The 115,343-nt window shown below is 69.9% G+C and carries 96 protein-coding genes (1 of these 96 running past the window's edge); 50 read left to right on the top strand and 46 right to left on the bottom strand.

What is annotated here, in order from left to right; all coding sequences use genetic code 11:
* From ACLQ23_RS24360 to ACLQ23_RS24310, 11 genes are all read right to left on the bottom strand, one after another.
* Nucleotides 1-44 carry the 5' portion of a MaoC family dehydratase gene (locus ACLQ23_RS24360; RefSeq protein WP_355588850.1) on the bottom strand. 421 nt of this gene lie to the left of the window's left edge, so 44 of the gene's 465 nt are visible here — the first part of the coding sequence; its start codon is at nucleotides 42-44; its stop codon lies beyond the left edge, outside the window.
* A gap of 17 nt (nucleotides 45-61) precedes the next feature.
* Nucleotides 62-1,210, bottom strand: coding sequence for an acyl-CoA dehydrogenase family protein (locus ACLQ23_RS24355; RefSeq protein WP_355588848.1), 1,149 nt, complete (start codon nucleotides 1,208-1,210; stop codon nucleotides 62-64).
* 59 nt (nucleotides 1,211-1,269) lie between these two features.
* Complete coding sequence (locus ACLQ23_RS24350; RefSeq protein WP_355588846.1) at nucleotides 1,270-4,056, bottom strand: AAA family ATPase; 2,787 nt, start codon at nucleotides 4,054-4,056, stop codon at nucleotides 1,270-1,272.
* A 51-nt stretch (nucleotides 4,057-4,107) separates the two neighbouring features.
* The gene (locus ACLQ23_RS24345) at nucleotides 4,108-4,719 is read right to left on the bottom strand and encodes a TetR/AcrR family transcriptional regulator (RefSeq protein ID WP_355588844.1); all 612 of its coding nucleotides are present in this window, start codon (nucleotides 4,717-4,719) and stop codon (nucleotides 4,108-4,110) included.
* A 94-nt stretch (nucleotides 4,720-4,813) separates the two neighbouring features.
* Nucleotides 4,814-5,581 (bottom strand): SDR family oxidoreductase, encoded by a 768-nt coding sequence (locus ACLQ23_RS24340; RefSeq protein ID WP_355588842.1) that lies wholly within the window; start codon nucleotides 5,579-5,581, stop codon nucleotides 4,814-4,816.
* 165 nt (nucleotides 5,582-5,746) lie between these two features.
* Nucleotides 5,747-7,036: an ABC transporter substrate-binding protein gene (locus tag ACLQ23_RS24335; RefSeq protein ID WP_355588840.1), complete on the bottom strand. Its 1,290-nt coding sequence runs from the start codon at nucleotides 7,034-7,036 to the stop codon at nucleotides 5,747-5,749.
* Between the two features lie 85 nt (nucleotides 7,037-7,121).
* On the bottom strand, nucleotides 7,122-8,234 hold the full coding sequence (locus tag ACLQ23_RS24330) for a branched-chain amino acid ABC transporter permease (RefSeq protein WP_355631725.1): 1,113 nt from the start codon (nucleotides 8,232-8,234) through the stop codon (nucleotides 7,122-7,124).
* On the bottom strand, nucleotides 8,231-9,109 hold the full coding sequence (locus ACLQ23_RS24325; protein ID WP_425881161.1) for a branched-chain amino acid ABC transporter permease: 879 nt from the start codon (nucleotides 9,107-9,109) through the stop codon (nucleotides 8,231-8,233). The genes ACLQ23_RS24330 and ACLQ23_RS24325 overlap by 4 nt, the downstream gene beginning before the upstream one ends.
* 29 nt (nucleotides 9,110-9,138) lie before the next feature.
* Entirely contained in the window at nucleotides 9,139-9,861 is a 723-nt protein-coding gene (locus ACLQ23_RS24320) for an ABC transporter ATP-binding protein (RefSeq protein WP_355588834.1), read from the bottom strand.
* On the bottom strand, nucleotides 9,858-10,658 hold the full coding sequence (locus tag ACLQ23_RS24315; protein WP_355588832.1) for an ABC transporter ATP-binding protein: 801 nt from the start codon (nucleotides 10,656-10,658) through the stop codon (nucleotides 9,858-9,860). The genes ACLQ23_RS24320 and ACLQ23_RS24315 overlap by 4 nt, the downstream gene beginning before the upstream one ends.
* A 156-nt stretch (nucleotides 10,659-10,814) precedes the next feature.
* Entirely contained in the window at nucleotides 10,815-11,714 is a 900-nt protein-coding gene (locus ACLQ23_RS24310) for an alpha/beta hydrolase family protein (RefSeq protein WP_355588831.1), read from the bottom strand.
* Nucleotides 11,715-11,890: 176 nt separating this feature from the next.
* Between ACLQ23_RS24310 and ACLQ23_RS24305 the strand changes: the two genes are divergently transcribed.
* Nucleotides 11,891-14,152, top strand: coding sequence for a catalase (locus tag ACLQ23_RS24305; protein ID WP_425881160.1), 2,262 nt, complete (start codon nucleotides 11,891-11,893; stop codon nucleotides 14,150-14,152).
* A gap of 64 nt (nucleotides 14,153-14,216) precedes the next feature.
* On the opposite strand, the gene ACLQ23_RS24300 is transcribed toward ACLQ23_RS24305, so the two are convergent.
* The gene (locus ACLQ23_RS24300; protein WP_355588827.1) at nucleotides 14,217-15,092 is read right to left on the bottom strand and encodes an LLM class F420-dependent oxidoreductase; all 876 of its coding nucleotides are present in this window, start codon (nucleotides 15,090-15,092) and stop codon (nucleotides 14,217-14,219) included.
* A gap of 148 nt (nucleotides 15,093-15,240) precedes the next feature.
* Between ACLQ23_RS24300 and ACLQ23_RS24295 the strand changes: the two genes are divergently transcribed.
* From ACLQ23_RS24295 to ACLQ23_RS24285, 3 genes are read left to right on the top strand one after another with little or no spacing between them, the layout of a single operon-like run.
* A complete protein-coding gene (locus tag ACLQ23_RS24295; RefSeq protein ID WP_355631731.1) occupies nucleotides 15,241-16,416 on the top strand; it encodes an acyltransferase in 1,176 nt (391 codons plus the stop codon).
* The gene (alr, locus tag ACLQ23_RS24290) at nucleotides 16,413-17,570 is read left to right on the top strand and encodes an alanine racemase (protein ID WP_355631734.1); all 1,158 of its coding nucleotides are present in this window, start codon (nucleotides 16,413-16,415) and stop codon (nucleotides 17,568-17,570) included. The genes ACLQ23_RS24295 and alr overlap by 4 nt, the downstream gene beginning before the upstream one ends.
* The gene (locus ACLQ23_RS24285) at nucleotides 17,567-18,577 is read left to right on the top strand and encodes a D-alanine--D-alanine ligase family protein (RefSeq protein ID WP_355631737.1); all 1,011 of its coding nucleotides are present in this window, start codon (nucleotides 17,567-17,569) and stop codon (nucleotides 18,575-18,577) included. Before alr ends, ACLQ23_RS24285 begins: the two co-directional genes overlap by 4 nt.
* 59 nt (nucleotides 18,578-18,636) lie before the next feature.
* Here the strand turns inward: ACLQ23_RS24285 and ACLQ23_RS24280 are convergent, their stop codons facing one another.
* From ACLQ23_RS24280 to ACLQ23_RS24265, 4 genes are read right to left on the bottom strand one after another with little or no spacing between them, the layout of a single operon-like run.
* Entirely contained in the window at nucleotides 18,637-19,143 is a 507-nt protein-coding gene (locus tag ACLQ23_RS24280; protein ID WP_355631739.1) for a hypothetical protein, read from the bottom strand.
* Nucleotides 19,140-20,606, bottom strand: a complete 1,467-nt coding sequence (locus ACLQ23_RS24275; protein WP_355631742.1) for a HAMP domain-containing sensor histidine kinase — start codon at nucleotides 20,604-20,606, stop codon at nucleotides 19,140-19,142. The genes ACLQ23_RS24280 and ACLQ23_RS24275 overlap by 4 nt, the downstream gene beginning before the upstream one ends.
* Nucleotides 20,603-21,298, bottom strand: a complete 696-nt coding sequence (locus tag ACLQ23_RS24270; protein ID WP_355588816.1) for a response regulator transcription factor — start codon at nucleotides 21,296-21,298, stop codon at nucleotides 20,603-20,605. The genes ACLQ23_RS24275 and ACLQ23_RS24270 overlap by 4 nt, the downstream gene beginning before the upstream one ends.
* Before the next feature lie 16 nt (nucleotides 21,299-21,314).
* Nucleotides 21,315-22,310: a phosphatase PAP2 family protein gene (locus tag ACLQ23_RS24265; RefSeq protein ID WP_355588814.1), complete on the bottom strand. Its 996-nt coding sequence runs from the start codon at nucleotides 22,308-22,310 to the stop codon at nucleotides 21,315-21,317.
* 302 nt (nucleotides 22,311-22,612) lie between these two features.
* On the opposite strand from ACLQ23_RS24265, the gene ACLQ23_RS24260 reads away from it, so the two are divergent.
* Nucleotides 22,613-23,119 carry a winged helix-turn-helix domain-containing protein gene (locus ACLQ23_RS24260; protein WP_355588812.1) on the top strand — a complete coding sequence of 169 codons (507 nt, stop codon included), beginning with the start codon at nucleotides 22,613-22,615 and terminating at the stop codon, nucleotides 23,117-23,119.
* A gap of 216 nt (nucleotides 23,120-23,335) precedes the next feature.
* Here the strand turns inward: ACLQ23_RS24260 and ACLQ23_RS24255 are convergent, their stop codons facing one another.
* Nucleotides 23,336-27,745 (bottom strand): S8 family serine peptidase, encoded by a 4,410-nt coding sequence (locus ACLQ23_RS24255; protein WP_425735263.1) that lies wholly within the window; start codon nucleotides 27,743-27,745, stop codon nucleotides 23,336-23,338.
* Between the two features lie 288 nt (nucleotides 27,746-28,033).
* Between ACLQ23_RS24255 and ACLQ23_RS24250 the strand changes: the two genes are divergently transcribed.
* Nucleotides 28,034-28,615 (top strand): winged helix-turn-helix domain-containing protein, encoded by a 582-nt coding sequence (locus ACLQ23_RS24250; protein WP_425735264.1) that lies wholly within the window; start codon nucleotides 28,034-28,036, stop codon nucleotides 28,613-28,615.
* Between the two features lie 91 nt (nucleotides 28,616-28,706).
* Here ACLQ23_RS24250 and ACLQ23_RS24245 read toward each other — a convergent pair whose 3' ends face one another.
* On the bottom strand, nucleotides 28,707-29,597 hold the full coding sequence (locus tag ACLQ23_RS24245; RefSeq protein ID WP_425881159.1) for an AurF N-oxygenase family protein: 891 nt from the start codon (nucleotides 29,595-29,597) through the stop codon (nucleotides 28,707-28,709).
* A 48-nt stretch (nucleotides 29,598-29,645) separates the two neighbouring features.
* Here ACLQ23_RS24245 and ACLQ23_RS24240 point away from each other — a divergent pair, with 48 nt between their 5' ends.
* The 8 genes from ACLQ23_RS24240 to ACLQ23_RS24205 all read left to right on the top strand — a co-directional run bounded on the left by ACLQ23_RS24240 (nucleotide 29,646) and on the right by ACLQ23_RS24205 (nucleotide 38,186).
* Complete coding sequence (locus ACLQ23_RS24240; RefSeq protein ID WP_425881158.1) at nucleotides 29,646-30,374, top strand: TetR family transcriptional regulator; 729 nt, start codon at nucleotides 29,646-29,648, stop codon at nucleotides 30,372-30,374.
* Nucleotides 30,371-30,670: a DUF4873 domain-containing protein gene (locus ACLQ23_RS24235; RefSeq protein ID WP_355588802.1), complete on the top strand. Its 300-nt coding sequence runs from the start codon at nucleotides 30,371-30,373 to the stop codon at nucleotides 30,668-30,670. Before ACLQ23_RS24240 ends, ACLQ23_RS24235 begins: the two co-directional genes overlap by 4 nt.
* Nucleotides 30,670-32,163 carry a flavin-containing monooxygenase gene (locus tag ACLQ23_RS24230; RefSeq protein WP_425881157.1) on the top strand — a complete coding sequence of 498 codons (1,494 nt, stop codon included), beginning with the start codon at nucleotides 30,670-30,672 and terminating at the stop codon, nucleotides 32,161-32,163. The genes ACLQ23_RS24235 and ACLQ23_RS24230 overlap by 1 nt, the downstream gene beginning before the upstream one ends.
* Nucleotides 32,153-33,025 (top strand): SDR family oxidoreductase, encoded by an 873-nt coding sequence (locus tag ACLQ23_RS24225; RefSeq protein ID WP_355588798.1) that lies wholly within the window; start codon nucleotides 32,153-32,155, stop codon nucleotides 33,023-33,025. Before ACLQ23_RS24230 ends, ACLQ23_RS24225 begins: the two co-directional genes overlap by 11 nt.
* On the top strand, nucleotides 33,022-33,876 hold the full coding sequence (locus ACLQ23_RS24220; RefSeq protein WP_425881156.1) for an alpha/beta fold hydrolase: 855 nt from the start codon (nucleotides 33,022-33,024) through the stop codon (nucleotides 33,874-33,876). Before ACLQ23_RS24225 ends, ACLQ23_RS24220 begins: the two co-directional genes overlap by 4 nt.
* 40 nt (nucleotides 33,877-33,916) lie before the next feature.
* Entirely contained in the window at nucleotides 33,917-34,537 is a 621-nt protein-coding gene (locus ACLQ23_RS24215) for a TetR family transcriptional regulator (RefSeq protein ID WP_425881155.1), read from the top strand.
* 85 nt (nucleotides 34,538-34,622) lie between these two features.
* Nucleotides 34,623-36,200, top strand: a complete 1,578-nt coding sequence (locus ACLQ23_RS24210; protein ID WP_425881154.1) for an MDR family MFS transporter — start codon at nucleotides 34,623-34,625, stop codon at nucleotides 36,198-36,200.
* A gap of 429 nt (nucleotides 36,201-36,629) precedes the next feature.
* Nucleotides 36,630-38,186 carry an OFA family MFS transporter gene (locus tag ACLQ23_RS24205; RefSeq protein ID WP_355633234.1) on the top strand — a complete coding sequence of 519 codons (1,557 nt, stop codon included), beginning with the start codon at nucleotides 36,630-36,632 and terminating at the stop codon, nucleotides 38,184-38,186.
* Nucleotides 38,187-38,241: 55 nt separating this feature from the next.
* Here ACLQ23_RS24205 and nrfD read toward each other — a convergent pair whose 3' ends face one another.
* From nrfD to ACLQ23_RS24185, 4 genes are all read right to left on the bottom strand, one after another.
* Nucleotides 38,242-39,300 carry an NrfD/PsrC family molybdoenzyme membrane anchor subunit gene (gene nrfD / locus ACLQ23_RS24200; protein ID WP_355633187.1) on the bottom strand — a complete coding sequence of 353 codons (1,059 nt, stop codon included), beginning with the start codon at nucleotides 39,298-39,300 and terminating at the stop codon, nucleotides 38,242-38,244.
* Nucleotides 39,297-40,340, bottom strand: a complete 1,044-nt coding sequence (locus tag ACLQ23_RS24195; protein ID WP_425881153.1) for a 4Fe-4S dicluster domain-containing protein — start codon at nucleotides 40,338-40,340, stop codon at nucleotides 39,297-39,299. Before ACLQ23_RS24195 ends, nrfD begins: the two co-directional genes overlap by 4 nt.
* Before the next feature lie 3 nt (nucleotides 40,341-40,343).
* Nucleotides 40,344-43,619 carry a formate dehydrogenase gene (fdh, locus tag ACLQ23_RS24190; RefSeq protein WP_425881152.1) on the bottom strand — a complete coding sequence of 1,092 codons (3,276 nt, stop codon included), beginning with the start codon at nucleotides 43,617-43,619 and terminating at the stop codon, nucleotides 40,344-40,346.
* 123 nt (nucleotides 43,620-43,742) lie between these two features.
* Nucleotides 43,743-44,075: a hypothetical protein gene (locus ACLQ23_RS24185; protein WP_425881151.1), complete on the bottom strand. Its 333-nt coding sequence runs from the start codon at nucleotides 44,073-44,075 to the stop codon at nucleotides 43,743-43,745.
* 202 nt (nucleotides 44,076-44,277) lie between these two features.
* On the opposite strand from ACLQ23_RS24185, the gene ACLQ23_RS24180 reads away from it, so the two are divergent.
* Complete coding sequence (locus ACLQ23_RS24180) at nucleotides 44,278-44,874, top strand: phosphoribosyltransferase family protein (RefSeq protein WP_425881150.1); 597 nt, start codon at nucleotides 44,278-44,280, stop codon at nucleotides 44,872-44,874.
* A 277-nt stretch (nucleotides 44,875-45,151) separates the two neighbouring features.
* The gene (locus ACLQ23_RS24175) at nucleotides 45,152-45,691 is read left to right on the top strand and encodes a cupin domain-containing protein (RefSeq protein WP_425881149.1); all 540 of its coding nucleotides are present in this window, start codon (nucleotides 45,152-45,154) and stop codon (nucleotides 45,689-45,691) included.
* Nucleotides 45,692-45,764: 73 nt separating this feature from the next.
* Here the strand turns inward: ACLQ23_RS24175 and ACLQ23_RS24170 are convergent, their stop codons facing one another.
* Nucleotides 45,765-46,841, bottom strand: a complete 1,077-nt coding sequence (locus ACLQ23_RS24170) for an XdhC family protein (RefSeq protein ID WP_425881148.1) — start codon at nucleotides 46,839-46,841, stop codon at nucleotides 45,765-45,767.
* A gap of 119 nt (nucleotides 46,842-46,960) precedes the next feature.
* On the opposite strand from ACLQ23_RS24170, the gene ACLQ23_RS24165 reads away from it, so the two are divergent.
* Genes ACLQ23_RS24165 through ACLQ23_RS24130 form a run of 8 tightly spaced genes read left to right on the top strand, consistent with a single transcriptional unit; the run spans nucleotide 46,961 to nucleotide 55,360 of the window.
* On the top strand, nucleotides 46,961-47,833 hold the full coding sequence (locus ACLQ23_RS24165; protein WP_425881147.1) for an FAD binding domain-containing protein: 873 nt from the start codon (nucleotides 46,961-46,963) through the stop codon (nucleotides 47,831-47,833).
* Nucleotides 47,834-47,835: 2 nt separating this feature from the next.
* Nucleotides 47,836-48,384 (top strand): (2Fe-2S)-binding protein, encoded by a 549-nt coding sequence (locus ACLQ23_RS24160; protein WP_425881146.1) that lies wholly within the window; start codon nucleotides 47,836-47,838, stop codon nucleotides 48,382-48,384.
* The gene (locus ACLQ23_RS24155; RefSeq protein WP_425881145.1) at nucleotides 48,381-50,771 is read left to right on the top strand and encodes an aerobic carbon-monoxide dehydrogenase large subunit; all 2,391 of its coding nucleotides are present in this window, start codon (nucleotides 48,381-48,383) and stop codon (nucleotides 50,769-50,771) included. The genes ACLQ23_RS24160 and ACLQ23_RS24155 overlap by 4 nt, the downstream gene beginning before the upstream one ends.
* Before the next feature lie 11 nt (nucleotides 50,772-50,782).
* Nucleotides 50,783-51,649: an XdhC family protein gene (locus ACLQ23_RS24150; protein WP_425881144.1), complete on the top strand. Its 867-nt coding sequence runs from the start codon at nucleotides 50,783-50,785 to the stop codon at nucleotides 51,647-51,649.
* Between the two features lie 3 nt (nucleotides 51,650-51,652).
* Complete coding sequence (locus ACLQ23_RS24145) at nucleotides 51,653-52,228, top strand: nucleotidyltransferase family protein (protein WP_425881143.1); 576 nt, start codon at nucleotides 51,653-51,655, stop codon at nucleotides 52,226-52,228.
* Complete coding sequence (locus ACLQ23_RS24140) at nucleotides 52,225-53,094, top strand: AAA family ATPase (protein ID WP_425881142.1); 870 nt, start codon at nucleotides 52,225-52,227, stop codon at nucleotides 53,092-53,094. Before ACLQ23_RS24145 ends, ACLQ23_RS24140 begins: the two co-directional genes overlap by 4 nt.
* Nucleotides 53,091-54,125 carry an SRPBCC domain-containing protein gene (locus ACLQ23_RS24135; protein ID WP_425881141.1) on the top strand — a complete coding sequence of 345 codons (1,035 nt, stop codon included), beginning with the start codon at nucleotides 53,091-53,093 and terminating at the stop codon, nucleotides 54,123-54,125. The genes ACLQ23_RS24140 and ACLQ23_RS24135 overlap by 4 nt, the downstream gene beginning before the upstream one ends.
* Entirely contained in the window at nucleotides 54,122-55,360 is a 1,239-nt protein-coding gene (locus tag ACLQ23_RS24130) for a vWA domain-containing protein (RefSeq protein WP_425881140.1), read from the top strand. The genes ACLQ23_RS24135 and ACLQ23_RS24130 overlap by 4 nt, the downstream gene beginning before the upstream one ends.
* Here ACLQ23_RS24130 and ACLQ23_RS24125 read toward each other — a convergent pair.
* Together ACLQ23_RS24125 and ACLQ23_RS24120 are read right to left on the bottom strand one after the other, a co-directional pair.
* Nucleotides 55,285-56,241 carry a LysR family transcriptional regulator gene (locus tag ACLQ23_RS24125; RefSeq protein WP_425881139.1) on the bottom strand — a complete coding sequence of 319 codons (957 nt, stop codon included), beginning with the start codon at nucleotides 56,239-56,241 and terminating at the stop codon, nucleotides 55,285-55,287. The genes ACLQ23_RS24130 and ACLQ23_RS24125 overlap by 76 nt on opposite strands.
* A gap of 158 nt (nucleotides 56,242-56,399) precedes the next feature.
* Complete coding sequence (locus tag ACLQ23_RS24120) at nucleotides 56,400-56,864, bottom strand: MarR family transcriptional regulator (RefSeq protein ID WP_425881138.1); 465 nt, start codon at nucleotides 56,862-56,864, stop codon at nucleotides 56,400-56,402.
* A gap of 116 nt (nucleotides 56,865-56,980) precedes the next feature.
* Between ACLQ23_RS24120 and ACLQ23_RS24115 the strand changes: the two genes are divergently transcribed.
* Together ACLQ23_RS24115 and ACLQ23_RS24110 are read left to right on the top strand one after the other, a co-directional pair.
* Complete coding sequence (locus tag ACLQ23_RS24115) at nucleotides 56,981-57,478, top strand: YcxB family protein (protein ID WP_355630025.1); 498 nt, start codon at nucleotides 56,981-56,983, stop codon at nucleotides 57,476-57,478.
* 866 nt (nucleotides 57,479-58,344) lie between these two features.
* The gene (locus tag ACLQ23_RS24110) at nucleotides 58,345-59,868 is read left to right on the top strand and encodes a TROVE domain-containing protein (RefSeq protein WP_425881137.1); all 1,524 of its coding nucleotides are present in this window, start codon (nucleotides 58,345-58,347) and stop codon (nucleotides 59,866-59,868) included.
* A 61-nt stretch (nucleotides 59,869-59,929) separates the two neighbouring features.
* On the opposite strand, the gene ACLQ23_RS24105 is transcribed toward ACLQ23_RS24110, so the two are convergent.
* A complete protein-coding gene (locus tag ACLQ23_RS24105) occupies nucleotides 59,930-60,682 on the bottom strand; it encodes a glyoxalase (protein WP_355588757.1) in 753 nt (250 codons plus the stop codon).
* Between the two features lie 165 nt (nucleotides 60,683-60,847).
* On the opposite strand from ACLQ23_RS24105, the gene ACLQ23_RS24100 reads away from it, so the two are divergent.
* The 5 genes from ACLQ23_RS24100 (at nucleotide 60,848) to ACLQ23_RS24080 (ending at nucleotide 65,743) form a co-directional block, all read left to right on the top strand.
* A complete protein-coding gene (locus ACLQ23_RS24100) occupies nucleotides 60,848-61,777 on the top strand; it encodes a hypothetical protein (RefSeq protein WP_355588755.1) in 930 nt (309 codons plus the stop codon).
* Nucleotides 61,774-62,220: an ABA4-like family protein gene (locus tag ACLQ23_RS24095; RefSeq protein ID WP_355588753.1), complete on the top strand. Its 447-nt coding sequence runs from the start codon at nucleotides 61,774-61,776 to the stop codon at nucleotides 62,218-62,220. Before ACLQ23_RS24100 ends, ACLQ23_RS24095 begins: the two co-directional genes overlap by 4 nt.
* A 4-nt stretch (nucleotides 62,221-62,224) precedes the next feature.
* Nucleotides 62,225-63,523 carry a sensor histidine kinase gene (locus ACLQ23_RS24090; RefSeq protein ID WP_425735275.1) on the top strand — a complete coding sequence of 433 codons (1,299 nt, stop codon included), beginning with the start codon at nucleotides 62,225-62,227 and terminating at the stop codon, nucleotides 63,521-63,523.
* Nucleotides 63,520-64,146 (top strand): response regulator transcription factor, encoded by a 627-nt coding sequence (locus ACLQ23_RS24085; protein ID WP_355588749.1) that lies wholly within the window; start codon nucleotides 63,520-63,522, stop codon nucleotides 64,144-64,146. Before ACLQ23_RS24090 ends, ACLQ23_RS24085 begins: the two co-directional genes overlap by 4 nt.
* 214 nt (nucleotides 64,147-64,360) lie before the next feature.
* Complete coding sequence (locus ACLQ23_RS24080) at nucleotides 64,361-65,743, top strand: carboxylesterase family protein (RefSeq protein WP_355588747.1); 1,383 nt, start codon at nucleotides 64,361-64,363, stop codon at nucleotides 65,741-65,743.
* 31 nt (nucleotides 65,744-65,774) lie between these two features.
* Here ACLQ23_RS24080 and ACLQ23_RS24075 read toward each other — a convergent pair whose 3' ends face one another.
* From ACLQ23_RS24075 to ACLQ23_RS24055, 5 genes are all read right to left on the bottom strand, one after another.
* The gene (locus ACLQ23_RS24075) at nucleotides 65,775-67,565 is read right to left on the bottom strand and encodes a gamma-glutamyltransferase family protein (RefSeq protein WP_425881136.1); all 1,791 of its coding nucleotides are present in this window, start codon (nucleotides 67,563-67,565) and stop codon (nucleotides 65,775-65,777) included.
* A 9-nt stretch (nucleotides 67,566-67,574) separates the two neighbouring features.
* Complete coding sequence (locus ACLQ23_RS24070) at nucleotides 67,575-68,798, bottom strand: MFS transporter (protein WP_355630013.1); 1,224 nt, start codon at nucleotides 68,796-68,798, stop codon at nucleotides 67,575-67,577.
* 183 nt (nucleotides 68,799-68,981) lie between these two features.
* Nucleotides 68,982-70,757, bottom strand: a complete 1,776-nt coding sequence (locus tag ACLQ23_RS24065) for an alpha/beta hydrolase (protein ID WP_425881135.1) — start codon at nucleotides 70,755-70,757, stop codon at nucleotides 68,982-68,984.
* A gap of 112 nt (nucleotides 70,758-70,869) precedes the next feature.
* Nucleotides 70,870-71,169 (bottom strand): LuxR C-terminal-related transcriptional regulator, encoded by a 300-nt coding sequence (locus tag ACLQ23_RS24060; RefSeq protein WP_355588739.1) that lies wholly within the window; start codon nucleotides 71,167-71,169, stop codon nucleotides 70,870-70,872.
* A 190-nt stretch (nucleotides 71,170-71,359) separates the two neighbouring features.
* Nucleotides 71,360-73,348, bottom strand: coding sequence for a Na+/H+ antiporter NhaA (locus ACLQ23_RS24055; protein WP_425881134.1), 1,989 nt, complete (start codon nucleotides 73,346-73,348; stop codon nucleotides 71,360-71,362).
* 165 nt (nucleotides 73,349-73,513) lie between these two features.
* Between ACLQ23_RS24055 and ACLQ23_RS24050 the strand changes: the two genes are divergently transcribed.
* The 7 genes from ACLQ23_RS24050 (at nucleotide 73,514) to ACLQ23_RS24020 (ending at nucleotide 77,268) form a co-directional block, all read left to right on the top strand.
* Nucleotides 73,514-73,906, top strand: a complete 393-nt coding sequence (locus tag ACLQ23_RS24050) for a YbaB/EbfC family DNA-binding protein (protein WP_425881133.1) — start codon at nucleotides 73,514-73,516, stop codon at nucleotides 73,904-73,906.
* Nucleotides 73,893-74,213 carry a type VII secretion target gene (locus ACLQ23_RS24045; protein ID WP_425881132.1) on the top strand — a complete coding sequence of 107 codons (321 nt, stop codon included), beginning with the start codon at nucleotides 73,893-73,895 and terminating at the stop codon, nucleotides 74,211-74,213. The genes ACLQ23_RS24050 and ACLQ23_RS24045 overlap by 14 nt, the downstream gene beginning before the upstream one ends.
* On the top strand, nucleotides 74,210-75,631 hold the full coding sequence (locus ACLQ23_RS24040; protein ID WP_425881131.1) for a WXG100 family type VII secretion target: 1,422 nt from the start codon (nucleotides 74,210-74,212) through the stop codon (nucleotides 75,629-75,631). The genes ACLQ23_RS24045 and ACLQ23_RS24040 overlap by 4 nt, the downstream gene beginning before the upstream one ends.
* 37 nt (nucleotides 75,632-75,668) lie before the next feature.
* The gene (locus tag ACLQ23_RS24035) at nucleotides 75,669-75,911 is read left to right on the top strand and encodes a hypothetical protein (protein ID WP_425881130.1); all 243 of its coding nucleotides are present in this window, start codon (nucleotides 75,669-75,671) and stop codon (nucleotides 75,909-75,911) included.
* Nucleotides 75,912-75,981: 70 nt separating this feature from the next.
* A complete protein-coding gene (locus ACLQ23_RS24030) occupies nucleotides 75,982-76,176 on the top strand; it encodes a DUF4926 domain-containing protein (RefSeq protein WP_355588727.1) in 195 nt (64 codons plus the stop codon).
* A gap of 105 nt (nucleotides 76,177-76,281) precedes the next feature.
* Entirely contained in the window at nucleotides 76,282-76,572 is a 291-nt protein-coding gene (locus tag ACLQ23_RS24025) for a hypothetical protein (protein ID WP_425881129.1), read from the top strand.
* Nucleotides 76,573-76,752: 180 nt separating this feature from the next.
* Entirely contained in the window at nucleotides 76,753-77,268 is a 516-nt protein-coding gene (locus tag ACLQ23_RS24020; RefSeq protein WP_355588723.1) for a Uma2 family endonuclease, read from the top strand.
* A gap of 42 nt (nucleotides 77,269-77,310) precedes the next feature.
* Here the strand turns inward: ACLQ23_RS24020 and ACLQ23_RS24015 are convergent, their stop codons facing one another.
* A complete protein-coding gene (locus tag ACLQ23_RS24015; protein ID WP_425881128.1) occupies nucleotides 77,311-83,265 on the bottom strand; it encodes a DUF4011 domain-containing protein in 5,955 nt (1,984 codons plus the stop codon).
* Nucleotides 83,266-83,424: 159 nt separating this feature from the next.
* Between ACLQ23_RS24015 and ACLQ23_RS24010 the strand changes: the two genes are divergently transcribed.
* Entirely contained in the window at nucleotides 83,425-83,769 is a 345-nt protein-coding gene (locus tag ACLQ23_RS24010) for a cupin domain-containing protein (RefSeq protein ID WP_167944117.1), read from the top strand.
* A 17-nt stretch (nucleotides 83,770-83,786) separates the two neighbouring features.
* Here the strand turns inward: ACLQ23_RS24010 and ACLQ23_RS24005 are convergent, their stop codons facing one another.
* The 9 genes from ACLQ23_RS24005 to ACLQ23_RS23965 all read right to left on the bottom strand — a co-directional run bounded on the left by ACLQ23_RS24005 (nucleotide 83,787) and on the right by ACLQ23_RS23965 (nucleotide 89,116).
* Nucleotides 83,787-84,248: a hypothetical protein gene (locus ACLQ23_RS24005; protein WP_425881127.1), complete on the bottom strand. Its 462-nt coding sequence runs from the start codon at nucleotides 84,246-84,248 to the stop codon at nucleotides 83,787-83,789.
* Between the two features lie 2 nt (nucleotides 84,249-84,250).
* Nucleotides 84,251-84,808 (bottom strand): hypothetical protein, encoded by a 558-nt coding sequence (locus tag ACLQ23_RS24000; RefSeq protein WP_377665286.1) that lies wholly within the window; start codon nucleotides 84,806-84,808, stop codon nucleotides 84,251-84,253.
* Nucleotides 84,801-85,289, bottom strand: a complete 489-nt coding sequence (locus tag ACLQ23_RS23995) for a hypothetical protein (protein ID WP_425881126.1) — start codon at nucleotides 85,287-85,289, stop codon at nucleotides 84,801-84,803. The genes ACLQ23_RS24000 and ACLQ23_RS23995 overlap by 8 nt, the downstream gene beginning before the upstream one ends.
* Before the next feature lie 4 nt (nucleotides 85,290-85,293).
* Entirely contained in the window at nucleotides 85,294-85,605 is a 312-nt protein-coding gene (locus ACLQ23_RS23990; RefSeq protein WP_425881125.1) for a WXG100 family type VII secretion target, read from the bottom strand.
* On the bottom strand, nucleotides 85,602-86,024 hold the full coding sequence (locus ACLQ23_RS23985) for a YbaB/EbfC family DNA-binding protein (RefSeq protein WP_355588712.1): 423 nt from the start codon (nucleotides 86,022-86,024) through the stop codon (nucleotides 85,602-85,604). Before ACLQ23_RS23985 ends, ACLQ23_RS23990 begins: the two co-directional genes overlap by 4 nt.
* A gap of 265 nt (nucleotides 86,025-86,289) precedes the next feature.
* Nucleotides 86,290-86,664 carry a hypothetical protein gene (locus ACLQ23_RS23980; RefSeq protein WP_425881124.1) on the bottom strand — a complete coding sequence of 125 codons (375 nt, stop codon included), beginning with the start codon at nucleotides 86,662-86,664 and terminating at the stop codon, nucleotides 86,290-86,292.
* A gap of 738 nt (nucleotides 86,665-87,402) precedes the next feature.
* Entirely contained in the window at nucleotides 87,403-88,362 is a 960-nt protein-coding gene (locus ACLQ23_RS23975; RefSeq protein WP_425881123.1) for a hypothetical protein, read from the bottom strand.
* Nucleotides 88,363-88,371: 9 nt separating this feature from the next.
* Nucleotides 88,372-88,638, bottom strand: coding sequence for a hypothetical protein (locus ACLQ23_RS23970; protein WP_425881122.1), 267 nt, complete (start codon nucleotides 88,636-88,638; stop codon nucleotides 88,372-88,374).
* Between the two features lie 226 nt (nucleotides 88,639-88,864).
* Complete coding sequence (locus tag ACLQ23_RS23965) at nucleotides 88,865-89,116, bottom strand: hypothetical protein (RefSeq protein ID WP_387133050.1); 252 nt, start codon at nucleotides 89,114-89,116, stop codon at nucleotides 88,865-88,867.
* Between the two features lie 67 nt (nucleotides 89,117-89,183).
* Here ACLQ23_RS23965 and ACLQ23_RS23960 point away from each other — a divergent pair, with 67 nt between their 5' ends.
* The 3 genes from ACLQ23_RS23960 (at nucleotide 89,184) to ACLQ23_RS23950 (ending at nucleotide 93,198) form a co-directional block, all read left to right on the top strand.
* A complete protein-coding gene (locus ACLQ23_RS23960) occupies nucleotides 89,184-89,387 on the top strand; it encodes a DUF397 domain-containing protein (RefSeq protein ID WP_425881121.1) in 204 nt (67 codons plus the stop codon).
* 181 nt (nucleotides 89,388-89,568) lie between these two features.
* Nucleotides 89,569-90,009 (top strand): hypothetical protein, encoded by a 441-nt coding sequence (locus ACLQ23_RS23955; protein WP_425881120.1) that lies wholly within the window; start codon nucleotides 89,569-89,571, stop codon nucleotides 90,007-90,009.
* Nucleotides 90,010-90,201: 192 nt separating this feature from the next.
* Entirely contained in the window at nucleotides 90,202-93,198 is a 2,997-nt protein-coding gene (locus tag ACLQ23_RS23950) for an N-6 DNA methylase (RefSeq protein ID WP_425881119.1), read from the top strand.
* Nucleotides 93,199-93,220: 22 nt separating this feature from the next.
* Here ACLQ23_RS23950 and ACLQ23_RS23945 read toward each other — a convergent pair whose 3' ends face one another.
* Genes ACLQ23_RS23945 through ACLQ23_RS23935 form a run of 3 tightly spaced genes read right to left on the bottom strand, consistent with a single transcriptional unit; the run spans nucleotide 93,221 to nucleotide 102,802 of the window.
* Nucleotides 93,221-94,156, bottom strand: coding sequence for a serine/threonine-protein kinase (locus ACLQ23_RS23945; RefSeq protein ID WP_425881118.1), 936 nt, complete (start codon nucleotides 94,154-94,156; stop codon nucleotides 93,221-93,223).
* A gap of 37 nt (nucleotides 94,157-94,193) precedes the next feature.
* Complete coding sequence (locus ACLQ23_RS23940; RefSeq protein ID WP_425881117.1) at nucleotides 94,194-96,377, bottom strand: UvrD-helicase domain-containing protein; 2,184 nt, start codon at nucleotides 96,375-96,377, stop codon at nucleotides 94,194-94,196.
* Nucleotides 96,374-102,802 carry a DEAD/DEAH box helicase gene (locus tag ACLQ23_RS23935; protein WP_425881116.1) on the bottom strand — a complete coding sequence of 2,143 codons (6,429 nt, stop codon included), beginning with the start codon at nucleotides 102,800-102,802 and terminating at the stop codon, nucleotides 96,374-96,376. The genes ACLQ23_RS23940 and ACLQ23_RS23935 overlap by 4 nt, the downstream gene beginning before the upstream one ends.
* 256 nt (nucleotides 102,803-103,058) lie before the next feature.
* Here ACLQ23_RS23935 and ACLQ23_RS23930 point away from each other — a divergent pair, with 256 nt between their 5' ends.
* The 6 genes from ACLQ23_RS23930 (at nucleotide 103,059) to ACLQ23_RS23905 (ending at nucleotide 112,194) form a co-directional block, all read left to right on the top strand.
* Complete coding sequence (locus ACLQ23_RS23930; protein ID WP_425881115.1) at nucleotides 103,059-105,584, top strand: GmrSD restriction endonuclease domain-containing protein; 2,526 nt, start codon at nucleotides 103,059-103,061, stop codon at nucleotides 105,582-105,584.
* A gap of 60 nt (nucleotides 105,585-105,644) precedes the next feature.
* Nucleotides 105,645-106,667: a hypothetical protein gene (locus ACLQ23_RS23925; protein ID WP_425881114.1), complete on the top strand. Its 1,023-nt coding sequence runs from the start codon at nucleotides 105,645-105,647 to the stop codon at nucleotides 106,665-106,667.
* A gap of 1,498 nt (nucleotides 106,668-108,165) precedes the next feature.
* On the top strand, nucleotides 108,166-108,789 hold the full coding sequence (locus ACLQ23_RS23920; RefSeq protein ID WP_425881113.1) for a DUF6308 family protein: 624 nt from the start codon (nucleotides 108,166-108,168) through the stop codon (nucleotides 108,787-108,789).
* Between the two features lie 16 nt (nucleotides 108,790-108,805).
* Nucleotides 108,806-109,699, top strand: a complete 894-nt coding sequence (locus ACLQ23_RS23915; protein WP_425881112.1) for an HNH endonuclease — start codon at nucleotides 108,806-108,808, stop codon at nucleotides 109,697-109,699.
* A gap of 302 nt (nucleotides 109,700-110,001) precedes the next feature.
* Nucleotides 110,002-110,811: a hypothetical protein gene (locus ACLQ23_RS23910; protein WP_425881111.1), complete on the top strand. Its 810-nt coding sequence runs from the start codon at nucleotides 110,002-110,004 to the stop codon at nucleotides 110,809-110,811.
* Between the two features lie 144 nt (nucleotides 110,812-110,955).
* On the top strand, nucleotides 110,956-112,194 hold the full coding sequence (locus ACLQ23_RS23905) for a hypothetical protein (protein ID WP_425881110.1): 1,239 nt from the start codon (nucleotides 110,956-110,958) through the stop codon (nucleotides 112,192-112,194).
* Nucleotides 112,195-112,258: 64 nt separating this feature from the next.
* On the opposite strand, the gene ACLQ23_RS23900 is transcribed toward ACLQ23_RS23905, so the two are convergent.
* Nucleotides 112,259-113,029 carry a hypothetical protein gene (locus tag ACLQ23_RS23900; protein WP_425881109.1) on the bottom strand — a complete coding sequence of 257 codons (771 nt, stop codon included), beginning with the start codon at nucleotides 113,027-113,029 and terminating at the stop codon, nucleotides 112,259-112,261.
* On the bottom strand, nucleotides 113,016-113,528 hold the full coding sequence (locus ACLQ23_RS23895; protein WP_425881108.1) for an RNA polymerase sigma factor: 513 nt from the start codon (nucleotides 113,526-113,528) through the stop codon (nucleotides 113,016-113,018). Before ACLQ23_RS23895 ends, ACLQ23_RS23900 begins: the two co-directional genes overlap by 14 nt.
* A gap of 434 nt (nucleotides 113,529-113,962) precedes the next feature.
* Between ACLQ23_RS23895 and ACLQ23_RS23890 the strand changes: the two genes are divergently transcribed.
* Nucleotides 113,963-114,844: a helix-turn-helix domain-containing protein gene (locus tag ACLQ23_RS23890; protein ID WP_425881107.1), complete on the top strand. Its 882-nt coding sequence runs from the start codon at nucleotides 113,963-113,965 to the stop codon at nucleotides 114,842-114,844.
* Nucleotides 114,837-115,031 carry a DUF397 domain-containing protein gene (locus ACLQ23_RS23885; RefSeq protein ID WP_425881106.1) on the top strand — a complete coding sequence of 65 codons (195 nt, stop codon included), beginning with the start codon at nucleotides 114,837-114,839 and terminating at the stop codon, nucleotides 115,029-115,031. Before ACLQ23_RS23890 ends, ACLQ23_RS23885 begins: the two co-directional genes overlap by 8 nt.
* Nucleotides 115,032-115,343 lie beyond the last annotated feature (312 nt).

Here is a 115,343-nt window from a genome sequence, read left to right as displayed (position 1 = left end):
CCGACCGCTGTGGCCAACTCGTCGAGGGAAGTGAAGACTCGCATCCGGGTGTCCTTAGCTGTCAGAAGGCGTTGACGCCGGTGAGCGCGCGTCCGATCAGGAGCTGCTGGATCTGGCTGGTGCCCTCGTAGAGGGTGGCGACGCGGGCATCGCGCAGGTACTTGCCGACCGGGTACTCGTCGATGTAGCCGTACCCCCCGAAGACCTGGACCGCGTTGTTTGCCGCGCGGACGGCGGCCTCGCTGGCGAAGAGCTTGGCCATCGACGCCTCGGTGGCGAACGCCTGGCCGCGGTCGATCAGGTCGGCCACCTGCCAGACCAGCAGCCGCGCGGCGGCCGTGTCCACGGCGATGGCCGCGAGCAACTGCTGGACGAGCTGGTGGGCGGCGATCGGCTTACCGAACTGGGTCCGCTGCCCGGCGTAGCCGACCGCCGCGTCGAGGCAGCCCTGGGCGATGCCGACGCAGCCGGCGGCAACCGACATCCGGCCTTTGGCAAGCGTGCCGAGGGCCAGGCGGAAGCCGCTGCCCTCGTCGCCGAGGCGGGCCGCGTCGGGGACGCGTACCTCGTCGAGGCCCAGTTCGCCGGTGGCCTGCCCGCGCAGGCCGAGCTTGCCGTGGATCTCCCGGCGGGTCAGGCCGGGGCTGTCGGTGGGCACCAGGAACGCGGTGATGCCCCGGTGCCCGGGGCCGCCGGTGCGGGCGAAGACCAGTGCGACGTCGGCGGTGGTGCCGTTGGTGATGAACATCTTGGTGCCGGTGAGCAGCCAGTCGTCGCCGTCGCGCACAGCGCGCGTGCGCAGCGCTGCGGCGTCCGAGCCGCTGTCCGGCTCGGTCAGCGCGAAGCAGCCGAGGGCGTCGCCGGAGCAGAGCCGGGGCAGCCATTCGGCCCGCTGCGCGGCTGAGCCGTGGGCGGCGATGGACTTGGCGACAAGCCCGAGCGAGACCGAGACGATGCCGCGCACCGCCGAGTCGCCCCTGCCGAGTTCCTCAAGGACCAGGCAGTACGCGAGGTGGTCGCCGCCGGAGCCGCCGTCGTGTTCGGCGATGGTCAGCCCCAGGAAGCCCAGCTCGCCGAGCTTGCCGACGATGGCGGGGTCGACCGACTCGCGCCGGTCCCATTCGGCGGCGTACGGCAGCAACTCCCGGTCGGCGAACTCGGCGGCGAGCTGGCGGACGGCTGCCTGCTCGGCGGTGAGGGTCAGCTCCATGGCGAATAAACTAGCGGTGATAGTTTACGACGTCCAGAGCGGACGGCGACCGACCTCGCTCACCTGTCGGAGGCCAGACCGACGTGCCGGTCGGTGGCGAACGCACGGACCAGCTCGGTACGCGATCTGATGCCGAGCCGATGGAACACGTTGCGCAGGTGGTGGTCGACAGTGCGGGTGGAGAGGAACATCCGGGCGGCGATCTCCCGGTTGGTGGCCCCCTCCGCGACCAGTTGGGCGATCCGCAGTTGCTGGCCGGTCAGCAGCCGCGCGGCAGGCAGGTCCGGTGGGCCGACCGACTCCCCGGCGGCCCGCAGCTCTGCGGTGGCCTGCTCGGCCCAACGGCTCGCCCCGAGCAGCGTGAACGTCTCCCGGGCCCGGTGCAGATGTTCCCGGGCGTCGCGCGGGCGACGGCTGCGCCGCAACTCCTGGCCGAAGAGCAACTCGGTGCGCGCACGTTCGAACGTGCCAGCCTCGGTCGGATGCAGCCGCAGCGCGGTCCGGAACTCACGCTCCGCCTCACCGCTGCCCTTCGGCGCGAGCAGCGCGTGACACCGGGCCGACAGTGCCCGCCTCAACGGGCTGGCGGTGCTGCTTGCCCACCTGTCGAAAACCGCGAGCGCGGCCGTCGCCGCCGGCCGGTGCGCCAGGTGGGCGGCGGCCTCCACCAGGTACGGAGTTGCCATCACCTGGACGAGCACCTGACCTCGCCCGGTGCCGAGTCGGGCCAGCGACGCCAGCCTGGTCGCCGCCTCGGCATGTCTGCCGTCGGCCAGGTCGAGGACTGCCCGCGCCCACCCGGCAAGCGCGTGCGGCCGGCTGCCCGGTGTCGGAGCCTCTCCGATCTCCCGGATCCGCCGCAGGCTGGTCTCCCGGTCGGCCCGTACGGCGGCCAGCACGGCGAGCATGCCCAGGTGGACGTTGGCACAGTTGACCTGGCCTGCGGCACGGGCGACCCGCAGTCCGTCGCGGGACGTCTCCGCCGCAGCCTCGTGCCGACCCAACCAGTACTCGGCGACCGCCCGCAGCTCCAACGCCCGGGACAGCATTGACAGTTCGCCCCGCTCGCGGGCCAACCCGACGGCACGCTCGGCGAGCCGGTGCGCCGCGCCGTCCACCGCCACCACCAGCCCGGCCGCCGCCGCGCAGGCGAGGGCGGTCGGGGTCAGCTCCGCCCCGGTCAACCGGCCACCGAGTACGACGGCCCGGCGCAACGCGGGACCCGCCCGCTCATGGTCGCCGCGCAGCGTGGCCGCCACACCGGCGACGAGCGAACTCGTCAACTCGACGGCCGGTGGGTCGTGCGGACGGCGCAATTCCGCGGCCCGGCGGCCGACCTCCGCGTACCGGTACTGGTCGCCGGCGAAGCACACTGCCTCGCCGGCCCTCGCCAACGCCTGCACGGCGAGCGCGCGGTCGGTGGCCGCGACCGTCCCGGCGGCGGCCAGCAGCGTGGACGCCGCACCCGAGGCGGCGTCGCAGCGCAACTCCAGTTCGCCGCGCAGCACGGCCGCGTGCCCGGCGACGGCAGGGTCGGCGCAGGTCGCGCGAAGCCGGTCGAGCAGCAGGCGCGCCTCGGTGGGCTGGCCGGCGGTCCACGCGTACCGGGCGGCGGTCAGCAGCCGGCCGGCGGCGTCGCCCGGGCGGGCGCTGAGTTCGGCGGCCCGGCACAGCGCGGCCGAGGCCATTGCCCAGTCGGTAGGTACGCCTGTCGCCGCGCGCTCCAACTCGTCGGCGAGGGCCGCGTCGGTGCCCGCCGTCGCGGCGGCGAGGTGCATGGCGCGGCGCAGCCGCTGCGCGTCCGCGTCGAGCACCCCGGCGAGCAGCCGGTGCGCCTGCCGTCGCTGCGCGAGCGGCGCGCTGGCCGCGACCATCGCCCGGGCCAGCGGCTGCGGGAACGTGACGCCCTCGGGCTCGACGTGGACCAGGCCGGCGACCTCTGCCGGGGCTAGCGCCTCGACGGCCATGCCGGCGGCGTCGGCCGCGCGGGCCAGTGTCGCGGGCTCGTTCGACTCGTCGAGGGCGGCGAGCAGCAGCATGCGACGGGTGTCCGGCGGCAACCGGTCGATGCGGGCCCGGTAGGCGCGGCCGAGCGCGCCGTCCGTCGGTGGCGTGGCGGGTAGCGGCTCCTCCCCCCGCCACTGCCCTGGGCTCAGCGCGTCGGCGAGGTCCACGAGCGCCTGCGGGTTGCCGCCGCCAATCACGGCGAGGGTGGCCGCCACCGGCTCGGTAGGTCGCTCGTGCAGCCGGTCGGCCAGGACGGCGACGCTGTCCCGCTCGCTCAGCGGCCCGAGCCGGCACGTCGCGACCCCGTCGACAGCGGCGGTGACGTCGGCGGTGAGTAGGACGGCGACCGGCAGGTGCCGCAGCCGGCGGGCCACGAACGCCAGTACCTGCGCGGTCTGCGGGTCACCCCGGTCGAGGTCGTCCATCGTGGCCAGCAGCGGGCGCTCCCGCGCGGCGGCGGCGAGCAGCCCGAGCACGGCGACCGAGAGGGCCAGCCGACGCTCCGGCGGGCAGCCCTCCCCGTCCAGTGCCCGACGCAGCAGGTTCCGCTGCGGCTCCGGCAGGTCGGTGGCCCGGTCGCGCACCGGGTCGAGCAGGCGTTGCAGCCCGGCGTACGGCAGCGCCGCCTCCGCGGGCAGCCCGGCCCCGGCCAGGACGACGCAGTTCTCGGCGTACCGGTGGGCGTAGGACAGCAGCGCCGTACGCCCCGACCCCGGCTCGCCGTGCAGCAGCAGCGCCCCACCGCCGTCGGTCACGCCGTCGAGAAGGCTCCGGACGGCCCGGCACTGGTCATCCCGGCCGCGCAGCACAGTTATTTGCACTCGTGATGCAGTAACCATGCGTCACAGTGTCACTCATCGATAAGCGGAAGGAAAGAGGACAGGCCGGGATCAGTCGGCCGCCACCTCCGCCAACAGCGCGCCGACCGTCCGGGTCATGACCCCCCGGGCCTGGTCCACGCCCAGCCCGAGGCCGTACCGCAGCATCGACCACGCCTGCCACGTGCTCGCCGCGATCAGCGCGTTGAGCAACTGCTCGCGCCCTCGCCCGGCCCGCGCCAACTCGGTGGCGAAGAGCTGTTCGACCTCGTCGCGTACCCGGTCGATGTGCTTGAGGCGGTTGAGGTGCAGCTGGTCGGAGACCGGCTCGCGCATCTGCGCGGCCCGCGCCGACGGCGCGATGAGCTGGAGCAGCCGGGCGCGCTGCCGGCAGTACGCGTCGATGCGCTTGGCCAGAGGCAACGCGGGCGAGATCGGTCGGTACGCGGCGTCCTGCTGACGCAGCACCTCCGCGCCGCTGGCCTCGAACAGCGTCTCCATGTCCTTGAAGTTGGTCCAGAGCGTCCGCAGCGAGATGCCGGCCCGCTCGGCGATGCGTTCGCCGGTCGGCCGCAGGTCACCCTCGGCGATGAGCGCCAGGTGCGCCTCGACGATGGCCGCCCGGGTGCGCTCGGCACGGGCCGTGCGCCCGTCGACGCGTCCCGGGGCCTCGACCTTGTTCATCCGCCCCCGCCCCCTCACCGCCACGGCGTCCCCCGACGCACCGCCGAGTCTAGACAGGCGATGATCAGGCGACATCGGGCGACCACTGGCGGCGTCATCCGGACCGGCCTCCCAGCGTGACGCCGCCGTCGCAGACGATCGTCTGCCCGGTGATCCAGGCGGCGTCGGCGGAGGCCAGAAAGGCGACAGCGCCCGCCACGTCGTCGGCGACGCCGAGCCGGCCCAGCGGGTACCGCGCGGCGACCTCCTCCTCCCGGCCCTCGTAGAGGGCGGCGGCGAAGCGGGTCTTGACCACGCCGGGCGCGACGGCGTTGACCCGGACCGTCGGCCCCAACTCCACGGCGAGGCTCGCGGTGAGGTGGTTGAGCGCGGCCTTGCTCACGCCGTAGAAGGCGATGCCGGGCGCCGGCGCGAGGCCGGCGATCGACGACACGTTCACCACGCAGCCGCCGCGCTCGGTCATGCCGGCGGCACAGACCGCCTGCACCCAGCCCAGCGCGGCCACCAGGTTGACGTCGAGGATCTTGCGCGCCGCCGCGAGGTCCAGCTCGACGAGCGGGCCGTGCACCGGGTTGATGCCTGTGTTGTTGACAAGGAGGTCGACAGGCCCGAATGCCGCGCTGACCTGGCGTACCGCATCGGCCCGGTGCGCGGCGTCGTCGGCCCGGCCGGCGACGGCGACCGCGTACGCGGAGCCGCCGAGGGCTGCGACGGCCTCGTCCAGCGCCTCGGGGTGGCGGGCCGTGAGACCCACCCGCGCGCCCTCGGCCACCAGCCGCCGCGCGATGGCCAGGCCGATCCCCCGACTGGCGCCGGTGACGATGGCGACCCGACCGACGAGCCTGCGTGATTCTGCATCCACAGTGCAGATAGTAGGAGTGGTGATCGGTGTCGGTCAACGCCTTCCCGACAGCGCCGCCGAAGGACCGCCAGCACCGCCGAGAGCCCCGACGCGCCGCCGGACAGCCGTACGACCGGGCGCGGTCGGCGGTGACCACGCCCGGTCGACGGCCGGGTGTACGAGTCGTCAGGAGACGGTCGGCACCCCGTTCGCGGGTGGCGCGACCGGGGCGGCCGAGAACTCGGTGACCGGGCCGTCCTCCTCGTCGGTCTCGTACGTCGGCCCGAAGTAGCTCTGCGCTCCCCCGCTCACCTTGGTCAGGCGCTGCCCGCCGTACCCGGAGTGGTCCTTGTCGGAGAAGCGCAGCGGCGCGAGGCCCGGCCCCTGGAAGCCGCCCTTCTGCACCGCGCTGAGCACCTTCTCCCGGGTGAGGTCCTTGCCGGCGGCGAGCAGCACCTGCACGAAGAGGTAGCCGACGGACATGCCGTAGACGGTGTTGCCGTCGAACGGCGCGTCACCGTTGTGCTCCTTGTTGATCTTCGTGAAGAGCTGGATCCACGGGTTCGCTGTGTCGTTCTGCATCGGCAGGTAGTTGGCGCCGACCATGCCCTCCAGCAGCGGAGCCGCCTCGCCGAGCTGCTTGGCGAGGGTCGGGTGGTCGCCGCCGACGTTGGAGACCAGCCACTGCGGCTTGAGGCCCAGCCGCGCGGCGGTGCCGACGGACAGGGCGGTGAAGCCGGGCACCGTGGCGAGCACGACGACCTGGCAGCCTGCGGCCTTGAACGCGCCGATCTGCGGCGCGACGTTGGTGTTGCTTGTGACGTACGTCTGCTTGACCGCCACGCCCCCGGCGCCGAGAACCTTCTCCACGCCCACCAGGCTGTCGCGGCCGAAGTCGTCGTCCTGACCCAGGAAGCAGACCTTCTGGCCGGCGTGGTTCGCCTTCACGTAGTTGGCGAGGATCTTGCCCTCGACCGTGTAGTCCGGGTTGAACCCGAACGTGCCCGGATACTTGTCCGGCTGGTCCCAGCTGCGACTGCCGGAGGCCACGAACAGGTCGGGCACCCGGTTGGTCTTGAGGAAGTCGAGAACGCCGGTGTGGGTCGGGGTGCCGAGCCCGTTGAGAACGGCGAAGACCTTGTCCTGGAGGACGAGCTGCCGGACCACCTGCTGGGTGTTCGCCGGGTTGTAGCCGTCGTCCATGATCTTGTAGGTGATCTTCCGGCCGTGCACGCCGCCGTTGGCGTTGACGTAGTCGAAGTACGCCTTCGTCGCCGGGGCGATCTTGGAGTAGCCGGCCGAGGCCGGCCCGGTGAGCGGCATGTGCGTACCGACGACGATCTCGGTGTCGGTGACCCCCGGCACCGAAGCCCCGCCGGAGGAGCCGCCGCCGTCGTCGCCACTGCAACCGGCGGCGGCGATGAGCAGGGCTATTGTGCTGGCGATCGCGAGACCGCGTTGTGCCGTACGGTGCATGAGGAACACCGACCTTTCTCGGTCCGATTCTCGGGGAACGGTGTGGTGTGGTGGGGCGCCCGGCCGAGGCCGGGCCGAGAACAGCTCAGGAACGCCGCGCCGGCCATCGGGCCAGCAGGGCCCGGCCGAGACGGGACAGCACGCCCTGCACGCCGCCCGGCGCGACGATCATCACGACGATCAGCGTGACGCCGAAGATCGCCAGCGGGAGGTTGCCCTCCAGCCGCTGCGCCACAGCGGGCGAGAGGGTGAACAGCTCGGTCACCGAATGGGTGAGGTCGGGCAGGGCGACGAGCAGGACGGCCCCCCACAACGCCCCGGCGAGCCGACCGAGGCCGCCGATCACCACGGCCATCAGCAGGAACAGCGACAGCGTCAGCGAGAACGCGCCAGGCGAGACGCTCTGCGCGAGCACCGCGAGCAGGGCGCCGCCGAGCCCGGCCGTGGCGGCACTGACCACGAACGCGAGGACCTGGGTACGCGCCACGTGGATCCCGGCGAGGCGGGCCGCCACCTCGTCGTCGCGGACCGCCCGGAACGTACGCCCGTACCGGCTGCGGATCAGGTTGGCCAGCAGCACCAGGGCGAGCAGGGTGGCAGCGCCCGAGAGCCAGAGCTGCCACCGCTCATAGGGGAAGTACGCGCCGAGCGCCATCGGTGGCGGTTCCACAGGCACCGACAGCCCCTGCTCCCCGTTGAACACCCCGTCGAAGGTGACGGCAAGCGCCGGCACGACGACGGCCACGGCGAGAGTCACACCGGCCAGGTAAGGGCCCCGCAGCCGGGCGGCGGCCACACCGACAACTGCGCCGACAGCGACAGTGCTGACGATCGCCACTCCCAGCGAGACCGCCAACAGCCACCCGCCGGTCATCCCCCGGTCGAGGAACGCGGTCTGACACAGAGCCACCGTGTACGCGCCGACGGCCATCAGGGCCCCGTGCCCCAGCGACAGCTGACCGTTGAGCCCGGTGAGGACGGTCAGCCCGGCTGTGGCGCAGAGGTACGCCGCCACTGTGGCGAGCTGGAAGTTGCGGAACGGCTCGACGGCGTAGCTGACCGCCACCAGCGCCAGACCCACGGCGAGCGCCACCGCGAGATGCCGCAGCAGTGTTGAGCCGCGCCGACTGTCGACCGGGCGGTCACCGGCCCCGCCGGATCGCTGCTTCGGCGGCATTGCCGCCCGGGTGGCGCTCACACCCGCCTCGCCACGACCGGCGCGAACAGCCCACCGGGACGAACCAGCAGCACAGCCAGCAGCAGGACCAGCACCGCCAGGGGGGTGACGTCACTGCCGACGTAGCCGCTCACATAGGACAGCAGCAGACCCACCACCAATCCACCGACGACCGCGCCCGGTGGGCTGTCCAGCCCACCGACCACCGCCGCGGTGAACGCCGAGACGAACACCAGGTCCATGGCGTGCGGATGCAGGCCCAGCTCGGTGGGGAGGACAAGCATCGCGGCAAGCGCGCCCACGCCGGAGGCGAGCGCCCAGCCGAGCGTCAACATCCCGCCCACGTTGACGCCGAGCAGGCGGGACACCTCCGGCGCGAAGGCCGCCGCGCGCATCCGCAACCCCACAGGTGTACGCGCGAACATCCACGCCAGCGCACTCACCACCACACCGATCGTGGCGAAGACGAACAGGTCGTACGGCGACAGCACGGCGACCCCGCCCACTGTGAGGGCGGACCGGCTGAACGGCGCTTCGGCGGGGCGGAACTCGTTGCCGTACACCATGCCCAGCACGGCCTGGATCAACAGCACCAGCCCGAGCGCCACGATCACCGGGTTGAGCGGTGAGGCGTGGTCGACGTGGCGCATCACGACCCGGTCCACGAGCGCGCCGAGCACAAGCCCGGCGACGATCGCGACAACGAAGCCCAGCCAGTAGGAGCCGGTCGCCGCGGACACTGTGTACGCGACGTACGCGGCGGCGACGGCCATCGCTCCCTGGGCGAAGTTGACGACCCGCGCCGCCCGCCAGATGAGCACCAGGGCCAGCGCGAACGCGGCGTACACCGCGCCCCGGGACAGGCCGTCGATGGTGAGGAAGACGAAGCGGTCCAACAGTCCTCCCTTCGGAAACGAGGTGGTGGTCAGAAGCCGAGGTACGCGTGGCGCAGGTCGTCGTCGTCGCGCAGCGTGGCGGCCGGGGCGGCGATGACGACCCGGCCCAGCGACATCACCACGCCCTGGTCGGCCACGGCGAGCGCGCTGCGCACGTTCTGCTCGACGAGCAGCACCGTCAGGCCGGTGCTGTCGCGCAGTTGGCGCAGCAGGGCCATGGTCCGGGCGACCACCCGTGGGGCCAGGCCGAGCGAGGGTTCGTCGAGCAGCAGCAGGCGTGGCCTGCCGACGAGCGCCCGACCGAGCGCGAGCATCTGCCGCTCACCGCCGGACAGCTGGTGGCCGAGGTGCCGGCGACGCCTGGCGAGCGGCTCGAAGAGCTGGTAGACCTCGTCGAGCGCGCGGCCGGCGTCCGCCCGGTCCCGCCGCCACAGGCCGCCGAGCCGCAGGTTCTCGTCGACGGTGAGTTCGCTGATCACGCCCCGCCCCTCCGGCACGTGCGCCATGCCGCGCCGGACGAGCTGCTCCACCGGCGTACCCCGCAGGTCGTCTCCGGCGAGAACGACCTGGCCGGCGGACGGGCGGATCATGCCGGAGAGCGCGCGCAGCAGTGTGGTCTTGCCGGCGCCGTTGGCGCCCACCACCGCCGCTATGGTGCCGGCGGGCACTGTCAGGTCGATGGCCTGCAACACCGGCGCGGCACCGTAGCCGGCCACCAGCCCGCGCACCACGAGCAGATCGGGCGCGCTCACGAGGTGACACCGTCGACGGCGGCGTCCTCGATCGCGGCGCCCAGGTAGGCGTCGGTGACCGCCGGATCGTCGCGGATCTCGTCCGGCGTGCCGGCGGCGATCACCCGGCCGAAGTCGAGCACCACGATCTCGTCGCAGACCGCCATCACCAGGTCCATGTGGTGCTCGACGAGCAGCACCGCGCACGGGTCGGCGTCGCGGCGGGGCAACTGCCGGACCAGCTCCGCCAGTTCGGTGATGTCGTCGGCGCCGAGGCCACCGGCCGGCTCGTCGAGCAGCAGCAGCCGGGGCCGTGCGGCCAGCGCGCGGGCCAGGGCGACCCGCTGGCGTACGGCGAACGGCAGCGTGGTCGGCGCGGCGTCGGCGTGCCCCGCGATGCCGAGGTCGTCGAGAATGTCCAGTGCCTGCCGGCGCAGTCGCTGCTCGTCGCGGTCACTGCGGGGCAGCCCGAACAGGGCGGAGGCGAAACCCGCACGAGCGGTGTGCGAAGCACCGGTCATCACGTTCTCCAGCACTGTGAGCCCGGCGAAGAGCCCGGTCCCCTGCAGGGTCCGCGCGATGCCCAGTCGGGTCAGGCCGTGCGGCCGTGGTCGCAGCGGCCGACCGTCCAGGGTGAGCGAACCCGTCTCCGGCGTCACGAAACCGCAGATCACGTTGAACAGCGTGGTCTTGCCGGCGCCGTTGGGCCCGATCACGCCCACCACCCGGTTGGGTGGCACCCGCAGCGAGACGTCGTCGAGGGCGGTGAGGCCGCCGAAACGGACGCCGATGTGGTGCAGTTCGAGCCCGCGTTCCATCACCCATCCCTCGCGTCGTGGCGGGGTGTTATTTACACTCGCAGTGTACGTTTCTCGGGTACGGCGTCAATACCTTCAATGCCCCCGACCAGCACGCCGTCGGGCCGGCACGCGACCGGGGCGGCCACCAGCGGTGGCCGCCCCGGTTTGTCGCGCTCAGTAGCTGGGGCAGGTGTTGCGGTACTCCTGGATCTGCGAGCCGCTCGGGCCCGGGCAGAGGAACTGCTCGTAGCGGGTGTCGTCGTCGACGAACCGCTTCAGCCAGGCCACCATCTGCCGCGCGGTAGGCGTGTTCGTCGTCTGCGGGAAGAAGTGGCTCGCCCCGTTCAACTCCAGGTACGCCTTCTCGGCGGAGGCCGGGATGCTGTTGTAGAACGGCACCGAGTGCGTGGCGACCGGCGCGACCGAGTCGCTCTCGCCACCGATGATCAGCGTCGGCACCCGCAGCTCGGACCAGCTCTTGTCCAGGTTCCACGGTGCCAGCGGCACGGCGGCCTGCAACGACGGCCGGGACGAGGCCGCCTCCAGGCTGCCGCCGCCACCCATCGAGTGACCGGCCACGGCGAGCCTGCTGCTGTCGATCCGGCTCCGCACCGAACTGCGCTCGGTGAGGTAGTCGAGCGCGGCCAGCAGTTGCCGGCCCCGGCTGTCCGGCTGGTCGAGCCTGGTGTTGGTCTCGATGCCGATCACCACGAAGCCGTGCGAGGCGATCCGCGGGCCGAGCCAGCTGATGCTTGACCAGGAGGCCGTGTAGCCGGGCGAGATGGCGATGGCGCCGAAGGTGCCCTCGCTTGTGCTTGTGGGGTAGTAGATGACGCCGCCGCCGAAGCCGGTGACGCTCAGCGAGGAGACGCTCTGCGAGGCGGTGGCGAAGGGGCCGCGGCTGGCCTCCAGGATCGCGGTGGTCGGAGCGGGGCCCCGCTCGTACGGGCTCGCCGCCTGGGCGGCACCGGAGGGTCCGGCCAGGACGCCGCCGGCGACGAGGGTGGCGGCCAGCGCGAACCGGACGGCTCGGGCTGCCACGGAACGGGGACGGGTGGTGGTTGGTGACGGCACGTCGGGCACTCCCTAGAGTCGAGCGATATCGACGTCCGTCAGTGTTGTGCGCTCGGCGCGCCCCCCGCATCGGTGAAATCACCAGTCCTGCCCACCGCTGTTGTGTTTTGACCCCCTGACCAGGGGTAGCAGGGCAGACGCCCGCTCGAAACGCTCAACGGAGGGGTTCCGTTTCCGTGGATTCCAGCAAGCCCGCCGAGGCGGTCAAGAACGCCGTCAAGACCGCCACCGAAAAGATCACCGACGCACTGACGCCGGAGGTGCCCGGCGCGCCCGGCAGCGCGCCGCCGACCGTCGACGAACCAACGACGCCCCGCGACCCACTGCCGCCCAAACCGGAGCAGGGCGCGCCGCAGACCCGTACGCCCACGGGCGCGGAGACCGGGGCGCCGAAGACCGCAAAGGGCCAGCAGGGCGCGTACCTCACCACGGCGAACGGGGCGCGACTGCGCGACACCGACCACTCGCTCAAGGCCGGGCCGCGCGGGCCGATCCTGCTCCAGGACCACCACTTCCGCGAGAAGATCACGCACTTCGACCACGAGCGGATCCCGGAGCGTGTGGTGCACGCCCGGGGCGCCGGCGCGCACGGCCTGTTCACCGCCTACGGCACCGCCGAGGCCGTCACCCGGGCCGGCTTCCTCAAGAATGGCCGCGAAACCGAGGTGTTCGTCCGGTTCTCCACGGTCCTCGGCTCGCGCGGGTCGGCCGACACGGTCCGCGACACCCGCGGCTTCGCGACGAAGTTCTACACCGACGAGGGCACCTTCGACCTGGTCGGCAACAACATCCCGGTGTTCTTCATCCAGGACGCCATCAAGTTCCCCGACGTCATCCACGCCGGCAAGCCGCACCCGGACCGGGAGATCCCGCAGGCGCAGAGCGCCCACGACACCTTCTGGGACTTCGTCTCGCTGCACACCGAGGCGCAGCACCACGCCCTGTGGAACATGTCCGACCGGGGCATCCCGCGCTCGTACCGGACCATGGAGGGGTTCGGTGTGCACACCTTCCGCCTCATCAACGAGGCCGGGGAGACGGCGCTGGCGAAGTTCCACTGGAAGCCGAAGCTCGGCGTGCACTCCCTGGACTGGGAGGAGGCGCAGATGCTCAGCGGCATGGACCCGGACTTCCACCGCCGCGACCTCTACGACGCCATCGAGGCCGGCGCGTTCCCCGAGTGGGAGTTGGGCATCCAGGTCTTCCCCGACACCCCCGAGGAGACCTTCGCCGGGATCGACCTGCTGGACCCGACGAAGATCGTGCCGGAGGAACTCGCGCCGGTGCAGCCCGTCGGCCGGCTCGTCCTCAACCGGACGCCCACCAACTTCTTCGCCGAGACCGAGCAGGTGGCCTTCCACCTCGGTCACCTTCCGCCGGGCATCGACGTCACGAACGACCCGCTGTTGCAGGGCCGGCTGTTCTCGTACGTCGACACGCAGCTGACCCGGCTGGGCGGCCCGAACTTCACGCAGATCCCGATCAACCGGCCGCACGCCGCCGTCAACGACATGCTGCGCGACGGCTTCCATCAGCACGCCGTCCACGCCGGGGTGGCGCCGTACCGGCCGAACTCGCTCGACGGGGGCAACCCCTTCCCGGCCGGTGACGCCGAGCACGCCTTCCTGGACGTACCGGTGACTGTGGCGCAGGCGCCCAAGGTACGCGCGAACCCGGTCTCCTTCGACGACCACTACAGCCAGGCACGCCTGTTCTGGCTGAGCATGTCGCCGGTCGAGAAGGAGCACATCATCCGGGCGTACACCTTCGAGCTGGGCAAGTGCTACCACCAGGCGATCAAGGAGCGCCAGCTCCAGTGCCTGGCAAACATCGACCCGGTGCTGTGCGAGCAGGTCGCCACCGGCCTCGGCCTGCCCACGCCGCAGCCGACGGTGCCGCTGGCCGATGTCACGCCGAGCCCGGCACTGTCGCAGGTCGGCAAGGAGTGGCCGGCCGACGGCCGGATGGTCGGGATCGTCGTCGACCCCGACGGTGGCCTCGACGACCTGCACGAGGTACGCCACTCCGTGTTCGCGGCCGGCATGGTGCCGCTGCTGATCGCCCCGCACGGCGGCATGGTCGGCGACCTGCCAGTGCAGCGGACCTTCGCCACCGGCCGGTCTGTCGAGCTGGACGCGCTCCTGCTGTCCGGCGCGCCGGCTCCCGCGCCGGACGCGCTGCCCGCCCGCGACGCCAAGGCCGGCAAGCCCGGCCCGGCGACGGTCGACCCCCGCGTGCTCCTGCTCGTCGAGGAGTGCTGGCGGCACGCCAAGGCGATCGGCGCCTGGGGTGCCGGTGTCGGCGTCCTGGAGCAGGCCGGCGTGGCCGGCGCCCCGGGCGTCGTGTCGGCCGGCTCCGGCCCGGAGGCGCTGACCGCGGTACAGCGGCTCATGGCCGCGCACCGGGTGTGGGAGAGGTTCCCCGCAACTGTCGCCTGAGCTCGACTAAGGGCTGCCCTCCACGTCTGTGGAGGGCAGCCCCTTGTCTGTCTCCGGCTCTGGATCAGCCGAGGTCGGCCAGCCGGGGCACCACCTCGTCGCCGAGCCGCTGGGCGAACTCCACAGGGTGCCGGTCCGGCGTCACCTGCACCTCGGTGACACCGAGCGCGGCGTACTCGGCGGCCTCGGCGAGGAACGCGTCGACGTCGTCAAGCGGTGGCCGGTGGGCGACAACCGTCTTGGCGATGCTGTCGTAGTCGCGGCCCTCGGCGGCACAGTGCTCGCGCAGCACGTCCAGCTTGCGCGCCACCTCGCCGGCACCGGCGGCAGTGCCGAACAGGTTGCAGGCGTCGGCGTACCGGGCCACCAGGCGCAGGGTCTTCTTCTCTCCCCCGCCGCCGATCATGATGGGCGGGCGGGGGCGGCTCAACGGCTGCGGCGAGTTGATCGTCTCGGCGAGCTGGTAGTGCCGCCCCTCGAACGGCCCGTTGTCGTCGCTCCACATCTGCAGGCAGATGCGCAGCGTCTCCTCCAGCCGCTCGAACCGTTCGGCCACCGGCACCACTGGCACGCCGAGGCCGCGCTGCTCCCGCTCGTACCAGGACGCCCCGATGCCGAGGCGGGCGCGACCGCCGGAGAGCACGTCGAGGGTCGTCACGGTCTTGGCGAGCAGGCCCGGGTACCTGTACATCACGCCGGTGACCAGCACGCCCAGCGTCATCCGCTGGGTCTTCGCCGCCACGTAGCCGAGCGTCGTGTACGCCTCAAGCATCGGCTCCTCGGCCGGAGCCACCGCGTCCATCTGGAAGAAGTGGTCCATCACTGTGAACGAGGCGACGCCCGCCTGCTCGGCGGTGGTTGCCGCCTCCGCAAGCGTCGGCGCGATCGTGGCCGGGTCGGCCGGGTTCGAGAAACTCCAGTAGTGCAGACCAAGCTTCATCTCGGCACCTCCGGAGCGAGCCTAGTGTCCCGCGGCGTCACCGGCACGGCTGTCGACGGCGTCCGCGAGAAGGGTCCGGCGACAGCCATTACCTGTTCATGACATCTCGTGGATCATGCGCGGATATCCCGCTGGCAGCTTCTGACGGGTGACCCGAACGCTTGCCTCCACCGTCGCCCGGCCCGCCGGGCACCAGCCCGACGCGCCGCGTGACCGATTCCGTCACCGGCGGCCCCGGGCTCTGGCCGCAGCCGCACCGGCGGCGTCGGGACGGGTGCAGTGGGCCGACGCCGCCAAGGGCGTCTGCATCATCCTCGTCGTCGCCTGGCACGTGATCGTCAAGGACTACCTGCAGATCGACTGGCACCTCGACGTTCCCGTGCCGGGCCTGTGGGGCGCGCTCGGCGAACAGTTCCTGCCGCTGCGGATGCCCCTGTTCTTCACCATCTCCGGGGTCTTCGCGGCGCACGCCGTCACGCGGCCCTGGCGACGCGTCGTCCGCAGCCGCGTCGCCGGCCTCCTCTACCTGTACGCCCTCTGGCTGCTGATCCACACGGTGGTCCTCGCGGCGGCACCGGACTTCCCGACCGACCGTGCCACCTCCGCCCTCGGCCTGCTGGAACAGCTCACGATCACCCCGTCCAACCTGTGGTACCTGTACGCCCTGGCGCTCTACTTCACGCTCGCCAAGGTGACCAGGCGGGCGCCCCGGGCGCTGGTGCTCGTACCCGCCGCCGTGTTGTCGGCCGTCGCCGCGGCCGGCCTGCTGGACACTCCGGGCAACCGCGCCGGTCTCTACCAGAACCTGGTCTTCTTCCTCGCCGGCCTGCACCTGCGACCCCTGATCGAAGAGTGGGCGGCAACCGCCACCCGGCGCCGGCTGGTGCTGACCGCCGGGGCGTACGCCGTAGTGCTCGTCGCCATGGCGGCGGCCGGCGCCCAGCGATGGTTCGGCGTCTGGCCGGCGGTCTCCGTCGTGGCGGTGGCCTTCGGCGTCACCGCCGCCGCCCGGTTGTGCAGGTGGCGTGTCCTCGGCGACCGGCTGGCCACCCTGGGGCGCATCACCCTGCCCATCTACGTCATCCACATGCCCGTCCTGGCGCTGCTGCACCGGCTGCTGCACTCCCCCGTCTCCGGGTTGGGCCGAATCGGTCAGGTCCTGGCGGCGCTCGGCTATCCGATAGTGCTGACCGGGCTCGTCATCGGTCTGAGCCTGGCCATCCACAGCTGGCTGCTGGCGGTACGCGCCCGTTGGCTGTTCGCGCTCCCCGGACCCCGCCGGCCGGCGGCCCCGGTCGCCGCCCACCCGGAGGCAGCCGGATGAGCCCGCTGGCCGAGGCGGTGGTCGACCTCGGGGCGATCGCCGGCAACGTCCGGACGACGGCGGCGGTCACCGGCAACGACCTGATGGCCGTGGTGAAGGCGGACGCGTTCGGTCACGGCGCGGTGCCGGTCGCGCGGGCCGCGCTGGGCGCCGGCGCGGGATGGTTGGGCGTGACCTCGGCGGCCGAGGCGCTGGCCCTGCGCGACGCGGGCATCACCGCGCCCACGCTGAGCTGGCTGCACCGACCGGACGACGACTTCGCCGCGCTGATCAGAGCGGGCGTCGACGTCGGCGTGTCGACGACCACCCACCTGCACGCCATCGTCGACGCGGCCCACCAGGTCGGCGTGCCCGCGACGGTGCAGCTCAAGGCCGACACCGGCTTGTCCCGCAACGGGGCCAGCGGCGACGACTGGCCGGAACTGGTGGCGTGGGCCCGCAAGTACGAGGTGGAGGGCGGCGTCCAGGTTCGCGGCGTGTGGTCCCACCTGGCCGACGCGGACGTACCCGGCAGTCCCTGCGTGCCCCGGCAGGTCGCCACGTTCGAGGAGGCACTGCGGATCGCCCGGCACGCCGGCCTGCGCCCCGACCTCGTACACCTGGCCAACTCGGCGGCGGCCCTGTCAGCTGCGGAAACCCGCTTCGACCTCTGCCGGATCGGGCTCGCTCTGTACGGCGTGGACCCGTTCGGCGCGAGCGGGCCCGGCGCGTTCGGGCTGCGGCCCGCCCTGACGCTGCGGACGACAGTGGTGAACGTCAAGCGGGTGCCCGCCGGCACCGGCGTGTCCTACGGACCGGAGTACGTGACCGGACGGGCCACGACGTTGGCGTTGCTGCCGCTCGGTTACGCCGACGGCCTGCCCCGCGCCGCCGAGGGTCGCGCCCAGGTGTGGCTCGGCGACCGACGCCGCCCGGTCGTCGGGCGCATCGCCATGGACCAGTGCGTTGTCGACGTCGGCGACCTGCCCGTGGCCATCGGAGATCCGGTCGTGCTGTTCGGCCCCGCCGGCAACCCCGACGCGACGGCCGACGACGCCGCGCCGAGCGTCACCGAGTGGGCGCGGTGGGCCGGTACCAACCCACACGAGATCTTGACCGGCATCGGGGCCCGGGTGGGCCGCCACCACATCCACGAGGGAGCACACATCTCATGACCACACGTCTGGCAGTGCTGTACGGCGGGCGCAGCGGCGAGCACGCGGTGTCGCGCCGGTCGGGCGAGAGCATCCTGGCCGCGCTGGACCGCGACAGGTACCAGGTCACCGAGGTGCTCATCGGCACCGACGGCGCGTGGCACGTCGACGGGCGTCCGACGCCGCTGCCCCAGGCCCTGCGGGTGGTACGCGCCCAGGACGTGGTCTTCCCGGCCCTGCACGGCCCGTACGGCGAGGACGGCACTGTCGCGTCGCTGCTGGAATGGCTCGGCGTGCCGTACGTGGGCAACGGTGTCTTCGCCAGCGCGGCGGGCATCGACAAGGGCGTCACGAAGCGGCTCCTCGCGGCGGAGGGCCTTCGGGTCAGTCCCGGGGTGACGCTGCGGCCCGGGGAGGACCTGTCGCCAGCCGACCAGCGGCGCCTCGGTCTGCCGGTCTTCGTCAAGCCGGCCCGGGCCGGGTCCAGCCTGGGCGTGGTCAAGGTGACGGACTGGGCGGACCTGCCGGCCGCGCTCGGGCGGGCGCGCGCGGCCGACCCGAAGGTGCTCGTCGAGCAGGGTGCGCGGGGCCGGGAGATCGACGTGGCAGTCCTTCAGCATCCGGACGGCCAGGTGCAGGCCGGACCGCCCCTGGAGATCCGGGTGGCCGGCGACGGCTTCTTCGACTACGACGCGAAGTACGACGGCGGGGCGGTCTTCGAGATCCCCGCCCCGCTCGACGCCGCCACCACCGAGGTTCTGCGGGACCGTGCGATCCGCGCCTTCCACGCCCTCGACTGCCGGGGGCTGCTGCGGGTCGACTTCTTCCTGTCCGGTGAGGGCGCGGAGCCGATCGTGAACGAGGTGAACACCTTCCCCGGGTTCACGGCCGCGTCGCAGTTTCCGCAGATCTGGCGGCGCGCCGGCATCGGGTTTCCCGCTCTGCTCGACATCCTGGTCGACGGGGCGCTGGCCGACGCGGGCCGACGCTCGTTCGGTGGACTGCCGCAGACGGTCGGTTCGGCGTAGACACCGCGATCACATCAGGCGTAGCCAGCCACTGTCACCTCAGACGTAGCCAGCCACTGTCACGTCACGGGACAGGTCCTGGCCGGGCGGGTGCCGTCCGGCCCGGCCAGGGTGACCGGGGCGAAACTCCTGCCCTGGGCACTGCGCGCCAGGGCGTCGGCCACTGTGCAGGCGATCTGGTCGACGGCGAGGGGCGACAGCGGCTTCACGGCACTCGACACCGTCACAGTGACGCCGTTTCCGTCGGCTGTCGGGCCCACGTCGGCCGGCACGAGGTCGGCCGGCACCTCGCTGGTGATCCCCGCACTCCGTTCGGTATCGGTGGGGCCCTGTGCGAGCAGTGCGAGCGTCTCGGCCGGCGACAGCGACAGCGGCGGCGACGGCGTCTTCGTCGACCGGATCGCCAACACGACCTGTCCGTGCGACACCAGGTAGATCCCCGTGCCCTCGGCCGGGCCGCTCACCGCGGGGCGGCCGTTTATGACATCGGTGGGCCGGACCCCGCAACCCGTGGCGAGCAGCGCGAACAGGAGCCCTCCCGCGATCAGCGGCGCTCGGCGGCTCACCGTACGTCTCCGTCGGCTGCCGTCTCCGATGCCAGGCGCGGCAGGCGGAGCGTGAACACCGCGCCGCCGCTGGCGCCGTTACCGGCGACGAGGCTGCCCGTCTGGCCGTCGCGCCGGTGCAGGCGCGCGTTCTCCCACGCGATGGCGAGGCCGAGTCCGCTGCCCTCGGAGCGGGTCCGGGCGGTGTCGGCCTTGTAGAAGCGGTCGAAGACGTGCGGCAGGACCTGCGGATCCAACCCCGGGCCGTGGTCACTGACCTCGATGGTGATCCAGTCCGCGTCGGCGTCCAGGCGTACGGACACCGGTTCGGCACCGTGCCGGAGGCCGTTGCCGACCAGATTGGCGACGATGACGTCGAGCCGGCGGGGGTCGAGCCGGGCGACCACTCCCGGTGCCAGCTCCGTGCGCACCCGCTCGGCCCAGCCCCGCACCCGCAGGGTCGCGGTGACAGCCGCGGCGACGTCGACGTCGTCGAGGGCGAGCCGCGCCGTACCCGAGTCGAACCTGCTCACCTCGATCAGGTCGTTTACCAGTTGGGTGAGGCTGTGCGTCTCCTGACTGACGAGCCGGGCGGCCCGGCCGGCATCCCCCGGCAGCCGGTCGGCCTCCTCGTCGAGCACGTCGGTGACCGCCGTCATCGCGGCCAGCGGTGTGCGCAGTTCGTGTGACACGTCGGCGACGAAACGCCGGGCGTCGGCTTCCATCCGCCGCAGCTCACCTACCTGCCGCTCCAGTCTCCCGGCGGTGTCGTTGAAGGTCCGCGCCACATCGGCCAACTCGTCGACGCCCCGGACGGTCAGCCGGGTGGACAGGTCGCCCTCGCCGAGCCGGCGGGCCGCCTGACCCAGCTCACGTACCGGCCGCAGCACGCCCCGCGCGGCCAGCAGCGCCAACAGGACCGCGAGGATCAGGGAGAGCCCGCCGGTCAGCCACGCGAAGGTGGCGAGCCGGTCGATGCTCTGCTGCTCGGACACGAGACTGCGCGTCGAGTAGACCTCCAGGCCGGACGGCACGGAGGACCCGTCGGCGCGCTCGATCCTCAACTGGGTGCCGATGAGCAGCACGGGCACCCCGTCGCGGATGACACGTTGCCAGGCGATGCGGCCACCGGCGACCGCCTCACGCAGCTCCGGGGTGACGGGATCGGGCGCCTGGATGCCCGACGACCACACGCCCCGGTAGTGGATGAGCGTTGTCTCGTTCCGATCGGAGAGGCGCTGCGCCAGCACGTCGAGCTCCTGCGGGTCGGACGGCAGGCTGGTGATCGGGTAGACCTTCGTGATCCGGTCGGTGAGCGACGCCACCGCCGCGTCCTGCGCCTGCTGGAGGATCACGGTACGTGCCTGGACGTAGCTTCCACTGGCCACCACAGCAGTGGTGGTGACACCCAGCAGGGCGAACGCCAGGACCAGCCGGAGCCGCAGGCCCGAGGCCCTGGCGCCGGCCCCACGCCACCGCGTCACAGGGGCCCGAACCGGTAGCCGAACCCACGGACCGTCTGGATGAAGACCGGGGCCGACGGCTCATCCTCGATCTTGGCGCGCAGCCGCTGCACGCAGGCGTCGACAAGGCGCGAGTCGCCCAGGTAGCCGTGCTCCCACACCGCCTCCAGCAACTGCTGACGGCTGAGCACCTGCCCCGGCGTGTGGGAGAGTTCGAGCAGCAGCCGCAGCTCCGTCGGGGCCAGGCTGACCGGTGTGCCGTCCTTGCTGACCACAAGTGCGGCCCGGTCGATGGTCAGGGCACCGTGCTGGCGCAGGCCGGGCCGTTCGGTGTCGGCGCGCCGCGACTCGACCGTCGTACGGCGCAGCACCGCGCGGATGCGTGCCTCCAACACCCGGGGCTGCACCGGCTTGACCACGTAGTCGTCGGCGCCGGCCTCCAGGCCCGCCACCACGTCCATGTCGTCGTTGCGGGCGGTGAGCATGATGATCGGCAGGTCGCCGAGTTGGCGGATCCGGCGACAGACCTCGAACCCGTCCATTCCGGGCAGCATGAGATCGAGGACCACGACGTCGGCAGCGGCCGCACGCAGTCGTTCCAGCCCCTGCTCACCGGTCGCCACGGCGTCGACAGTGTGGCCCTGCCGGGTGAGCGCCAACTGCAACCCGTCACGGACCGTCTGGTGATCTTCGATCAGCAGGACCTGGGACATGCCACCAAGTATCCCATCACGGAAATATCCTGCCTTTCGCCTGCGGACGGCTCGCCTGCGGACGGCTCGTTCGCGGGCGGGGTGCCGCGAAGTCGACCGACCGCACCAGGAACACCGCCGCGCCCACCGCAAGCATCGTCAGCCCGGCGGCCGCGGCGATGGCCAGCAACGGACCCCGCCGCACCGAGGCGGCCAGGCCGGGCGCCACCACCAGCGACGCCCCGGCGAGGACGACAAGCCCAACCGCGCCCTCGGCCAGCAGGCGCCCGGCGGCCGCCAGCCCACCAGGCGGGCGGGGCACGGCACCGCCCGACCTGCCGGCAAGGACTGCCGCCGCCAGGCAGAACAGCGTCACGCTCAGCAGGACGCCGCCGAGCACGTCGCTGAACCGATGCCAGCCCGCGATCATCGTGGCCGCGCTGATCACCGAGACGCCCGCCGCGCCGGGCAGCGCCAGCCACCGCCGGGCCGGTCCGGGCAGCACCAACAGGTACGCCAGCAGCAGGGCCGCCGCGACCGCGACGTGGCCGCTGGGGAAACTGTTGTGCGTCGTCGAACTCGCTATCGCCAGATCCGGGCGGGGCAACGCCGACTTCACCGCGCCGGCCACCACTACCGCGCCGAGCACCATGACGACACCGACGACGCCGGCCAGCAGCCGCCGGCCGAACAGGCCCACCAGCAGCACCCCGCCGAGCAGGGCGGCCAGCAGAAGCGGGTCGCCGAAGGTCGCCAGCACGGCCTTCGCGGGCCCCACCAGATCGGTCTGCTGCTCGTAACCCCCACCGGACTCGGCGCGCGGCAGGAGCAGCCCGTCCCACCACTGACCGGGGTACGTCCAGACGAACAGCGCGCCGGTGAGGGCCAGCGTGAGCAGGAAGCACACTGCCGCGCCGAGCAGCCGCAGGACCAGCGGCGTGGACACGCGCTCGGGCGGCGCCGGTCGCGCGATGCCGACCGGCACGGTAGCGGCCGACGACCGGCCGACGGGGTACGACGATCCGATGGACATGCCGGTCATCGTCGGCCTGCCAGGTCCGGACGCCGTCCGCGCTGTGTCTTGGTTCTGTCACAACCGCCGGCGCTCGTCCCGGAACAAACCGGGCGATCCCACCGGGAGAGCCGCCCGGAGACTCGCCGCTGTCGTCCAACCGACCGACGAGGTACGACCCGAGCGGCATTCACATGCTTACATGCAACTATGTTTTACCCTGCCGAGACGCACCGCCACTAGGGTCAAGATGCTGATCGATGTGTCGGTCGGCGGCACGAAACCATCCGGAGTGAGTGTGGGGAACCGGAAGGGGTGGGGCAATGCATGGGATCCCAGTCGCCTCGCTTGTCATCGGCATCGCGTCGTCGGCAGCCGAGCGCCGGCAACTGGCTCGGCTGCTCGGCGGGAGCGACGCCTTTCTCATCGTTTCGAACGTCGACCAGGCGCGGGAGTTTCTCGGGGTGGTCGAGATGCCACCGGTCGCCGCACTGCCGGCACAGACCGTCCGCGCCGAGGTGGTGCCTGCTCCGCAGCCGCCGCCACCCGACCTGTCCGTCGATTCCGACCGTCGGGTCCTGCGCTGGCGTGACCAGGAGATCGACCTGACCCGGCTGGAGCACGACGTGCTGCTCTGCCTTGTCGACGCCCCCGGGCAGGTCTGGACCTACGAGCGGCTGCACCTCGAGGTCTGGGGCAACCGCCACCTGGGGCGCGGGTCGGACATGCACTCGGTCGTCCGGCGGGTCCGTCGCAAGCTCGCCCGGCTCAACGCCGCAGCCACCATCCACTCGGTCCGCGGGGTCGGCTTTCGGCTCGTCCCAGTCTGAGCACCACCCCGACACGAACGTCGTCCTCTGAGGCAGTGCCGAACGGTGGCAGGGCCCGGCCCGTGCGGCAGGTCGGGCAGTGCGGCAGGGTCGGTCGGTGCGGCAGGGTCGGTCGGTGTGGCAGCGCCGTGCGGTGCAGCACCGGCCGCCGGAACGGGTCCGGCCCGCCTGGTCGGTGACCAGGCGGGCCGGATCTCGTGCACTACCGATCAGGCGTCAGCACCGGATGGGAGACAACCCGAAGTCCTCCACCGTCGGAGTGGTGGTGTCGATCCTCGCCTGTCGGGTCTGGGGCTTCCAGCCGTCCTTGGCGACGATCATCGTGAGCGGGTTGTTGCGACGGTCCATCCAGTAGGCGTACTTGCCGGCCGCGTCGGTCGCGAACGTGAACGACATCGCCCACGAGTCGACCTGGACCACCGCGCCGGAGATCGGCGAGGTCGCGCCCTGGCAGCTCGTGCCGGTCACCGTACCCATCAGCTTGCCCCAGGTCTTCGGGGGCGTCGCGGTCATCGTCACCTCGACGGGCGCCACCGAGTACGGCGTGTTCTCCTTGATCGCCACCGCGCCGGAGTAGGTGCCCGGCTGGTCCACGTTCGCCGTCATCCCGACGGTGACAGTGACCTTCGCACCCGGTGCGAGGGTGACCGACGACTTGTCGATAGTCATCCAGTTGACGTCGGCCGCCGCCTCGGCGCAGCCCTCGAAGCCCGGCAGCACCTCGCTGTCGGCAGCCGCGTTGAAGCTGCCCGACGAGCCGCCGACCTTGTAGAAGCCACACGCCGCGCCACCCCGGTACCGGGCGGTGTTGGCGTTCGGCAGGTTCGACCACGAGCTGGTGGCCGGGTCGAAGGCGAAGCCCGCGTTGGTGATGGCCCCACCCTGCGAGCCGCCGACCACGAGGAGCTTGCCGCTTGCCACCGCGTACGAGCTGGCCCAGTTGTCGGCCGGCGCGTCGGCGATGGCGGTCCAGGTGTTGGCACCCGGGTCGAAGGCGTAGCTGGCCTTCTGCGCCACCGAACCGTCGTTGCCGCCGGTGCAGTAGACGACACCGTCGATCCCGCCGCAGGAGGCGAACGCCACCGACTTCGGGTAGTTGGCGAGCGTCTCCCAGGCGTTGCTGGCCGGGTCGTACCGGACGACGGTGTTCGACATCGGCAGGCAGTTCGCTGTGGTGCAGCCACCGATGGCGTACAGCTTGCCGTCGACGACGGCCTGCCCTGCCGCGGCCCGCGGCGCCGGGTTGGCGGCCCGTGCCGTCCAGGTGTTGGCCGCCGGGTCGTAGGACCAGGTGGCCGCGTCCGGGCCGTTGTCACCCCAACCACCCGAGGCGATGATCTTCCCGTCCACGACGCCCACCGTCAGGGCGTTGCGCGCGCCGGGGAGGTCGGCGATCGCCGTCCAGGTCTGCGCTGTCGGGTCGTAGGCGTAGTTCTTCGTGGTGGAGGCGCTGCCGTCGCCACCGCCGATCGAGTACACCTTGCCGTCGAGGGTCACCACCCGGTTGTCCATGATGTTGGCCGGGTAGTCGGCGATGTCGGTCCACGGCGCCGCCTGCGGGCCGACCGCGGCGGGCACCGCCGTCGACGCCTTGCCGGACGCCTTCGCGGCGAACGACGTCGCAACGGAGAGCCGCTGCTCCGGCGCGCCGGGAGCACCGAGCACCTGCTGCCGGGTCACCCGGGAGCCGTCCGCCCGCAGGAGCTCGAAGCCGTTGTCCCGCTCACTGAAGCCGACCTCGACGGGCGCGCCGCCGGTGTTCGTCACAGTGAACTTCTTGCTGGTCTTGCCCCCGGGCATCTGGAGCGTCGCGCTCAACTCGGTGGGCGTCACCGACAGTTGACCCGCCGCGAGGACGAAGTTCGCTGTCGTCGCCCAGTCCGGCTCCACGTCGACCTGCTTGCTCTGGCTGACGTAGTTACCGGCCGTCGCGGTGAACTTGTGCGTGCCGGTAAGCGACGAGTAGAGCCAGTAGAAGCCGTCGGCCAGCCCCGGGTCGTCCGGCGTCGCCACTGTGACGGCCTTCTCGCTGGGCCGGTCGCTGCTCGTGACGGTGGCACCGTTGAGATAGCTGTTGTCGTTCTTGTCGCGGACGTTGCCCACGACCAGGCCACCGTCGACAGGCACGCAGGTGACCTGGCTGCCGATCAGGACGTTGTCGACCTCCCACCACCACTCGTACGTGGCGTCGTAGTAGCGGAACCGCACCTGGACCTGCGCCTGGCCGGCGGCCTGCGGGATCGGAACCTCGGTGACCCGTGGCCCTCGTACGTCGGTCTCCTGCCGCAGCACGTTCGTCCAGGTGGTGCCGCCGTCGATGCTGAGGTCGACGTCGGCGGTGTCCTCGTCCAGCTGGTTGAAGTCCTGGTTGAACCGGATGACCGGGGCGGTGACGCCGGTCAGGTCGACCACCGGGCTGACCAGCGACGTGTCCTGGCGGTTGCCGGCGCCGTAGTCGTCACTGTCGATCATCGCGAAGTTGCCGGTGCCTCCGGTCAGGTTGCCCCGGCCGCCGTCGTCGGTGAACTTCCACACCTGGCCGGTGCCCGCGTTGTCCACAACGGTCCAGCCGGCCGGCGTGGTCGTGCCGTCGAAGGTCTCGTACTCGCCGTCCGCGCCGAACGCGTAGCCGGGTGCCGTCGTGCACCTTGTGGTGTCCACCGGCATCGCGACGTTGGCTGTCACGTTCCGGGTGCCGACCACTACCTCCTTGGTCACTGCCGGGTAGCCGGGGTACTGCGACTCGTACCTCAGGGTGTACGTCTGCCCGGCCGGCAGCTTGATGGTGTAGCGACCGGTGGACGGCGCGGTGTAGTCGTAGACACCCGACACACCGGTCACCGTCACCTTGGCGTAGAGCGGCCAGCCGTGGCCGGAGCCGTCGGTGACCGCGCCGGTGATGTTGACGCTCGCCACCGCCGTCAGCGCGACGTCGAGAGTCGTGGTGGCGCGGTTGGTGACAGTCGCCGACTTCGTGGTGGTGCCGTAACCGAAGGCGGAAACGGCGACCTGGTAGTCACCGGTCGGCAGCTGAGTCGAGTAGGTCCCGTCCGCCCCGGTGGTCACCTCGCGTGCGGCCGGGCCGGTGAGCGTGAGGGTCGCGCCGGCGATCGGGGCGCCGGTGGCCGCGTCGGTGACAGTGCCGGCGAGGGTGCCGACGTCGCCGGTCGGTGCGGCGTCGAGCAGTGCGAGGGCGTCCAGCCGGCCTTCGCCGTAGACGTTGTTGTCCGCCGCGGTGCCACCGCACTGGCTGTCGGCCTTGTCGATGGCCGCGCCGTTGAGCAGGGTACGGGTCGCGTTGACGTCACCGACGAGCGATGGCGCGGCCGAGTAGAGCAATGCGATGGCGCCCGCGAGGTGCGGGGCTGCCATCGAGGTGCCGCTGATGCTGCCATACGTGCTGCCCGGGATGCTCGACCGGATGTTCACGCCCGGCGCGGAGATGTTGGGCTTGATCTCACCGTTCTGCCCGGCGCCACGGGCCGAGAAGCCCGCGACGTTGTTGTTGACGTCGTACGCGCCTGTGGAGTAGTTGCTGGCGAGGCTGCCCGGCGAGCCGCTGGTCTGGCAGGCCGGCCCGCTGTTGCCGTTGGACCAGACACCGAAGATGCCCGACGCGGTCCAGGCCAGCGTCACGTCCTCCATGAAGGGCTCGTTCGACGGCAGCCGGGTGCCCCAGGAGTTGTTGATGATGTTCGGCCGCTTGCTGGCGTCCGGGTTCTGGCCGCCGAGGTCAGTCGGTTCGAGCATCCACTGACCGGATTCGATCAGGGCAGCATCGCTGGGGCAGCAGCCGTTCGCGGCGATCCACTTGACCCCGGGTGCGACACCGATCTGGTTCGCGCCGGCGGAACCGGCCATGGTGCCCATGGTGTGCGTGCCGTGTCCATCGTTGTCACAGGGGGCGGTCGAACATTCCCCGGCAGCGTCGAACCAGTTGTAGTTGTGGTCGAACGTGCCGTCGCCGTTGTTGCCGCGGTAGGAGTTCACAAGCGCGGGGTGGTCGAACTGCACGCCGGTGTCGATGTTGGCGATGGTGATGCCCTCGCCGGTGACGCCGTACTGGGACCAGACGTCGTCGGCGTTGATGTTGGCGATGCCCCACTCGAGCGCGTTGACGGTCTTCTCGTCGGCGCCCTTGACGGTCTCCGGGACCTTGTACTCGACCGGGGCGTAGAGCCCCTCGACCTCCGTGTGGGCGGCGAACTTCTGCGCCATGTCGAGCGAACCGCTGTTCACCTTGATGGCGTTTGTGGCCCAGAAGGTCTGGTACTTCGTGCCCGAGCTGTCGAGTTCGGCACGGATCTTGCCCTGGCTCGCTGCGGCGGTGGTACGCAGCGCCTCGGCGACGGCCGCGCCGCGCTTCGTCCAGTCCTTGATGGAGCTGGCCTTGCTGAGGTCCGCCCGGTCCTTGAACCGGATCCAGAAGTCCCCACCGCTCTTGGCCTGGAGTTGCTTGGCGAGGTCCGGCCGGATCTTGTCTCCCGGAGCGGTGCCCACTCCCATCCCGGGCGCGGCCTGCGCGCCCGTGCCGATACTGACCAGACCCGTCGCGGCGAGGATCATCGCCGCGCCGGCGCTCACCAGTGATCTGGCGGTGCGCCTCCATCGTGGACGTCTGAACATCGGTGCTGCCTCCCTCAGAACGACCCAGGGGTGTGATGGGCCATGGTGAGGGTGCGGAAGGCCCGCCTCGACGGAGTCGAGCAGACCAACCCTTCATGCCCCTCCATGCACCGCGCGGGTCACGCCGGTTGCCCGAGTGGACACTATGATCGAGAGGAAAGGACGATCAAGAACTTGCCGTGAGCAACTTGTCGCTAACGGTTGCCCTGCTGGCGGCGCGCTTGCCAATCACTGTCAGGGCCATGACCAAAGCTGGGCAGAGATGCCCATCGATCCCGGGCGGGTGTGGTGGCCGAGGACGACGAAGCTGCGACGGGCGGGGCCGAGCCGGCCGACGAACCCTTTCCACTGCTGATCGCGGTGACCCCGTCGCCGACCGAGCGCATCCGCCTCGCGGAACGCCTCGACGGCATCGCCCCACTGCTGCTCGTGGCCGACCTGGACGAGTTGCGCCGGCTGATCGCGCCGCCACCGGCGACCGCGCCGCCCGGCGGGCCGCCGACCGCGCCGTCACAGCCCGCGCCGTCACCGCCCGCGCCGCCGCACGGCACGGCGGCCGACGCCGCCCTGGTCATCGACTCGACCAGGTCCACCGCCCGGTACGGCGACCGCGAGGTCGACCTGACCCGCCTTGAGCACGACCTGCTGACCTGCCTGACCACCGAGCCGGTACGGGTGTGGAGCTACGCCGAACTGCACCGGACGGTCTGGCACGACGAGGGACGCGAGCGCAGGGCCGACGTGCAGTCGCTTGTGAAACGCCTGCGGCGCAAGCTGCTCGACCTCGGCACGGCTGCCACCATCGAGGCGGTACGCGGCGTCGGCCTGCTGCTCAGCGACCGGCAGGAGCCCCGGATCGGGCGCGCCTGACGTCTGCCTGATGTGGGCAGTTCGTCAGCGCGGCACCACGACCGACGTCAGCGTCAGGACGACAGGGCCGCGACGGCGGGCGTCGGAGCCGTCAGATCAGTCCGGCGCGTACCCACAGCAGCCGCCCCGGCCCGGCCACCAGGCCGGCGTCAGCGAGGTGGGCGTGCACCCGGGCTGCCGACCAGCGCAGGGTGGCCTGCCAGTGCGGATTGGCACGGGCCGCTGCCCGGCCCACCTGCGGCGCGATGCCCACCGCCGCGTAGGCGCTCGGGTGGACCAGGCGGTTGGCGATCGTGTAGGCGGCGCGACCGATCAGCAGCCGGGCGTACGCCATGCCGACCGGACCGGCGGCGGCGACCTGGCGGGCCAACTCGTCGCGGGCGAACCGGACGTGTCGCGCCTCCTCCACGACGTGGATGCGCGAGACCATCCGGATCAGTGGTTGGAGTGACTCGTCAGCCATGATCTCGCGCTGGAACGCGTCGAGGATCTCCTCGGCGATGAGGATCGCGGCGTACATCCGGGGGCCGCTGGCGGTGGTCTTGAGGAACCGGCCGAGCCAGTGGTCGACGGCGCTGGCCCGGTAGACGGGGCAGCCCATCGCCTCGATCAGCCGACCGAACATGATTGAGTGCCGGCACTCGTCGGCGACCTCGGTCAGCGCGTACTGGGCGTGCCGGCTGGTGGGGTCGTCGTCGTAGTACTGCCGGATCAGCATCTGCATGAGGATCGTCTCGAACCACAGCCCGGCGCTGGCAGCGCTTGCCACCTCGTGTTTGGTGAGTTCGACGCGCTGTTCCTCGGTCAGTCGCGACCACAGTGGAGTGCCGTAGAGACTGCTGCGGTGCGGCGGGAGCCAGTAGGCGCCCGGGGTGTGCGGTGCGTCCCAGTCGATCTCGACGACGGGGTCGTAGCTGGTGCGCAGCGACGACGTGAGCAGTCGCTCGGCGACCGCAGTGCCCTCGGGTTCCGTCGTCTCCATGGTGCCTCCATATTGACGTGACGACTGGTAACTGTTACGAGTGGTAGCATGCAATCGCCGCGCAAGGATGTCAATGGATCCGACCCGCCGACGGTGGCCTCCGACAGTGGCCCAAAGGCGAAGGCCAACGGCCGTCGGGACCGCTGGGCCGACCACCGTGAGCAGCGCAGGCAGGCACTGATAGGCGCGGCCGTGCAGGCCCTGCTGCGACACGGGCCGGACGTCGACATGGACCAGGTGGCCGCCACCGCCGGCGTCAGCAAGCCGGTCCTCTACCGCTACTTCGCCGACAAGTCGCAACTCTGGATCGCGGTGAGCGAGGTGGTGGCGGGCCGGGTCGTCGACGCCATCGCGCCCGCGATCGACGAGGTCCGCGAGGAACGCGACCTCGTCCGGGCGACGATCGACGCGTACCTCGGTGTGATCGAGTCGCAACCCACCCTCTACCGGTTCCTGATGCGTCAGTCCGGCCAACCCGGCATCCACCAGGTCGTCGCCGGCACCAGCCGACAGGTCGCGGCCGGGCTGGCCCGGGTGATCGGCGACCGCCTGCGCGCGCTCGGGCTCGACGCCGGTCCGGCCGAACCCTGGGCGTACGGCCTGGTGGGGTTCGTGCAGGCGGTCGGCGACTGGTGGACCACGCACGGCCAGCCGATCAGGCGGGCAGCGCTCACCGACTACCTGACCACCCTGCTGTGGAGCGGTATCGAGGGAGTCCGGGCCAGCGCCGACCTGCCACCCGAGCTCACCCGCGCCCACGAGCGGATCGAGCAGTGAGCTACCACGGGCCGGCGACCGTCGAGGGCGCCCCCGTCCGGGCGCACCTCAGCGGACGGTGGGAGCCGGTCGACGGCCGCTACCACTGGGGCGGACGGATCGAGCCCGATCCGACAGTGGCGAGGCTGGTGCGCTCCGGCCGGCGCGACGTCGAGCTGCGCATCGCCGACCGGGCCCGGCCCGCCCGACTGGCCGAGATCGACCCGTGGGGCGGCGTACGGGTCACCGGCGTGGGCGAACCGCCCTGGCCGCCTCCGGGCGAGCCGGGCGCCGAGTGCGAGACCGCGGAGGAGTGATGGAGACAGACATCGCAATCGTCGGTGCCGGCTTCGGCGGCCTGGGGGCTGCCATCGCCCTGCAACGGGCCGGCTTCACCGACTTTCTCGTCTTCGACCGAGGTGACGAGGTCGGCGGCACCTGGCGGGACAACACCTACCCCGGCTGCGCCTGCGACGTGCCCTCGCATCTCTACTCCTTCTCCTTCGCCCCCAACCCGCGCTGGTCGAACACGTTCTCCAGCCAGCCGGAGATCTGGGACTACCTGCGCGACTGCGTCGACCGCTTCGGAATACGACCGAAGGTACGGCTGCGTCACGAGGTCCTCGACGCGCGCTGGGACGACAAGCGCCGGCGCTGGCTGCTGCGGACCTCCGAGGGCGACCACACCGCCCGCGTCCTCGTCTGCGCGGCCGGCCCGCTGAGCGAACCCGCCGTCCCCGACCTGCCGGGCATCGACGACTTCGCGGGCACGGTCTTCCACTCCGCGCGCTGGCGGCACGACCACGACCTGACCGGCCGCCGCGTCGCGGTCATCGGCACCGGCGCGTCGGCGGTCCAGTTCGTGCCGCAGATCCAGCCGGCCGTCGAGAGGCTGACGCTGTTCCAGCGCTCCCCCGCCTGGATCATGCCGAGGCGATCGCGCCCCATCAGCCGGGTCGAGCAGGCCGCGTTCCACACAGTGCCCGGCGCGCAGCGGGCCGCCCGAGCCTGGCTCTATCTGGTACGCGAGGGCATGGGCATGGGTTTCCTGCACCCGAAGGTCAACCGCCTCGCCTCACGGCTGTCCATGCGGACGCTGCGGCGTCAGGTCACCGACCCGACCCTGCGCGACAAGCTCACCCCCCGGTACGCGATGGGCTGCAAGCGGGTGCTGATCTCCAACGACTACTGGCCGTCGCTCACCCGGCCGAACGTCGACGTGGTCACGGCCGGCATCACCCGGATCGTGCCCGACGGCCTGGTCACCGCCGACGGCGTGCACCACAGGGCGGACACGATCATCCTCGGCACCGGCTTCCACGTCACCGACTCCCCCGTCGTACGGCTCATCCACGGGCGGGACGGGCGCAACCTGGCCGATGCCTGGACCCCCAGCATGCACGCGTACCGGGGCACCACAGTCGCCGGCTTCCCCAACCTGTTCTTCCTGCTCGGCCCGAACACCGGGCTCGGGCACACCTCAGTGGTGCTGATGATCGAAGCCCAGCTGCGCCTGATGCTCGCGGCACTGCGCCACATGCGGGTCAGGGGCATCCAGGCCATCGAGCCGACCCCGCAGGCGCAACGACGCTGGACGCAACGGGTCGACCGGAAGATGACCGGAACCGTATGGCAGACCGGCTGTTCGAGCTGGTACCTCGACGCCACCGGCCGTAACACCACCATCTGGCCGGGCTTCGCCACCGGCTTCCGGCTGCGGCTGCGCCGGTTCCGCCCCACCGACCACCGGATCCTTCCGGCCGACACCACACCCAACGAACCGGAACGGGAGCACGCCGATGCGGTATGACCTGGCGGGCAGGACCCTGCTCATCACCGGCGCGGCACGCGGCATCGGGGCGCAGCTGGCCCGCGACGCCGTCGCCCGGGGCGCGCAGGTCGCCCTCGTGGGCCTGGAAGGCGAGCGGCTCCAGCAGCTCAGTGCCGACCTCGACGCCCACTGGTACGAGTGCGACGTCACCGACCAGGCGGCGCTCGACGAGGCGGTAGCCTCCACCGTGGACCGTTTCGGCGGCATCGACGTGGTCGTCGCCAACGCGGGCATCGCGAACCTGGGTACCGTGGCGGTCGGGCCTGTCGACGCGCTGGTGCGTACCGTCGAGGTGAACCTCTGCGGCGCGATCCGCACTGTAAGCGCGGCCCTGCCACACGTCACCGCCGCCCGTGGTCACGTCCTGATCATTTCGTCGGCCGCCGCCTTCGCAGCCATGCCGGGCATGGCCGCCTACTGCGCGTCGAAGGCGGGCGTGGAGCAGTTCGCAAACGTGCTGCGCCTGGAGACCCGGGCACGCGGCGTCACCGTCGGCACGGCACATCCGATCTGGATCGACACCGATCTGGTCCGCGACATCCGCGACGACCTGGCGTCGTTCCGCGCCACGCTGAGCCGGCTGCCGTGGCCGCTGTCCACCGTCGTCCCGGTCGAGCAGTGCGCCGACGCCCTGCTGCGCGGCATCGAGCGCCGAAAGCGCAAGGTGTACGTCCCACGGTCGCTCGCCCTGGTGCAGGCGCTGCGACCGGTGGTACTGAGCAGCTTCTCGGACGCCCTGATCTCCCGTGTCGGCGGCCCGCGCATGGTCGGCGAGATGGAGGACGAGGTTCGCCAGCTCGGACGCTCCTTCGGCAGGACGTCGGTGGGGGGCCGATCGTGAGCGTTCACGTCCGTCGTGGGGGCAGCGGTGAGCCGCTCGTGCTCATCCACGGCATCGGCCACCGCCACCAGGCGTGGGAGCCGGTGTTCGACAGGCTCGCCGCCCACCACGAGGTGATCGCGCTGGACCTGCCCGGCTTCGGTAACTCCCCGATGCCCGGCACCGGGATGCCCGCCGACATGGCCGCCACCGTCGCCGCGATGCTGCCCGTGCTGACCGAGTGGGGGCTCGATCGTCCGCACGTGGCCGGTTACAGCCTCGGTGGGGCGATCAGCCTGGAACTTGCCGCCAGCGGGGTGGTCGCCTCCGCCACTGCCTTCTCCCCCGCCGGTTTCTTCACGCCTGCCGAGTGCCGCCGGGCACTGGCCATCCTCCGGCTCCTGCGGGCCAACTCGTACCTGCCCACTCCGCTCATGCGGGTCGCGCTGCGCTCGGCGTACCTGCGGGCGATGTGCTTCGGGTCGCTGGTGGCCCGCCCGACACAGCTGGACGCCGACCGCGCGTTGGGCGACGCGCTCGCCCTGCGGCGCGGCCTCGGCTTCACCGCCGTGGCCCGGGCCGCCCGCGACTACCGCTTCGACGGTGTACGGCTCGCCGACGCGGCGGTGCCGGTGACGATCGGCTGGGGCGAACGCGACCGTATCTTCGGCGTCCACCAGGCCGAACGCGCCCGGGCCGGGCTGCCGGCGGCCCGGGTGGTGACGATGCCCGGCTGCGGGCACGTGCCGATGAGCGATGACCCGGACCTGGTTGCCGAGTTGATCCTGGAGACCACCGGCGCCGTGCCAGGGACCGGGCGACGCCGGTCGTCGGCCGGCGGAGCGGGTCACGAAAATCACTTCACAAAATAAAAACTTGCAGGCTCTGCAGGTTTGCTTCTAGCCTCGCCGGGTGACCGACACCGACCGCGTGGCCACCGGGCGACGGGACCGCAAGAAGGCGCAGACGCGGGCAGCGCTGACCGCCGCGGCGCTACGGCTGGTCGCCGAACGTGGCCTGGAGCACGTGACGGTGGAGGAGATCAGCGAGGCCGCCGACGTCTCCTCGCGGACGTTCTTCAACTACTTCGCCTGCAAGGACGAGGCGATCACCGACGATCCGGCGCTTGACGGCAGCCGGGTCGTGGCGCGGCTGGCCACCGTTCCCGCCCAGGTGCCGACGCTACGGGCCGTCCGCCTCGCCCTCGACGAGGCGATCGACCCGATACAGGCCGACCGGGAGCTGTGGCGGCTGCGGCTGGCTGTCATCACCGAGAACCCCACGCTGCTGCCCCGGCTGATCGCCGGCAACGTCGCCACCGAGCGGGCCATGGTCTCGGTCATCGCCGCCCGCCTCGGTGTCGGCCCCGAGCACCCGTACCCGCCGCTGGTCACCGCCGTGGCCGGTGCCGCCTTCCATTGCGCGACGATGCGCTGGGCCGCCGACGACGGGACACCGCCGCTCGCCGAGCTGGTGGACGAGGCGTTCGCCGGCATCGCCGCCGGCCTGCCCGATCCGCCAGCCCGAACCTGACCCGAGCCCTCCTGGCCAGCATTCAGCCTCGCCGCATCCCGCCCGAGGCCACACCACCCTGTGCACACCCGACAAGGGAGCGTCAATGACCAGCACCATCCCGCCCGCCGACACCGCCGCCGTCGGCACGCGCATGTCGCGTCGGGAGGTTCTCCAGGCCCTTTCCGGGCTGATGGTCGGCATGTTCGTGTCCATCCTCGCCTCCACGGTGGTGGCGAACGCGCTGCCGCGGATCATCGCCGACCTGAACGGCAGCCAGACCGTCTACACCTGGATCGTCACGAGCGAACTGCTCGCCATGACGGCGACAGTGCCCCTCTGGGGCAAGATGGCCGACCTGTACAGCAAGAAGCTGCTGATCCAGCTCTCGCTCGGATTGTTCGTGGTGGGCTCCCTCATCGCGGGCTTCACGCCGAACGTCGAGGTGCTGCTGGTCAGCCGAGTCGTGCAGGGCATCGGCGCCGGCGGTATGACGGCGCTGGCCATGATCGTCATGGCAGCCATGATCCCGCCGCGTGAGCTGGGCCGCTACGCCGGTATCTTCGGCGCGGTCTTCGGCGTCGGCACCATCGCCGGTCCGCTGATCGGTGGGGTTCTCGTCGACACGTCATGGCTGGGCTGGCGCTGGTGCTTCCTCATCGGCGTGCCGTTCAGCATCATCTCCATCGCCCTGCTCCAGCGGACCCTGCACCTTCCGGTCGTCCGCCGCAAGGCGAAGATCGACTGGCTGGGCGCTCTGCTCATCACCTCGGGCGTCTCCACGCTGCTGATCTGGTCGTCGCTCGCCGGCAACAAGTTCGACTGGGCCTCCGGCTGGACGGCGCTGATGGTCATCGGCGGCCTGGTCCTGCTGGGATTGGCGGTGTTCGTCGAGTCGCGGGCGGCGGAGCCGATCGTCCCGCTGACGATCTTCCGCAGCCGCACGGTCTCGCTGACCACCATCGCCAGCGTGCTTGTCGGTGTCGCGATGTTCGGCGGCACTGTCTTCCTGTCCCAGTACTTCCAGATCTCGCTGGGCAAGTCGCCCACCATCGCGGGCCTGATGAGCCTCCCGATGATCTTCGGTCTGCTCGTCTCGTCGACGGTGGCCGGCCAGCTCATCACGAAGTACGGCCGGTGGAAGGCCTTCCTGGTGGCCGGCGCCGCGGTGATGACCGCCGGGATGGCGCTTCTGGGCACCATCGACGCCCAGACCAGCGTCGCCGTCCTGTCGATCTACATGGCCGTGCTGGGCGTCGGCGTCGGCATGCTGATGCAGAACCTCGTGCTCGCCGCACAGAATGACGTCCCGGCCCACGAACTCGGCGCCGCGACCTCCGTGCTGACGTTCTTCCGCAGCATGGGCGGCGCCATCGGCGTCAGCGCGCTCGGCGCGGTCCTGGCCAGCCGGGTGACCACGCTGACGACCGAGCGGCTCGGCCCGGCGGCGACCGGAGGCGGCACCGCCGAGGTGCCCGACCTGTCCACCCTGCCCGAGCCGGTACGGCTCATCATCCAGGACGTGTACGGCATCGCGACCGCCGACCTCTTCCTGGTCGGCGCGCCGATCGCGCTGGTTGCGCTGATCGTCGTGCTGTTCATCAAGGAGAAGCCGCTGCACACCCTCAGCGGTGACGAACGACGCGCCCAGGAGGAGGCGGCCGCGAAGGCCGCGGTTCACTGAGCCGTACGACAACAGTCGGGGGCGGGCCGGACGGCCCGCCCCCGCTCTGCGCCCGCACGGGGCCAGCGCCGCCGTGCGGGCCGCCGTCCCCGTGCGGGGTCGGCGGGGTATCGTTTGCCGCCTTTGCTCTGCTTCAACCCACGCAACGGTTTCGGGCCGTGAGTGTTGCGTCGGTTGAAGCAGAGCAAAGGGAACGAGCTGACCCCCGGCCGACCCCGGCCGCTGGCGGGCCGACGCGGCGTCTCCACGGCTCGCGTTTTGCCGTTATGACAGGGCGCGAACCGACCGCCACGTAACGTGAGAATGCAGCCGGCCAACGGCTGACGCAGGCGTGCACGGGCCGCCACCGGGGCGGCGCTCGGCCACACTGCCGAGACGACAGCCCTGCACCGCCGGCCTACGCACCCGCAGGAGGCGCGGACGATGTCCATGCTGTCGGTCTTCAACCCACGGCACACCGTCGCTCCCCCGGGATACAGCCGCTGGCTCATCCCGACGGCGGCGCTGGCCGTGCACGTCTGCATCGGGCAGGTCTACGCGACGAGCGTCTACAAGAACTCCCTCATCGCGCACTTCGACACCAGTCAGACAGCGATCGGGGCGATCTTCAGCATCGCCATCGTCATGCTGGGGTCGTCCGCCGCAGTGGGCGGCCGCTGGGTGGAGCGCAACGGACCGCGCCGGGCCATGTTCGCCTCGGCCTGCTTCTGGGCCACCGGGTTCCTGGTGGGCGCGCTCGGCATCGCGACCCAGCAACTCTGGCTCCTCTACCTCGGGTACGGCGTCATCGGCGGTATCGGACTCGGCATCGGCTACATCTCGCCCGTCTCGACCCTGATCAAGTGGTTTCCGGACCGGCCGGGCCTCGCCACCGGGCTGGCCATCATGGGGTTCGGCGGTGGCGCCCTTGTCGCCGGTCCGCTCGCGCGGCAACTGCTCTCCCTCTACGACTCCGGCTACAACCCGAACAACCCAGGTGCCGTGGCGTCGGGAAGCGCCCTCGTGGCGCTCTTCGTCACGTTCGGCATCGGCTACTTCGTGATCATGATGTTCGGCCCGTTCAACGTCCGGGTTCCCGCGCCGGACTGGCGGCCCGCCGGGTTCGACCCCGCGAGCGTCGCCAGCCGGCCGCTGGTGACGAGGGCGAGCGTGTCCGCGACGAGCGCCGTGCGTACGCGGGCGTTCTGGCTGCTGTGGATCGTGCTGTTCTGCAATGTCACGGCGGGCATCGGCATCCTGGAACAGGCCAGCCCGATGATCCAGGACTTCTTCCGGGACAACGGGGCCACCGCCGTCTCGGTGTCGGCGGCGGCCGGCTTCGTGGGTGTGCTGTCGCTGTTCAACATGGCCGGGCGTTTCGTCTGGTCGACGACGTCCGACCTCATCGGCCGCAAGCCCATCTACATGGTCTACCTCGGCGTCGGCATGGTGCTGTACGCGCTGCTCGCCGTGGCCGGGCACTCCGCAACCGCCGTCTTCGTGCTGATCGCCGCCGCGATCATCTCCTTCTACGGCGGCGGGTTCGCCACGATGCCCGCGTACCTGCGCGACCTCTTCGGCACCTTCCAGGTCGGCGCCATCCACGGCCGGCTGCTGACCGCCTGGTCGGCCGCGGGCGTCGCCGGCCCGCTGATCGTCAACGGCATCCTCGACACGCAGGGCAAACCCGGCACCCTCACGGCGTCGGCGTACCGTCCGGCGCTGTTCACAATGGTCGGCATCCTCGCGATCGGATTCATCGCCAACCTGCTGGTCCGTCCGGTGCCCGAGCGGTTCCACGAGCCGGACCGGGGGTCGACGTCACCTGTGGCGAAGGCAAGCATCACCGAGCCGGTCGCCCTCGGCCCGCAGAGCAACCCGCCGGTGCCCGACCACGTGGGCGCGCAGACCGGACGGCTCTGGTTGTCGTGGCTGCTCGTGGCGGTGCTCCTCGGGTACGGCGTCGTCCAGACCGCAATCACCGCCGCGAAGCTGTTCACCGGCTGACGCGGTCATACGCGGACAACAGCGAAGGCACCCCGAGGGGGTGCCTTCGCACTGTTCAGAGCCGGGTCGTCGACTTCTCGCCGAGGCGTTCCCGCTGAGGCACGACCGTGTACTTCGGATCGCGCGCCGACACCTTGCCTGCCTCGAAGACACCGAACCGGGTGGCGACCGACGAGGCCACCAGGGCCGCACCGGAGACCGCCGCCAGGAATCGGCTGCGGCGGCTGACCAGTGCCGCTGCGGTACCGACTGCGAGCAGTACCCGACCGGCCTTGACCAGGCGGCCGCTGCGCCCGCGCGTGTAGGGCTCGCCGGTCAGCCCCATCCGCTCCATCTGGTGGCCGCCGGCGAACTCGACGGCTGCGGCGGCGAGTGCGAGTCGCCGCAGCGGGGCGGTCTGCGTGGCCGGCGCCGCGATCAGGCCGACCCCGGAGGCGGCAGCGAGCGCGCTGCCGGCGAAGACGAACGGCAACGACGGGTACGCCTCGTGCCAGGACGGCACCGCGGTGTCGGCGAGCAGCACCCCGGTGTACGTGGCCAGTGCCGGCGCGGTGACGGCGGCGGCCAAGCCGGCGGCGTTGCCGACGGGAGGCGCCACCCGGCGGGCGAGCCCGAGCACGCCGTGCTGCGGGAGCCGAGGAGCGAGTTCGGCGACCGCCGCCACGCCAGCCAGTGGCCCGAACGCGGCGAGGATCCAGGTGCCGACAGACATCGGCGAGGTCAGCTTGGCGACCCGGAGCATGTGGTGGAACCGATCCGGCCGGCCAAGGTCGTGAACCAGCAGGTACGTGCTGGCGGCGACGCCTCCAAGCGCCGTCCACCGGCCGACAGTGCGCAGCTCGGGACGCCCGGTCAGTTGGGCGCCCGCTCCGATCAGTGCGCCTCCGGCGGCGAGGCCGCCGGTGAAGAGGTAGCCGGCGATGTCGTACTTCCACACCGGCGGTTTGAGCACCGGTCGGCCGTAGTAGGAGCTGAAGTCGGCGGGCGGCACAGTGAGCTGCTCGCCGCCGTCGCCGCGCCCCCGTCCGCGCCCGCCCCCGCGTCCGTCGAGTCGGGTCTGGAACTCGCGGAACCGGGAGCCGACGGGCTCGTTCGGTGGCGTCGTGCCGGTCATTGTCGCCTGCCGAGGAACGCGACGGCCGTGACGGCGGCCATCGTCAGTGCGGCAAGACCAGCGCGTTTCCACATCGCCGGCAGATCCCGCGTGGTCACCACCGGATCGGGCGGCAACCCATACACCTCCGGCTCATCCAACAACAGAAAGAACGCACCATCACCACCGACACCGTCGTTCGGGTCATGCCCGTACAACCGCGCCTCGGACACACCCCGACCGTGCAACGTCGCCACCCGTTCGGCAGCGCGCTCCCGCAACTCGTCCAACGGCCCGTACTGGATCGACTCCGTCGGGCACGCCTGCGCACACGCCGGTGTCATACCCGCGCCGAGCCGGTCGTAGCAGAGCGTGCACTTCCACGCCCGACCATCACCCTTACGCTGATCGATCACCCCGTACGGACACGCGGAAATGCAGTACCCACACCCGTTGCAGATGTCCTCCTGCACCACCACCGTCCCGAACTCGGTGCGAAACAGCGAGCCGGTGGGGCAGACGTCGAGGCACGCCGCATGCGTGCAGTGCTTACAGACGTCCGACATCATCAACCACCGAAAATCCGTACGCCCCTCCGCGCCCGTGCCCCGACCCGGCGGCTGCGCACCCGGCATCCCCAGAAACTCCGGACCGCCCGCCATCCGCGCCGCCGCACCCGGCGACCCGGGCGGCAGGCCCGGGTTCGTGCCGGTGTCGACAGTGGTACGCGCGCCGACCGCCGCCGTGACCGGGCTGACCGTCGGCCCGTCCGGGTCGCCCTCGAACGCCGGGGTCGCCCAGCCTGCCGAGCGGGGCTGCTCGACGAACGCGACGTGTCGCCACGAGTTCGCGGTCAACGCCCCGGTGTTGTCGTACGACATGCCCAGCAGGTCCAGACCGCTCTCCGGGACCAGGTTCCACTCCTTGCAGGCGACCTCACACGCCTTGCAGCCGATACACACGCTCGTGTCGGTGAAGAACCCCATCCGCGGCGGCGCGTCGACGTAGCCGGCGTCCGGCGCCGGGTCGAGCGGCCCGTACAGGGCGTTGGCGTGGGGCATCGGTCAGGCCTCCTGGTCGCTGCTGCTGTCGGCGACGTCGGTCGTGATCAGCGGCGGGTAGCGGTGGCTCAGGTTCCCCGACCGCCGCCGGTAGTCGAAGACGAGGTCCAACAGCGCCTGCCCGTCCGGGCGTCGTCCGGGCCGTACGTCGCAGGTGCCGACCTTGCTCTCCTGGATGAGGACGTTGGGGTCGAGGGTGATGCCGAACAGGTCGTTTGCCGAGTCGCCGGTCACCAGACCCTCGAAACCGAAGTGGTACGGCAGCCACACCTGGTGGATGATCCGCCCATCCACCCGCAGCGGGGTGACGCGGTCGGTCACCAGGACCTTCGCCTCGATAGCCGCGCGGGTGGTGACCAGGTGCGCCCAACCCAGGTGGCTCAGCCCGCGCAGGGCCGCCAACTCGGGCGACACCTCGACGAACATCTCCGGCTGCAACTCGGCGAGGTGCGGGACTGTGCGGCTCATCCCGCCGGCGGTGTGGTGCTCGGTGAGGCGGCTGACTGTGAAGACGTACGGGAAGACGTCGCTGTACTCCTCCGGCGGGCTCGGGTTGAGCGTGTTGATCGGGTGGGTGTAGACCTTGCGGGTCGGGTTGGCCTGCTGCCGGTAGAGCGGGTTACGCACCGGCGACTCGACAGGCTCGTAGTGCGTCGGCAGCGGCCCGTCCAGGACGCCGCTGGGCGCGTACAACCAGCCCTTGCCGTCGCCCTGGAGGACGAACGGGTCGTCGCCCGCGATGCCCGCCACGCCTGAGGTGTTCGGCGGCGGACGGTACGACGGCGGTTTGTTCTTCTCGAAGTCCGGTACGTCGTAGCCGGTCCATTCACCCTTGTCCGGGTCCCACCAGACGTACTTCTTGCGTTCGCTCCACGGTCTGCCGTCCGGGTCCGCGGAGGCACGGTTGTAGAGGATCCGCCGGTTCGCCGGCCATGCCCAGCCCCACTCCGGGGCAACGAGGGACTGCTCGGCGCCGGGTTTGCGGCGGGCGGCCTGGTTGACGCCGTCGGCGTACACACCCGTGTAGATCCAGCAGCCGCCGGCGGTGCTCCCGTCATCGGTCATCTCGGTGAAGGTCGACAACGGTCGGCCGCTGGCCACCTCGTAGCCGTTGATCTCGTACAGCACGGCTTCGGCGCTCGGCTCGGCGTTCGGGCCGTGCGTGGGGTAGTTCCAGTTGAGGTCGAGCAACGCCCGGTCGCGGGGGCGCGCCGACTGTGCCAGGCGTTCCCGGATGATGCGCCCGAGGTGGTAGAAGAACCACAGCTCGGAGCGTGCGTCACCTGGCGGCTCGACGGCCTTCTCCCGCCACTGCAACAGCCGCTGGGTCTGGGTGAACGTGCCCTCCTTCTCCACATGCGATGCCGCCGGCAGGAAGAACACCTCGGTACGACACTCCTCCGGAACGATCTCCCCGGTGGCCACCTCGGGACCGTTCTGCCAGAACGTCGCACTCTCGATCATGAACAGATCCCGAACCACAAGCCAATCCAGATTCGCCATGCCAAGCCGCTGCGCCCGACCGTGCGCCGAACCCACAGCCGGGTTCTGACCGAGCAGGAAGTACCCCTTGATCTTCCCGTCGATCATGTTCAACACCTGCTGGTACGTGCCGTGATCGCCGGTCATCCGCGGCAGGTAGCCGTAGCAGTAGTCGTTCTCGGCGGTGGCCGCGTCCCCCCAGTACGCCTTGAGCAGGTTCACTCCGTAGGCGCGGGCGTTGTCCCAGAAGCCCTTCTGCCCAGGGTGGCGGATGCTGTTCACCCATTCGTCGAAGGTCGGGTGATCGGCGTGGTGCGGCATCGGCAGATAGCCCGGCAACAGGTTGAACAACGTCGGAATGTCGGTGGAGCCCTGGATGCTGGCATGCCCCCGCAGGGCCATGACCCCACCACCCGGGCGGCCCATGTTGCCCAACAACAGCTGGATGATCGCCCCGGTGCGGATGTACTGCACACCAACGCTGTGCTGCGTCCACCCCACCGAGTAGACGAGCATGCTCGTCCGCTCCCGGCCCGAGTTCGCCGTCCACGCCTGCGCGAGTTCCAGGAATCTCTCCTGCGGGATGCCGCAGACCCGCTCCACCATCTCCGGCGTGTAGCGCGCGTAGTGCCGTTTCAGGATCTGGTACACGCAGCGCGGGTGCTGCAACGTCTCGTCCCGCTGGGTCTGCCCGCCCACCGGCGCGCCGTGCGACTCGTGCTCCAACCCCGCCGCGGTCTCCCGCTGCTTCTCGGTGTCATGGGTGGAGCCGTTGTCCTCGTTCCCCTCGTACTGCCAGCTGGTCTGGTCGTAGCTGGCGTTGTCCTCGTTGAAGCCGGAGAAGAGGCCGTGCAGATCCTCGGTGTCGCGGTACTCCTCGGTCACGATCGTCGCGGCGTTCGTGTAGGCGACGACGTACTCCCGGAAGTCCAGCTCGTTCTCCAGGATGTAGCGCACCACCCCACCCAGCAACGCGATGTCAGTACCCGCCCGGATCGGCAGGTAGCTGTCCGCCACCGCGCTGGTACGCGTGAACCGCGGGTCGACGTGAAACACCTTCGCACCACGACGCTTGGCCTCCATCACCCACTGGAAACCCACAGGATGCGCCTCGGCCATGTTCGAACCCTGAATGACGATCATGTCGGAGTTCGACAGGTCCTGCTGGAACTGGGTGGCGCCGCCACGACCGAAGCTGGCCCCCAGACCGGGGACGGTGGCGGAGTGTCAAATACGGGCCTGGTTCTCGATCTGGAGCGCCCCCATCGCCGTGAACAGCTTCTTGATGAGGTAGTTCTCCTCGTTGTCCAGCGTCGCCCCACCGAGGCTGGAGATACCGAGCGTCCGGTTGAGTGGCCGGCCCTCGTCGTCGACGTCCTCCCAGGTCTCGTCCCGGGCGGCCAGGACCCGATCGGCGATCATGTTCAGCGCCGTGTCGAGATCGAGGTCCTCCCACTCGGTGCCGTACGGCCGCCGGTAGCGGACCTTTGTGGGTCGCAGCGGGCTCGTCACCAGGCTCTTGCTCGCCGAGCCCTTCGGGCAGAGCCGACCCCGCGAGATCGGGCTGTCCGGATCACCCTCGATCTGACTGACCTGCCCGTCGGTGACGAACACCCGCTGACCACAACCCACAGCGCAGTACGGGCACACCGACCGCGCGACGCTGTCGGCGGTCTCCGTGCGGGCGGTCAGCGACAGTGAACGGGCGGACTTGGCCGCAGCACCCCGACCGAGGGGGTCGGTGCCGGTGAGCTGGCGATAGAGCGGCCAGCCCTCGATCCAGCTGCGCACCCCCATCGCCGCACCTCTCGGGCCAACCCTGCCAAATATGAACAACCTGACGTTAGACGAGGTGGCGGCCCTGCCGCAGCGGGATCGTCAGAGACGAGCAGACCCGACAGGGTCAAGCAGACGGGTCGGCTAGCTGGCGACCTTGTCACGGACGGGACGCGGGTGCCGGAAAGCAACCAGCAGGGCCGTGACGACACCAGCCGCCAGCAGGATCATCACCACGGTGAACACCACCTGGTCGCCCAGGGAATGGGGCGGGAAAACGTCCTCGACAAGCCATCCGACGCCCAGCCCCAGGCCCAGGCAGATGTGCATCGCGGCCCGCAGACGCGGTGACGGCTGCGGGCGGCCGAAGATGCGGGGCACCGTCGTGCCGCCACGGCTCTTGGCGAGCAGCACGGCGGCGAGGGCGAGGTTGACCACGGCAACGGCGGCGGCCAGGACAAGGTCCACGGATCCCATGCGGCAGACAGTAATGTGCGGTCGCCCGCACGAGGATCAGCCGAAGTCGCAGTGTTCGCGCTGGACCGCCACCGCCCGATGGCCGGCCGGGCAGACGGACCGACGGAATCGTGCGAACGAACGATCAGCGTCCAAGGCATTGTCCACTATGCTCGGTTTCCGCCGGTCGGACCATTGGCGACTCTGCCCAGAGGATGTGAACATGGATCGATGGCTGGGGATAGGCGGTTTCGTCATCGGCGTCGTCGGCCTCGTGCTCACCATCTATTACGCGCGCAAGGCCGAGCAACTCAACCTGGCGAAGAAGCGTCTCGACTGGGCCGATCTGCAGAACGCCGCGAACGACCTCGGCCGGCAGATCAGGAGGGAATTTCCACCCAGCGCGATTGTCACACCTGGCCTCGCGGGCGCCACCTTTGGCAATCTGCTCGCGACCGAGTTCCAGAACCAGCCGCCGGTGTTCGTCGGCACCCGCACATGGCGGGAAGACCCGCACAATCCGGTGAAATCTGACGGGTCTTTCTATTTCACGACGAGCAAGTGGATCGTCACGATTCCCAAGGCCGTCCTGAATTACAAGGATGGCAATATTCTGATCATCGACGACTTCGTGATGTCCGGCGACTTCCTGGCGAGGCTGCGGGAGCGCCTGATCGAGTCCGGGGTGCCGGCTGATCGGATCCGGGCGGCGTCGGTGGCGGTCACGCGAGTCGCGTGCAAGAACCACAAGGCCCCCGAGTACTACTGGTGGCTCGCCGACAACGACGACTTCTATTTCCCGTGGGGCAGGGCCAAGTAGCCACACGACCACTGGGTGACGACTCGCCGACCCACCATCGACAGATATAGACGGACGAGCCGCACGAAAGTTCAAATGAGCTTCGTGTGGCTACTCACGCCCTCTTTCGCATACGCCTTGTTGAATCACGCGGGACTGCGGCGCTATCTTTGTCCATGGCGCCGGAAATCGGAAATCGAGATCAACAAATCGGGGAATTCGACGCCGAGACAGGCGCCCGCCGACAACCGGTCCGGGCGTTCCCGTCCAACAATCAACGAGCAAAGGTGTGTGCGGCATGAACCAGCAGCGCCCAGCGCCGGATCCCAATAGTCCACTATGGACAGCAGCGAACGGCTTCGTGGTACGCAAGGACGAGGGAGTTCCCAAGCTCGTCAACGGCGGCAAGGAGTCGACCCTGGTCAAGGTCACCGGAGACCAGACCGATGGCAAGCTCAGCCTCCTGTCGATGGACGTCGCCCCCGGCTTCGGCAACGTCCCGCACGCCCACGGGGCCGAGGACGAGGCGTTCTACGTCGCGTCCGGCGAGTTCCGGTTCATAAACGGTGCGGGCACCTTCGACGCCGGCCCCGGTGACTTCATCTACGTTCCGCGCCTCACCCGCCACGCGTTCAAGAATCTGAGCGACGAGACGGGCACGCTCATGGTCTTCTACACGCCGGCCGGAGCCGAGCAGTTCTTTCTCGACTACGCCGACGATCCCGACCCGTCGGGCAATCCGCCTCCGGAGTGGACAGCCGAGAGGTTCGCCGCAATGGCGGACGCCCTGGACGCCCACCAGATGATCCTGATGCCCAGCGGCGACGACTGGGCGTGAGCGCGGCGGACCGGCGAACGTCGCGCGACAGGTAGACCCGCACACCCGCGAGCGCCAGCGGAGCCGCGTCAGGTCATGCGGCGTGGTGGATCGGGGTGTCGAGTTCGCTGAGCGGGCGACCCGAGCCGCCCCAGGCCCGCGCGGTGATCTCGGCGGCGATCGCCACCGCCGTCTCCTCCGGCGTCCGCGCCCCCAGGTCCAGGCCGATCGGCGAGCAGAGCCGTTCCAGCGCGCCCTCGCTCACACCTGCGTCGCGCAGCCGGCGCATCCGGTCGTCGTGTGCACGGCGGCTGCCCATTACGCCGATGTAGCGGGCAGGTGTGAGCAGGGCGACCTGGAGCAGCGGTACGTCGAACTTGGGGTCGTGGGTCAGGACGCAGAGCACCGTGCGGTCGTCGATGGTCGTCGTCTCCAGGTACTTGTGCGGCCACTGGACGACGAGGTCGTCGGCGGCCGGGAAACGTGAGCGGGTGGCGAACACGGGTCGGGCGTCGCAGACCGTCACGTGGTAGCCGAGGAACGTGCCCATCCGCGCCATCGCGGCGGCGAAGTCGATCGCCCCGAAGATAATCATCCGGGGCGGCGGCACGTACGACTGGACGAACACGCTCACCTCGTCGCCGCGCTGCTCGCCCTGACGTCCAAGATGGAGCGTGCTGGTGGTGCCGAGGGCGAGCATCCCGGCCGCCTGTCGGGCCGCCGCGTCGTCCAGGTCGGGTGCGCCCAGGCTGCCCGCGACCCGGTCGGGCCAGATCACCAGTTGCGCGTTCTCCATCGTCGCGGTGGCGACCGGACGGCCGTCGCGTATCGCTGCCAGCACCTCGTCGGGCTCGGTCAACGCGACGTCCGGCTGCACGAGCACCTGGATGGTGCCGCCGCAGGTCAGGCCGATGTCGAACGCGTCGTCGTCGCTGACACCGTAGGTTGCGGTGTGGGCCGTTCCGGTCTCGATGGCGGTGCGGCAGAGGTCGTAGACGGCAGCCTCGACGCAGCCGCCCGAGATGCTGCCCAGCGCCTCGCCGTCGGCGGAGACCGCCATGGCGGCGCCCGCCGGCCGAGGTGCCGACTGCCACGTCCGGACGACTGTCGCGACGGCGAACGCGACGCCACGAGTGCGCCAGTCCGTCAGCCCGTCGGCGATGTCCCGCATGGCCCGCACCATCCGCGAGGCCCTGCGGCACCGTCAACGGCGACCTAAGCAGTTACTTAGGTCGCCGTTGACTTTGCCTACCGCCGGGCTCAGATTGCACCGGACTGCGGAGGTACGACATGCAGGTACCGGCACCGTTCGAGTACGAGCGAGCCACCAGTGTGGACCATGCGATCAGCCTGTTGGAGCGGCTGGGCAGTACAGCCCGCCTGATCGCCGGCGGGCACAGCCTGCTGCCGATGATGAAGCTGCGGCTGGCCAACTTCGACTATCTGATCGACATCAACGACCTGCACGGCGAGCTGGGCTACATCGAGGCCGGCCCGGACGAGGTGCGGATCGGCGCGCTCACCCGGCATCGGGAGTTGCTCGACTCTCAGGTGCTGGCGGCGGCGTTCCCCATCTTCGCCGACGCGGAGCGGGTGATCGCCGACCCGGTGGTGCGCAACCGGGGCACGTTGGGCGGCTCGCTCTGCCAGGCCGACCCGTCCGAGGACCTCTCGGCGGTCTGCACGACGCTTGACGCGCGGTGCGTGATCCGCGGTCCGGGCGGCGCGGAGCGGGTCGTGTCGATGGAGGAGTTCCACGTCGGGCCGTACGAGACCGCCGTCGCGGACGGCGAGATGCTCGTCGAGGTACGGCTGCCGGTGCGGCCGGGCTGCGGCAGCGCGTACGCCAAGGTGGAGCGCAGGGCCGGCGACTGGGCCGTGGTGTCGGCCGGCGCTGCGGTGTGGCTCGACGGCGGCGTGATCGCCGACGCCCGGGTCGGGCTCGCGGCGGTCGGTCCCAACACGACGGGCATCCCGGAGATCTCCGCCGCGCTACGCGGGCAGGAGCCCTCGGAGGCCCTCTACGAGCAGGCCGGGGCGATCGCGGCGCGCAGCTGCGACCCGGTGACCGACCAGCGCGGCAGTGCCGACTACAAGCGGCATCTGGCCGCCGAGCTGACCAGGCGGACCCTGCGCCGGGCCGTGGAACGGGCGAGGAGCTGAGCATGCAGGTCACCATGACCGTCAACGACGTCGAGGTCACCCGGGAGATCGAGGCCCGGCTGCTGCTGGTGCACTTCCTGCGGGACGTGCTGGGGCTGACCGGCACGCACTGGGGCTGCGACACCAGCAACTGCGGCACCTGCGTGGTCTGGCTCGACGGCGAGCCGGTGAAGTCGTGCACCGTGCTCGCGGCGATGGCCGGCGGCCACCAGGTGCGTACCGTCGAGGGTCTCGCCAAGGGCGCCCAGCTCGACCCGGTCCAGGAAGGCTTCATGCAGTGCCACGGCCTGCAGTGCGGCTTCTGCACGCCGGGGATGATGATGACCGCGCGGGCGCTGCTCGACCGCAACCCCGACCCGAGCGAGGCGGAGATCCGGGAGGCCATCTCGGGTCAGATCTGCCGGTGCACGGGGTACGCCACGATCGTGCGCTCGGTCCGCTGGGCCGCCGTGGCCGAGGCGCGGGCCGCCGCCACGGTCACCGAGACCACCGAATCGTCCGAGGCCGGCGAGATCGACAACGCCGGCCAGCCCGCGGAGGCCGTCGCATGACCACCGTGCACGAGCGCGTGGACACGTTCCACGACAACGACCAGAAGCCCGTCGGGTACGGCCGGATGCTGCGCAAGGAGGACCCGAGGTTCCTGCGCGGGCGCGGCCGGTACGTCGACGACGTCCAACTGCCCGGCATGCTGCACCTGGCGATCCTCCGGTCGCCGGTGGCGCACGCCCGCATCGTCAGCATCGACACGAGTGCCGCCGAGGCGTCGCCCGGGGTGCGCGCTGTGGTGACCGGGGCCGCGCTGGCGCAGCAGAACCTTGCCTGGATGCCCACGCTCTCCAACGACGTGCAGGCGGTCCTCGCCACCGACAAGGTGCGTTTCCAGGGTCAGGAGGTCGCGTTCGTCGTTGCCGACGACCGCTATCTGGCGCGTGACGCGCTGGAGCTGATCGACGTCGAGTACGACATCCTGGAGCCGGTGATCGACGCGCGCCGTGCCCTGGAGCCGGACGCGCCGCTGATCCGCGACGACCTGGAAGGCAAGACGAACAACCACTGCTTCGACTGGGAGACCGGCGACGAGGCGGCCACCGAGGCGGTCTTCGCCCGCGCCGACGTCGTGGTCAGCCAGGACCTCGTCTACCCCCGGGTGCACCCGGCGCCGATGGAGACGTGCGGTGCTGTCGCCGACTACGACGCCGTCGAGGGCAAGCTGCGGCTGTGGTCGACCACCCAGGCGCCGCACGCGCACCGCACGCTCTACGCCATCGTGGCGGGCCTGCCCGAACACAAGATCCAGGTGATCGCGCCGGACATCGGCGGCGGGTTCGGCAACAAGGTGCCGATCTATCCCGGGTACGTCTGCGCGATCGTCGCCTCGATCGTCACCGGCAAGCCGGTGAAGTGGATGGAGGACCGGTCGGAGAACCTGATCAGCACCGGTTTCGCCCGCGACTACATCATGCGCGGCGAGATCGCGGCGACCCGCGACGGCCGGATCCTGGGCATCCGCACCAACGTGCTCGCCGACCACGGCGCGTTCAACGGCACCGCCGCGCCGGTGAAGTACCCGGCCGGTTTCTTCGGGGTGTTCACCGGCAGCTACGACATCGAGGCCGCGTACTGCAAGATGACAGCGGTCTTCACGAACAAGGCGCCCGGCGGCGTCGCGTACGCCTGCTCGTTCCGGATCACCGAGGCGGTCTATCTTGTCGAGCGGATCGTCGACTGCCTCGCCGACGAGCTGGGCATGGACCCGGCCGAGCTGCGGTTGAAGAACTTCATCCAGCCGGAGCAGTTCCCGTACACGACGAAGACCGGCTGGGTGTACGACTCGGGCAACTACGAGCCGACGATGCGGCTGGCGATGGAGATGGCCGGGTACGACGAGCTGCGCCGCGAGCAGGCGGAGAAGCGCGCCCGCGGCGAGCTGATGGGCATCGGCATCGCGTTCTTCACCGAGGCCGTCGGCGCCGGGCCGCGCAAGAACATGGACATTCTCGGGCTGGGCATGGCCGACGGCTGCGAGCTGCGCGTCCACCCGACCGGAAAAGCTGTGGTACGCCTGAGCGTGCAGTCGCAGGGTCAGGGGCACGAGACGACGTTCGCGCAGATCATCGCCGAGGAGATCGGGATTCCGCCGGCGGACATCGAGGTGCTGCACGGCGATACCGACAACACCCCGTTCGGCCTCGGCACGTACGGCAGCCGCTCGACGCCCGTGTCGGGTGCGGCGGCGGCCCTGGTGGCCCGCAAGGTCCGCGACAAGGCCCGGATCATCGCCTCCGCGATGCTGGAGGTCTCGGTGGCGGACCTGGAATGGGACAAGGGCTCGTTCCACGTCGCGGGTGACCCGGGCAGGTCCGTCACCATCCAGGACATCGCCATGCGCGCGCACGGCGCGGGTGACCTGCCCGACGGCATCGAGGGTGGGTTGGAGGCGCAGATCTGCTACAACCCGTCGAACCTGACCTACCCGCACGGCGCGTACATCTGCGTGGTGGACATCGACCCGGGCACCGCGCAGGTGACGGTGCGACGGTTCATCGCTGTCGACGACTGCGGCACCCGGATCAACCCGATGATCATCGAGGGGCAGGTGCACGGCGGGCTGACCGACGGCGTCGGCATGGCCCTCATGGAGATGATCGCGTTCGACGAGGACGGCAACTGCCTCGGCGCATCCCTGATGGACTATCTGATCCCGACGTCGCTGGAGGTGCCCGACTGGGAGACCGGCTTCACCGTCACCCCGTCGCCGCACCACCCGATCGGCGCGAAGGGCGTGGGCGAGTCGGCAACCGTCGGTTCGCCGCCGGCGATCGTCAACGCCGTCATCGACGCCCTGAAACCGTTCGGCGTACGCCACGCCGACATGCCGCTGACGCCGTCGCGGGTCTGGGACGCGATGCGCGGCCAGGCTCGGCCGCCGATCTGAGAGGGCCGACGATGACCACCATCGCGGAACGCGCCCAGGAGTTGACAGTCACCCGGGAGCCGTTCGTGCACGCCACAGTGGTCCGCGCGCAGGAGCCGACGTCGGCCCGGCCGGGTGACGCCGCGGTGATCCGCTCGGACGGCTCGATCGAGGGCTTCGTGGGCGGGGTGTGCGCCGAAGGTTCGGTGCGGGCGGCCGCCCTGGACGCGCTGCGCGACGGCACCGCCGTGCTGCTGCGGGTGCTGCCGGAGGAATCGGCGCCGTTTCCCGAGGCGCCGGGGGCGCGGGTGGTGGTCAACCCGTGCCACTCCGGCGGCGCTATCGAGATCTTCCTCCAGCCGAGGCTGCCCGCGCCGGCGCTGCGCGTGGTCGGCGCCACGCCGATCAGTGACGCGGTGGCGACCCTCGCCCGGTTCCTCGAATTCGACGTCGTGACGTCCGAGGACTACGCCGGCTGCACGGCGGTCGTGGTGGCCGGGCTGGGCAGGGGCGAGCAGGACGCCATCCGGGCGGCCCTCGACGCGGGCGTGGGGTTCGTGGCGCTTGTCGCCAGCCACAAGCGCGGCACCGCCGTGCTCGACGAGCTGGAGCTGACCGACGCCGAACGCGCCCTCGTCCACTCGCCCGCCGGTCTGGACATCGGCGCGCACACGCCGCAGGAGATCGCGCTGTCCATCGTGTCCGAGGTGGTCCGGGCCATCCGGGTGGACGGCCTGCGCCCGGCCGTGGGCGCGGTCGTCACCAGGCCCGAGCAGTCCGTCGATCCGGTGTGCGGGATGACAGTGCTGATCGGGCCGGACACCCCGCACGCCCGGGTCGACGGGCAGGACGTCTGGTTCTGCTGCGCCGGCTGCCTCGCTACCTACACGGCGGCGTAACCCGTGTTCCTGACCGGCCTGGTGCTCGCCGCGGGGGCATCGGTGCGGCTCGGCGAGGCGAAGCAACTGCTGCCGTACCGGGGGCGGACACTGCTCGACGCCACCCTCGACCTGGCCCGCTCGTGCGGCTTCGACCAGTTGCTCGTCACCCTCGGCGGCGCGGCGGGCGACGTGCGCGACCGGGTCGACCTCACCGGCTGCCAGGTCGTCGAGAACCCGGAGTTCAGCAGCGGTTGCGGGTCGTCGGTCAGCACCGCCGCTCGGGCTGTGGACCCGCGCGCCGACGCGCTCGTGCTGCTCCTCGGCGACCAGCCCGGCGTCCGCGCCGCCGACGTCCGCCGGGTCGCCACGGCCGGCACCCCGCTGGCGGTCTGCCGGTACGTCGACGGGCTTGGCCATCCGTTCCGTTTCGGCCGCGAGGTCATTCCCGAGCTGTACGACCTGCACGGGGACAAGGCCGTGTGGAAGCTGCTGCACTCCGGGCGCCACCCGGTGACCGAGGTGCCCGTCGACGGGCCGGTGCCGATCGACGTGGACACCCGCGCGGACTACGAGCGCCTGCTGGCAGGCGAGGCATGAAGGACGCGCTGACCGTCCGGCACCGCCTCGACGCCGTCGACTACCTGGTCGACGACGGCATGGCGATGGCCCTCTTCCTGGCGTTGCGGCTCGGCCGGCCGCTGCTGCTGGAGGGCGAGCCGGGCGTCGGCAAGACCGCCGCCGCGAAGGCGCTGGCCCGGGCGTTGGAGACGCCGCTGATCCGGTTGCAGTGCTACGAGGGGCTGACCGCCGGTGAGGCGCTCTACGAGTGGAACTACCAGCGGCAACTGCTGGCGATCCGGCTCGCCGAGGCACAGCACGCTCGACTCACCGACGCGGACCTGTTCAGCGCCGAATACCTCCAGGAACGGCCGATCCTGCGGGCCGTACGCCACCGGGGGCCGGTCCCTCCTGTGCTGCTGATCGACGAGATCGACCGCGCCGACGACGAGTTCGAGGCGCTGCTGTTCGAGTTCCTCGGCGAGGCCGGCATCACCATCCCCGAACTCGGTACGTTCACCGCCCGCACGCCACCGGTCGTGGTGCTGACCTCCAACCGCAGCCGCGAGTTGCACGACGCGCTGCGCCGCCGCTGCCTCTATCACTGGATCGACTTCCCCGGCCCGGACCGCGCCGTGGAGATCGTGCGCCGGGCGGTGCCGGGTGCCACCGAACCGCTGATCCGGGCGGCCGTGCAGTTCGTCGGCGACGTACGCGGCCGGGAGTTGGAGAAGGCGCCCGGGATGGCCGAGGCCATCGACTGGGTGGCCGCGCTGGCCGTGCTCGGTGCCGCCGACCTGGCCGCCGACACCGTCGGGCACACCATCGGCACCATCGCCAAGACCCCCGACGACCGCGCCGTGGTCGCCGCCGCGCTCGGCGCCTACCAGGAGAGCCAACGATGAAGATCACCAACGAGTTCACTGTCGCCGTTCCGATCGACAGGGCGTGGGCGGTGCTCACCGACCTGGCGGGGATCGCGCCCTGCCTGCCGGGCGCGCAGTTGACGGGCGTCGACGGGGACGTCTACCGCGGCAAGGTGAAGGTCAAGGTCGGGCCGGTCATCTCGGAGTTCGCGGGCACCGCGCAGTTCGCCGAGAAGGACAGCGCCGCCTACCGCGGGGTGATCGACGCCAAGGGCCGCGACGCCCGGTCGACCGGGAACGCGTCCGCGCTTGTCACCGCCCAGCTCCGGCCCGACGGCGACCGTACGTTGGTGAGCGTCGACACCGACCTGAAGATCTCGGGGAAGCTGGCCCAGTTCGGCAGCGGCATGATCAAGGAGGTGTCGGGCAAGCTGCTGGCCCAGTTCGTCGCCAACCTGGAGGCGAAGCTGGCAGCCGAGCAGACGACGCCGACCGCCGCAGCGGCACCGACAGCCGCGGGCGTGCCGACCGGCGCAGCGCCGCAGACCGTCGCAGACGTGCGGGGCGCCGGAGGCGACGCCGCAGCCGTACCGGCGGCGCGAAGCGGGGACGATCCCGCCGCGTCCGCCCTCGTCGCGTCGGAGGAACCCGAACTGTCCCCGGCCGCGTCCGCCACTGCGGTCACCACCATCCCCGCCACGGCCGCCGTCGCGCCCTCCCCGGTCGACCCGTCCCCTATCGCGCCGTCGCCGATCGAGCCGACAGCGATCACCGCGTCCCCGATCACCGAGGCTCCTGCCGAGCCGTCGCCGCTCGCCGAACCGTCGGCCGGCGAGCCGTCCCCCGCCGACCCGTCGACGGACGAGCGGTCCGTCATGGGGCACCCCACCGCCGGGCCAGCACAGGGCAGGCCGCCGGCTGTCGACGGGCGCACCGCACCGGCTGCCGAACCGGAGGCGCTCGACCTGCTCAGCCTCGCGGGCGGTTCGATCACCAAGCGGCTCGTACCCGCGGTCGTCGGCCTCGTCGTGGTCGGCGCGGTGATCGCCTGGCTGGTCGCGCGGCGGTGAGCCCGGGCCTGCTGCGCGGGGTCGACAGAGCCTCGTTCGCCGTGTCGTTCGCGGGTCGGCTGCGGCACGCGGGCGTCGCGGCCGGGCTCACCGAGATCGACGACTTCGTCCGGGCTCTCGACGCCAGCCCTCCCGGGGACATGTCCACGCTCTACTGGGCCGCCCGGGTCAGCCTGGTCCGGCGGCACGCGGACCTGGCAGCGTTCGACAGCGTCTTCGCGGCGGTCTTCGAGGACGCGCCACCGCTGCCGCCGCCGGACCGGTCGGCGTCGCCGGCGGGAGACCGCGACGACGTCCACGTACCGGTGCCGACGGCCACCGCCGACGACGGGCCCGGTGGCGGCCTGCCGTGGGCGACGCTGCCGCCGGCCGTCGCCCACGCGCCGGAGTCGGACACCGCGCTACGGCTGCCCGAGCGGCGGCCCAGTGCCCTCGCCGGGCTCGCCGAGAGGCCGTTCGACGAGTTGGACGCCACGCAGGTCACGATGCTCGGTGAGGCGCTGCGGGACGCCGTCGTCGGCTGGCCGACCCGGCGCACGAGGCGGCACGCCGTCAGCGCGGCCGGAGGGCGCATCGCGCTACGCGCCACCATCACCAGGGCACGCCGCACCGGGTGGGAGCCCGTCGAGGTCGTCCGGGAACGGGCGGTACGGCGGCCCCGCCGGGTCGTGCTGCTCTGCGACGTCAGCGAGTCGATGCGGGCGCAGGCCACCGCGTACCTGCATCTGATGCGGGCGTTCGCTGTGGTCGCCGAGGCGGAGGTGTTCGCGTTCGCGACGACGCTGACCCGGCTCACTGTGGTGCTGCGGCACAGCTCGGCGGCCGAGGCGGTCGCGCAGGCCAGCGCTGCCGTGACCGACCGGTACGGCGGCACCCGCATCGCCACGAACCTGCGCGCCCTGCTCACCGGCCAGCGGGCGGACGTCGTTCGCGGGGCCGTTGTGGTGATCGGCTCGGACGGCTGGGACAGCGACCCGCCCGACGAACTCGCCGCCGTGATGGCCCGGCTGCGCCGCCGCGCGTACCGGATCGTCTGGTTGAATCCCCGGGCCGGCGCCCCCGGGTTCGCGCCCCGGACGGCGGGCATGGCCGCCGCGCTGCCCTACTGCGATCGGATGCTGCCGGCCGGGACGTTCCAGGACCTGCTGGCCGCCGCCGGTCAACTCCAGAGCGTGACGTGCACCGACGGCTTGAAATGGCCCACGCTGACGCCCGCGCCGCGCATCATCGCCTGAATCGCCCGAGGTGTCGACGAGAACCGCGACAGTTCGGCGGCGGCCGACATCGGACCGGGGGCGGTGAGCACCTGTGAGTGCCACACGGCCTCGACCGTCGCGTGTGCCCCCATCACCAGGTTGAGCTGACCGTCGCGCACGTCCGGTGCGACGGTGAAGGCCAGCGCCGGCGCGACGCCCCGGCCCCGTTTGGCCTCCCCCAGCGCCGCAGCGTGACTCTGGAAGATCTGCTGCCGGTCGTCGGGTACGGCCAGCCGGCGCAGTAGCGCCGGAACCGCGCCCAGGTCGGTGGCCGCCGACGGGCCGAGCAGCCAGGTCTGCTCCCGCAACTGCCCGGGGGACGCCGACACCCCGCCCAGCGGATGGTCCGGGCCGACGACAAGCACCAGCCGGTAGTTCATCACCGGCCGGCAGGTGATTGCCTCGTCGACGACGAGCGGCCGTGGCCCGACAGCGATGTCCGCGGCACGGGTCAGCAACAGTGACTCGAACGTGCTCGGGTCACGCACGCTCAACTCGACGTCGAGGTCGGCGGCCCGCTTCGCGAACAGCTCGATGAGCCCCGGCGCGGCGAACTCGGCGAACAGGTTGGACGCCGCCACCCGCAACAGTCGACGGCCGCGCTTCGCGGCGCTCACCTCAAGAATTGTGCGGTCCTGAAGGCCCAGCAGCTCCGCCGCGCGGCTGGCCAGCCGGAGCCCGCCAGGCGTGAACGCGAGCCCCGCCGCCGTCTTTGTGAACAGCTTGTCGCCGAACTCCTTGCGCAACTGTGCGACGTGCAGGGAGACGGCCGACTCGGAGACCTCCAACTCGGCGGCGGCCTGCTTGACGGATCCCAGCCGGACCACGGCGACGTACGCGCGCAGTTGCGTCGGGGTCATCGGCGCACCCACCTCCCCGCCATGCGTGGTTCGGCTCTCCGTCGAGACGAACCACGATCATGCCCGCTGAGGCGTCCGACCGCCACCCTGCGTCACCGGGCCGTCGTAACGTCCGTGCCCGGCGACAGGGTGACACCGGCAGCGGCGGTTGGAGGTCGCTACACCGTGCCGCCGGTGTTCCGGATCATCTGTCGGAGCACCTTGAGGGTCGTTACGTAGTCCGCGTCATCGATGCCCTCGTGGATGCGGGCCCGGACGGCCGGCGCGTGCCTCGCGAGGGTGAGGCGAGCCTCTTCCCCCGCTTCGGTGATCCGCAGCCTTCCCTCGTCGTCACGGACCAGCCACCCGCGCTCCAGCAGAACCTCCGCTTCGGCGTCCAGATCGTCTTCGGCCCGGAGATACGAGCTCATCTCCCGGCGGAGTTCGGTGACGGTCATCCCGCCGCCCTGCGGCAGAAGGTCGTTCGCGGAGAGGTTGCGCAGCAGCCAGAACTGGGGCTGCGTGAAGCCGTGCTCGGCGTGCCGGGCACGGGTGAAGGCGATGAGAGCTTCGTAGGCGACGCCTGTCCAGTAGGCGGCAGGTTGGCGCGCGAGCTCGACGTCGGACAACTGCTGCATCGTCATGAGATGCGCCTCCCCCGGTGATCGGTCACGACGAACGTAGAACCTCAACCAGGGTTCAGCTCAAGCGCATGGCGGCGGGGTGCGGCCCCGGGGCGGGTGGGCACTATCGTTCTGGCGTGCACATTCGTTTCGACGTCCCAGCCGATCCCGCGTACCCGGGCCGCGTGGCCGCTGCGCTGAGCAGTGTCCGGCTGCGCCGGTTCAGCTATATCGGCGCAGTGCTGGTGGCGGTCGGGGTGATCGCTTTCGTCGTCTCGCGGGGCTTCGCCGGGGGCGACCGGTTCTCGTCGCTGTACCTGACGCTTGTCGTGGCTGGCGTGCTGTCGATGCTGTACGCGCCATGGGTCCGATGGCGCGCCCGACGCCGCTCCGGTGGCTACGCCGTCGAGGGCGCCTACGACATCACCGACGACAACATCATGATGCGTAGTGGCTCGGAGTCCGGCGGCATCGCCTGGGACGGTGTCGCCAAGGTGACGGACACCCCGGAGTTCTGGATCGTGTACGTCGACAGGATGCCGGCGACGGTGATCCCCCGCCGCCTGATGACCGCCGAGGACGACGAAACGCTGCGAGCGTTCATTACCGACCGTGGGCTGCTCCAGCCCCGCTGAGACGCCGAGCGGCCTCAGCGAGGGGTACGACGTCGACGAAGTGCCCACACTCCCCCGACGATCGCCACCGCCGTCGGGAGGAGGCAGCAGAGGGACAGCAGGACCAGATGCCACGGCTTGATTGCTCCCATGGCCGTGAGAGTAGGCGTCCCCGCCAATCGCGGCTGACCCGGTGGAGGCTCAGCGGCTCAGGGGTTCGCGGGCGCTCCGAATCGGCTTGCCCGCCCAGGGCTGTCGGTCTAGCGTCGTGGGGCACCTCCCGGTGCGCAGGCAACGGCTACTTCCTCTGCAAAAGGGGAGACGTGGGTTCGAATCCCACCGCCACTTCGGTGGTGTCGACCAGCGGCCCAGGTCACCTTGGCCCGCAAGGGCCGGTCGCCGTCGCCGGTTCGATCTCGGGATGTGCGCTCACGCCGCACGGCCGGTGCGACGGACACGGCTACTTCATGGTCAAGGCCCGGTTAGGGCCTGCGGTTCGAGCCCGCTAAAACCGTGTCCACCCTTTGATCTCGGCCGTCCGGCGTGACCACCTTCCTCAATCACAAGATCGCAAACTCCGTTGCCCGGCCGTCACCGCCCCGCTACGGTCGTGACCGCACCTCCCGGTGCGCAGGCAACTGTCACTTCCGAAGGGGTCCAAGCCCCGGCACAGCAGTGACTGGCCTCGATTTCGGGGAGCGCGACCACACCACACACCCGGTGCGCAGGCAACGGTTACTTCGGGATCCGCAGATGGGGGTTCGAATCCCCCGACACCTTCGGGTGGATGGTTCAACGGACAGAACGGCGGACTAGTCCGTGGCCGACTCTGATCTCGGGTGTGTGGTGCGGTGGCGCCTCCCCGGCCGACTGACGTGGGGGACGTCATGGCCAAGTTCAACCTCAAACCGCGCCGCCTCCGGCCGGTGACCGCCGAGGGTGCGCCCGCGTTCACCCGTGAGCCGCGCCTCGAACTGTTCCTACTCGGTGTGTCGAACATGGTCGGCGAGGACACCTTCTACGAGGGCGCCACCGATCGGGACGCCCGTTTCCGGAACCTCGTCGCCACCGTCGCCGTCGCCGATCCCGACTGGTTCGCCCGCTTCGTACCGTGGCTGCGGACCAGCGCGATGATGCGCTCGGCGTCCGTGGTGGCGGCCCTGGAGGGCGCCCGCGCCCAGGTCGCCGCAGGTGTGCCGGGTTCGCGGGCGGTCGTGGACGCCGCGTTGCAGCGTGCGGACGAGCCGGGCGAGGCTCTGGCGTACTGGCTGGCCCGCCACGGACGGGCCCTGCCCAAGCCGGTGAAGCGGGGCATCGCCGACGCGGCGGTGCGGCTGTACACCGAGCGGAGCCTGCTCAAGTACGACTCCGTCGGAAACCCGGTGCGGTTCGGTGACGTCATCGACCTGACCCACCCCACAGCGAAGGACGAGCGGCAGGGCGACCTGTTCCGGCACGCGCTGGACCGCCGGCACGGGCGGGACAACCCGCTGCCGGCGTCCCTCGCGATGCTGGCGGCGCGGCACGCGCTCATGGCGCTGCCGGTCGAGCAGCGCAGGGAGGTCACCGATCCGACGGTGCTGGGCGCGGCCGGTATGACGTGGGAGGCTCTGGCCGGGTGGCGACAGAGCGCGCTGGACGACGCGGCGTGGGAGTCGATCATCCCGAACATGGGCTACCTGGCCCTGCTGCGTAACCTGCGCAACTTCGACCAGGCCGGCGTCAGTGACGCGGTCGCGCAGACGGTGGCGGCCAGGCTCGCCGACCCGGGCCAGGTCGCCGGCTCACGGGTGCTGCCGATGCGTTTCCTGTCGGCGTTCAACGCCGCGCCGAGCCTGCGGTGGGCGTACCCGCTGGAGACCGCGTTGCAGCAAGCCCTGGTGAACGTGCCGGCCCTGGACGGACGGACCCTGGTCCTCATCGACACGTCCGGTTCGATGCAGAGTCCGTTCAGCAAGGACGGCACGCTGCGCTTCTGGGACGCCGCCACGGTGTTCGGCCTCGCGCTGGCCGCACGGGCGCAGGCTGCCACTGTGGTGTCGTTCTCCAATGCCAGCCGGGTGTTCCCGTCGGTGGCGGGTGAGTCGGTGCTGGCGGCGGTGCGCCGGTTCAAGGACGACGGCTACTTCTACGGCATGGGGACGGAGACCGAGAAGGCGGTACGGGAGCACTACGACCGGCACGACCGGGTGGTCGTCCTCACCGACGAGCAGGCTCACTGGCACGGCAGGGCGGACGTCGCGGCGGCGGTGCCCGCACAGGTGCCCGTGTACACGTGGAACCTGGCCGGATACCGGGCCGGGCACACGCCGACCGTCGACAACCGGCACACCTTCGGAGGCCTGTCCGACGCCGCGTTCGCGATGATCCCGCTCATCGAGGCCGGGTCCCGCGACCAGTGGCCCTTCTGACCGGCGGGGTGCCGATACCCCGCCGGTCAGGCCGCTGGTCACGGCCTCCGGTCGTCGGGCATCAGGTCGCCTCGGGCCGCCACCACGGTTCGAGCAGGGCCGGGTCGGCGACGTAGCTCCTGACCTGCGTACGCTCTGGCTCGGTCAACGTGAGCTCGCGCAGCCGGGCTCCCCATTCGGGCACCCGGTCGGTCTTGCCCAGCGCGACTGACAGTTCGATCAGCCCGGCGAGCGCCTTCGCCTGCTCGACCACCGGGGCGTCCTCGGCACGCCGTCGCATCCCCGAGTCCAGCGCCCGGTAGGCCGCCCGATCGTCCATCTTGAACTCGCGCAGGATCCGCGCGTTGTCGAGCACCCGAGTCAGCCCTTGCAACTCCTTCGACCCGCCGTACTCCAGATCCTGCGGCTCGTCGCGCTGGATGAAGACGATGGAGTTTCCCGACGGGTCGAAGATGGTGAACCGCGACGCGCCGGAACGGTAGCGGGTCATCCGGGGCAGACCCTTGACCAGCACCTTGCCGTACGTGCGGCGCATCGCCTCGGTGAACGCCGCGTGGTACGGCGCGACCGCGTCCACCATCACGAGGCAGCCGCCGGTGGTCTCCTTCGTCGGGTCCAGGTTCTTCGGCGCGGAGCCGTAGCTCAGTTGGAACCCACTCCACGCGAACGCCAGGTACACGTACGGTCTGGTCTGCTCGTAGGTCACGTCGAACCCGAGTGCGCGCCAGAACGTCAGGGTCTCCTCGGGCGACACACAGTGCAGCAGCGGAACGGTGGTCTCGTTGGGTTGGACGCGGTCCTCGTCGGTCGTCATGCCACTTCCGATCCCGTAGACAGGCCGGCCATTGTGCCAGCATCGACGAGGTGTCGCGTGCCTTTCCGTCTCCTACCCGGGGAGGAGGCGGCGCTCCGACCGCCGGTCGCAGCCGGGGCTCCCGGTCGGACGCGGGCGATCCGCCCAGCCAGCAGTCTTACAGGCATGAGATTCGAACTTCGCCGGGCGGCACACTGGCACCGCCCACTCATGTTCCTCGTCGCCGCGATGGCGGTGATCGCCGTCGCCTGCGTGGTCGGCATCGTCGTCGACTCGCGGGTCCTCACCGGCTCGCCGATCTGGCTCAAGCCGTTCAAGTTCGCGGTGTCCTTCGTGCTGTACGGCACGACGCTGGCCTGGATGCTCTCCCTGCTGCCGCGCCGGATCCGGGCCGCGGAGTGGGCGGCCACGGTCATCGTCGCGATGGCGGTGGTCGAGTTGGCACTGATGGTCGTGCAGGTGGCACGGGGTACGACAAGCCACTTCAACGGCACCACCCCGTTGAACGGAATCATCTTCGCGGCGATGGGCGCGTCGATCACGATCCTGTTCCTCGCACACCTCGTCATCGGGATCGTGGTGCTGATACAGCGCATTCCGGACCGGGTCGCCGCGACCGCCGTCGCCTGGGGGCTCGGCCTGTCGCTGCTGGGCATGCTGTTGGCGGTGCCGATGATGCTACCCACCCAGAACCCCGGGATCGAGGGAATCAGCGGGGCGCACAGTGTGGGCGTAACTGACGGCGAGGCGGGTCTGCCGATGGTCGGCTGGAGCACCATCGGAGGCGACCTGCGGATCGGGCACTTCGTGGGCCTGCACGCCCTGCAGGCGCTGCCGATCCTGGCCATCCTGTTGAACCGGTTCGCGACGCGGCTGGACGAACGGACCCGTGCCCGGCTGCTGGTCGTCGCGGGCGCGGCGTTCGGCGTACTCACGTTGTTGTTGACCTGGCAGGCCCTGCGCGGACAGCCGCTGCTGCGCCCGGACGCCCTCACGCTGGTCGCCGTGGCCGCCCTGGCGGTCGCGACCGCTACCGCCGCCGGCCGGGTGCTGGCGCGCGGACGCCGCCACCCGGATCTGGCGTTGGCCGCATGACCGCGACGCTGTTCACACTGACGTTCGCGGTGGCCGCGCCGTTCTGGGCGCTGATGATCCTGTTGCCGCGCTGGTCGTGGACCGCCCGGATCATCGGCTCGCCGCTGATCGTGCTGCCGGTCGTGATGATCTACGGGCTGCTGGTGGTCCCGGCGCTCGGGGAGGTGCTGCCGGCGGTGGCAGCACCGTCCCTGGACGAGATGCGCGACCTGCTGGGCACCTCCGACGGCGCGGCGGCCGGCTGGGCACACATGATCGCGTTCGATCTGTTCGTGGGTCGCTGGGCGTGGCTGGACAGTCGGGAACGGGAGGTGCCGGCGCTGGTCATGGCTCCGGTGCTGGTGCTGACCATCCTGCTCGGACCGCTCGGTCTGGCCGCCTACCTGGGCGTGCGGACCCGCTGGCCGGCGCCCGCTCGTGCCGCCGCACCCGCAGTAGGCTGATCCGGTGACGTGGGAGCGGCGACTGTTCGACGCGCGGGAGACTCTCGTGCGGATGGTGCTACTCAACCTCAGCGGGCTGGGCTACCTGGTCTTCGGCACGCAGGGCAGCCACCCACCGACGGGGACGCAGTGGATCCTTGGGGTGGCCGCGTTCACGGTCGGCCTGCTGCTGCACGGTCGGCCGGTGCTCAACCTGGCGGCGCAGGCCGCGCTGCTGGCGGTCGCCTTCTGCCTGATCGACGACATCATGATCAACCAGGTGGGCGCGAGTTGGGCGCTGTTCGAGGTCGCCATGCAGGCACGTCGATCCCGCACTGTCTGGATGGCCGCCGTGGCGCTGGCCGCTGTCAACCTGACAGACTCGATCGGCGACCCGCTCGACAAGGTGGCCTCCGGCGTCGTCGGGCTGGCCCTGGAGGTCGGCGTGCCGGTGCTCCTCGGGCTTGTCATCCGCACCAACCGGGAGCTCAGCCGGCAGGCAGTGGAGCGGGCGGCGGCCGAGCAGCGCCGGCACGAGTCGGAGAGCCGGGCGGCGCGCGCCGACGAACGCAGCGCCATCGCCCGCGAACTGCACGACGTCGTCGCGCACCACGTGGCGTCGATGGTGCTGCGCATCGGCGTGGCCCGGCACGTGCTCACCGACCTGGACCCCCGGGTGGACGAGGTGTTCGACGACGTGCACGGCACGGGCGCCGCAGCCCTGTCGGAGCTGCGCCGGCTGGTCGCGGTGCTGCGCGACCCCGACGGGGTACGCGGTGACGCGGCGCTTACCGCCATCGACCCGTCGGCGCTCCCGGCGGCGCTCGGCGCGACGGTGGACCGGGCCCGTCGTGCGGGCATCACCGTGCAGGCCGACATCGACCCGGCCGTTGGCGCGCTCGACGCGGTGCGGGGCCTGGCGGTGCTGCGGCTGACCCAGGAGGCGCTCACCAACGTGGCCCGTCACGCCGGCCCGGCCGCGCTGGCGCACCTGACGGTCGCCGTCCACGACGACACCGTGCACTGGGAGGTCACCGACGATCGCCACGGCGGCGGGCGCGGGTTGGGGCCGGACAGCGCTGGGCGCGGCGGCCGGCCGCCGGTGGTGCCGGGCGGCGGCGGGCACGGCATCACCGGCATGCGGGAACGCGTCGACGTCCTCGGTGGCCGGCTGGAGGTGGGGCCGACCGAAACGGGGTGGCGGGTACGCGCAGTCCTCCCGCATGTGACCGACGCATCCGTCGCCGGGACGCGTGCCGGATCGGTGCCCCGGGACCGCGCGACGCCGAACCTGTCGCCCTCGCCAGAACCGGAGCCGGCATGATCCGCGTCCTGCTTGTCGACGACCAGCACCTCATCCGTGCGGGCCTGCGCATGCTGTGCGAAGCGCAGCCCGACATCGAGGTGGTAGGCGAGGCCGACAACGGCCGGGACGCGGTCACCCTCGCCGCGCGGCTCGTCCCCGACGTCGTCGTCATGGACCTGCGCATGCCGGGCGTCGACGGGATCACCGCGACCACCCGCATCCTCGCCGAGCGGCCCGCCGCCCGCGTACTGGTGCTGACCACGTTCGGCGACGACGACCATCTCTACCCCGCCCTCACGGCCGGCGCCTGCGGCTTCCTGCTCAAGGACGCACCCCCGACCGAACTGCTGGACGGCATCCGCCGCGCCGCCACGGGCGACAGCCCGTTCAGCCCGGAGGTGCTGCAACGCCTCGTCCAGCGCGCCGTGCACGCCCGCGCCGGGGCGCCGCGACCGGTGCACGGCCTGACAGCCCGCGAGCAGGACGTCCTCGCACTGGTCGCCGAGGGCCTCACCAACGCCGAGATCGCCGAACGGCTACACATCGGCGTCACCACTGTCAAGACCCACATCACGAGCCTCATGACCAAGACCGAAAGCCCCAATCGGGTACGCCTGGCCCTGTTCGCCAGCAGCCGCTGAGGCTCTCCGGCCGACTGATCGCCGCGCACTGATGACATGCGTCTCGTGGCGACGACGCCAGGCTCCGGGCGTACGGGCGGCGGATTACCGTGGCTGTCGCGTCCCGTCGCCGGTTGCCACCGCGCGGGCGGCGGGCGGGTCCACGAGAGGCGGGGTCTGGGCAGTGACGTCCGAAGGGCGGAGTGGCAGTGACGTCCGTATGGCGGGGTCGGCAGTGACGTCGGAGCAGGTCATCCGGGCTGTCCCGGACGCGGCGGCGGCCGATGCGGACGTGCTGGTCACCGTGCGCGGGGGCACGCTGCGCGGCCGGCGAGCAGACGGGCTGACGGTCCTGCGGGGCGTCCGGTACGCAACCGCCGACCGTTTCGCGGCACCCGTGCCGGAGCGGCAGTGGTCGGGGATCCGCGACGCGCGGGAACACGGTGCCGTCAGCCCTCAACCTCCGGCCCGGGCCACGACAGCCGGCGGCTGGTGCGAGGTGGGCGTGCAGTCGGAGGACTGCCTGAACCTGACCGTCGTCACCCCGGCGGCCGACCGCGCCGCGCGGCCGGTGCTTGTCTGGCTGCACGGCGGCTCGTACCGTTCCGGCGCGGGCTCCTGGGACCGCTACCGCACCGACAGGCTCGCCCGCGAGGGCGACGTGGTGGTGGTGAGCGTCAACTACCGGCTCGGGGCGCTCGGCTACCTGCGGGCGCCGGGCATCTCCCCCGGCAACCTGGGTCTGCTGGACCAGATCGAGGCGTTGCGCTGGGTCCGCGACAACGCGGCCGACCTGGGCGGCGATCCGGCGAACGTGACACTTGTGGGGCAGTCGTCGGGCGCCCACTCGGTCGCCTGCCTGCTCGGCGTGGAGCAGGCCCGACCGCTGTTCCGTCGGGCGGTGTTGCAGAGTCCACCGCTGGGCATCGGGCTTGCCGGCGAGCGCGCGGCCGGCCGAGTCGCCGACCGTTTCATGGCCCGGCTGGGGCGCGACCCACGGGAGGCGTCCCTCGCGGAGATCGTCGCCGCGCAGCAGCTGGCCGAGCGGGATGTGGCCGCGCGCAGCGGATTCGGGCTCGCCCCGGCGTACCAGCCGGTGGCCGGCGTGTCTCCTCTCCCGGACGTGGCGGGTTGGCGGGCCGCCTGGCGCGCGGGCGCCCCGGGCCTTGAGGTGGTGCTCGGCACGACCCACCGCGAGATCGCCTACTTCCTGGCCGGCGGCCCGCTCTCCCGGCACGTACCGCTTGTCGGGCGGGCAGTGGAGAACGCGGCCATCCGGCTCTCGACCCGGTCGGTCTTCACCCGACCCACCTTGCGCTTCGGCAGGCAGTTGGCGCAGGCGGGCGCGCAGGTCTTCGCGTACCGCATCGACGGGCCGGCACCGACGTCGCCGTACCACGCCTGCCACTGCAGCGACCTTCCGCTGCTCTTCGGTGACGAGGCCGACTGGGCGCAGGCGCCGATGCTCGCCGGGCAGACCTGGGCCGAGGTGGCCGCGCGGGGTGGCCCGCTACGCGCAGCCTGGCTGGCATTCGCCGCCGGCGGAGCGCAGGCGTTGACAGCGCAGGGCTGGCCGCGGTACGCGGGTCGGGGCGGCAGTATCCAGCGTTTCGGGTAGCCGCCGCCCGCCGGTGACTGCGGAGTCGCCGTCACCGACCGCAGGCGTACCCCTGCATGCCTCGCGGGTTCGCGCCGGCCGCGAGCACACCGGTGGCCGGGTCGCGGCTCACCGCGCAGAGGCGGCCGAGGCTCCACGCGTCGGAGAGCCGCACCTCGTGCCCGTACGCCCGCAGCGCCGCCACCGTCGCCTCGTCGAGCCGGTCCTCCACCACCAGGACGCCAGGTTCCATGGCGCGCGGATAGAACGACTCCGGCAGCCCGACCGTGTGGAACGCTGGCGCGTCGATGGCCTCCTGGATGCTCTGGCCGCCGACGAGGTGGCGCAGCAGGAACGGCACCTGCCACTGGTCCTGCTGGTCGCCGCCGGGGGTGCCGCAGGCCAGCACCGGCTGCCCGTCGCGGTGGACCATCGTCGGGCTCAACGTGGTGCGGGGTCGCCGGCCCGGTGCGAGCGACGAGGCGAGGCCTTCCTCCAGCCAGAACATCTGCAACCGGGTGCCCAACGGGAACCCCAGTTCCGGGATCGTCGGTGAACTCTGCAACCAGCCGCCGCTCGGGGTAGCGGAGATCATGTTGCCCCAGCGGTCGACAACGTCCACGTGGCAGGTGTCGCCCCGGGTCACACCGTCCGACTGCACCGTCGGCTCCCCGGTCGTGGCGTCCGACCGGTCGGCGCGCCCGACGGCACCGGCCCGGACGTGCGCCGGGAGTCGCGGCTGCGCCCCGTCGGGGCGCCCCGGACGCAGTTCCCACGATGCCCGGTCACCGATGAGGGCTGCCCGCTCCCGCGCGTACTCCCGGGACAGCAGCGCCTTGGCCGGCACGTCCGCGCCGTCGCCGTACCACGCCTCACGGTCGGCGAAGGCGAGCTTGAGCGCCTCGACCTGGGCGTGGATGCCGAACGCGGTCGCCGGGTCGTACGCGCCGGGGTCGTCGAGGGCGTCGAGGACGGACAGCGTCTCCAGCAGCACCGGGCCCTGCCCCCAGAAGCTCGTCTTCGCCACCGAGTAGCCGTGCCAGTCGAGGGTCACCGGTTCCTCCCAGGTGGCCGAGTAGGCGGCCATGTCGTCGCCGGTGACGAGACCGGCGTGCGGGCGTCCGCTGGAATCCTGGAACGGCCTGCGGCTGAACCTGTCGATCTCGTCGGCGACGAACCCCGTACCCCAGGCTCGTCGCGCGGCCTCGATCTGGGCCTCCCGGTCGGTGCCGGCCGCAAGGCCGGCTTGGACCAGTCGCCGCAGGGTCCGCGCGTACGCCGGGTTGGTGAACCTCTCCCCCGCCGTCGGTGGCCGGCCGTCGCGCAGCCACAGCTGGGCGGACGTCGGCCAGTGCTCCTCGAACAGCGACCGGACGGCCGTCACCGTGTCGACGACCCTGCCCAGAAGCGGGTGACCGGCGTCGGCGTAGTCGATCGCCGGCTCCAACACCTCGGCGAGCGTGAGCGTGCCGTGCTCGCGCAGCAGCAGGAGCCAGGCGTCGACGGCGCCCGGTACTGCCGCCGCGAGCGGACCGGCGCCGGGGATGAGGTCCATTCCGAGGGACCGGAAGTGCGCGATGGTGGCGCCAGCCGGCGCCGGTCCCTGCCCGCACAGCACCTTCGGGGTCGGGTCCTGGGCGGTGGCCACGATGGCGGGCACCTCGCCGCCGGGTCCGTTGAGGTGCGGTTCCACGACGTGCAGCACGAACCCGGCGGTGACCGCCGCGTCGAAGGCGTTCCCCCCGCGCTCCAGCATTCCCATGGCGGCCTGGCTGGCGAGCCAGTGCGTCGAGGACACCATGCCGAAGGTTCCCCGCAGCGTCGGCCTGGTGGTGAACGTCATGGCAACACCTCACTCGTCTGTGCGGCCCCGGCCGGAACCGTCGCGGACCAGCGTGACAAGCACGAGCAGCGCGAGCAACGCCACGACCGCGCTGAAGATCTCGGCGGCGGTCCGTAGGCCGATCGCCTGGGCGAGCAGGCCGACCGCGACCGCCGGCACGCCCAGCATGGTGAACAGGATGGCGAAGAATGTCGACACCGTCGCACTCTGGTGCTCGTGCGGGGCCTTCACCGTGATGGTGGCGATGCCGTCGCCCACCGCCACCCCGGAGGCCACCCCGTTGACCGCCGCACCGAGGAACAGCGGGAGCAGCAGCACCATCGACATGCTGAGCCCGATGAGGGCGGCCCCCACGATCAGGCCGGCGCAGGCGGCGATCAGTGCGGCGCGGGAGGGCAGCACCCGGGTCAGGAGTTGCCCGAACGCGGCGCCGGTGAACGCCACGAACACCACGAGCGCGGCCAGGGTGTGCGACGTCCTGTGCAGTTCCATGCCGAGAAACAGGCCGCTGACCGCCGTGAGCACGCCCAGCGCCGCGAAGCCGGCGCCCGCGGTGAGCGCGGAGCGGACGAATTCGCCACGGATCTCCGGCGGCACGTGCAGCCGTTGCGGCCGCAGGTTCAGCGGCGAGCGATGCGGCACCGTCTCGGGCACTCCGATCATCAGGACGATCGCGACGATCGCCAGGATGAGCACGATGGCCCAGGGCACCCGCAGCGGATCGGGAGCGACGTCCGAGACGATCCCCGCCAACAGGGTGCCGGCGGACAGACCACCCAGGTTCGCGAAGATCGCCACGGTGGCGGCCCGCCTCGGATGGCTCGGGCTGATCAGCTCGCTCAACGCCGCCGTTCCCGCTCCGATCACCAGCGCGGCGGACAGGCCGGCGAGCACCCGACCGATCACGATCATCGCGAGGTCCACGGCGCCCAGGAAGACCGCGTCGGCGACGACCGAGAGGACGAGCGCGGCGAGGATGACCGGGCGGCGGCCGATCTGGTCGGCGAGGCGGCCGAAGAGCAGCAGGCCCACGACCACGCCGAGCGCGTACAACGCGTAGACCACTGTCACCGTCAACGACGAGAAGCCGAACTCCACCTCGTAGAGCGGGTAGAGCGGCGTCGGCACCGTGGTCCCCACCAGGGTGATCCAGAACGCGAACGCGACGCGTACCGCCGCCGAGGTGGACCTGGGCCGTGCCGTCGCGCCGTCGGCGTGGGTGGCGTTGGGCATGGTCAGTCCCTCCGGGGCTCGGCCATCACGGCGGGACCGCCACCCACATCCCCGCACCGTGGCGGCCGACCCCGCGTACAGCATGGGTGTCGACCTTGGTGGGGGTGCGGTCAAAGCCCTTAAACGCCCTCATCAGGTGGCGGATGTGCGGGCGGCCGGTCGCCGCCCGCACACGACACGCCATCACTCCGGGTACGAGGACCCCGGCTCGGTCCGCAGCATCCGCTTGAGCATGCGGTTGGCTTCCCGCATGTCATCGGTGATCAGTCGGGTGCGCACCGTTCCCTTGCCGGTCAGCTTGCCGCCCACCTCGAAGACCGCCGTCTCGCCCGGCAACGGCACCGCCTGACATCCGGTGTACGTCTCGGCGGGCAGCCGGCCGTCGAGCAGGTAGGCGTAGACCGGGTCGTCCACGCACGGGGTGTAGTACGGGAAGACGCCGTGGCTGCCCTCGTTGTCGACGCTGATCATCGACGCGCCGGGCAGCTTCTTCGACGCCGCCAGCGCACCCTCGTAAGCAGTGGCGACGTCGAGCTCGTCCTGAAGCATCAGCACCTTGGGGAACGTCTTCTTGTCGAACTTGGGCATCCGGTTGTTCGTCGACCAGTACGCGCAGGCCGGCGGGTTCTGCAGGTACGGGGCGACAAGCGGGGCGTCGCGGGTGAGGCGGCGGCTGAACGCGTTCCAGTGCCCGATGCTGTCGTTCCACTGCCCGTCCTGGCAGCGGATCACCTCGAAGACGTAGTCGATGTCGTACGTGTACTCGCCGGTGCCCTGCGCCAGCCGGCTCCGGTCACGTTGGGTCTTCAGCGCGGCCTCGGCGGTGACCCGTGCCTGCTTGATGTAGGCGCGGTCGTCGGCGGTGATCCCGGGCGCGACGAGCAGCTTCGCGGTGGCGGCGGCGAGGATCTGCTCGGGCGGCCAGCCGTTCCACTCCTCGTAGTACTGGATCACGGTGTTCACGGCCGCCGCCGCGGTCGGGTAGTTCTGGGTGTCGTAGAGGGCGCCGAGAATGAACCAGCCGAACATGAACGGACCCATGCCGACGCGGGTGCCGCCGGCCCGCTCGAACATCTCCCGGATCTTCATCGGGTCGGTGCCCCTGCCGTACAGGTCGTCATGGCGGGCCATGTACGGCATCAACTGCTCCTGGAACGCCCGGTCACGGGTGAACGGTTGCAGGTCCCACGTCTCCTGCAACGTGGGCGAGCCGACGGCGGCCACCGAGTCGAGCACCATGCGGTTGGTACGGCTGCCGAACGTGGCCGCGTACCAGGTGCCCAGCCACGTGCCGTACGAGTAGCCGAGGTAGTTGAGCTTGCGCTCCCCCAGCAGCACCCGGATGAAGTCCATGTCGTACGTGGTCTGCTCGGTGGTGATGTACCTCGTCAGCCCGGTGCTGCGGCAGCCGGCCACGTTGGCCTGGGTGATCTGGTCGTTCGTGACGTCGGTGTCGCGATAGGTCACCCGGCACAGCAGCGGGGTGCTCTGCCCGACGCCGCGCGGGTCGAACCCGATCACGTCGTAGTGCTCGGCGAGCGTCGGCGCGGACCGCGCCACGTACGGCGCCAGCGACAGGCCACTGCCACCGGGGCCACCCGGATTGACGAGCAGGATGCCCTTGCGGTCACTGCCGGAGGCGACGGTGCGGCTGATGCGTACCTGGATCGTCTGCCCGTCACGCGGGTTGTGCCAGTCGCGCGGGACGGTGACCGTCGCGCACGCCAGGCGCAGGTCGGCGACGTCCTCGGGGCTGACGCCGTCCAACCCGCACGGCTCCCAGGAGAGGCGCTGGTTGGTAAGTGACGCGGCCAGGGCGGCGGTGTCCGGCTCGGCCACCGTTGCCGCGGCGGCCGGGGTCACGGCCGCACCGCTGATCAAGACGGCCGCGACAAGCGTCGCGGTGAGCAGGGCGGCCGGCCGCCGTGAGCGGCGCGACCCGGTCGTGGGATGGGGCATCGTCCCGTCCTCTCCTGGAGCGGATGCTCGAACGACCTTCACCCTGGGCCAGGAGTGTTTCGCCGCTACGGTTCCGGCGTGACGAAGAGCGGCCATGGCATGATCCGGCCAATCACAACCAGCCACGGCGGCTGGCCTGCACGCCGAGTTGGAACCGACTCCGGGCGCCGAGCAACTCCTGTAGGCGACTGACCCGGCGGTGCACCGTACGGTTGCTGACGCCGAGGTCACGGGCGATGGCCTCATCGGTCAGACCGGCGGTGAGCAGCGCGAGGAGCCGTTGCGTGGCGGCCGTCGGCTCGGCTTCCGGCTGGGCGGCGTCGGTGGTGGCGTGGATGGGCGCGCCGAGCCGCCAGAACACCTCGAACAACTCGGAGAGCCCGTGCAGCAGGCGGGAGCGGTGCACAAGCATCGCGTCGGCGTCGTCGCCGCTGCCGCGAGGCAGGACGCAACAGGTCCTGGTACACGTCCGCGGCGTCCGGCGGGAGCGGAAGCGACCCGACGTCCGCGACGTCCGACGAGGGCGGAAGCGACCCGACGTCAGGGGCAGAGGGCATGCCGGCGGGCTCGGTCCGCATGCCGGGGATCGTAGAGCGCCCCTGTTACGGCGACCCACTCACTCCGGCGTCGCCCCGGCGGTCAGCTGGCGGTTCGTCCTCGGAGCGTTCGTCCTCGGACCCTTCGCCCTCAGGTTCCCTGTGGTATTCGGGGCGGAGCTTCGCGCTGGCGAACGCCGCCTGAACCGCCGCCGAGAGCGCCACCATGTCGTACGCGCCGTGATGGCGCCGGCCGTTGACGAAGAAGGTCGGGGTCCCGGTAACCCCACTGAGGTCGGCGGAGTCGACGTCCTCGCCGATGCGGTCGACTCCCCTTCGCTCGGCCATGTGCTCACGGAACCGGTCGAGGTCAAGGCCGAGCTGGCCGGCGTAGCCGAGCACGTCGGGGGCGTCGAGTGCGTCCTGGTGCGTGAGAAGCAGGTCGTGCATCTCCCAGAACGCGCCCTGCTCACCTGCCGCTTCGGCCGCCTCGGCGGCGAGTTGGGCACGCGGGTGGACGTCGGTCAGCGGCAGGTGCCGCCAGACGTACCGGACGTTGGCGAAGGCCTCCAGCAGGTCCCGCACCACCGGCTCGGCCTGCCCGCAGTAGGGGCACTCGAAGTCCCCGTACTCCACTACCGTCACCGGCGCATCGTCCGACCCACGCACGTGGTCGCGTTCCGGATCGACCGGAAGCATCAGGTCGACGATCCCCTCGGTGACGCCCAGCAGCGCCCGCGCGCGCCGCGCCGGCGGCATCCGCGCGGCGAAGCGGAACACCAGCCAGGTGATGACGGACGCGCCGATCGTCGCGACGAGGATGCCGACCTTCGCCTCGTCCAGGGCCGGGCCGCTGAGAGCGTGGGTGGCGATCAGCAGGGCGACGGTGAAGCCGATGCCCGAGATGGTGCCCACCCCGGTGACCGCGACCCAGCCGACCGGTGGCCGCAACCGGTTGCCGCTCAGCCGCGTCACCAGCCACGAGGTGACAACGATCCCGACCGGCTTACCGACGATGTACGCGGCCACGACGCCGATCGTGACCGGCGAGGTAACGGCAGCGGCCAGCAGTTGGCCGTCGATCACGACCCCGACGTTCGCCAGTGCGAAGAGCGGCACCACCAGGTAGCTCGCCAACGGATGGTAGAGGGTCTGCAACCGCTCGTTCGGCGACAACGTCGAGGCGAGCCTGGCCTGGGCCATCCGGGCGAGCTGCGGTGTGGGCTGCTCCCGGAAGAGGCGGAACTGGTCGCTCGCCTGCTCCAACTCGGTGCGACCGGGCGCGTAGGCGTAGGTCAGCAACCCCATGACCAGGCCCACCACCACCGGGTCGACACCGGACTCCGACACCGCGACCCAGGCCGCCACCCCCAGCAGAGCGAAGACCGGCCCGAAGCGTACGCCCAACGCCCGGACAAGCAGGACCACGCCGAAGATCGCCGCCGCCACGAGCAGCGCCGTCGGCGACGGATGGTGTGGGTACGCGATGGCCAGCACCGCGATCGCGACCAGGTCGTCGATGACGGAGACCGTCAGCAGGAAACCCCGCAACCGATCCGAGAAGCGCGGCCCGAAGACTGCCAGCGCGCCGAGCGCCAGCGCCGTGTCCGTGGCCATCACCGCGCCCCAGCCCGCAGCGCTGGTGTGCCCCGCGGTGATCGCGAGGTAGATGCCGACCGGCACCAGCATGCCGGCGATCCCGGCCAGCATCGGCAACGCCAGCCGGCGACGCTCCCGCAGCTCGCCGATGTCAAATTCCCGGCGCAGCTCCAACCCGACGACAAGGAAGAAGAACGTCATGAGGCCGCTGTTGATCCAGAAGCGCAGGTCGTGTGCCACGCGCCAGTCGCCGAACTGGACCGAGAAGGATGTACTCCACAGCGACTCGTACGACGACGTGTGCAGGTTGGCCCACACCAGGGCCGCCAACGCGGCGACCACCACCACCCGCGCGCCGCCGGTCTCGGTGTGCAGGAAGGCGCGCAGCGGAGCGTTGAACCGGCCCTCCCAGGTGGTCCGGGCGGACCATCCCCGGCGCGGGTTGCTGCTCGTCACGGGATGATCCTCCCCGAATTGATCGCCACCCGGCTCGGATTGGGGCGACTGTGTTGCGCGCCCGTACCGCCGGCCCGGCAATCGGGGCATACACGCATCGACGCCGGTTGGTAGCGTACCGGTGATCTCGCCGCCGCCGGCGGTGGTCCCCTGGGGAGGGTCGACATGTGGGCGGACGACGCCGCGCTCGACGCGGCCGGACGCCGGCTCGACGAGTGGGAGTCGTCGCTCGCCGAACGGGCACGACGGGCACAGACACTGGCGGGCACGATCCAGGGTCTGACCGGCACCGCCCGCAGCCCTGACCGGACGGTGGAGGTCACCGTCGACTCGGCTGGCCTGCTGATCGGCCTGCGGCTCGACGAACGTGTCCGGGACCATCTGGCCGCCAGCACCGCCCGGCAGATCCTGGCGACCACACAAGCGGCCCGAGCCGACCTGCTCACCCAGCTCACCGCCGTGACCACAGCCGCCCTCGGCGACGACGCGAGCGCCGTCATCGACTCATATCGCAATCGGCTGACAGCTGACGAGGGGCGAGACGATGCCCGCCGGTGACGGGATCCAGGTCGACCCAGCCGACCTGACCGCACACGCCGCACGTCTCGACCGCTGCGCCACCGGCCTCGACACCGCCCAGCAGGCCGGCCAGCACATCCGGTTGGGCACCGACGCCTACGGTCAGCTCTGCGCGATGATGCCGATGATGCTCGACGGCCTGCAACGGACCCTCGTCGACGGCATCGCCGCCGCAGCCGGATCGATGCGGGACACCGCCGGCAGGCTACGCACCGGCGCCGACCGCTACCGAAGCTCCGACGACCGGGCCAGGCAACTCCTCGACGAGGTGCGGCAACGCCGGTGACGTCCAACCCGCTCGTCGCCGCCCCAGCGCACACCCCGACCAGCGCCTGGGCGGGCGTGTGGATCTGCGAGGACATCGAACTCATCGCGCAGGGCGTCCGCACCGGCAGCTGGATCGACGGCAGTCTCGGCGTGGTCAGCGCCGGCCTCGACGCCCTCGCCTTCGTCACCGACCCCGTCGGCAACCTGCTCCAGTACGGCATCGCCTGGCTCATCGAACACGTCAAGCCGCTCAGTGAAGCCCTCGACTGGCTCGCCGGCGACCCGGCGCAGATCACCGCACACGCCCAGACCTGGCGCAACGTCGCCGCGTCACTGCGCGACGAAGCTGCCACCCTCGCCCGCGCCGTCCGCACCGACGTCGCCACCTGGGGCGGCAGCGCCGGCCCCGCCTACCGCGCCTGGGCCGCCGAACAACAGCAGGCAATCACCGGGCTCGCGCTCGGCGCCGACACCATGGCCGCGATCACCGAAGGCGCCGCCGGCCTCGTCGCCGCCGTCCGGCTCCTCGTCCGCGATGCCATCGCCACCTGCGTCTCCCGCCTCATCGTGTACGCCGCGGAACTCGTCGCCACCGGCGGCCTTGCCACACCGCTGGTCGTGGAGCAGGTCACCACGACAGTCGCGTCCTGGGGGGCGCGGATCGCGCGGATGGTGCGGGCACTGCTGGCCAGCCTGCGACGGCTGATGCCGCAGATCCGTCGACTCGGCGACCTCATCGAAAGGCTCAAGCAGGCGCTCGGACGACTCACACGGCTTGGGCCCGCCAACCGGATGGGACAACGACGTGACTGGGCTGATCCGAGGGACCGCCCTCGGCCACCGGACCGGCCCCCCGATTCGTACCTCTCCGCTGGTGACCCGATCTATCACTCCGACCGATCGACGGCCATCGGCTACGACGATCTGACGATGCGAAACCTTGATAAAGTGCGACCGCTGGACGGGCACCATGACGTCATCGTTCACGGCACAGACGAGGATACTTCGTCCCCGGGAAGGTTTCAGCAGACGGGGCGCACATGGACGGCAACGCCACCGACGCGGCGCAGATCGCCGCCGCCGTCCGAGAAAATCCCGCCTACGACGGCGGCCCGCTCCGGTTGGTCTCCTGCTATGCCGGCACCGTCAAGTCCGACCTCGACGCCGTACCACTCGGTCAACGGGTGGCCGACGAACTCGGAGTCAGCGTGCTCGCGCCTACGGCCCGCGTGGGGACCCAGCGATGGGCAGCAGAGCCCCAGCCCCCAGTCGTCGAGCGTGGCGGTTCCTGGGAGGTCTTCTTACCGCGAGCCAGGGGGAACCGATGAAGACTGTTGGGTTCTTTCGAGAACTGGGCCCCAGCCAGACCGAGGTCTATGTGGAAAGCATCCACCCGCACGTGGACTCGAAGCCGCTCCCCGATGCCCTCCGGGTTGAGGATTACCTACGTCACGGGCATGGGCTCATCGACGTCATGGGTGCCGAGATCGACGTCCTCGGTAGCGGTCGACATCTCATCGGGGGCGCGTCGGTGCTGACAGACGGAGAATGGTTGTGGCGCGACGACCTCCGCTTCTATCTCGCCACCTACCACGTGCGCCTACCCACGGACTTTCTTCAGACGGTGCGCAGCAATGATTACCGGGTGCCCGACCTCCGCGGAGAGCAACTCCGGCTGGCCGGCGAGGAAGCAATACGGATTCTTGGATACCACTGACGCACCTTCGCCGGAGACGGCGTCGGGGTCAATGTGTACCGCGCAGGTCGGGGTGAGGAAGGATGACGTGGTGGAGCTGTACGACGTGGTGGAGCTCCGCGAAGCCGTTCCGGGAGAACAACTCCCTGCGGGAGCAGCAGGAACCGTCGTTCACATCTTCGGCGTCCCTTCGACCGCGTACGAGGTCGAGTTCGCCGACGCCGATGGCCGTACCGTCGCCTCGGTCACGCTCCGGCCCGATCAGATAATGCGCCGCAACGGCTGAGTCCCCGTCGTGACCGTCGGAGCAGACATCGCCAACTGCCGGGCATCCTCCGGTGGCAGAACAGTGGTGGAGGAACCACTCCGTCAGGCCGGAAGGAGCCCGCTGATGGCCACGTTCAATGAGTGGCTCACGGCGTACGACATCGTCTACCGTGAGTTGCCGGCGACATCGAGTCTCGCCTGCCCGAACTGTGGTCACCGGACCCTACGCATCATCTTCACCGCACCGCCCGCCGCCGAGCACGGCTACGTCTCGTTCTGGTGCGACACCTGCCTTGAGGGAATCTACGTCTCCCGGGCTCTCATCCCCGACGGAGTCACAGTCACCGCACGGTCAACGGGCGAGCCGACCGAGGAGCGCAACCGCGGCATCCCCGAATACCGTCTCGTCACCTAACGCAAGCTTCAGCGGTGGCCGGGCGCGGACTCACGTCAGCCAACTGCGTCGCGCATCGGACCGCATCGCACGCGCCGGAAGGTGCACGTCACAGCGCGCCACCACGACGAGGGGGCGGCGACGAACCGGTACGATGCGCCCATGAGCTCAGAGGCGGTTGGCAGGTACATGCCCCCTGTCGTGACGCTCGATGACCTCACGGCGATGATGGCCGCCGACGAGAACCACCGGTACGAAATCAGCCCCGAGGGAGTCGTCTCGATCATGCCGCCGCCGGGATACGCCCACGCGATCATCGCGACCCGGCTCATGGTGTGGCTCGCCCAGGGCGGCGTTCCGGCGGACCATGTTGCTCAAGCTGTCGGACTACGCATCCCGGGTCGTGACGGCGGTGTCGGCGGACGCATCCCTGATCTCGTCGTGTGGAGCAAGGCGCAGGCAGACGGTGTCTGGTTGCCGGTGGCCGACGTGCTCCTCGTGGTCGAGATCGTTTCGCCCGGCTCCGAGGGTGTCGACACGGTGACCAAGCGCAGCGAATACGCTGCGGCCGGGATTCCCCAATACTGGGTGGTCGACCAGGACTCAGCACAGACGGTGACGATGAACCGTCTGGAGGGCGACCAGTACGTCGCCCGCGCGACCATGCCTCTGGCGTGGGTCCTCAACACCAGCTTGGACGAGCACGGGCTGAGCTGACGCGCTTCGACAGTGAAGGGCACCCAGTCGTAACGCTGCGTGTCAGGCCAGGGTGAGGCGACCAGCCGAGTCCTGGCGGAGGCGGCCGCTGGTTACCGCCACGTGCAGGCCGTACCGGAGGAGCTTGTCGATTTTCTCGGTACGGCGGCGGTAGCCGAGCCGTTCCAGGCCGGCGCGCAGCAGCCGTTCCTCGTCCATGCCGGGCACACCCTGGAGCACGTGGACGAAGGCGTTCGCCACCTCCTCGGGTGGCACCTCCTCGAACGTCCTGTCGTTGCTCGCCTGGGTGACCCGGTACGCGCGGTACGTCTGCGGGTCGACTCCTTCCGGCCAGGCGTACCGGCCCAGGGTCGGGTGGTTGTGGAGCCGGCGGGAGTCGACGAGCGCCAGCACTGCGGTGCGCCGGTCCTCGCGTGTGCGCAGGAACCCGAAGCGGGCGAGGGCCAGCCGGGCGAGCCGATGCTGCTCGACGGGACCTTCGGCGTCGATGATGTCGCGAAGCGCGTCGCGCATCAGAGCGCGTACCCGCTGGTCGGTGGCGAGCAGGTCGAGGTCGGCCTGGTCGCCGAGCGGCGTCGGGGCGTACGGCATGAATGGGCTCACCGTGATGGTGTCGGCGGCCGGCGCGGTGGCGAGTGCGATGACGGGCGCGGTCGCCGTACCGGGAGGTGGCTCTTCCTGGGTCATGAGGCGCGGCGGCGGTGACTCGGCGGCCGGTGCCGGGCGCGGCGGCTCGGTGTCTGCTGCCGGGCGCGGTTGCGGCAGCTCGATGTCCGCGTGCGGCGGTGCGACGGCCGACGGCTCGACGGTCGCGGGGGTCTCGGCTCGGGTGACGGCCTCGTCGACCCGGTCGAGCATTGCCGACCGGTCGTGGATCCACGCCGGCAGCCAGAACCGGACCACCTCCGCCCAGCCCATGATCGACCGGAGCAGGGTGGGTGCGGAGTCCCGGTCGGCCACCGTCGGCCGGGAACTCCAGTCCGGGCCGTCGAGCATGACGGCGACCTGCCACCGGGGCGAGCCCGGCTTGCGTACGGCGATGTCGACTGTGAAGTCGGAGAGGCCGTGCGACGTGCGGACCTCGTGGCCGCGCTCGCGCAGCGCCGCGGCCACCTCGTCGCGGATGCGGCTGCGCCGCTCGGCGCGGTCGGCGGTCAGGTCGCCCAGGCGGTCCGCGCCTGCGGCGGCCAGTTCGCAGTACGCCCGCAGGTGCTGCGTGCCCAGCGCGGAGGTACGGGACAGGTCGATGTCCGACGGGTCGAACGACGAGTAAAGGACGACCTGGCGGCGGGCGCGGGTGATGGCCACGTTGAGCCGCCGCTCGCCGCCGGCCTGGCTGAGCGGGCCGAAGTTCAGCGGGAGCTGGCCGGTGTCCGGGTTGGTGGAGAAGGCGAGGGAGAACAGGACGACGTCCCGCTCGTCGCCCTGCACGTTCTCCAGGTTCTTCACGAAGATCGGCTCCGGGACGGCCCCGGAGAGTTGCTCGCGGATGATCGGGTCGGTGCTCTCCTCCAGCAGGTTGAGGATGAGGTCACGTTGCTGGATGTTGAAGGTGACCACGCCGATCGACCGGTTGGCGGTGGCCGGGTCGTGCAGGCGACGGGTGATGTCGGCGAGGATCGCCCGCGCCTCGACGTCGTTGGTCCGTGCGCCGCCCCTGTCGTACTGGCCGTCGACGCGCTGCCAGGTGACGCCTGCGGTGCTGCTGGCGCCGGGCGACGGGAGGCTGGAGAGCTTGTTGTCGTAGTAGTAGCGGTTGGAGAAGGCGATAAGTGACTCGTCGTGGCTGCGGTAGTGCCAGGACAGCCAGCGCTGCGGCAGCCCCGATTCGACGGCTTCGCTGAGGATGCTCTCCAGGTCCTCCGGCACCGGGCCGTCGCCCTCGTCGACCTCGTCGGCGGTGTGGCTGGCCTGCATGATGCTGCTGGGCGGCATCTGCCGGGAGTCGCCGACCACCACCACGGCGCTGCCCCGACCCATCGCGCCGATCGACTCGGCGACGCGGATCTGCGACGCCTCGTCGAAGATGACCAGGTCGAAGCGTTGGCTGCCGGGTGCCAGGAAGTTCGCCGCCGACGCGGGGCTGACAAGCACGCACGGGGTCAGTGCGAGCACCGCGTCCGGGTACTGCTCGAACAGCTCCCGGAAGGACCGACCACCTCGCTTGCGGCGAAGCTCGGCGGCGAAGTCGGCGAAGCGGCCCCGCCGGTCGGTGGGGCTGAAGGGCCGGCGACGGACCAGCACGGCAGGCAACTGCGTCGGCAGCGCGGACCGCAGCTCACCGGCGGCGGCCTCGAACTGGCTGATCTCGTCGTCGTGCAGTTCCGGGTCGAAGTACTGGAGGCCGTTCGTCCGTACCCGCTCGGCGAGGGACGCGGCGGCGACTCCCCGGCGGTAGACCTCCTCGGCAACCCCGGCGGGCAGTTCGGCGCGGAGCAGCTGGTCCCGGAAGTCGGTGAGACCGGCCGAGGCGAGCACGTCGGCGTGGCCCAGGACGGTGGCCCATCGGCGCAGCGGAAACAGCTCTTCGGCACGCAGCTCGTGTAGCCACACCGCGCCGTCGCGCTGCCAGGCGTCGACCCAGTGCGTGCCGGCGGCCCACAGGGTCAGCTCCGGCCCGGCCGAGCGCAGCACCCCACGCCAGGCCCGCCACCGGGAGGCGACGCGGTCGAGCAGGGCCGCGCCGACGTCGGTGAACCCGCTGTCGAACAGCTCCCAGGCCGCCGGGTGCCGGGCCAGGAGGGTCCGGCCGGTCCGGGTCGCCTCGACCGCCTCCGCGAGCCGTTCCTGCGCGTCCGGGTCGGTGGGCTGCCACGCCGGTAGCCGCAGCCCACCCAGCGCCAGCGACCGCTCGTGGAGCGCGGCGACCTGCGCCTGGGCGGCGACGAGCCGACCGACAGCCACCTCCACCTGGTCGGCGTCGAGCGTCGCACCGGCGACCAGGTGGACCGCGAGCCGGTCCACGATGGCCTGCCGACGTTTGCGCTTGCCGAACAGCCGCTTCGCCACCTCCTGCGCCTCGACGTGCCAGGCCGTCAACTCGGGGCGGGCGAAGACGTCCGCGCGGAAACTCGCCAGCTCACCCGCGAACCCCTGCCGGAAGGCCGCCAGGTCCGCCTGAAGCCGGCTGACGCCGTCGTCCCACTGCCGATCGGCGGCCCGCACCGTGGTCTGCCGGTCCGGCAGCATTCCGCGTACGGCGAGCCACGCGCCCGCCGTCAGCTCGCCGACGGCCTCCGGGGCGGGCAACGTCCGCAACAGATCCATCAGGTACGGGTGGGCGGCGAGGTCCGCCCGCAGGGCTTCCACCTCGGCGGCGATCTCGGTGACGGCGGCACCGTGCAGCCCGTCGAGGGTGCGGCAGCCACTGAGCGCCCAGGGATGCGCCGCCCGGACCCGGGCCGAGCGTGCCGCCGCCGGGAACTCCCGCAGTGTCGTCTCGACCCGGGCGCGTGCGTCGGCGGGCGCGTGCAGATAGCTCACCGGGATCGGGGCGACCGGACCCTCCCCGTACGCGAGGGTCTGCTCGTAGGCCGACCAGAGCGACATCCCGACGGGGTTGGGGGTGTGCACCTGGACCGGGTACTCGGTCAGCGGGGCGAGGCGCGTGCGGTAGGCCGTCTCCACTGCCGTCCACGTGCCGTCGCCGGCCTGGTCGTGCTGGTCGAGGGCGTCGCGGAGTTGTTGGCGGATGGCGTTGAGGGACTGCTTGCGCCCGTGCAGGTCCAGCGCGAACGGGCCGAGGCCGACCTGCTTGAGCCGACGCTTCACCACCTCCAACGCGGCCTGCTTCTCGGCGACGAACAGCACCGACCGGCCGGAGGCGACCGCACGGGCGATCATGTTGGTGATGGTCTGCGACTTGCCGGTGCCGGGCGGGCCCTCCAGGACGAACGAGTGGCCACGCTCGGCGCGCACGATGGCCTGCATCTGTGAGCCGTCGGCGGGGATCGGCAGGTGCAGGTCCGCCTCGTCGACGAGCACCTCGGCGTCGTCCGGGCGGGCCGGGTCGTCGAACGTGGCACCGGATGACTCGACAAGGTGCCGCACGACCGGGTTCTCCATGAACCGGGGCCAGTGGTCGGTGAGGTCCCGCCACATCTGGAACGTGGAGAACTGCAACAGCCGCAGGCTTGCCGTCTCGTCGATGCGGTAGTTGAGCCGGTTGTCGACCAGACCGGTGTTGATCGCGGCGAGCGTCTTGGCGATGTCGATGCCGTTCTCGTCGAGGACCGGCTGCTCCAACTCCGGGATCCGGACGCTGTGCTTGACCCGCAGCCACTCGACAAGGCAGTGGTTGGGGATGGCGACCTCGGTGCCATCGATGACCATCGCGTACGGGCGACGGCCGCTGCCACCCTCGATACGCACCGGCAGCAGGAACAGCGGCGCGTACGCCTCAGCCCCGGTGCTCTTGGTGTGCACGAGCGTGCCGATGGTCAGGTAGAGGTAGTTGCTGCCGGTCTCCTGCTCCATCGTGCGCGCCTCACGCTGCAGCGTGCGCATCGCCGTCTTGTAGCGCGCTTCGGTGACCCCGCCGTACACCCGCCGGTCGGTGCGCAGCTCCTTGGCCAGGATCTCGGCGTCGAGTTCCTGCGCCCGGCGCGCTCCGGCCAACTCCTGGACCCGGCTGATGTCGTCCTGGGGAATGATCTGCACCTGCTTGCCGTCGTGGATCAGGTCGTCCAGCAGCGGCAACGCGCCCGCCGGCACGTGCAGGTCCAAGCCACGACCCCGCTTGGGCAGGTTGAGCAGCGGATTGCGCAGACTCAGGTCGAGCAGCGACTTCTTCCACTGCTGGATGCGGGCCGGCGAGCCGTCGGACTGCTGCGCCACCTCGTCACCGTCGTCGGCGAGCTGCCGCAGCTTCGACGCCGCGACGCCAGGTGGAAGGTCGAGGGACGCGCTGATCTCCGGCGTCGCCCCGGCGTCCGCCGGGGCGGGCGTCGCCAGTTCGTCGGCCGACGGCAACGGCCGGATCCCCGAACGGTGCGCCAGGTGTACGTCGACGACGCCGTGCAGGAGATGACTCTCGACCCGGAAATGGCCGAGCCCGGCCCGTACCGCCTCGGTGAACGTCGCGGTCTGCTCGCCCGGTCCGACACGGGTCAACTCCACAGGCACCGCCCGGCCGGAGTCGACCATCGAGATCAGCAGGTTGCTCTCGGTCACCGCTGTCGAGCCCAGCCGTTCCTCCTCCAGCAGGAAACCGCCGAAGGCGTGGCCCTTGCTGATGAAGATGAGCGGGCGCAGCCCTGCCGCCTCCAGGCACGCGGCGTACGTGACGGACAGGTCGAGGCAGTTGCCCAACCGCCCGTCCAGCACCGCGGCCGTCGTACGGACCTTCTGCCCACTGTTCTCGAACGACGCCGGCAGGATCTGGTACGTGATCTCCAACTGGCGCAGCGCCTCGTACAGGGCGCCGGCGATCAGCGACGCCCGCTCCGAGCCGTCCTGGTAGCCCTGCAACGAGCCGGAGCCCGTCCGTGCCAGCAGGATCTGCGCGGCAGCCCGCAGGACCGCGTCCACCGCCCGGGTGTTCGGCTGCACGAACGCCGCCAGCGTGTCGTACAGGGCGGGACTGTTGAACCACTCGTTGTGCGCCAACACCTTCGATGGCGCGACAAGCGTCAGCGCGTTGTCGGCCGCCTCGACGGTGAGGCTGTAGTCGACAGGGAACGCCTCACCGGTGCGGTAGAGCAGGCCACGGTCTGGCGTGAAGTCCCGGAAGTCGTCCCAACTCGTGCTCGCACCGGGCCGCAGAGGTGTGGTGACCGTACGGGACCACGGCTCGGTCAACGCGCCGTCCGGGCCGCGCAACTCCAGCGTCAGCGTCACGTCGGTCAACGGCACCGAGCTGCGGTTGGTGAGCGTGAGGTGCCGGACCAACGGCACGCGGTTGTGCACCAGGGCGGCGTTGATCGCCGGCTGCACGAGCAGCCCGACGGCGAGCTGGTCGTCGTCGGCGGTGAACTGCGCGAACACGCTGTCGGACATGGGTGATTCTCCAGGTGGCGAGACCAGCGAGGGCCAGCCTAGCGGTCACCCACCACGGCCGAGCTGGCCCTCGGGCTTATATCGGGCCCTCACGCGCGAAGGTTCTTGAGCCAGTTCGAAGCCTGGCACCGACGTCGATGCAGGCTCTAGGCTTCCGCCATGCTGATCATCGAAGGCGCGGGCCGGTGGACCGCACCCGCCGGGGCGGCCAACGACTGGGTCGAACACCTGAGTGTGCCGGACCTGTCGGTGGGAACGTACTGCATCCCGGCGGGCGGTCTCGACGATCAGAGCCCACACACCGAGGACGAGATCTACGTGGTCACCGCAGGGCGTGCCCGGATCGTGACGCCGGACGGCACAGCCGACGTTGGCCCGGGTTCGGTGATCTTCGTGCCGGCTGGCGAGGAGCACCGGTTCGACGAGGTGACCGAGGACCTGGCGCTGCTTGTGGTGTTCGGACCGGCATACGGCTCGCGCGCTCCGGGTCGGCGAGCCGAGTAGCGCGGTCGAGGTCTTTACTAGCGCGCCCACTCCGGCGGTGGTACCACGGCGAGCTGCGGTTCCCCGGGGATCGGCTCCAGCGCGTACACGATCCGCAGGTCTCCGTCGGCGGCGGCGTCCTCGTCGGTCATGACCCGGCCGCTGCTTCCGTCGGAGCTGACCAGCAGCCACCGGTCGGGATAGACGCTGCCGTCGTCGACAAGTGCCCGCACCCCGAAGGTACCCGCCAGGCTGATGGCGAGATCCCGCTCGTTGCGGCCGGTGGCGTCGGCGAGTTCGGTGTCGCCGGTGAGGATCCAGCCGAACTCCTCGTCCTCGTCGGGCGGGGTGAACATGGCCACCGGTCGGGGGTCGTCCACCGCCCGGTCCTCGATCCGACCGACGTACACGGCCTCGGGGGCGATGCCGTAGTCCTGTTGCAGGTGCCGGCGCAGCGCGTCGGCGGGCAACTCGGCCTCGAAGTGGATCTGGTACTGCACCTCTACCCCCGTTGGCTCTTGTGATGGCGGAACACGTCGAGGGCGCGCTCCTGCGCGGCCTCGGTCAGGAACGGGTTCCGAGCCATTGCCGCCTTGGCCTTCTCGATGTCGCCACCAGCGGCAATGTACTCCTTGAGCGCGCCGTACTCGGCTCGGCTGAGCTGTTCGAGTCCCGGCCCCGCCTCGGGGAAGACAGTGCCGCTCGGCTCCACCGCGTAGGTGCGGCCGTTCACCTCGTACCGTTGGCGGTCCGGATCCCACTTCGCGCGGCCGGCGGCGATGTCGTCGAGGTCCTTGGCCACGTCGGTCCCGGGCATAACCACCGTGTTGACCTCTTTGCTGGGGTTCTTGGGGCGGATGCTGTCGAGGTTGTGTCGCGAGTTCGGCGGCTTGAGCGGGATCTTGCCGGCCGGGCCGGGGACCGCCCGTCGGGCGGCCTCGGCGGCGTCGTCGGCAGCCTTCGGCCCCACCTCCTTGGCCTCGCGCATCGCCGCCGACGCGGCCTTCGCGATGATTCCGGAGGCGGCGTCGCCTGCGCCCTTGCGGCCGCGCCTACCCAAGGACCGCCTCCAGTGCCTGGCCGATCAGGAAGTCGATGGCGATGTCGACCAACTTCTTGAAGACCGGAATCTCCAACAGGGACGCACCGAACGTCGGGGCCGCCGTCGCGATGGCCTGCGCGATCGAGATGGCCAGCAAGGTGAGCTGCACGATGACGTTGATCTTCAGGGCGAGGACGACGAGCGCGCAGACCAGCAGAGCGGCGCCAACGGCACGGGCACCGAAGCCGAGATCCTGGAGTACGGCGGCAGCGGAATCGGAGTCAGACCACTGGCCACGGAACGCTTCCAAAGCGCTGCCGTCGTTGCCAGCGAGCAGCGCGACGGCCGCGGTGGCGTCGGTAGCTGCGGCATCCGCCTCGGCGCCGAACGCGATCCACGCCTGAGCCAGCTCGAAGAGCCGTTCCTCGTCGCTCTCCGGCCACAGATAGCCGAGTTCGTTCAGCAGTCCAGACAGCTCGCCGGGGATCTGAATGCCCATCGGCTCAGACGAACCTGTCGAAGAGGGCGGCGTTACGGGACTCGACCTCGTCGTAGGCCGTACCCATCTTGGCGAGCCCGTCGCCGAAGCCGGCGAAGGCCGCGACCACCGACGTGATCGACTGCTCGGCGATCTGCTGGGCCGCCTGGTAGGACGCGCCGATCAGCCCACCCACGTCGTCACCGCCGAAGATGTCACCCATGCCGTCCGCTGTCGCGCGCAGCCGCTGCCACTGCTGCTCAAGGCGCTCACCCGCCCGCTGCACGCCGCCGGCCGCCTGCCGCAGCTGCTCCGAGTCGACATCCAGAGGTCTCACCGTCGTGGTGTCCTCAGCAGGGCCACCACGTCCTGGAGTGCCTCGTTCATCTGGGCCATCTGCCGCAACGATCGATCCTGGACCTCCTGGAGCCCTCCGGCCAGGCTGTCGAGCTCCACGGTCGGTAGCTCGGTCTGGTGACTGCCGAGGTCGTCGAGCGCAGCGTTGACCGCCGCCCTGACGTGCTCCATCAGATCCTGCGCCGGCAACCGCATCACCCTCGGATCGACAGTCAACTCGTCGACGCGCCCACCGCGAACCGCCGCCCGGACCTTGCCGTCGAGCGCCTCGCCGTGACCGACAGGCTGTTCCTCGTCGGCCGGCGCCTCGCCCGGCGTACGGGAGCGCGCCGCCTCTAGGGCCTGTCGCGTCTCGCTGAGCAGAGCGTCCAGACCGGTGAGATGAGCATCGTTCGGCACAGCACCGAAAAATACCAGCCGAACACCATCGGTGATGACCCGTCGCGTCTGCCTGGGTCTCGGCCGATGCCAGTGGGTGGTGCGGTAGTTGGCGGCTTGTCGGCGCTCCAAGGGCTTGAGCCCGGTGGTGACAGGGGGCGGTCGATGTGCCAGCTCTCCAACGTCTCGTAACTGGTTGAAGGCACTGCCCGGGGCCGGGCCGGCGAGACCAGCGAGGGCAAGCCCTGCGCCAAGCGCGCCTACGAGGAGACCGGCGAAGACAAGCTCATCGCCGGCGCTTGTTCAGACTTGGAAGGCCGCCGGAAACGGTGCGTACGGTGCCGTCGGGGTTGCTCCGGCCCGGTTTCTGCAGCGCCTCCGTCACCCGCCGTCCGGCAAGGTCGGAGGCACGCAGGTTGACGACGACCGGTTCTGACCGCTGCCAACTCCGTAGCTGAGCCAGCGCCTGTTGGCTGTCGGAGATGCCCGTCAGTGCGCGAATCGCCGGCATCGTCCTCGACAGGTCGGCGAGCAGGAGATGGGCAACATCGGCGGGACTCAGCCAATGTTGCGAGGCATCGGCCACCGGCACGAGAGAGCCCTGGACCTTCCCGTTCTGCAGCCACAACCACACCGGCCGCTTGCCATCGTCGACCCGCATGACGGGGGTGGTTGGCAGAGGCGACGGCGAGGGCGCGGCCGCCTTGGCCGAGAGGTGGGCTTGCGCCGCTGCCGAGGGCCGCACTCCTCTCCGCGACTGCACCGGGACCTCGACACCCGGACGTGGCGGAGCCGCCCCGACCGGCGGTGTCGTCGAGGCGGGGCCCGGGGGCTCGGTCCGGACCGCTTGCCGTCCTCCAAGGAACCAGCCGGCGAACGTCCACTGCTCCGCTGTAAACCTGACGGGAATGACCTCGATGACGCGGGGGGCCAAAGCGTCCTGAACGGAGAGTTGCGCGCGTCGCTTCGCGTGGTCTGCGGCGGTGACTGACCCAATACCGCGGATCGCGGCCAGCGGTATCCGCCTGACGTAGGCCTTCGGCCACGGCAGCAACCGCCAGCGCCGCAGGACAAGTTGCTCCCCCTCGAACCGGGCGTCCCACCGCTGAACGGCCATCCCCGTCACCTCCGTGCTGCGCACGTTAGCGACGTCATGATCGCGCCGGCACTCGGCCCAACGGGCAATTGAGAGGACGGATCATCTGGTTCTGTATCTGTTCACCTCTGGTGTCCTCGGCTTGGGCAAGCTGATCGGCCAACTCGCCCTGGCGAGCCGCGAGTTGCGATTCCCGGACATCGGCTCCAGCGCGTAGACGATCGGCAGGTTCGGTCGCCGGCGGCGTCAGGAACGGGCTCCGGGCCATGGCAGCCTCTGCCTTCTCGGTTTCCACCAGCGCGCCTACCGCCCAAACCGAGCGGTGACGTCTCGGCCGTCGGTCAGGACATCCGCAAGCCGGATCTGCGCAGTGGCGAGCACAACCTCCGTGCCTGCTCCGAACGACGCCGGCATCCGCCAGGTCCGCCAAACCCTGAGCGGGATCGCAGCCTCACGCTTCTGCCGCTTGAGGATGGCTTCGGCGGCGATAACGTCGCAATGCCGGCCCTCGCGGACTTCCACCAGCTTGGCCCCCGCCCTCAGATGCTCCCGAATCCGAGGTGCAGCGCCGACTCCGAACTTCAGCAGTCCGCGATGCTGGACCAGATAGAGCAGGTAAGGCGTATCCCGCAGCACCGCGAACGATCGACTCCCCGGCTCCGGTGGGCAAGCTTGACAGTCCCGAACGCGAAGCCTTTGCCAAGACCCGCAGGTGGTGTGGACACCCCAGCCCCCGTGAGTCAGGGCTCGCCTCCGTTCGCCGAACCACGGAAGCCCGTAGACGTCTACGGTCAAATCGGCCCAACTGTCGCGGCGCCGCCTGTCGAGTTCCTCACCGAGCGCGACGGCGGCCCGAAACTCAGCGGCGACCCGGGCCGAAATGGCGTCCGTGGTGGTCAGGCCGGCGAACCGAAGCAGCTGAGTCGCGAGCGCGGGGTCATTGGGCAGCTCAGACAGCAGCCGCTCGCCGGCCGCCAGAGCGAGGCCGGAAGAACGCCCGTCCAAACAGACGTGGCATCGGGTCCGCCATCCCGCACGGCAGACCCGGTGTCCGCCACACTGTCGGCACCGGTGGATGTCGGCATCGCTGCTCGTCGGAAGCAGGTTGAGCGGCTCCATCTGATCCGCGACCGAGGCGGCGCAGGGGCGGCAGTGGATGTACCAGGCGATGTCCGGGCCACGATGGCCGGAGTTCGCTCGACCATCGACAACGGCGCCGCAGTTGACGCAGGCGTGCTCCGTGGAGCCCTTCGTGCGTTTCACTCCGCTGCGTCACCCGTCCGACTTGGCATCATCCCTCGCATCGGCTCGGTCCGACCCACCTGCGATCGCCTGTGGCGTACCGCGCCGGCCGCCGTCCTTCCAGGAAACCTGGCTGTAGTCGTCCCAACGTTTGTCCAGATCGTGGGCCACAGCCAGCTCGTCGGGGGTGACGGTGAAGTCGCAGCCGGTGGCATTCATCTGCGCCCAGATCGCGTTGACGATATCCGCGTACCGATCCGCATCGTCACAATCGAAACAGATCTTGATCTCGCGCATGTCGCTACCCTCCGTCAGTGGTCCTGTGAGCCACGGCAAACCGCTGTGTGAAGTCACCACGCAGCGGTCATCTCAATACAGGGCAGTTCGACACGTCAGCGAATCGACGTCGCCAGGCTGGCAGCCAACCAGAGCCTGGCCGGCAGAGCAAGGTACGAAAGCGCGACTCGGCATCAACGTGGTCGGGCCTCAACCTGGTGTACGGCCGACCAGGGATCCGATCCGGTCACCGGCGTAGGCGGCGCGAGCACTCACCGTCGTGCCCATCGCGCAGCAGACAGCGCCGGCCGTTCGGCAGACGTAGATCGCAGAACACCCGGTGGCGCAGGAACTGCGCGTCCTCTTCGGAGACCGTGGTCTCCCCCGGGTCTGCCATCGGCAGCACCAGCATCCAGCGACCGACAACCCGGGCCAGGCGCTGCGCGGCAGGCAGGTCAGCGGCCACGACGGGCAGGTGGATGACGTACCGCTGGCTCATCTGGTGTTGTCCCGCCCGGTGCAGCGACCAAGAGACATGATCAAGAGGCTCATCGGGGAGATGCGGCATGACTGACGTGACCGGCGCCAACTGGCGCAAAAGCATTCGCAGCGGTGACAACGGCGGCAACTGCGTCGAGGTCGCGACCAACCTCTCCGGCGTCGTCGCCGTGCGCGACTCGAAGGATTCCACGGGCCCGCTACTCACCTTCACCGCCCAGGCATGGGCCGACTTCATCGCGGCTACCAAACGAGAGGGCCACGCCAGCTAAAGGTCGGCTTCACCGATGGTGCACCGGCACGTGCGCGGGCGCAGCCTTCTCCAGTCGGTCACCACTCACGGGCCAAGTCCGGTGGGCGGCACGACGGCGAGGTGGGGCTCTCCACTGATCGGTTCGAGAGCGTGCACCACCCGCAGTCTCGGCGAGCTCGTCTGGTCGGGCCACCAAGGTGATGCGGTTCTTCGTGTTGGCGATGGCCACCGCCAGGCTCTCGCTCGGCTCCGGCGTCGTCCGCCGGCCGGCGCTCGGCCATCACGTCGCGGTAGACCTCATCCGGTGTGAAGCCCTCAGCCAGGTACTACAGAACCTCGAACTGGCCCTCGGGCAGCAGCTTGCTGAACGCTTCCAGCTGAACCTTGTCGGTGATCGTACGGACGGCACGCAGCACTTGGTCGTCGATGCCCAGGTCGCGCAGCACTGTGTTGGATTGACGGACGAACAGCAGCGTCGGCGCCTCCGCCGCGGCCTTCTCCAGCGCTGGGGTGAGCTGTTTGATGGCGACGACGTTACAGACCTCCAGCGCCCGGGTCGCCGTGTCGGAGCCTCCTGCGTGATCGGTCGGCGCGCGGATGCGACCCTACCGGCCACACTTTCGGGTTCCAGGCCTACCTGAATCCCATCACTGACCGTAGCTGTCCATAATCTGACAGCGATTCGCAGTTTTATTGAATCCGAGGAGTCGTCAGATCCACACTGGTGCATGGCCCGCCCGGACGGTACGCCAGATGGAAGCCCCAGCCGCCAGAAGCCACCTAGACCGGAGGTGCCCGCGCCCGACGGTCTTCCCCCCTCGGTGCAGCCGTTGTTGGCGCGAATCGCCGATCGCCGTGCCGCCCGCAGCGAAGCAACCCTGCAGGCCGACATTCGACAACTCCTGCTGGCCGGCGACTTCGGCCTCGCTGAGGCCCACCTCGACGTTGACCTCGAGGCTCCGGCCGGCGGTGGCAGACGCATCGACATCGAAGTGGGCTACACGGTCATCGAGGTCAAGCGTCGGCTCCAGAACGGACGTCCGCTGCAGGAGGCCGAGCGGCAGCTCGGCGGTTACGTCCGCTCGCGGAGCCACGAGCGCAGTCAACGGTACGTCGGCGTCCTCACCGACGGGGCGACCTGGCGTGCGTACCAGCTAGCCGGCGACTCGCTGACCCTCATCGACACCCACGCGTTGGCTGCCACTCGCCCCGACGGGTTGGCCCTCTTCTACTGGCTTGAAGGCGTGCTGGCAACGAGTCAACGGGTCCGGCCGGCACCCGCCGAGATTGCCCGCCGACTCGGTGCGGAGAGCACCTCCCACAAGCTGGATCGCGCCGCGCTCGCCGCACTCTACGAAGAGCACGCACAGGTGCCGACCGTGCAGCTGAAACGGCAGCTCTGGGCGGGGTTGTTGGACAGCGCCCTCGGCACGCAGTTCGTCGACGATCCGGACCTCTTCGTCGAGCACACACTGCTGATGAACAGCGCGCACATCATCGCGCACCTGGTCGTCGGCATCGACGCCATGGATCTGCAGCCGCAGGACCTCATCACTGGGCAACGGTTCGACCAGGCCCGCATCCTCGGCGTGGTCGAGCACGACTTCTTCGGCTGGACCACGGAGGTGCCCGGTGGTCGCGAATTCGTCCAGGGGCTGACACGGCGGCTGGCCCGGTTCGACTGGCTGCGGGCTGACCACGACATCCTGAAGGTGCTCTACGAGTCGATGATCGGGGCCGAGACGCGTAAGCGGATGGGCGAGTACTACACCCCGGACTGGCTCGCCGAGCATCTCGTCGACACCGTCGTCACCGATCCGCTGCGGCAACGGGTGCTGGACCCCGCCTGCGGCTCCGGCACCTTCCTCTTCCATGCCGTACGCCGGTATCTTGCTGCCGCCGAGGCAGCGGCCGTTCCGCTCGACACCGCGTTGACGCAACTCACCAAGCACGTGGTTGGTGTCGATCTACACCCGGTCGCCGTGGCGCTCGCACGGGTGACCTATCTGCTCGCCATCGGCCACGAGCGGCTGACCGATCAGCGCGACGCGATCACCATCCCGGTTTATCTCGGCGACAGCATGCAATGGCGGGAACGACGCGACCTCTTCACCGAGGAGCACGTACGGATCAGCGCCGGCTACAACGCCAGCGAGGTCGAGGAGTGGCTGCGCTTCCCGAAGGAACTGCTCAACGAGCCGAGCCGCTTCGACCAGATCGTCGCGGGCCTCGCCGGCATCGCGGCGAAACCGAAAGAAGGCAACGGCCCGCCGTCGCTGACCGCGTTCTTCCACCGGATGAAGATCGGACCCGACGACCAGCCGATGATCCTCAGCACCTTCGAGGCGATGTGCCGGCTGCACGACGAGGGCCGCGACCACATCTGGAGCTACTACCTGCGCAACCTGGCCCGACCGGTCTGGCTAGCCATCGACGACAATCGAGTGGACGTCCTGATCGGCAACCCACCGTGGCTGTCCTACCGTCAGATGCCACGGGACATGCAGACACGGTTCAAAGAACTTTCCCACAGCCGCGGGCTGTGGCACGGTCGCGAGTTCGCCACGAACCAGGATCTCTCTGCCCTCTTCGTGGCCAGAACAGTCCAGCAGTACCTTCGCGACGACGGCTCGTTCGCCTTCGTCCTGCCAAACTCGGTGCTCGATCGCGATTACTTCGAGGGCTTCCGCAGCGGTTGGTACGAGGACACTGCTGAACCGGCCGGCGTCGCCTTTACCGGCTCCTGGGACCTGCGTCGCTTGCGTCCCCACCCCTTCCCCCGCGGCGCCGGCGTCGTGTTCGGCGACCGAGCCACCCTGGGCACCTACCGGCGTCTACCCTCGGTGACCGAGCGGTGGACGGGCAAAGTGCCAGTGGACGCCAAATCATGGCACCTGGTCGAACCGCTCGTCACCCGCGAGGCCGCCGATCTGGTCACCGGCGAGTCGGCCCGCACCGGGTCACCGTACAAGCCACGGTTCACCCAAGGCGCCACGATCGTGCCGAGGTTCCTGTTCTTTGTCGAGACGGATTCCGGCGGGCGGCTTGGTCTTGGTGCTGGCCGTCGCTTCGTACGGTCGGCGCGCAGCAACCTCGAGAAGGCCCCGTGGAAGGAGCTTCCCGCCCTCGAAGGCGTAGTAGAGGCCGAGTTCATCCGGCGCGTGCTACTCGGCGAGAGCCTGGTGCCGTACCGGATCCTGCCTGCGAAGGAAGCAGTGCTGCCGCTCGACGGGTCCGCGTTGATGACCGGCCCCGGATCGCGACTCGACTACTACTTCGGCCTCGCCGAGTGGTGGCGGCAGGCCGAGACCACCTGGGAGACGCATCGCAGCAGCGCTCGTCTCACCCTGGCCGGGCGGCTCAATTTCCATCGCGCGCTCACCGCGCAGTTTCCTGCACCACCGCTACGTCTGGTTTACGGCAAGTCGGGCATGCACGTCGCCGCCGCCGTTGTCGACGACCCGGCCGCGATCATCGACCACAAGCTCTACTGGGCCCCGATTGCGACCCGGGAGGAGGGCCTCTTCCTGTCCGCGATCCTGAACAGCACCGTATTGACGGAGCTTGCCCGACCGATGATGTCCTACGGCAAAGATGAGCGCGACATCGACAAGTACGTGTGGGACCTGTCCATCCCCCAGTACGACGACGCGAACCCAATGCACCAACAACTTGTGGAGTTCGGCCGTGAGCAGCACCAGACCGTTGCCGGGCTCAGCCTCGTCGAGGGCATGAACTTTGTGACGTTGCGCCGCCGAATCCGCGCCGAACTCGCACGGCACCCCGCCACCTCGAAGATCGAGGCCATCGTCACGGAGATGGTCGGGTAATCCCATGATGGAAGTTGGCGATTCATAGCGACACCGGGAGGGCAGCGAAGTGCGGCGCGGTGTCGGAGAGCTTGTGAGGTGTGCGGGCGGCCAGTGCCCCTGTATCGCCGCCGTCGAGGAAGGGCGCAAGGAGCTGTTGTACCTCTCCGGCCGACGCTGGCCTTTCCGCTGGATCCTTGGCCAGCAGGCAGTAGATGAGGTGCGCCAGGTCGTCGGGAACGTCCGATCGGTACTCGGTGATAATGGGAATGGGCGAATCGATATGACGGCGCATCAGGTCTGGCGCGTTCGCCGCCTCATAGGGAGGGTTCCCGCTGAGCATCTCGAAAAGGATGCAGCCTAAGGCATAGAGGTCGGCGGCAGGCCCTACCGTGCCTCCCTGTGCCTGCTCCGGGGCGATGTAGGTCGGCGTGCCGAGCGCTCGGCCGGTCGCGGTGAGGCGGGATGCTTGGGCGGGGCCAAGCAGTGCGGCTACGCCGAAGTCGAGCACTTTGACCACCCCGGACGGAGTGATCATGATGTTCTGGGGCTTCAGGTCGCGGTGCACGAGGGAGGCGGCATGGGCCGCCACGAGAACCGAACAGACCTGGGCGGCAACGGAAGCCGCCTCACCGACAGGCAGTCGTTCCTGCTCGGCGATGTGATCGCCGAGGACGATCCCCGGCACCAACTGCATGACGAGGTAAAGGTCTTCACCGTGCACGCCCAGGTCGTGTACGGCAGGCACGCCGGGATGGTCGAGCCTGGCGGTCGCTTTTGCCTCCCGCCTAAAACGCTTCGCTGCTGTCTCACGCTCGTCCTCCGGCACCTCCATCTGCCGAAGAAACTTGATCGCCACGGGACGGTCCAGTCTCTCGTCGAAGCCGGCCCAGACTTGACCCATGCCTCCGCGCCCGACCGGGTACGTCAACTCGTACCGGTCACCGATACGCTCCCCCGCTTGCACCCGTACCTCCACGAATCGCACGGTCGACCCCGCCTGAGCAGGGCGGCCGTCAGGCTAGCTGCCGTTGTACGAGGCGCCCGGTCAGGAACGGGCTGGGTGTGCCATGCCAGAACACCGCAAGCTCATCGCGCGACCGGGTGGCGGCGACAAAGAGCAACGATCGGTCCCGCTGGCGTTCACGTTGATAGCGTTTCGGGTCGGCGTCCCGGTACCTATTGATCATCTGTCGGGGCATCAACCCGTCGCTGACCCCAGCGATGATCATGCGCTGGTACTCGAGCCCCTTGAACCGGTGCATCGTGCCGATGTGCACGCCGCCAGGCCGCTTCGGCCCGTCCGGGCCGATCTCCACCACCTCCAGCCCGTCAGCCTGCAGCCGGCTGATGACGTCGGTCGCCAGTTCCTTGGTCGGTACGCAGATGGCAACCGAGCCATCCGTCGGGCTGCCCCAACTGCGCAACTGCTCGACGATCAGATCCCGCTCCTGAGCCCACGTCGCTGCACCGCGAAAGACCGGGCGGCCGCCGCGGAGCAGCGACCGGTAGCCCGCCAGGTCCTCCTCACCCCCGTCGAGGTCGTCGTACACCTCACCGGTCATGATCTGCAGGGCATCGGCGAGGATCTGTCGGGTGGTGCGGTAGCTCAGGGTGAGCCGGGAGGATCGGCCGCGGATGTTGACACCGAGACTGCTCAACGTGACGTGGTTGTCGTAGATGCGCTGATGGGTGTCACCGGTGAGGAACATGTCGTCCGGGCCAGGCGCGACCATGGCACGCAGCATCTTCCAGTGCGCGGCGCTGAGGTCCTGCGCCTCGTCGACCACCACGTGGCGATAGCGCGGCCGGTAGAACCCGCCGGACAACTCCCCGGTGACGTCGGTGTTCTGGGACGTACGGTCCATCTCAAGGCGGGCGGCCCGTTGTGCCACCTGGCGCCAGGTCCAGACGCCGCGGTTCTCAAGCCAGGTGGTGAAGCGCTCGGTCAGCTGCCAGATCTGGTCCCGCTCGATCCGGGAGAGACTGCGGCCACGGTTGGGGCGGCGGGCCTTGAAGTAGTCGGTCCGCGAGTTGAGCACCTGACCGAGAATCACCTGGGTCCACTCAGCCGCAAGGAACTCCGCCTCCCAGCCGGTCTCTCCGCTTTCAAGGAGGAACTCATCCCACATTTCAAGGGCGCGATTGTCGTCCACCACCCGGCGGCTGCCCCCCGCCTTGGCTTCGGCCACCACCCGGCTTGCCAACCGGTCGATGTTGACGATGTCGACGCGAGACACCAACTCCTGCCCGCCCAACGCCATCAGTCGGGTACGCAGATCGGCTGCAAGGTTTCGGTTGAAGGTGGTCAGCAGGATCGGCTTGTCCGCCCCCGGCGGCAACTGCCGGGCAAGGTGCGCCACTCGATGCAGGGCGACGATCGTCTTGCCGGTACCCGGGCCACCACCGACCCTCGCAGGGCCGTTGTAACGGCGCTCGACAAGCTTCCGCTGGGTGGGGTGCAGGAAGATCTGCCACCGTTCGAAGGCCTCGCCGAGCATCGCCTGCAGCGCCTCGTCGTCGGAGGTCACCTGCGTGGCGGGACGTTCCACCGCTGCCTCGAAGTCCTCGGGGTCGACCGGCTCGTCGGCGCGTACCGGGTCGGTGACCTGTTGAAGCACGTCGTCGTAGGGGGTGCCGTCGAAGAGCGCGAAGAGCACGTCGGTCGTGAGCTGCGGCGCCCGGTCGAGCAGTTCCAAAAGCTGCGCTTCGGTCGTCAATTCCCGGATCTGCGGCAGCAGCGGCTCCGAGACGCCGAGTTCCAGCAACTGGGCGTCGGTATACGCCTGGAACAATGGCTTTTGCGCAGGTTCCGGTTCGACATCCGGCGGCACGACGCGACCGATGATGCTGTCACCGACGGGCGCCATGTCGACGACCTCGATGCCGCCGGTGATCCGGTTGATTCGGTACGCGTAACGGCTGAGGTCGTCGTACACCTCGCCGCGGTGCTTGACCGCGACGAGCAGATAGTCGCGCTCGGCGATGTGCAGCAGCAGCGCGCGATAGTCCTTGTTCACCCGGGCGGACATCAGTCGGGAGTCGCTGTTGAGCGCCTTCAGGTTGAGCCCCGGGTTGTCCGGGTTGTGACGGAACTTGTGCATGAACTCGTAGACCGCTCCGATGTCGGCGCGGGTGAGCTTCATGACTTCTTTGTCGGCGCGGTCCAGCATCCGCAGGGTTGTTGCTCCGGTGTTCATCGACGGTCTCCCCCGCTTGTCGCCTTGATCGCTGCCGCCAGCTCGTCAACCGACCATTCCCGAGCAGTGCGGGCGTGCCAGCCCGCGTCCGCGTACGCCCGGTCACGGTCCTCCGTCTCCGGGTCGTCGGACGGGCCGGTGAGCACGATGGCGATCCGCCGGTCAGGCCAGGCCAGCTCGGCCTGCCAGCCCTGATCGCCCAACTCGTAGCCGACAATCGGTGCGGGCAGATCCTGCCGGGCGAGTTGCTGGACGAGATGGTCCAAGGTGTTCTCGTCCGGGTCCAGATAGCGCAGGATGTCCCGCCACGGCGACTCCGTGTCGAGCATTGCCGCTGCGGTGGCAGCCGGTTGGGCCGCGACGCCAAGCCAGGTTGCCGTCTCCCCGTCCAGCGGTAGCGCGCGTTGAGCCAGCACAAGCCCGGTGCCCTCGGTGACTGCCATCGAAGCCGGCTCGAAGGTGTCGAGGGCGGACACGGCGAGTTGGCCGGCGTCACCGCCGCCATAGGCAAGGAACTGGATAACGTTGCCCCAGGCCAGCCACGCTGCCCAGCGCTCCTTGTGTCCCGCCCCGGACAAGGCGACCGTCAGGTCGTCGAGGACTGTCAGCGCCGACCACGTCGGTAGCGGCTTGCTGCGCCCGTCGACGACAAGGGTCACCGCGCAGTCCGCGTTGTCCCTTCCCCGGGCGATCATGATGTGGCGTGCATCCGGCCCGGGCAGCGGTTCGCCGCGCAGCGCGGCCAGCAGTCGCTCTCCCACCCCACTGGAGTCGGTGGCGGTATTGTCCCGAGCCTGCTTCAGCAGGCCTGCCAAGGTGGCTTCCGCGCGACGCTGCCATCGGGTGAGATCGGGATCAGCGAGAAAGCGCATCAGCTGCTCGATCGGGTTGACCCAGACGGTTTCCTCCAGCTCATCCGGATCAGCGCCGGGAAGGAACTGTCGGTATCTCTCCCGGGCAGCCTGTTTACTCATCCCGCCATACGGCGTCCACCGTCCCTGCCCGTCCGTGGACCCCCAGGTCTTGACGTCGTCCCAGGTGGCGGCGAAGACCAGGTAGCCGTGGGCGCGCAACCGGGCTCGCTTCTCGGCGTCGTCGGCGAGCCGGTTGTACTGCAACGAGGCGTGGTATTTGAAGCCGTCGAGGTAGACGGCCACCTCGGGCGAGGGTGCGTCGAGGCGTTTGAAGTGAACGTCGGGCCGAGTGCCTCGGACGGTGTTCTGCAGCTTCATCTGCCAGTGGGTGACGCTCTGACCGTTGTCGCGAACGAACCGCAGGTCGGCGATGCGGGCACCATCGTGGTCGGTCCGTCGATCGATTCGCAGACCGGAGTTGGGCGTCTCGCCAAGCGCCAACAGCTTGGTGAGGAAACGCATCTCCAGCTCGCTCTCCACCTGATGGATCAGCGAGATCTCGTCCGTGCGGGTGCCCTCCTGCACGTCCCAGGTGTCGAGGAGCTTGTCGAGCATCCCCAACGCCTCGTCTCGGCTCATCAAGGCGAAGTGCTCGTTGCGAGCGTGGCGCAGGAGGCAGCGGTGACACACCGCCCTGCCTTCGTGTCGACAGACGCAGTCGGCGATTCGCTGCCGCGCGAGCTCCAGGACCGCGCGAAACTCCTCAGGCTTGGCAAGGCGGTGCAGATAGCCGGTGCCCTGCGGCTGGGTGTCGTAGACGACCACGAAGTTGCGCGTCCCGTCGCTCTGCCCGTCCGGCATGGTGGCCGATACGGCCTGAAGGTGCGCGGGGTCTCCGCCGTACTGCGCGGCGATGCCGAGGCGGATGGCAGCGGCAAACGACGCGATGCGCTCCTGCACGACGGCCGTCGCGGCGGGGATCAGGATGCGCAGCGCCTCGGTCTCCAACTCGTGGGCGAGGATCAGATCGACATGGGCGTCTGCGGCAGCCGGCGAACGCCGGTAGGGACACCAGGGCCGGTGGTGTTCGGCACCCTGCACGACGGTGGAGCCGGAGGCCTGCGCGGCGAGTTGTTGGCTCACCGCCGGGGCACCATCGACCGTGGTCCCGCCGCAGGAGGTACAGGTGTGGAACCGGTTGATCCGCACCTCCTCGCCCGCGAAGAGTTCAGCTGCCCGGTCGTAGCGCTGCGCACCCAGGTTGAAGTGCCGGATCATCGCGCGCCGGCTGTAGTCGACACCGAACGTGTCGTGAGCGTGCCGCCAGGACGAATCGACCTTCGCCGGGTCCACGTCGACTGCGACCGTGGTGGCGTAGAAGCGCCGGTCCCGGTCGTCGCTGTCGTCACGGATGCGGGCATCGTCGCGCTTGTCCCGGCTGAGCACCCGGGTCGGTTGGAGAACCTGGAAGAGTCGGCCGTGGTCGGCGATTCCCAGGTCCGTGCAACGCGGGCACGCGCTGGTGTCCTCCTTGGCGAGATGGGTACGGACGTAGCCGCACTGGGCACAGACGCGCCACTGCTCGTACGCCGGTCGGTCGGCCGGGCCGACGTCGAGCCCCGAGATCTCGTGTTTGTAGCCCCGTACGTAGTAGCTGTTGCCGGGAGCGATCTCGACCAGCGCCTGGCGGGCGGGGCGCGCGTACTCGCGAAGTTCGCTGTGAAACCGGCGGTCGCCGTCGGTCTTGTCCTCCCAGGTCAGCGTGGCTTCCAGGTCGGTCCGGCTGTCGATGAGCGCATAGTTGGGCAGCAGACCGAACTCGACCAGGGTGCTGTGGGCGGCAGCCGCGCTGACCTCCCGCAGGCGGCGGCGGACCGCGCCCTCCTCCGCTTTCAACATCTTGATCTCGCGGGCGTGGTCCGGGTCGCTGGGCACCAGCGTGCCCCGGGCGGTGGCAAGCTCCTGCATCCGGCGACGCAGGTCAGCCAACCGGAACTCCCAGGCCTCGTCGGCTTCCTTGACCCGGTGGGCGATGCCGTCCACCGCGAACTCACGCAGCTGGTCGGCGGCGGCCCGCAGGACCTTGTCGCCGAAGAGGGCCAGGAACTCCTCCACCAGCCGGCCGCCGTCGCGACGGCCAGCCTCGGCGAGGCCGGTCAGCCAACCGGTCGGACCGAACAGCACGTGCGCCCGCCGTGGCATCGGCACCACTCCGGCCAGGCGCCCGCGGGCGGCCCGGTCGATCAGGTGAGCCAGGTACTGGCGGCGCAGGATCTCCACGGCTGACAGGAAACAGCCCGGCGGGACGATCTGGCCGGCGATCATGTCGCGGGGGTCGGTGAGGTAGTAGCGATCCCGCTCCGTTCGCCCGACCAGGGTCAGCACGAGCGCGTTGCCGCTCTTGCGGCCGGCGCGACCGGCCCGCTGGACGTAGTTGGCCGGCCCGTGCGGGAGCGACGCCAGCACCACCGCGGAGAGAGCCCCGATGTCGATGCCCATCTCCAGAGTGGGAGTGCAGGAGAGCACGTTGGGGTCGGTGTAGCGCTCGCCGTCGCGGAACTGCTTCTCCACCGTCTCCCGCTGGGCACGGGTGAGCATGCCGGTGTGTTCGCCGGTGACCACCCGGAACACCGGTCGGTCCAGGTAGAGCCGCCGGTAGTAGTCGTCGGCTGCGGTGTCGTCGTGGGCGGCCTGGAGTTGGCCACGGCAGCGGTACTGGCGGCACGGCTGTCCGATCCAGTCGACGACCCGATCGGAGTGCTCCGTCTGCTGCCAGTGGCAGGTGTCGCAGCCGACTCCGGCGGTCACAGCGGACGCGTCGTCGAGTCGGGTCACCCGCAGATGGCCGGGCATCAGCCCGTACACCGTGTTGCCGTCCTCGGTGTCGCCGGCGGCGACCACGTCGGCGGCGGCGAGCGCCGGCAGCAGGCGGGTGAGGAAGCCGGCAGCGTCTCCGGAGTCGAGGCCGAGGCAGCGCGAGGTCCAGTCCTGGTACCAGTTGCCCCGCGCGGTGATCACGTCGAACTCCGAGCGGGACTTCGGCGTCGCGAGCAGGAAAGCGGGCGCAGACAGGCCCTTCGGGAACGCGGGCATACCGGCGGGGCGACCACCCCAGATCTGCCACCGGGTGCCACCGCGCTTTAGGTACGGCACCAGCCACTCGTGGAACACCGCACCCCGGACACGCAGCCGTTCCAGCAGACCGCGGAGGAAGGCGAGGTAGCGGGCGTCGTCCGGCGCCATACCGGTCAGGTGACGGGGGCCGGTGAGGTGGACGTCCCGGCAGATCGCGGCGGCCCGCGCCGGATCTTCGAGGGCCACCTCAACGGCGACGCTGCGGGTCAACTCCAGAGTGCGGCCCTGGCGGGAGCGCAGCCCGGTCTCCATCACGGTGGCGAATACGAGCCGCTCACTGATCAGCTCCCAGGTCTCGCGGCTGCCGGTGTGCTCGCCGGCGAGCAGGCTGTCGACACCGGGCTGGTCGTGCAGGTCCGGCGGTACGACGGTGGAGAGGATCTCCGGCTGCGCCGCCGCCTCGATCATCTTGGCGAAAAGGTCGTCGAGCCCTACGGACTCGCCGGGCTCCAATCGACTGGCGAGGAGGGAGCGCAGCGAGAACGAGTAGGAGCGGTTAGCGACGAAACCGGCGCGGTGGGCGGCATCCTGGAGCGAGTCGTTGAAGAGCAATGTCTTCTTCTCGGCCTCGTCAAGCTCCCCGCCGGTGAAGAGCTGCGTGATCGCCACCGAGGCGAGGGTGGCCAGGCCTGCGCCGAGGAAGCGGATGCCGTGGTCCAGCTCGCAGGACGGGCAGCGGTCCTTCTCAGCACCGTCGATGTCGAGAACGTCGCCGAGCACGACGATCGCGTCGTCGGTCGGCTTGCGGTCACGTTGCTCGTCGAAGGGGCGCACCCGGCGGCCGTACTCCAGGACCAGCAGGCCACGGGAGCGCTGGCGTACCTCGTCTCCGGTGGCGGCGATCAGCGCGCGGACCCGACGCTTGTCCCGACCGACGCTGGCTCGGTAGATCTTGTCCGGGTCGGTCTCCAGCTCCTGCGGGTCCTTCTCCGGCGACAACGCCATCCATCCGGAGCGGCCGCAGTGCCGGCAGTAAATGGCCGGCAGCCGGGGGTAACGGTTGTCGGCCACGACCACGTCCGCATCGGTAGCGTACGGGTCCAGCTCGCGCGGCGCTTCGCCGTACCAGCCGAAGGCAGCCTGGTGGGAGGTGCCCCGCAGCAGGCGGGAGACGGCGCGTGCCCAGAGGTGGGTTTCGATGTTGAGCAGCGGGCGGCCGGGAGCCGCCGGGTTCTGCGCGACGGAGAGCAGGCCGACGAACCGGGCGAGGGCCTTCGCCGTGATCTCGGGCGGGGTCTTCATCACGCTGCCCCAGCCGGTGGCGTTCTTCCGGGGCAGCACGTCGATAATCTCGTCGAACGTGCACGGCCGCGCCTGGAGCGAGTCAAGCACCGCCTTCGTCAACGGATGCTGGCGCAGCAGTTCGCCGAGGCGGGTCGGGTTGTCGAGGCAGCGCTCGTCGACGACCAGCTCGGCGACCTCGGCCATCATCGCCTCGGGGTCGCGGTCGTCGACGGCCGCGAGCTGCTCCGGGGTGGGCAGCGGCAGGCTGAAGTCCTGGCGGGCGACGAACTCGCCGGCTTCGTACCGGTCCTCCCCCACCAGGGACCCGGCGTCGAAGGCGACGCCGAAAACCTGCTCGGCGACCTCGCGGATCGCGGTGCGGTCGTCCCGACCGCCGCCCTCACCGAGGGTCGCGGAGGTGGCCACCGGGCAGATCGGTCCCAACGGCCGCTCCGGCTCGTCGAGGTTGAGCGCGGCAGCGAGTCGGCGCAGCAGCATCGCCACGTCGGTCCCCTGCGCGCCGTCGTAGGTGTGGAACTCGTCCAACACCACGTACGCCGGCTCAGCGCCCTCCCAGAGCGGCAGGTCGTCGGCGCGCTGGAGCAACAGGTCCAGCATCTTGTAGTTGGTGATCAAAATGTCCGGCGGTGTGCGGCGCATCTCCGACCGCTTGGTGAACACGTGCGGGTATTCGATGGCCGCGACGTCGCCGATGTAGAGACCGGCGGTGACCTGGCTGAGCGCCGGGTCGGTGAGCAGCTCGTTGATGCGCTGCGTCTGGTCCGTCGCGAGGGCGTTCATCGGGTAGAGCAGGATTGCCTTCACCCCTGCCCGGCCCTGCTGCTTCTGCCGCCGGCAGTGGTCAAGCACCGGGATCAGGAACGACTCCGTCTTGCCCGAGCCCGTGCCGGTGGTGATCAGGGTCGGCTCGGCCGCCCTGCCCTTCGTCGACAACCGGGCAAAGGCGTTCGCCTGGTGCAGGTAAGGAGTGAAGTCGGCCGGCGCCCAGTCCAGGTGCGCCCGCCAGTCGCCGTCCGCCGGGCGGAAGGGGGTGCGGATCCGCAGGTACGGGCCGCGGAAGATGCCCTGCTCCGGGTGGGAGAGGAAACCCTCCAGACCATGACGTACGCCGTCCTCGGTCAAGCCGAAGGTGGTGGTCAGGTACTGGGTGAGGGTTCGGCGCAGGGTGTCTGCGGCGAGGGTAGGCCTCATGAGCGGATCACCGCCGCATGCTACTGCACCCCTTACCGCAGTTGACCTGCGCAACAGCGCATCCCCTGCAGTGAGTCGGATTCGCGACAGACATGCCCGAATCGAATCGTTGAACGCACCCCCACCACGACTTACGCTGCGGCCGGACGCGTTTCCACCCTCTAACGCTCAGCAGAAGGGGTGTACGGCTCTTTGTGATCCCCCTTATGATCACGGACCGGAATGGGTCCGGAACGGATGAGGTGACGGCTTCCCGATGGTTGCAGCGGCAGAAACGACCCTGCAAGGCCTGCTCGAAGGAACGAAGCAATACCAGGTGCCCCTCTACCAGCGCACCTACTCGTGGCAGGACCACCAACTGGAACGCCTTTGGAAGGACATTGTCCGACTCGCCGAGGACCGCGTCGATCACCCAAAAACGACCCATTTCATTGGGTCGTTGGTTCTGGCGCCCAGTCCCAACAACGGTCCCGCCGGTGTCGGCGTCTTCCTGGTGGTCGATGGCCAGCAGCGGTTGACAACCCTTTCCATCCTGCTCTGCGCCATCCGAGATCACCGGGTGCTCAACGAAAGCGACACGCACGACCGCCTGACCGGGCAGTATCTGATCAACCAGTGGGTGCCCGAGCGCCGGTTGAAGCTTGTCCCCACGCAGGCCGACCTTGACGCATATCTGGCCTGCGTGGACTCGTCAGCGCAAGCCGGCGGCGGGGAGGTAGGCGCCGCGTACCAGTTCTTCCGCGACAGGCTGGCTGAGCCGGCGGCGGCTGCGCAGGTAAAGCACCTGGAAGATGCGGTGCTCTTCGGGCTGGCGCTGGTTTCGGTGATTGCGCATCCCGACGACAACGTCTACCGAATCTTCGAGTCGTTGAACAACACCGGCCTCAAGCTGACCCAGGCTGACTTGCTGCGCAACTACCTGTTCATGCGTCTGCCGAACCGCAGTAAGACCGTCTATGACGCGCACTGGCTGCCACTGCAGAAGCGGTTCAACTCGGTGGAGTTGGAGACCCTGTTCTGGCTGGACCTGGTGCAGCACGACCCACGGATCACGCAAGGCGACACGTACGCGCGGCAGCAGGCGCGACTCGACCGAATCGCCACGGAGGACGGCATCGAGGCCGAGGTGCGTCGATTCGGCCGTCTGGGCGCGCTGCTGGAGATCATCCTGCATCCCGCCAAGGAGCAGGACTCGGACGTACGTTTCCGGCTGGAGCGGTTGCATGCCTGGGGGACGACCACCGTCTACCCGCTGCTGTTGCATCTGCTGGACCGCCGCAGCCTCGGCACCGCGACCAGCCCTCAGGTCGCGTCCGCTATGCGGTACGTGGAGAGCTTCCTGGTACGGCGGCTGCTGATCGGCCGCGCCACGGCGAACATCAACCGAAATCTGCTGTCCATCGTCACCGAGATGAACAAAGATCTGCCGGTCGACGAGGCGGTCCATGCCTACCTGTCGGCTGGCCGCAAGTACTACGCAACGGATTCCGACGTACGCCACGCCGTCCGGTCGTTGCCGTTCTATACCAACGGGCGGGCATCGCAGCGTTCGCTGGTGCTGCGTTGGTTGGAAGAGTCGTACGACAGCAAGGAGCCGGTTTCGCTGACGAAGCTGACAATCGAGCATGTGCTGCCGCAGAGCATGAGCCCAGAGTGGCAGCGCATGCTCGCGGCGGACCTGGAACCGCATGAGAACGTCGTCGAGGTGCACGATGCTCTGAAACACACCTTGGGAAATCTGACTCTGACTGGCTACAACGTCGAGTTGGGCAACAAGCCGTTCTCCGTCAAGCGGGTAGACCTTGTCAAGAGCGGGGTGCGCCTCACTCAGGATATTGTCGCCTGCGAGCGATGGGGACGACCGCAGATCCACGCCCGCGCCGATGCGCTCGCCGAGCGAATCATCAACCTCTGGCCAGGACCCACCGGGTTAGCGCTTGTGCAGTCCGAGGTGCGATGGGATCTGATGACTGCAGCACTCGCAGCGTTGCCAACCGGGTCTTGGACGACTTACGGGGACCTCGCTGCCTTGATCGGCACCGCGCCTCAGCCAGTCGGTAACCGACTACGAGCCGTCCCAGTACCCAACGCTCATCGGGTACTGCAGGCCGAGGGGACGATGGCTGCCGGTTTCCGATGGCCCGATGGGCGCACCGACGACCCGGTGGCGACTCTGCGAGCCGAAGGGGTGGAGTTCGATCAGCACGGTCGAGCGAACCCGACCCAACGCATTGACCTGGACGAGCTTGCACAGCTGACCGGCTTGGCCCCTGACGAATTACCACGGCGGCTGCCTCAACCTCGACCCGGCGAGGGGCAGTCTCGCGCCGAACGCTTTGCCGAGCAGCTCGGGGTGCTTCAGGGCACGGTCGTCGCGGGCGCAACGCTGGCGCTGCTCAACCGATGGACCGAGATGGGTGGCACGCTCCTCTACGGCGATGGAGCGGAGACGTCCTGCTTCCTCATGGCCCGGGAGCGCGGCCACCGTGACGGCGACATCTGGCCAGTGACGCTCTACCCCAGCGGAAAAGCCGAGGTCGTCTTCCAACACCTGGCCAGTCGATTGCCGTTCGACGACGTGTCGCTGCGTGAGCAATTCCGGCAGCGACTAAATCAGCTTCCCGGCGTGAGCATCGCCGCCGCGAAACTCACCTTGCGACCCGGTGTCCCACTGACCATCCTCGCCGACCATGCCGCCGCTTCGGCCCTTGTGGAGCACCTGCAGTGGTTCTACGACCAAGCGCATCTGTCCGAGGGGGCGGACGAGGCACTCACGGTCTAGCGGTAAGGGCAATCTTCACCTATAGACCGACCTATCTTCGCAGCAATCGAGGTGATAGCCGTGCCCGCGCTGACCAATGAGGTGAAGAACGCCAAGAGCCCGGTGGCCCGTTGGCTCCGCGCGACGTTCCCGCACCACCACGACTTACAGAGTGACTACCGGGAGGCCGCCGGCCTTGCCCGGGTGCTGCCACCTCCGACGGTCGCGTTCTGGACGCAAGGCGCCGCTATCGACTGGTGGTTGCGGTTTCTGATCGATCCGACCCCTTCGGTCAGGCCTGCGGTAGCCGGGCTCAGCACGGGGCGGGCGCCGTGCCGACGGGCTTGCTTGGAACTGTTGCACGACCTGGGTGCGGTCGATAACGACGCCAATCACGCCGGGCCGATCCACCTGGCCCGGTTCGGGGAGCGTTCTGACGAGTGGTGGGCACGGATGTCCTACGCGGTCGCTCTCCTGGTCGAGCTGTATCGGGCGGCTCGGGTAGACGGATCCCGGCTGATGCAGCTCGGTCCGGACAGTCGGGCGACCGACCTGCTGGCACTGGCCAACGCCGACGAGGTCACTGACCTTATCGCGATGCGCGACCTGGCAGTGAAGCAACTGCTACCACGGTTGCCGATTGGGCCGGTGACCAGTGGGCCGACGTTCGAGGGCAGCGCCGACCTCAACGCCGACGCCGATCTCATCGTCGGCGGCGTGCTTGTCGACTTCAAGGCCACCCAGGAAAGGGCCCGGCCGGACGGCAGCCGTGCGGCCGGGTTGACGAGGGCCGAGATCGACCAATTGCTGGGGTACGTGCTGCTGGACTATTCCGACGCCTTCGCACTGCACTCGGTGGCCATCTACGCAGTTCGCTACGGACATTATGCCGCCTGGCCCTTGGACGACTGGTGCGCGAAACTCGCCGGACAGCCAGTTGACCTCACGGCACTTCGGCAGGAGTTCGCACAGGTGGTACGTGTCGGTGTCGGGTTACCGGCTGATAGTCGACCGGATCCGGTGGCGGGTCACAACCAGTTGGCCGGTCACCAGTCGCGGACCTGTCCGGTGGCGGCACCACCGCGAGCTGAGGCTCATCGCTGACCGTTTCGAGGGCGTGCACCCACCCGCAGTTCACCCTTTCGCTGAGGCGGTCTCGTGGGAGATTGAGCATGGCGGCCAGGGGTGAGTCATCGGCCGCTCGTCCCCCGATTCGGCCGACGTAGACGACAGTCGGTGAGATGCAATGGCCCTCGTTCAGGAATCGACGTAAGCCGCCTACGGGCAATTCGTGCTCGAACGGGCCTGATATCGCCACGCGCACCTCCGATCTTCCTCGTGGCCATCCATCTGTCGTCCGAACAGGACGAACGGCTACTTTCGGGAGCGTCCCACCGTCAATAGCATAGAGATTCTTTCATGGCAGGAACCAACCTTCCTGCGGCTCTGCTGTGGCCAAGTCCCGGTCCGACTACATCGGAGGCGGCGTGGTAATCAAGCGAACCATCAGGGATTGGTACGCCGACGCGGAGGGTCGAAATTCATCCGACTCTCGGCACGACTGGGAAAACGACGACCTGCCCGACCGCACGCCTGATGTCTGGCTCGACCGACTCCAACCCGTAAGCCGCGCCGGCTACACGCGCCCCTCACGCGGATCCGTCTCCAAGGTCACCTCGAGTACCGCCGATCACCGGACCAAACCCACGCAGCGAGATTTGGCGGACGCTGCCCGCGCTCTTCGAAAACGAATGCCCACCATCAAGGACTCGACGATCGCCCGGCATCTGCATCAGGATGGCTGGCCACTCGTCTCGGTTGACGAAATCCGCAGGGCCCTGAGTTCCCAGCCTGCGCTGTCGCAGAGCCAGCCGTCTCCCAATTCCAAAGCACGGAGAGCTGCACCGGAGCGGAGACAACAGCCACCGCAGGGCCCCATAACCATAATCAGTGCAGCCACTGCGGCCGCGCCGGCGAGAGCCCCGGCGGCTGCACGAGGAAGCCAAACTCTCCCCGACGTGGCCCGTGCCATGCGCGTGAGGTATCCGCAGCTCGGTATGAAGAAGCTGGTCAAGAAGGTTCAAGCACACGGCTGGCCAAAGGTGACCTTTAAGGAGGTAGAGGCAGCCCTCCAGCGACCGCGGCCCACGCGACCGCCGGTTCAGGACCGCCCGGCGCCGCGATCTTTCCCGACTGCACGAGATCCTCATCCGGACACTTGTTTCGCGTGTGGGGTGGTGCCGTCCCTTCTCGGCATGTGCCGCTGTTCCTAAGTTCAATGTCGCGCGGACCGTGGGGCATTGGCTGGTCAAGTCCACAGGGTGCTGCGCGCCTCCGATCGGCTGGCCACCGCGCTGCGGCGGCGCGCCGCCCCGCAGAGGCCGGACAGCACTGGCGGAAGGCTCACTCTTCTTGCGGGATTGGACAACGCAAGTGCTGCCGCGCTTCACGAAGCATTGCGGCGTCGGCTAATCCTCACAGAGTGAACGTCCAGCCGCTGCAGGCCCTGATAGCACTGCCATGCGGGTCGCGTGGCCGATGAGGCGCAGGGCGGTGCTTTTGGTCGATAGACACGATCCTCTTACGCTGGAAAGGTCCGATCGTGACGTTTCGGCTACCTAATGCACTCCAGCAATCCGATGATGCTGCCGCTATTGCCCTGTTGAAGCGCTACTACGGTGACCCGTATCTCGGTACTGGCTGCGCCGAAGGCGCACACTTCGACACCTGGGCAACCGATAGCGACCCCATGCGCTTCACCGCCGATGACCTGATCGCGATCAAGTTCCTCTCCGTCGAGGCACCGAGGACAGCGGTACGGGCGCTGCTGCGGGACCGCTCGGACGAGTTCTCGAAGCTACTCGTAGACCTCGGCCCCGACCGGGACCTGGCCAACGAGGACGACATCCTCGACGCCGACTGGGCCGGGTGGCCGATCATGGATGGGCTGCGCTCAATCCCGGGTGTCGGTACGACCATCGCGTCGAAGTTACTGGCGCGGAAGCGGCCACGCCTGCGGCCCATCTGGGACACGGTGGTCGCTGCCGTGACGGATACGGTCTCGGCTCAGTGGGAGCCACTGCGCGTAGCACTGCGCGCCGACGATTTCGCGGCGCATCGACGGCTACTGCGCCTCCGCGACGCGGTCCAGCTTCCGGGGGAGGTCAGCGCATTACGCATCCTCGATGTGATCGCGTGGCGCGAGGGCAAGGATCGCGACCTGTAGGACGGCGGAGAAAGCCATGCCGATCACTCACTGGATCTATCCGACGAACGAGAAGAGCAACTTCTACCTCGACACCAGGAACGGGAACACCGAGGTGTCGCCACAACAACTGTTCGACGACATCCGGCAGAACCCCAACGAGGTTGATCGGTGGGTGTTGGGAACGGGCTTCCGTCAGATGCGCCCTGGTGACGCCGTCTGGGTGTACGCATCGATCCCCTACCAGCACATCTGCGCACTTGCCCAAGTCATCGACGTCGATTTCGATGGTGACTTCTGGCATGCATCGCTGGTCTGGAACCTTGACGCCACACAGCGCCTGATGCACGAACCGATCCCACGGTCGATGTTCGGCCAGGTCGCGCAAAGGGCGACCGTCCGAGCCAATCAGCACACCACAGAGGTGCTTGACGCCTGGCTAACAAGCCAGCGCCTGACGCTTCCCGATCTGGGCTCCGAGCCGAGCCCTGGGGAGGACACCCGGCTCCGTACCCTCCGGGCGATCGTTCAACGACAAGGGCAGCATGCCTTCCGACAACGCCTGCTTGGCGCCTACGGCGGGCGGTGCGCCGTTACCGGCGAGCGAGCCGCGCAAGTTCTCGAGGCGGCGCACATCGACGGGTACATGGGACCGCACAGCAACCTGGTCGCAAACGGACTGCTTCTTCGCGCAGACTTGCACACGCTGTTCGATTTGCATCTCATCGGTGTCGACCGGGACGGCAAACTCGTCGTCGCCGAAGGCCTCGCCAGCTCGTCCTATGTAGACCTTTACGGCAAGCGCCTCAGCCTTCCCTCTCGGGCTCAGGACCAACCGTCAAAGCGCCGCCTTGCCGCTCACCTACACCTGATCGGCCGGCGCGGGCGCCACTCCCGCCTATCGACACCGGACTCACCCAAGCCGAGATGAGTTGCCAGGTGGTCGTCTACTCCTGGAAGGGGCAGCTCTGACGCCGATCGCCCCGCGATGGTGCTGACCACCACGGGCGTTCCGCAGAGACGCACCGAGGGTGGCGCGCGGCATTGGCTACCGGGCAAGGTTTCCCGGTGCCCGCGCCCTGGTGCTTCGCTGGCGCAAGGAGCAGTTCCTTGCGGCGGGGTACGACTGACGATCCCTTGTGTCGCACTCCGGCCGACGCATTGACACTCTGCCATTGATCGATAACCCTGAGCGCCTGGCCCGCGCTCAACAATCTGCATCGGGAGTGGCCGGTGGATCTCGATTCGCTCGTACGATCGCTCGGTCGCGAGTCGACGCTCGCGGTCGAGTCCTCCGACGCGCTGCGGGTGGCCGGGCGCTGCCAGCCGTCGCTGATGGTGGCCTCGTGTCTCAGCGGAACACGCATCACGTCGTACGTGCTCGATCCGCCGGGTGACGACGACCTGTGGTCCGGCACGGACGACGACCTGGACGAGCTGTTGCGTGCCAGTCCAGACGACCAGAACTGGCGTCCTCAGCCCGCGGCACCCAACGACGCCCGCGCCCTGGAGGTCCCCGCTGGCGGTGCTCCGGCAGCAGACATCGATGTCCCGCCGACCGAAGAACTACCGCCCGGGGCACCGGACGTGTTCGACATCCCCACCGATCGGCGCGGCTGGTTCACCCAGATCCTGACCAGGGCGGCGGCAGCCACCGCACTGCTCTTCGCGGGTGACAATGCTGCTGCCCGCGGGTACGCGACACCTCGGCAACGCGGGGAGCCGGAAGCACCGGCGCAGCCAGCCCTGTTCGAGCCGGATCTGCCGTGGATGTCGAGTACGGCGGAGACGCTGCGATTGCGCGACGGTCTGCGCGCCGAGGGCACCCGCTACCGCGCGCAACTACCCGACGGTCGAACGTTGGAGGTGTTTCGAGGCGTGGAGAGCAACCTGTACCGACATCTCGCGGAGGGCCAGATCGGCCTGTACCTGCGGGCCGCGCCCCGCATCTTCCGCCAGTGGTCGGCCTCCCGCCCGCAGGGCGAGGTCTTCTCGCTGGGCCGGGACGGCACGGTCCTCGTCGTACGCGCCGCTGACGGATAGCACTGAGGCCCCCGCCTCGGGCACGCACTGCCAGCATGATTTGGTGCAGTTCGTCTTTTGTACGGGTCAGTCGTTCCAGGGCATCGAGATCAATCACGGCCCAATAAGCTCTGCCTCCTCATTTCAAATCGAGGAGGGTACTGGATGTCCACAGCGCGGGGGACTGCCGTCATCGCGGCGACCTTGGTAGCAATTACTGCATTGGCGAGCAGTCCGGCGGCGGCGGCCGATCCGCCTCAGTTGACGAACCAGCAGATCGCGGCCATGTCACCCGCCGAGCAGGGCCTTCTGCTTCAGCCGCTGCGGGAGATCGCGAATGCAGCCGCGGCGGTTGGGGCCGCCTCCCACAGCGACATTTTCTCCGGTCTCGAGCTGGACGGGACAACCGGGACGGTCAAGATCTATCTGACGGATCTCGGCGCGGCGAAGGGCTTCCTTGCCGCGGTGAGGAAGACCGATCCGACAATCGAAGCCGACCGGATCGAGCTGAAGCAGGGTCGTCACACTCTCAACGAGTTGAAGTCGGCGAGTGAACGACTCATCAGCGAGCAGCAGCGTACGGACCTGTCGATCGAGAGCGTGGCGGTCCCCGCCGATGGTAGTGGTCTGCAGGTTCGCGCCCGGGATGTCGTACGCGCTGCGGGGGCGTTGACACCGTCCGCCGTCGCCCGGCGGCCCGTCGCCGAGCTCGTCGGCGTTCCTACCGTCGTCGAGCCGGCTCCCGCAATGGCCGACGCTTCGCGGCGGCGGGACACCCCGCAATGGATCTCCGGCGCGGCCCTGAGCGCGTCCAGTACTACGCAGAGCGAGGGATACGACTGCTCGTCCGGCCTGCCTGCCCGCCGGAAATCCGACGGGCGGTCATTCCTCATCACGGCTGGGCACTGCTTCGCCAACAGCGTGACGATCTACACCGGGTGGGAAAGCGGTGGACGCAACAAGATCGGAGTTACGACCACCCGATCCGACTATTACGACGCGGTGGCAATCGACACCTCCTCCACAGGAACGACAGCGAGCCGGACGTGGGACGGAAAGTCGGGCAACTACACGGTCAACGACGTGACCAGCTCAGCTCTCTCCTACACCGGAGACTGGGTCTGCCACACGGGCTACACCTCAGGTGTCGTGTGCGGCATCCAGGTGACCAAGAGTTGGCTTACATGGGTGGGGTCCAATGGCATCACCCACGGCGGCGTCGAGGGCCAACAACGCGATGGCATCACGGCGGCCCGAAACGGTGACAGCGGCGGGCTCGTGTTCAACGTGAGTGCCAACGTTCGTCAGGCTCGCGGGATCGTGAGCCAGAGTGGCGCCTCGATGGCGAGGTGGACGGAGGCGCCGGCCATCTTCAACATACTCGGAATGTCACTCGCACCCTAAGCTCTGGCATCGGCGCTCTCCCCGCGGGCCCTGCAGTCGAGGGCTCCGTGGGGAGAGCGTTGTTTCAGCCCGGCAGTGCCGCTTTCACCACGAGCGAGGCGACAGTGGGCGGGAGCGGAACACCGAGGACGAGCTCCTCCCCGCGGTCTTCGACCGGGCCGAGCACCACCGCGACCTCGTAGCGATCGGGCCGGGCCCAGATCTCGGGCCAGGTCAGGGAAGGGCACAACATCTCTCTCGGACCGAGCTGCTGTTTGTGGGGTTTGCCGGGAGCGAGATCGAACCCATCTCGGATCGCGTCGACGCCCTGGGCGCTGGTGTCGCCCGGTTTGTTGACCATCGGCCCTCCGCCAACAATGACCCCGTCCTTCAGGTAGAGGACCTGAAGGAGCGATGGCGGACTGGAGGCCACATGGACCGCCCGCGTGGCGGTGAATATCACCGTTACTGCGGGACCGGAGTCGCCATTCACCTTGACTACCGAGGACACCTCTGCCGTGAGGACGCCTCCTGAGGTTGAACCGGGGTGGTCGTAGCGGTCGCCGCAGACGTACACCCCAGGCTCCTCTTCGGTGGTGGCGGTGGGCCCGGTGGGAGTCGACGGCCCCGGCGTGGCGCCCGTGCCGGTGATCGGATCACCGCCACCGACGATCCCGGCCGCGGCGACCGTCACCAGCGAGACCACCATGATCGACGCGGCGCCGGCTCCGGCCGCCAGTAGATTGCGCCGTCGCCGGACACGTGCACGCAGGCGATCGGTGGCGAACGACGGCGGAGCGGCCCGGTCTGCCAAGCTTGCCAGACGGTCCCGCCAAAGATGATCATCGGACGGCACGGTCGTCCTCCCTGGTGTCATCGTGCAACAGCCTGGCCAGGCGGCGCCGACCGTCGTGCAGGTGGCGTTTCACCGTGCCGACCGCGCAGCCGAGTTGTGCGGCGATTTCTGGGATTGGTAGATCAACGTGGTAGTAGAGGACGACGCAGGCTCGTTGCTGGGGGGCGAGCGCCAGGAGCGCCGCCTGGAGGTCGTGGCGGGCATCGACGGCACGTGAGTCGTCCTCGATCCGGTCCGGCGCGGCCGCGAACGGCATCACTCGCCGCCACACGCTGCGCCGACGGACCCGGTCGAGGTAGAGGTTGAGGACGGCCTTGCGAACGTACTGCTCAGGGCTTTCGACCTTGTCGCGCAGTGGTCGGGTGAACGCCCGCACCAACGCGTCCTGCACCAGGTCTTCGGCGTCGCTGTCATTGCCGCACAGCAGGTAGGCGTAGCGTTTCAGCGCCGCGCCTCTGGTGTTGACGAGATCCGTCAGCACCTGCTCCCAACCGGCCACAACAGGGTCCCCTCGGTGTTGTCCTCAGTATCTAGGACGAACCAGAGGCCGCTCCGGTTGAGGCATCCAGTGGCAAGGCACCACCGACACCCAGAACCATCAAGGGGGTACGAACGGCAGTCCGCGCCTCCCGACCGGGAGGCACTGTTGGGCGCCGGGCTGCGCCCGATCCCGCTGGCGGTGGCCGCCTCCATCGGGGTCCGGTCGGCCAGGGACGTGCCCTCAGCCCACCCCATTCCACCTCGACAATACGTCGACTTAACGCGCGTGGGAATTGCGCGTTCATGGCTACTGTCGGGGGTTCCTTGTAGGGTCAGACGCGTAATCGCTTTGCGTGGCAGCACCCAATGGAATTGATTCCCGGGCGCAACGGTCGCGCGTTTCACCGATGGCGTTCGGATGCAACAAATGCAACAGGGAGAGGGCGGGAGCCAATGGCCGACGACATGGGATCGACAGTGCCGCGACGGCAACTCGGGCGGGCGCTGCGCGAGCTGCGCACCGAGGCGCGGATGACGCTGGACGGCGCGGCAGAGGCGATGCAGTGCAGCCGGCAGAAGATGTGGCGCATCGAGACCGGCCTCGGCCCGGTCCGCGCCCTCGACGTCAAGGCCATGTGCGAGCTGTACGGGGCGATGCCCGACCTGGCCGGCGCCCTCACCGCCCTGGCCGCCGAAACCAAGGCCAAGGGCTGGTGGCACTCGTACGGCGACGCCGTCCCCGACTGGTTCGAGCTGTACGTCGGCCTGGAATCCGCCGCATCACGGCTTCGGGAGTACGAGGACACTCTGGTTCCCGGGCTGCTCCAGACCCGGGCCTATGCCCGTGGTGTCTACCAGCATCGCTCACGCATCTCGCCGGACGAACGGGAGCGGCTGGTTGAGGTCCGGTTGCAGCGCCAAGCGCTCCTGGAACGCCGCCTTCCGCCCGCGCCGCAGTTCGAGGTCGTTCTCTCCGAGGCGGTCATGCTCAGGGTCGTCGGCGACTCCGCCACGATGGTCGAGCAGCTACGCCACCTACTCAGCGTAGGTCGGTTCCCGCACGTCTCGATCCGTGTGCTCCCCCTGACCGCCGGTCTGCACTTCGGTGCCGTAGCCGGACCCTTCGTCATGTTGGACTTCCCGCTCCGCAACAGGGTTGTGCCGGAGCCGTCCGTCATCTACAGCGAGTCGCTGACCGGGGCGCTCTATCTGGACCGCACGGAAGAGCTCGCCATCTACGAAGAGGTGTGGGCGAGCCTGACCTCACTGGCCCTCGATGAGCAACAATCGAGGCAACTGATCAACAAGATCATCGGAGAGGTCCATCATGGCTGAACTGACCGGCGCCCGTTGGCGCAAGAGCACCCGCAGCGGCGACAACGGCGGGAACTGCGTGGAGGTCGCCGACAATTTGCCCGGCATCGTCGCGGTGCGCGACAGCAAGGACCCGGCCGGAACGGCGCTCACCTTCTCCCCCGCCGCCTGGACGAGCTTCGTGCGGGGCGCCAAGTCTGGGCACTGAGCCGTACATCAGACGGGAGCGCAGCCGGCCGGCACGCCGGAGGCGCTCCTGCCGTGCGATCAATCAGGCGTCCCGGGCCACAGGCCGGGCCACGTCGTTGAACAACGACCACCCGTTCCGCCACGCCTCCACGTTCACGCGGTTGATCGCCGAATGCCGGCTTCTGGGTTGCGCGGCCGAACGCCGCCGACGCTCGCCATGAGCTCCGCGCGCCGCTCGCGCACCCCCCGCACATCAGGGCCCCGGCAAAGTCGTCAGGTGATGCCGAGCAGTGCCAGTGGGCGGGTGCTGTCGCGGGCGTGATGTCGGTTG

The organism is Micromonospora sp. DT41 (assembly GCF_049841715.1).
Lineage (GTDB): Bacteria > Actinomycetota > Actinomycetes > Mycobacteriales > Micromonosporaceae > Micromonospora > Micromonospora profundi.
This window is presented reverse-complemented; position numbering and strand designations above follow the sequence as displayed.

Bases quoted from the DNA above. Each gene is read 5' to 3' on its own strand.
- ACLQ23_RS24345 (WP_355588844.1), bottom strand. From the start codon at position 4,719: ATGAACAAGGTCGAGGCCCCGGGACGCGTCGACGGGCGCACGGCCCGT.
- ACLQ23_RS23980 (WP_425881124.1), bottom strand. From the start codon at position 86,664: ATGCGGGTCGACGATGGCAAGCGGCCGGTGTGGTTGTGGCTGCAGAAC.
- ACLQ23_RS24350 (WP_355588846.1), bottom strand. From the start codon at position 4,056: ATGGTTACTGCATCACGAGTGCAAATAACTGTGCTGCGCGGCCGGGAT.
- ACLQ23_RS24025 (WP_425881129.1), top strand. From the start codon at position 76,282: ATGGCCACGTTCAATGAGTGGCTCACGGCGTACGACATCGTCTACCGT.
- ACLQ23_RS24095 (WP_355588753.1), top strand. From the start codon at position 61,774: ATGACCGCGACGCTGTTCACACTGACGTTCGCGGTGGCCGCGCCGTTC.
- ACLQ23_RS24315 (WP_355588832.1), bottom strand. From the start codon at position 10,658: ATGGAACGCGGGCTCGAACTGCACCACATCGGCGTCCGTTTCGGCGGC.
- ACLQ23_RS24335 (WP_355588840.1), bottom strand. From the start codon at position 7,036: ATGCACCGTACGGCACAACGCGGTCTCGCGATCGCCAGCACAATAGCC.
- ACLQ23_RS23955 (WP_425881120.1), top strand. From the start codon at position 89,569: ATGCGGTTCTTCGTGTTGGCGATGGCCACCGCCAGGCTCTCGCTCGGC.
- ACLQ23_RS24135 (WP_425881141.1), top strand. From the start codon at position 53,091: ATGAAGATCACCAACGAGTTCACTGTCGCCGTTCCGATCGACAGGGCG.
- ACLQ23_RS24105 (WP_355588757.1), bottom strand. From the start codon at position 60,682: ATGACGACCGACGAGGACCGCGTCCAACCCAACGAGACCACCGTTCCG.
- ACLQ23_RS24100 (WP_355588755.1), top strand. From the start codon at position 60,848: ATGAGATTCGAACTTCGCCGGGCGGCACACTGGCACCGCCCACTCATG.
- ACLQ23_RS24035 (WP_425881130.1), top strand. From the start codon at position 75,669: ATGGGTGCCGAGATCGACGTCCTCGGTAGCGGTCGACATCTCATCGGG.
- ACLQ23_RS24210 (WP_425881154.1), top strand. From the start codon at position 34,623: ATGACCAGCACCATCCCGCCCGCCGACACCGCCGCCGTCGGCACGCGC.
- ACLQ23_RS24205 (WP_355633234.1), top strand. From the start codon at position 36,630: ATGCTGTCGGTCTTCAACCCACGGCACACCGTCGCTCCCCCGGGATAC.
- ACLQ23_RS24140 (WP_425881142.1), top strand. From the start codon at position 52,225: ATGAAGGACGCGCTGACCGTCCGGCACCGCCTCGACGCCGTCGACTAC.
- ACLQ23_RS23885 (WP_425881106.1), top strand. From the start codon at position 114,837: ATGGCTGAACTGACCGGCGCCCGTTGGCGCAAGAGCACCCGCAGCGGC.
- ACLQ23_RS24175 (WP_425881149.1), top strand. From the start codon at position 45,152: ATGAACCAGCAGCGCCCAGCGCCGGATCCCAATAGTCCACTATGGACA.
- ACLQ23_RS23965 (WP_387133050.1), bottom strand. From the start codon at position 89,116: ATGAGCCAGCGGTACGTCATCCACCTGCCCGTCGTGGCCGCTGACCTG.
- ACLQ23_RS24085 (WP_355588749.1), top strand. From the start codon at position 63,520: ATGATCCGCGTCCTGCTTGTCGACGACCAGCACCTCATCCGTGCGGGC.
- ACLQ23_RS24110 (WP_425881137.1), top strand. From the start codon at position 58,345: ATGGCCAAGTTCAACCTCAAACCGCGCCGCCTCCGGCCGGTGACCGCC.
- ACLQ23_RS24185 (WP_425881151.1), bottom strand. From the start codon at position 44,075: ATGGGATCCGTGGACCTTGTCCTGGCCGCCGCCGTTGCCGTGGTCAAC.
- nrfD (WP_355633187.1), bottom strand. From the start codon at position 39,300: ATGACCGGCACGACGCCACCGAACGAGCCCGTCGGCTCCCGGTTCCGC.
- ACLQ23_RS24260 (WP_355588812.1), top strand. From the start codon at position 22,613: ATGCATGGGATCCCAGTCGCCTCGCTTGTCATCGGCATCGCGTCGTCG.
- ACLQ23_RS24125 (WP_425881139.1), bottom strand. From the start codon at position 56,241: ATGACCCCGACGCAACTGCGCGCGTACGTCGCCGTGGTCCGGCTGGGA.
- ACLQ23_RS24165 (WP_425881147.1), top strand. From the start codon at position 46,961: ATGCAGGTACCGGCACCGTTCGAGTACGAGCGAGCCACCAGTGTGGAC.
- ACLQ23_RS24050 (WP_425881133.1), top strand. From the start codon at position 73,514: ATGTGGGCGGACGACGCCGCGCTCGACGCGGCCGGACGCCGGCTCGAC.
- ACLQ23_RS24265 (WP_355588814.1), bottom strand. From the start codon at position 22,310: ATGTCCATCGGATCGTCGTACCCCGTCGGCCGGTCGTCGGCCGCTACC.
- alr (WP_355631734.1), top strand. From the start codon at position 16,413: ATGAGCCCGCTGGCCGAGGCGGTGGTCGACCTCGGGGCGATCGCCGGC.
- ACLQ23_RS23915 (WP_425881112.1), top strand. From the start codon at position 108,806: ATGCCGATCACTCACTGGATCTATCCGACGAACGAGAAGAGCAACTTC.
- ACLQ23_RS24245 (WP_425881159.1), bottom strand. From the start codon at position 29,597: ATGGAGACGACGGAACCCGAGGGCACTGCGGTCGCCGAGCGACTGCTC.
- ACLQ23_RS23905 (WP_425881110.1), top strand. From the start codon at position 110,956: ATGTCCACAGCGCGGGGGACTGCCGTCATCGCGGCGACCTTGGTAGCA.
- ACLQ23_RS24225 (WP_355588798.1), top strand. From the start codon at position 32,153: ATGCGGTATGACCTGGCGGGCAGGACCCTGCTCATCACCGGCGCGGCA.
- ACLQ23_RS24195 (WP_425881153.1), bottom strand. From the start codon at position 40,340: ATGCCCCACGCCAACGCCCTGTACGGGCCGCTCGACCCGGCGCCGGAC.
- ACLQ23_RS24355 (WP_355588848.1), bottom strand. From the start codon at position 1,210: ATGGAGCTGACCCTCACCGCCGAGCAGGCAGCCGTCCGCCAGCTCGCC.
- ACLQ23_RS24180 (WP_425881150.1), top strand. From the start codon at position 44,278: ATGGATCGATGGCTGGGGATAGGCGGTTTCGTCATCGGCGTCGTCGGC.
- ACLQ23_RS24240 (WP_425881158.1), top strand. From the start codon at position 29,646: ATGCAATCGCCGCGCAAGGATGTCAATGGATCCGACCCGCCGACGGTG.
- ACLQ23_RS24300 (WP_355588827.1), bottom strand. From the start codon at position 15,092: ATGAAGCTTGGTCTGCACTACTGGAGTTTCTCGAACCCGGCCGACCCG.
- ACLQ23_RS23995 (WP_425881126.1), bottom strand. From the start codon at position 85,289: ATGGGCATTCAGATCCCCGGCGAGCTGTCTGGACTGCTGAACGAACTC.
- ACLQ23_RS24160 (WP_425881146.1), top strand. From the start codon at position 47,836: ATGCAGGTCACCATGACCGTCAACGACGTCGAGGTCACCCGGGAGATC.
- ACLQ23_RS23930 (WP_425881115.1), top strand. From the start codon at position 103,059: ATGGTTGCAGCGGCAGAAACGACCCTGCAAGGCCTGCTCGAAGGAACG.
- ACLQ23_RS24015 (WP_425881128.1), bottom strand. From the start codon at position 83,265: ATGTCCGACAGCGTGTTCGCGCAGTTCACCGCCGACGACGACCAGCTC.
- ACLQ23_RS24075 (WP_425881136.1), bottom strand. From the start codon at position 67,565: ATGACGTTCACCACCAGGCCGACGCTGCGGGGAACCTTCGGCATGGTG.
- ACLQ23_RS24170 (WP_425881148.1), bottom strand. From the start codon at position 46,841: ATGCGGGACATCGCCGACGGGCTGACGGACTGGCGCACTCGTGGCGTC.
- ACLQ23_RS24010 (WP_167944117.1), top strand. From the start codon at position 83,425: ATGCTGATCATCGAAGGCGCGGGCCGGTGGACCGCACCCGCCGGGGCG.
- ACLQ23_RS24285 (WP_355631737.1), top strand. From the start codon at position 17,567: ATGACCACACGTCTGGCAGTGCTGTACGGCGGGCGCAGCGGCGAGCAC.
- ACLQ23_RS24255 (WP_425735263.1), bottom strand. From the start codon at position 27,745: ATGTTCAGACGTCCACGATGGAGGCGCACCGCCAGATCACTGGTGAGC.
- ACLQ23_RS24230 (WP_425881157.1), top strand. From the start codon at position 30,670: ATGGAGACAGACATCGCAATCGTCGGTGCCGGCTTCGGCGGCCTGGGG.
- ACLQ23_RS24045 (WP_425881132.1), top strand. From the start codon at position 73,893: ATGCCCGCCGGTGACGGGATCCAGGTCGACCCAGCCGACCTGACCGCA.
- ACLQ23_RS23940 (WP_425881117.1), bottom strand. From the start codon at position 96,377: ATGAACACCGGAGCAACAACCCTGCGGATGCTGGACCGCGCCGACAAA.
- ACLQ23_RS24060 (WP_355588739.1), bottom strand. From the start codon at position 71,169: ATGCTTGTGCACCGCTCCCGCCTGCTGCACGGGCTCTCCGAGTTGTTC.
- ACLQ23_RS24150 (WP_425881144.1), top strand. From the start codon at position 50,783: ATGACCACCATCGCGGAACGCGCCCAGGAGTTGACAGTCACCCGGGAG.
- ACLQ23_RS24065 (WP_425881135.1), bottom strand. From the start codon at position 70,757: ATGCCCCATCCCACGACCGGGTCGCGCCGCTCACGGCGGCCGGCCGCC.
- ACLQ23_RS23935 (WP_425881116.1), bottom strand. From the start codon at position 102,802: ATGAGGCCTACCCTCGCCGCAGACACCCTGCGCCGAACCCTCACCCAG.
- ACLQ23_RS24270 (WP_355588816.1), bottom strand. From the start codon at position 21,298: ATGTCCCAGGTCCTGCTGATCGAAGATCACCAGACGGTCCGTGACGGG.
- ACLQ23_RS23970 (WP_425881122.1), bottom strand. From the start codon at position 88,638: ATGCGCGAGATCAAGATCTGTTTCGATTGTGACGATGCGGATCGGTAC.
- ACLQ23_RS24070 (WP_355630013.1), bottom strand. From the start codon at position 68,798: ATGCCCAACGCCACCCACGCCGACGGCGCGACGGCACGGCCCAGGTCC.
- ACLQ23_RS24120 (WP_425881138.1), bottom strand. From the start codon at position 56,864: ATGACGATGCAGCAGTTGTCCGACGTCGAGCTCGCGCGCCAACCTGCC.
- ACLQ23_RS23960 (WP_425881121.1), top strand. From the start codon at position 89,184: ATGACTGACGTGACCGGCGCCAACTGGCGCAAAAGCATTCGCAGCGGT.
- ACLQ23_RS23890 (WP_425881107.1), top strand. From the start codon at position 113,963: ATGGCCGACGACATGGGATCGACAGTGCCGCGACGGCAACTCGGGCGG.
- ACLQ23_RS24155 (WP_425881145.1), top strand. From the start codon at position 48,381: ATGACCACCGTGCACGAGCGCGTGGACACGTTCCACGACAACGACCAG.